At 62.5% G+C, this 113989-nt stretch carries 108 protein-coding genes and 2 tRNA genes (2 of these 110 running past the window's edge); 45 read left to right on the plus strand and 65 right to left on the minus strand.

The window, feature by feature from the left end; genetic code table 11:
- The 11 genes from BM408_RS02150 to BM408_RS02200 form a co-directional block, all read left to right on the plus strand.
- Positions 1-1105, plus strand: the 3' portion of a protein-coding gene (locus tag BM408_RS02150) for a PepSY-associated TM helix domain-containing protein (RefSeq protein ID WP_092127282.1). It extends 101 nt beyond the left edge of the window; the window shows 1105 of its 1206 coding nt (coding positions 102-1206); its start codon lies off the left edge, out of view; it ends in the stop codon at positions 1103-1105.
- Positions 1102-1320, plus strand: coding sequence for a hypothetical protein (locus tag BM408_RS02155; protein ID WP_092126423.1), 219 nt, complete (start codon positions 1102-1104; stop codon positions 1318-1320). The genes BM408_RS02150 and BM408_RS02155 overlap by 4 nt, the downstream gene beginning before the upstream one ends.
- 377 nt (positions 1321-1697) lie before the next feature.
- Positions 1698-2471 (plus strand): ferredoxin--NADP reductase, encoded by a 774-nt coding sequence (locus BM408_RS02160; protein ID WP_092126425.1) that lies wholly within the window; start codon positions 1698-1700, stop codon positions 2469-2471.
- Between the two features lie 167 nt (positions 2472-2638).
- Entirely contained in the window at positions 2639-3115 is a 477-nt protein-coding gene (gene bfr, locus BM408_RS02165) for a bacterioferritin (RefSeq protein WP_092126427.1), read from the plus strand.
- Between the two features lie 395 nt (positions 3116-3510).
- The gene (locus BM408_RS02170) at positions 3511-5814 is read left to right on the plus strand and encodes a TonB-dependent receptor (protein ID WP_139237287.1); all 2304 of its coding nucleotides are present in this window, start codon (positions 3511-3513) and stop codon (positions 5812-5814) included.
- 80 nt (positions 5815-5894) lie between these two features.
- Positions 5895-6602, plus strand: a complete 708-nt coding sequence (locus tag BM408_RS02175; protein ID WP_092126431.1) for a Fe2+-dependent dioxygenase — start codon at positions 5895-5897, stop codon at positions 6600-6602.
- A gap of 323 nt (positions 6603-6925) precedes the next feature.
- Positions 6926-7171 (plus strand): (2Fe-2S)-binding protein, encoded by a 246-nt coding sequence (locus tag BM408_RS02180; RefSeq protein ID WP_092126433.1) that lies wholly within the window; start codon positions 6926-6928, stop codon positions 7169-7171.
- 144 nt (positions 7172-7315) lie between these two features.
- On the plus strand, positions 7316-8002 hold the full coding sequence (locus tag BM408_RS02185; RefSeq protein ID WP_092126435.1) for an energy transducer TonB: 687 nt from the start codon (positions 7316-7318) through the stop codon (positions 8000-8002).
- Between the two features lie 44 nt (positions 8003-8046).
- A complete protein-coding gene (locus BM408_RS02190; protein WP_092126437.1) occupies positions 8047-8760 on the plus strand; it encodes a MotA/TolQ/ExbB proton channel family protein in 714 nt (237 codons plus the stop codon).
- A gap of 71 nt (positions 8761-8831) precedes the next feature.
- Positions 8832-9242: an ExbD/TolR family protein gene (locus tag BM408_RS02195; protein WP_092126439.1), complete on the plus strand. Its 411-nt coding sequence runs from the start codon at positions 8832-8834 to the stop codon at positions 9240-9242.
- A gap of 154 nt (positions 9243-9396) precedes the next feature.
- Entirely contained in the window at positions 9397-9609 is a 213-nt protein-coding gene (locus BM408_RS02200) for a hemin uptake protein HemP (RefSeq protein ID WP_092127285.1), read from the plus strand.
- 210 nt (positions 9610-9819) lie between these two features.
- Here BM408_RS02200 and BM408_RS02205 read toward each other — a convergent pair whose 3' ends face one another.
- On the minus strand, positions 9820-10227 hold the full coding sequence (locus BM408_RS02205; protein WP_092127287.1) for a GlcG/HbpS family heme-binding protein: 408 nt from the start codon (positions 10225-10227) through the stop codon (positions 9820-9822).
- A 193-nt stretch (positions 10228-10420) separates the two neighbouring features.
- Here BM408_RS02205 and BM408_RS02210 point away from each other — a divergent pair, with 193 nt between their 5' ends.
- Positions 10421-11110, plus strand: coding sequence for a Bax inhibitor-1/YccA family protein (locus BM408_RS02210; RefSeq protein ID WP_092126441.1), 690 nt, complete (start codon positions 10421-10423; stop codon positions 11108-11110).
- Between the two features lie 73 nt (positions 11111-11183).
- On the opposite strand, the gene rlmD is transcribed toward BM408_RS02210, so the two are convergent.
- On the minus strand, positions 11184-12644 hold the full coding sequence (gene rlmD / locus BM408_RS02215; protein WP_092126443.1) for a 23S rRNA (uracil(1939)-C(5))-methyltransferase RlmD: 1461 nt from the start codon (positions 12642-12644) through the stop codon (positions 11184-11186).
- Between the two features lie 74 nt (positions 12645-12718).
- Between rlmD and BM408_RS02220 the strand changes: the two genes are divergently transcribed.
- Positions 12719-13138 carry a VOC family protein gene (locus BM408_RS02220; protein WP_092126445.1) on the plus strand — a complete coding sequence of 140 codons (420 nt, stop codon included), beginning with the start codon at positions 12719-12721 and terminating at the stop codon, positions 13136-13138.
- Between the two features lie 80 nt (positions 13139-13218).
- Here the strand turns inward: BM408_RS02220 and BM408_RS02225 are convergent, their stop codons facing one another.
- The 3 genes from BM408_RS02225 to surE all read right to left on the minus strand — a co-directional run bounded on the left by BM408_RS02225 (position 13219) and on the right by surE (position 15894).
- Positions 13219-14082 carry a peptidoglycan DD-metalloendopeptidase family protein gene (locus BM408_RS02225; protein WP_092126447.1) on the minus strand — a complete coding sequence of 288 codons (864 nt, stop codon included), beginning with the start codon at positions 14080-14082 and terminating at the stop codon, positions 13219-13221.
- 157 nt (positions 14083-14239) lie between these two features.
- The gene (locus BM408_RS02230) at positions 14240-15097 is read right to left on the minus strand and encodes a protein-L-isoaspartate(D-aspartate) O-methyltransferase (protein ID WP_254774674.1); all 858 of its coding nucleotides are present in this window, start codon (positions 15095-15097) and stop codon (positions 14240-14242) included.
- Positions 15098-15108: 11 nt separating this feature from the next.
- The gene (gene surE / locus BM408_RS02235; RefSeq protein ID WP_092126449.1) at positions 15109-15894 is read right to left on the minus strand and encodes a 5'/3'-nucleotidase SurE; all 786 of its coding nucleotides are present in this window, start codon (positions 15892-15894) and stop codon (positions 15109-15111) included.
- A 151-nt stretch (positions 15895-16045) separates the two neighbouring features.
- Between surE and BM408_RS02240 the strand changes: the two genes are divergently transcribed.
- Positions 16046-17020 (plus strand): NADPH:quinone oxidoreductase family protein, encoded by a 975-nt coding sequence (locus BM408_RS02240; protein ID WP_092126451.1) that lies wholly within the window; start codon positions 16046-16048, stop codon positions 17018-17020.
- Between the two features lie 58 nt (positions 17021-17078).
- On the opposite strand, the gene BM408_RS02245 is transcribed toward BM408_RS02240, so the two are convergent.
- From BM408_RS02245 to BM408_RS02280, 8 genes are all read right to left on the minus strand, one after another.
- Positions 17079-17513, minus strand: coding sequence for a surface-adhesin E family protein (locus BM408_RS02245; protein ID WP_139237288.1), 435 nt, complete (start codon positions 17511-17513; stop codon positions 17079-17081).
- 214 nt (positions 17514-17727) lie between these two features.
- Positions 17728-17803, minus strand: a tRNA-His gene (locus BM408_RS02250).
- 36 nt (positions 17804-17839) lie between these two features.
- Positions 17840-19780: a SurA N-terminal domain-containing protein gene (locus BM408_RS02255; RefSeq protein WP_092126455.1), complete on the minus strand. Its 1941-nt coding sequence runs from the start codon at positions 19778-19780 to the stop codon at positions 17840-17842.
- 85 nt (positions 19781-19865) lie between these two features.
- Positions 19866-19941: transfer RNA gene (locus BM408_RS02260), tRNA-Val, on the minus strand.
- A 17-nt stretch (positions 19942-19958) separates the two neighbouring features.
- Positions 19959-20231 carry an HU family DNA-binding protein gene (locus BM408_RS02265; RefSeq protein WP_007874140.1) on the minus strand — a complete coding sequence of 91 codons (273 nt, stop codon included), beginning with the start codon at positions 20229-20231 and terminating at the stop codon, positions 19959-19961.
- Between the two features lie 269 nt (positions 20232-20500).
- Positions 20501-21607, minus strand: coding sequence for a tartrate dehydrogenase (locus BM408_RS02270; protein ID WP_092126457.1), 1107 nt, complete (start codon positions 21605-21607; stop codon positions 20501-20503).
- Between the two features lie 64 nt (positions 21608-21671).
- A complete protein-coding gene (locus BM408_RS02275) occupies positions 21672-22550 on the minus strand; it encodes an alpha/beta fold hydrolase (protein ID WP_092126459.1) in 879 nt (292 codons plus the stop codon).
- On the minus strand, positions 22550-23542 hold the full coding sequence (locus BM408_RS02280) for a tripartite tricarboxylate transporter substrate binding protein (RefSeq protein WP_092126460.1): 993 nt from the start codon (positions 23540-23542) through the stop codon (positions 22550-22552). Before BM408_RS02280 ends, BM408_RS02275 begins: the two co-directional genes overlap by 1 nt.
- Before the next feature lie 95 nt (positions 23543-23637).
- On the opposite strand from BM408_RS02280, the gene BM408_RS02285 reads away from it, so the two are divergent.
- On the plus strand, positions 23638-24615 hold the full coding sequence (locus BM408_RS02285) for a LysR family transcriptional regulator (RefSeq protein ID WP_092126462.1): 978 nt from the start codon (positions 23638-23640) through the stop codon (positions 24613-24615).
- Here the strand turns inward: BM408_RS02285 and BM408_RS02290 are convergent.
- The 4 genes from BM408_RS02290 to BM408_RS02305 all read right to left on the minus strand — a co-directional run bounded on the left by BM408_RS02290 (position 24560) and on the right by BM408_RS02305 (position 29774).
- On the minus strand, positions 24560-25432 hold the full coding sequence (locus BM408_RS02290) for a DMT family transporter (protein WP_175541680.1): 873 nt from the start codon (positions 25430-25432) through the stop codon (positions 24560-24562). The two genes, BM408_RS02285 and BM408_RS02290, sit on opposite strands and share 56 nt — an antisense overlap.
- A 79-nt stretch (positions 25433-25511) precedes the next feature.
- Positions 25512-26078 (minus strand): CDP-diacylglycerol--glycerol-3-phosphate 3-phosphatidyltransferase, encoded by a 567-nt coding sequence (gene pgsA / locus BM408_RS02295; protein ID WP_092126467.1) that lies wholly within the window; start codon positions 26076-26078, stop codon positions 25512-25514.
- A 94-nt stretch (positions 26079-26172) separates the two neighbouring features.
- Positions 26173-28194: an excinuclease ABC subunit UvrC gene (uvrC, locus tag BM408_RS02300; protein WP_092126472.1), complete on the minus strand. Its 2022-nt coding sequence runs from the start codon at positions 28192-28194 to the stop codon at positions 26173-26175.
- 71 nt (positions 28195-28265) lie between these two features.
- On the minus strand, positions 28266-29774 hold the full coding sequence (locus BM408_RS02305; protein ID WP_175541656.1) for an esterase-like activity of phytase family protein: 1509 nt from the start codon (positions 29772-29774) through the stop codon (positions 28266-28268).
- Positions 29775-29896: 122 nt separating this feature from the next.
- Here BM408_RS02305 and earP point away from each other — a divergent pair, with 122 nt between their 5' ends.
- The 3 genes from earP (at position 29897) to BM408_RS02320 (ending at position 32697) form a co-directional block, all read left to right on the plus strand.
- Positions 29897-31054, plus strand: coding sequence for an elongation factor P maturation arginine rhamnosyltransferase EarP (earP, locus tag BM408_RS02310; RefSeq protein WP_092126476.1), 1158 nt, complete (start codon positions 29897-29899; stop codon positions 31052-31054).
- Between the two features lie 117 nt (positions 31055-31171).
- Positions 31172-31726, plus strand: coding sequence for an elongation factor P (gene efp / locus BM408_RS02315; RefSeq protein WP_092126478.1), 555 nt, complete (start codon positions 31172-31174; stop codon positions 31724-31726).
- Between the two features lie 107 nt (positions 31727-31833).
- Entirely contained in the window at positions 31834-32697 is an 864-nt protein-coding gene (locus BM408_RS02320; protein ID WP_092126480.1) for an LOG family protein, read from the plus strand.
- A 31-nt stretch (positions 32698-32728) separates the two neighbouring features.
- Here BM408_RS02320 and BM408_RS02325 read toward each other — a convergent pair whose 3' ends face one another.
- The 13 genes from BM408_RS02325 to BM408_RS02385 all read right to left on the minus strand — a co-directional run bounded on the left by BM408_RS02325 (position 32729) and on the right by BM408_RS02385 (position 46013).
- The gene (locus BM408_RS02325) at positions 32729-33925 is read right to left on the minus strand and encodes an MFS transporter (RefSeq protein ID WP_092126482.1); all 1197 of its coding nucleotides are present in this window, start codon (positions 33923-33925) and stop codon (positions 32729-32731) included.
- Positions 33926-34012: 87 nt separating this feature from the next.
- Positions 34013-35371: a DNA recombination protein RmuC gene (rmuC, locus tag BM408_RS02330; protein ID WP_092126484.1), complete on the minus strand. Its 1359-nt coding sequence runs from the start codon at positions 35369-35371 to the stop codon at positions 34013-34015.
- 75 nt (positions 35372-35446) lie between these two features.
- Positions 35447-36433, minus strand: coding sequence for a 2-hydroxyacid dehydrogenase (locus BM408_RS02335; RefSeq protein WP_092126486.1), 987 nt, complete (start codon positions 36431-36433; stop codon positions 35447-35449).
- Between the two features lie 7 nt (positions 36434-36440).
- Positions 36441-37736 (minus strand): citrate transporter, encoded by a 1296-nt coding sequence (locus BM408_RS02340; RefSeq protein WP_254774675.1) that lies wholly within the window; start codon positions 37734-37736, stop codon positions 36441-36443.
- A 64-nt stretch (positions 37737-37800) separates the two neighbouring features.
- Positions 37801-38997: a nicotinate phosphoribosyltransferase gene (pncB, locus tag BM408_RS02345; protein ID WP_092126488.1), complete on the minus strand. Its 1197-nt coding sequence runs from the start codon at positions 38995-38997 to the stop codon at positions 37801-37803.
- A 97-nt stretch (positions 38998-39094) separates the two neighbouring features.
- Entirely contained in the window at positions 39095-39442 is a 348-nt protein-coding gene (locus BM408_RS02350) for an FKBP-type peptidyl-prolyl cis-trans isomerase (protein ID WP_092127293.1), read from the minus strand.
- Between the two features lie 81 nt (positions 39443-39523).
- On the minus strand, positions 39524-40186 hold the full coding sequence (locus tag BM408_RS02355; RefSeq protein WP_092126490.1) for an ABC transporter ATP-binding protein: 663 nt from the start codon (positions 40184-40186) through the stop codon (positions 39524-39526).
- Complete coding sequence (locus BM408_RS02360; protein ID WP_092126492.1) at positions 40179-40949, minus strand: ABC transporter ATP-binding protein; 771 nt, start codon at positions 40947-40949, stop codon at positions 40179-40181. Before BM408_RS02360 ends, BM408_RS02355 begins: the two co-directional genes overlap by 8 nt.
- Complete coding sequence (locus BM408_RS02365) at positions 40949-42829, minus strand: ABC transporter permease (RefSeq protein ID WP_092126494.1); 1881 nt, start codon at positions 42827-42829, stop codon at positions 40949-40951. Before BM408_RS02365 ends, BM408_RS02360 begins: the two co-directional genes overlap by 1 nt.
- 4 nt (positions 42830-42833) lie before the next feature.
- On the minus strand, positions 42834-43580 hold the full coding sequence (locus tag BM408_RS02370) for a nitroreductase (protein WP_092126496.1): 747 nt from the start codon (positions 43578-43580) through the stop codon (positions 42834-42836).
- Positions 43577-44020 carry an acyl-CoA thioesterase gene (locus BM408_RS02375; protein ID WP_092126498.1) on the minus strand — a complete coding sequence of 148 codons (444 nt, stop codon included), beginning with the start codon at positions 44018-44020 and terminating at the stop codon, positions 43577-43579. The genes BM408_RS02370 and BM408_RS02375 overlap by 4 nt, the downstream gene beginning before the upstream one ends.
- A complete protein-coding gene (locus tag BM408_RS02380; protein ID WP_092126500.1) occupies positions 43992-44996 on the minus strand; it encodes an NAD(P)H-binding protein in 1005 nt (334 codons plus the stop codon). The genes BM408_RS02375 and BM408_RS02380 overlap by 29 nt, the downstream gene beginning before the upstream one ends.
- A 69-nt stretch (positions 44997-45065) precedes the next feature.
- A complete protein-coding gene (locus tag BM408_RS02385) occupies positions 45066-46013 on the minus strand; it encodes a histone deacetylase family protein (RefSeq protein ID WP_092126502.1) in 948 nt (315 codons plus the stop codon).
- Positions 46014-46269: 256 nt separating this feature from the next.
- Between BM408_RS02385 and BM408_RS02390 the strand changes: the two genes are divergently transcribed.
- Positions 46270-46818: a phasin family protein gene (locus BM408_RS02390; protein ID WP_092127296.1), complete on the plus strand. Its 549-nt coding sequence runs from the start codon at positions 46270-46272 to the stop codon at positions 46816-46818.
- Positions 46819-47040: 222 nt separating this feature from the next.
- On the opposite strand, the gene BM408_RS02395 is transcribed toward BM408_RS02390, so the two are convergent.
- On the minus strand, positions 47041-48024 hold the full coding sequence (locus BM408_RS02395; RefSeq protein WP_254774676.1) for a patatin-like phospholipase family protein: 984 nt from the start codon (positions 48022-48024) through the stop codon (positions 47041-47043).
- A 39-nt stretch (positions 48025-48063) separates the two neighbouring features.
- Here BM408_RS02395 and BM408_RS02400 point away from each other — a divergent pair, with 39 nt between their 5' ends.
- Positions 48064-49107 (plus strand): extracellular solute-binding protein, encoded by a 1044-nt coding sequence (locus BM408_RS02400; protein WP_092126504.1) that lies wholly within the window; start codon positions 48064-48066, stop codon positions 49105-49107.
- A gap of 172 nt (positions 49108-49279) precedes the next feature.
- Positions 49280-50047, plus strand: a complete 768-nt coding sequence (locus BM408_RS02405) for a 3-hydroxyacyl-CoA dehydrogenase (RefSeq protein WP_092126506.1) — start codon at positions 49280-49282, stop codon at positions 50045-50047.
- A gap of 6 nt (positions 50048-50053) precedes the next feature.
- Here BM408_RS02405 and BM408_RS02410 read toward each other — a convergent pair whose 3' ends face one another.
- Entirely contained in the window at positions 50054-50986 is a 933-nt protein-coding gene (locus tag BM408_RS02410) for a LysR family transcriptional regulator (protein WP_092126508.1), read from the minus strand.
- A gap of 110 nt (positions 50987-51096) precedes the next feature.
- Between BM408_RS02410 and ggt the strand changes: the two genes are divergently transcribed.
- Entirely contained in the window at positions 51097-52968 is a 1872-nt protein-coding gene (ggt, locus tag BM408_RS02415; RefSeq protein ID WP_092126510.1) for a gamma-glutamyltransferase, read from the plus strand.
- A 40-nt stretch (positions 52969-53008) separates the two neighbouring features.
- Here the strand turns inward: ggt and BM408_RS02420 are convergent, their stop codons facing one another.
- The gene (locus BM408_RS02420) at positions 53009-54688 is read right to left on the minus strand and encodes a tripartite tricarboxylate transporter substrate-binding protein (RefSeq protein WP_092126512.1); all 1680 of its coding nucleotides are present in this window, start codon (positions 54686-54688) and stop codon (positions 53009-53011) included.
- Positions 54689-54779: 91 nt separating this feature from the next.
- Complete coding sequence (locus tag BM408_RS02425; RefSeq protein ID WP_092127301.1) at positions 54780-55676, minus strand: YihY/virulence factor BrkB family protein; 897 nt, start codon at positions 55674-55676, stop codon at positions 54780-54782.
- 183 nt (positions 55677-55859) lie between these two features.
- Here BM408_RS02425 and dnaG point away from each other — a divergent pair, with 183 nt between their 5' ends.
- Positions 55860-57851: a DNA primase gene (gene dnaG / locus BM408_RS02430; RefSeq protein ID WP_092126514.1), complete on the plus strand. Its 1992-nt coding sequence runs from the start codon at positions 55860-55862 to the stop codon at positions 57849-57851.
- A 145-nt stretch (positions 57852-57996) separates the two neighbouring features.
- Here the strand turns inward: dnaG and BM408_RS23125 are convergent, their stop codons facing one another.
- Positions 57997-58674, minus strand: coding sequence for a hypothetical protein (locus BM408_RS23125; RefSeq protein ID WP_254774677.1), 678 nt, complete (start codon positions 58672-58674; stop codon positions 57997-57999).
- Here BM408_RS23125 and rpoD point away from each other — a divergent pair.
- Positions 58646-60814: an RNA polymerase sigma factor RpoD gene (rpoD, locus tag BM408_RS02435; RefSeq protein WP_254774678.1), complete on the plus strand. Its 2169-nt coding sequence runs from the start codon at positions 58646-58648 to the stop codon at positions 60812-60814. The genes BM408_RS23125 and rpoD overlap by 29 nt on opposite strands.
- Positions 60815-60883: 69 nt before the next feature.
- On the opposite strand, the gene BM408_RS02440 is transcribed toward rpoD, so the two are convergent.
- The 13 genes from BM408_RS02440 to BM408_RS02500 form a co-directional block, all read right to left on the minus strand.
- Positions 60884-61780: a dienelactone hydrolase family protein gene (locus BM408_RS02440; RefSeq protein ID WP_092126516.1), complete on the minus strand. Its 897-nt coding sequence runs from the start codon at positions 61778-61780 to the stop codon at positions 60884-60886.
- A 66-nt stretch (positions 61781-61846) separates the two neighbouring features.
- Positions 61847-62908, minus strand: a complete 1062-nt coding sequence (locus tag BM408_RS02445; protein ID WP_254774679.1) for an aldose epimerase family protein — start codon at positions 62906-62908, stop codon at positions 61847-61849.
- A 17-nt stretch (positions 62909-62925) separates the two neighbouring features.
- Entirely contained in the window at positions 62926-63894 is a 969-nt protein-coding gene (locus BM408_RS02450) for a TRAP transporter substrate-binding protein (protein WP_175541657.1), read from the minus strand.
- 157 nt (positions 63895-64051) lie between these two features.
- Positions 64052-65029 carry a Bug family tripartite tricarboxylate transporter substrate binding protein gene (locus BM408_RS02455; RefSeq protein ID WP_092126522.1) on the minus strand — a complete coding sequence of 326 codons (978 nt, stop codon included), beginning with the start codon at positions 65027-65029 and terminating at the stop codon, positions 64052-64054.
- Between the two features lie 105 nt (positions 65030-65134).
- The gene (gene glxR / locus BM408_RS02460) at positions 65135-66028 is read right to left on the minus strand and encodes a 2-hydroxy-3-oxopropionate reductase (protein WP_092126524.1); all 894 of its coding nucleotides are present in this window, start codon (positions 66026-66028) and stop codon (positions 65135-65137) included.
- Between the two features lie 91 nt (positions 66029-66119).
- The gene (gene garL, locus BM408_RS02465; protein WP_092126526.1) at positions 66120-66902 is read right to left on the minus strand and encodes a 2-dehydro-3-deoxyglucarate aldolase; all 783 of its coding nucleotides are present in this window, start codon (positions 66900-66902) and stop codon (positions 66120-66122) included.
- Between the two features lie 36 nt (positions 66903-66938).
- Complete coding sequence (garD, locus tag BM408_RS02470) at positions 66939-68525, minus strand: galactarate dehydratase (protein ID WP_092126528.1); 1587 nt, start codon at positions 68523-68525, stop codon at positions 66939-66941.
- A gap of 21 nt (positions 68526-68546) precedes the next feature.
- Complete coding sequence (locus BM408_RS02475) at positions 68547-69635, minus strand: lactonase family protein (protein WP_092126530.1); 1089 nt, start codon at positions 69633-69635, stop codon at positions 68547-68549.
- 33 nt (positions 69636-69668) lie between these two features.
- Positions 69669-70967 carry a TRAP transporter large permease gene (locus tag BM408_RS02480; RefSeq protein WP_092126532.1) on the minus strand — a complete coding sequence of 433 codons (1299 nt, stop codon included), beginning with the start codon at positions 70965-70967 and terminating at the stop codon, positions 69669-69671.
- 7 nt (positions 70968-70974) lie between these two features.
- On the minus strand, positions 70975-71463 hold the full coding sequence (locus BM408_RS02485; protein ID WP_092126534.1) for a TRAP transporter small permease: 489 nt from the start codon (positions 71461-71463) through the stop codon (positions 70975-70977).
- A gap of 110 nt (positions 71464-71573) precedes the next feature.
- Positions 71574-72545 (minus strand): TRAP transporter substrate-binding protein, encoded by a 972-nt coding sequence (locus tag BM408_RS02490; RefSeq protein WP_092126536.1) that lies wholly within the window; start codon positions 72543-72545, stop codon positions 71574-71576.
- 95 nt (positions 72546-72640) lie between these two features.
- Positions 72641-73549 (minus strand): SMP-30/gluconolactonase/LRE family protein, encoded by a 909-nt coding sequence (locus BM408_RS02495; protein ID WP_092127306.1) that lies wholly within the window; start codon positions 73547-73549, stop codon positions 72641-72643.
- 15 nt (positions 73550-73564) lie between these two features.
- Positions 73565-74374 carry an NAD-dependent epimerase/dehydratase family protein gene (locus tag BM408_RS02500; RefSeq protein ID WP_092126538.1) on the minus strand — a complete coding sequence of 270 codons (810 nt, stop codon included), beginning with the start codon at positions 74372-74374 and terminating at the stop codon, positions 73565-73567.
- Between the two features lie 144 nt (positions 74375-74518).
- Here BM408_RS02500 and BM408_RS02505 point away from each other — a divergent pair, with 144 nt between their 5' ends.
- The 6 genes from BM408_RS02505 (at position 74519) to BM408_RS02530 (ending at position 80628) form a co-directional block, all read left to right on the plus strand.
- Complete coding sequence (locus BM408_RS02505; protein ID WP_254774680.1) at positions 74519-75364, plus strand: FadR/GntR family transcriptional regulator; 846 nt, start codon at positions 74519-74521, stop codon at positions 75362-75364.
- A gap of 65 nt (positions 75365-75429) precedes the next feature.
- A complete protein-coding gene (gudD, locus tag BM408_RS02510) occupies positions 75430-76806 on the plus strand; it encodes a glucarate dehydratase (protein ID WP_175541658.1) in 1377 nt (458 codons plus the stop codon).
- A gap of 236 nt (positions 76807-77042) precedes the next feature.
- Entirely contained in the window at positions 77043-78026 is a 984-nt protein-coding gene (locus tag BM408_RS02515; protein WP_092126540.1) for a Bug family tripartite tricarboxylate transporter substrate binding protein, read from the plus strand.
- Positions 78027-78078: 52 nt separating this feature from the next.
- Complete coding sequence (locus BM408_RS02520) at positions 78079-79059, plus strand: Bug family tripartite tricarboxylate transporter substrate binding protein (protein ID WP_092126542.1); 981 nt, start codon at positions 78079-78081, stop codon at positions 79057-79059.
- A gap of 3 nt (positions 79060-79062) precedes the next feature.
- Positions 79063-80118 carry a Gfo/Idh/MocA family protein gene (locus tag BM408_RS02525; RefSeq protein ID WP_092126544.1) on the plus strand — a complete coding sequence of 352 codons (1056 nt, stop codon included), beginning with the start codon at positions 79063-79065 and terminating at the stop codon, positions 80116-80118.
- A gap of 201 nt (positions 80119-80319) precedes the next feature.
- A complete protein-coding gene (locus tag BM408_RS02530) occupies positions 80320-80628 on the plus strand; it encodes a winged helix-turn-helix transcriptional regulator (protein ID WP_092126546.1) in 309 nt (102 codons plus the stop codon).
- A 99-nt stretch (positions 80629-80727) separates the two neighbouring features.
- Here the strand turns inward: BM408_RS02530 and BM408_RS02535 are convergent, their stop codons facing one another.
- Entirely contained in the window at positions 80728-81735 is a 1008-nt protein-coding gene (locus BM408_RS02535) for a Bug family tripartite tricarboxylate transporter substrate binding protein (RefSeq protein ID WP_092126548.1), read from the minus strand.
- Positions 81736-81921: 186 nt separating this feature from the next.
- On the opposite strand from BM408_RS02535, the gene BM408_RS02540 reads away from it, so the two are divergent.
- The 10 genes from BM408_RS02540 to BM408_RS02585 all read left to right on the plus strand — a co-directional run bounded on the left by BM408_RS02540 (position 81922) and on the right by BM408_RS02585 (position 93954).
- The gene (locus tag BM408_RS02540) at positions 81922-82620 is read left to right on the plus strand and encodes a GntR family transcriptional regulator (protein WP_092126550.1); all 699 of its coding nucleotides are present in this window, start codon (positions 81922-81924) and stop codon (positions 82618-82620) included.
- 278 nt (positions 82621-82898) lie between these two features.
- Positions 82899-83459: a nucleotide exchange factor GrpE gene (gene grpE / locus BM408_RS02545; protein WP_092126552.1), complete on the plus strand. Its 561-nt coding sequence runs from the start codon at positions 82899-82901 to the stop codon at positions 83457-83459.
- Positions 83460-83623: 164 nt separating this feature from the next.
- Positions 83624-85567, plus strand: coding sequence for a molecular chaperone DnaK (gene dnaK, locus BM408_RS02550; protein ID WP_092126554.1), 1944 nt, complete (start codon positions 83624-83626; stop codon positions 85565-85567).
- Between the two features lie 199 nt (positions 85568-85766).
- Positions 85767-86909, plus strand: coding sequence for a molecular chaperone DnaJ (dnaJ, locus tag BM408_RS02555; protein ID WP_092126556.1), 1143 nt, complete (start codon positions 85767-85769; stop codon positions 86907-86909).
- Positions 86910-87077: 168 nt separating this feature from the next.
- Positions 87078-88301: a glycerophosphodiester phosphodiesterase gene (locus BM408_RS02560; RefSeq protein WP_092126557.1), complete on the plus strand. Its 1224-nt coding sequence runs from the start codon at positions 87078-87080 to the stop codon at positions 88299-88301.
- Positions 88302-88519: 218 nt separating this feature from the next.
- Entirely contained in the window at positions 88520-89626 is a 1107-nt protein-coding gene (locus BM408_RS02565) for an S-(hydroxymethyl)glutathione dehydrogenase/class III alcohol dehydrogenase (RefSeq protein ID WP_092126559.1), read from the plus strand.
- Between the two features lie 6 nt (positions 89627-89632).
- Positions 89633-90499: an S-formylglutathione hydrolase gene (gene fghA / locus BM408_RS02570; RefSeq protein WP_092127314.1), complete on the plus strand. Its 867-nt coding sequence runs from the start codon at positions 89633-89635 to the stop codon at positions 90497-90499.
- A gap of 159 nt (positions 90500-90658) precedes the next feature.
- On the plus strand, positions 90659-92275 hold the full coding sequence (locus tag BM408_RS02575; protein WP_254774681.1) for a phosphoethanolamine transferase: 1617 nt from the start codon (positions 90659-90661) through the stop codon (positions 92273-92275).
- A gap of 131 nt (positions 92276-92406) precedes the next feature.
- Positions 92407-93192, plus strand: a complete 786-nt coding sequence (locus BM408_RS02580; RefSeq protein ID WP_175541659.1) for a transporter substrate-binding domain-containing protein — start codon at positions 92407-92409, stop codon at positions 93190-93192.
- 93 nt (positions 93193-93285) lie between these two features.
- Positions 93286-93954, plus strand: coding sequence for an amino acid ABC transporter permease (locus tag BM408_RS02585; protein WP_092126563.1), 669 nt, complete (start codon positions 93286-93288; stop codon positions 93952-93954).
- 21 nt (positions 93955-93975) lie between these two features.
- Here the strand turns inward: BM408_RS02585 and BM408_RS02590 are convergent, their stop codons facing one another.
- Both BM408_RS02590 and BM408_RS02595 read right to left on the minus strand, forming a co-directional pair.
- Positions 93976-94407: a GNAT family N-acetyltransferase gene (locus tag BM408_RS02590; protein WP_092126565.1), complete on the minus strand. Its 432-nt coding sequence runs from the start codon at positions 94405-94407 to the stop codon at positions 93976-93978.
- A gap of 60 nt (positions 94408-94467) precedes the next feature.
- Entirely contained in the window at positions 94468-95568 is a 1101-nt protein-coding gene (locus tag BM408_RS02595) for a PA0069 family radical SAM protein (RefSeq protein WP_092126567.1), read from the minus strand.
- Positions 95569-95713: 145 nt separating this feature from the next.
- On the opposite strand from BM408_RS02595, the gene BM408_RS02600 reads away from it, so the two are divergent.
- Positions 95714-96061: a DOPA 4,5-dioxygenase family protein gene (locus BM408_RS02600; protein ID WP_092126569.1), complete on the plus strand. Its 348-nt coding sequence runs from the start codon at positions 95714-95716 to the stop codon at positions 96059-96061.
- 16 nt (positions 96062-96077) lie between these two features.
- Here BM408_RS02600 and BM408_RS02605 read toward each other — a convergent pair whose 3' ends face one another.
- The 9 genes from BM408_RS02605 to BM408_RS02645 form a co-directional block, all read right to left on the minus strand.
- Complete coding sequence (locus BM408_RS02605) at positions 96078-97172, minus strand: acyltransferase family protein (RefSeq protein ID WP_092126571.1); 1095 nt, start codon at positions 97170-97172, stop codon at positions 96078-96080.
- 12 nt (positions 97173-97184) lie between these two features.
- Complete coding sequence (locus BM408_RS02610; protein WP_092126573.1) at positions 97185-98147, minus strand: NAD(P)H-dependent flavin oxidoreductase; 963 nt, start codon at positions 98145-98147, stop codon at positions 97185-97187.
- Between the two features lie 84 nt (positions 98148-98231).
- Positions 98232-100022, minus strand: coding sequence for an acyl-CoA dehydrogenase (locus BM408_RS02615; protein ID WP_092126575.1), 1791 nt, complete (start codon positions 100020-100022; stop codon positions 98232-98234).
- An 8-nt stretch (positions 100023-100030) separates the two neighbouring features.
- Positions 100031-100693, minus strand: coding sequence for a hypothetical protein (locus BM408_RS02620; protein ID WP_092126578.1), 663 nt, complete (start codon positions 100691-100693; stop codon positions 100031-100033).
- 43 nt (positions 100694-100736) lie between these two features.
- Entirely contained in the window at positions 100737-101669 is a 933-nt protein-coding gene (locus tag BM408_RS02625; protein WP_092126580.1) for an electron transfer flavoprotein subunit alpha/FixB family protein, read from the minus strand.
- A gap of 11 nt (positions 101670-101680) precedes the next feature.
- On the minus strand, positions 101681-102430 hold the full coding sequence (locus tag BM408_RS02630; protein WP_092126582.1) for an electron transfer flavoprotein subunit beta/FixA family protein: 750 nt from the start codon (positions 102428-102430) through the stop codon (positions 101681-101683).
- Positions 102431-102724: 294 nt separating this feature from the next.
- Positions 102725-104098 carry a mechanosensitive ion channel family protein gene (locus tag BM408_RS02635; protein WP_254774682.1) on the minus strand — a complete coding sequence of 458 codons (1374 nt, stop codon included), beginning with the start codon at positions 104096-104098 and terminating at the stop codon, positions 102725-102727.
- The gene (locus BM408_RS02640; RefSeq protein WP_092126584.1) at positions 104080-104883 is read right to left on the minus strand and encodes an enoyl-CoA hydratase; all 804 of its coding nucleotides are present in this window, start codon (positions 104881-104883) and stop codon (positions 104080-104082) included. Before BM408_RS02640 ends, BM408_RS02635 begins: the two co-directional genes overlap by 19 nt.
- 16 nt (positions 104884-104899) lie before the next feature.
- Positions 104900-105853, minus strand: a complete 954-nt coding sequence (locus BM408_RS02645) for a histone deacetylase family protein (RefSeq protein ID WP_092126586.1) — start codon at positions 105851-105853, stop codon at positions 104900-104902.
- Between the two features lie 41 nt (positions 105854-105894).
- On the opposite strand from BM408_RS02645, the gene BM408_RS02650 reads away from it, so the two are divergent.
- The 4 genes from BM408_RS02650 to mltB are packed head-to-tail and all read left to right on the plus strand — an operon-like array spanning position 105895 to position 111026.
- Positions 105895-106815, plus strand: a complete 921-nt coding sequence (locus tag BM408_RS02650) for an AAA family ATPase (protein WP_092126588.1) — start codon at positions 105895-105897, stop codon at positions 106813-106815.
- 47 nt (positions 106816-106862) lie between these two features.
- Entirely contained in the window at positions 106863-107882 is a 1020-nt protein-coding gene (locus tag BM408_RS02655; protein ID WP_092126590.1) for a DUF58 domain-containing protein, read from the plus strand.
- On the plus strand, positions 107876-109891 hold the full coding sequence (locus BM408_RS02660; RefSeq protein ID WP_092126592.1) for a transglutaminase TgpA family protein: 2016 nt from the start codon (positions 107876-107878) through the stop codon (positions 109889-109891). The genes BM408_RS02655 and BM408_RS02660 overlap by 7 nt, the downstream gene beginning before the upstream one ends.
- A gap of 55 nt (positions 109892-109946) precedes the next feature.
- Positions 109947-111026, plus strand: coding sequence for a lytic murein transglycosylase B (gene mltB, locus BM408_RS02665; protein WP_092127319.1), 1080 nt, complete (start codon positions 109947-109949; stop codon positions 111024-111026).
- A 61-nt stretch (positions 111027-111087) separates the two neighbouring features.
- Here the strand turns inward: mltB and BM408_RS02670 are convergent, their stop codons facing one another.
- The 5 genes from BM408_RS02670 to BM408_RS02690 form a co-directional block, all read right to left on the minus strand.
- Entirely contained in the window at positions 111088-111363 is a 276-nt protein-coding gene (locus BM408_RS02670; RefSeq protein ID WP_092126594.1) for a hypothetical protein, read from the minus strand.
- Positions 111364-111366: 3 nt separating this feature from the next.
- A complete protein-coding gene (locus BM408_RS02675; protein ID WP_371326981.1) occupies positions 111367-111858 on the minus strand; it encodes a TIGR02594 family protein in 492 nt (163 codons plus the stop codon).
- A gap of 8 nt (positions 111859-111866) precedes the next feature.
- The gene (locus BM408_RS02680; RefSeq protein ID WP_092126595.1) at positions 111867-112685 is read right to left on the minus strand and encodes a transglutaminase family protein; all 819 of its coding nucleotides are present in this window, start codon (positions 112683-112685) and stop codon (positions 111867-111869) included.
- 244 nt (positions 112686-112929) lie between these two features.
- Positions 112930-113892, minus strand: coding sequence for an alpha-E domain-containing protein (locus BM408_RS02685; protein WP_092126597.1), 963 nt, complete (start codon positions 113890-113892; stop codon positions 112930-112932).
- A gap of 2 nt (positions 113893-113894) precedes the next feature.
- Positions 113895-113989, minus strand: the 3' end of a protein-coding gene (locus BM408_RS02690; protein ID WP_092126599.1) for a circularly permuted type 2 ATP-grasp protein. It continues 1402 nt past the right edge of the window; the window shows 95 of its 1497 coding nt (coding positions 1403-1497); the start codon falls outside the window, past its right edge — the gene reads right to left on this strand; the stop codon is at positions 113895-113897.

A 113989-nucleotide genomic window follows, 5' to 3' on the forward strand; every position in this document is an offset into this window, starting at 1 on the left:
GATCTTTCACCACGAGATCGGCCACCTGCTGGGCACGGAAGTCGAAGCACCCGATCTGCCGAAAGACACGCCGCACGCCAGCCTGGACCAGGTCATGCAGGTGGCGCAAGGCCTGCACCCGGGCAAGGTGCCGATGTTCCTCACCCAGGAGCTGGATGACAACCGCTTCTGGTACGTCACGCTGGGCGACACGCCGACGTCGGAAGAGAACAACAAGACCGTTGCCGTTGACGCGCGTACAGCCGCCGTGCTGGCCCAGCCCAAGTTCGACGAAGGTTTTATGTACGTGATGTTCAAGCTGCACGTCGACCTGTTCGCGGGGCTGGCGGGCAAGCTCTTTCTGGGCTTGATGGGCCTCTTGCTGCTGGTGGCGATTGTCTCGGGCGTGGTGCTGTATGCGCCGTTTATGCGCAAGCTCGACTTCGGCGAGGTGCGGCAAACCCGCCCGCGCGCCAAATGGCTGGATCTGCACAACCTGCTGGGCATCGTGACGCTGGTGTGGGCCTTTACCGTGGGCGCGACCGGCATGATCAACACCTGGGCCGACCTGCTGATCAAGTACTGGCAGTACGACCAGCTCAGCGCGTTGCTGGCGCCCTACCAGGGGCAAAAGCCGCCCGCGCAACTGGCTTCGGTGCAGCAGGCGACCTCACTGGCGACCGGGCTGGCGCCTGAGATGAAGCTGGCCTTCATCGCCTTCCCGGGCACCTCGTTTTCCAGCCCGCACCATTACACCGTCTTCCTGCGCGGCAATGAGCCCTTCAACTCGCGCCTGCTCAAGCCGGTGCTGGTGGACGCCGGCACCAATGTGCTGACCGCCAGCCCGCCGCTGCCCTGGTACCTGACGGCGCTGCTGGTGTCACAGCCGCTGCATTTCGGCGACTACGGCGGCATGCCGATGCAGATCATCTGGGCGCTGCTGGACATCGCGACCATCATCGTGCTGGGCAGCGGCCTTTATTTGTGGCTGGGGCGGCGCAACCCGGCCAAGGCGGCGAAAGCTGCCCAATCCGAAAAAACGGAAAAACCAGACAAACCGGAGCCAACGGAGATCGCCCCTGAGCCGCATGCCGCGCGCCACGAAACGACGGGCGGTGCCGCATGAGCGTCAAAACCGACTCCGCCAAAAGTTCGGCCTTCTGGCACCTGTGGCGCTGGCCCATCGTGCTGGGCGTGCTCAGCGCCACAGGCCTGCTCACCGCGCTGGTGTCTGACGGCTGGGGAGACTGGTGGGCCTGGGTGGCGCTGGGTCTGCCCGTGGCCGTGATGGCCTGGTTTGCCTGGGTGCCAGGCAGGCAGCGGTTTCGCAGCAAATCCTAGCTTGCGGCCCTGGTGCACTTGCGTGGCCGCAAGCGCATGTCGAAGGGATGCAACGTCATTCGGCATATATCAATCCAATCTAAGGCCACACAGGAATACTTTGAGTCCTGAGAAAACTAGCCTACAGACCTTATTAATACTCATCCTGTAGCTATCAATTTCATAGCAAAATTCTTGAGTAACCACAAGAAAGCGATACGGCGGCGACCTTGATGCCCGCATGGCGGCTATAGCCGTCACCCACAGCCGGCCCGCCGGCGCTATAAAATCGAGGCTTGCTCACGCACGATCTGAAGGGATGCGCGGCGAGCCAATTGCTCCGGCATACGCAGAACCATTTCTCGTCCGTCCTTCTTTCTTTTCATCCTCTTCTTCTCATGAGCGCCTTCAACACCGAACGCATTATTTCCGTCCACCACTGGACCGACACGCTCTTTAGCTTCACCGCCACACGCGACTCGGGCTTTCGTTTTGTCAACGGCCAGTTCACCATGATCGGCCTGCCCGTGGACGGCAAACCGCTGATGCGCGCCTACAGCGTAGCCAGCGCCAACCACGAGGACCAGCTCGAGTTCTTCAGCATCAAGGTCGCCGACGGCCCGCTGACCTCGCGCCTGCAACACCTGAAGCCCGGCGACGACATCCTGGTCGGCCGCAAACCCACCGGTACCTTGCTGCTGCAAAACCTGCTGCCCGGCAAAACCCTGTGGCTGCTGGCTACCGGCACCGGCCTGGCGCCCTTTCTCTCCTTGATCAAGGACCCCGACACCTATGAGCGCTTTGAGCGCGTCGTGCTGGTGCACGGCTGCCGCACCAGCGCGGAGCTGGCCTACCGCGGGCTGATCGAGCACGAGCTGCACGAGCACGAATTTCTGGGCGAGCTGGTGCGCGGCCGCCTGATGTACTACCCCACCGTGACGCGCGAGCGCTTTCGCAATGAAGGCCGCATCACCGAACTCATGCAGTCGGGCAAGATCTACACCGACCTGGGCCTGCCGAAGATGTCCACCGAGAACGACCGCATCATGCTGTGCGGCAGCCCCGACATGCTGCGCGACATCAAAGCCATGCTGGAAGCACAAGGCTTTGACGAAGGCAATATGCAGCACGCCGGCCACTTCGTGGTCGAGCGGGCGTTTGCCGAGCGCTGAGCCCGGCGTAAACCCCGCGCGTGGATGTGAGGCCGTTTGCAATGCGAACGGTTATCACAATCACACGCAGACAGACCGCCATAGCAGGGATATAGGCAAATTGGGTTGAATCGGGATGCCCGCACAGCGACAATGCTGCATCCGCATAACAACCACAAGGAGTCTCCATGAAAGGCGACGCACAAGTCATCGTGCACCTGCAGGCGCAGCTCAAAAACGAACTGACGGCCATCAACCAGTACTTCCTGCACTACCGCATGTACAAGCACTGGGGCCTGGACAAGCTGGCCAAGAAGGAATACGAAGAGTCCATCGGCGAGATGAAGCACGCGGACAAGCTCATGGATCGCATCTTCATGCTCGACGGCCTGCCCAATCTGCAGGACCTGGGCAAGCTGATGATCGGCGAAGACGTGCTGGAAGCACTGAACTGCGACCTGAAATCCGAAACCGGCGCGCAGGCAACCATCAAGGACGGTATCGCCCACTGCGAAAGCGTGCGTGACTATGTCTCTCGTGACCTGCTGCAGGAAATCCTGGACGACACCGAAGAGCACATCGACTTCCTGGAAACCCAGATCGACCTGGTCGGCAAGGTCGGCATCCAGAACTACCTGCAAAGCCAGGTCGGAGAGTTCAGCTGAGGCGCCAGGCCAAGAGCTGATCGAAACTACCGCGCGCAGCCGTCGTCATCGACACACTGCACACACAACACGGGGCCTGCGGGCCCCGTTGTCGTTTCAGCGGGTCTTAAGGCTTTGAGCCTTTGACTTCTCCTGGGGCCCTCCTGACCACTCGGCCCAGCCAGAGACCCAACACTTCCGTTTTGCTTTTTTGCCACAAACGCCTTGTTTTTAAAGCCGTTTCCGCATCATTTCGAAACAAGATATTACGAATCATTATCATTTGAGCTAAACTTCTTTTCGAAAAACTACATGCCAGCCAACTCGTTTCCCCGCAGGGATTTCGAGCCAGCCAAGCAAAATTTGTAAACCCCGGCCCGCCTGCACTCAGGTCAGGGCCTTGCTTGGAGGCCACCTTGGCACACCCTTCCGCTCGCGCCGCACGCACGGCGCGCAATAAAAAATCACGCCTGTCCGGCGCTGCTTCTTTCTCTCCTCTTGCCAACCCCGCAGCCACGCCTGCGGCCTCATCCGACAAGGCATTGCTGCCTTTGGGCGCGCTGATGCTGGCGGTCTCGGTGTCCGGCTGGGCGCAAAGCGTCACGCCAGCGCCCACGGCAGGCACTCCTGCCGCCACCGCGCAAACCGAGGGCAAGACCCTGTCGACAGTCACGGTGACAGGCGCCCGCGACCGCGAAAACCAAACCTACCAAAGCGGTATCACCAGCGTGGGCAAAATGCCCGTGCCGGCCAAAGACATCCCGCAATCGCTGACGGTTGTGAATGAAAAACTGATACACGATCAGGGCAAAGACAGCTTCAAGAGCGCACTCGAAAACGTCGTCGGCATCACGTTTGAAGCCGGCGAAGGCGGCCGGGTCGGCGACAACATCCGCCTGCGCGGTTTCAGCGCCGCAGGTGACATGTATTCGGACGGCATGCGCGACATCGCCCAGTACAACCGCGACCTATTCAACGTCGAGCGCGTGGAAGTGCTGCGCGGCGCCGCCTCCATGCTGTTTGGCCGGGGTTCCACCGGCGGCATCATCAACCAGGTCAGCAAACAGCCCCGCCTGATCACCGAGCACGAAGTGAACGCCACCGTCGGCACCAAGGGCTACCAGCGCTACCAGGGCGACTTCAACTTCAAGCTGGGCGACGACGCGGCCTTCCGCATCAACGCCATGGCCACCGACGGCGACGGCCGCGGCGACAACGCCAGCGCCTCCACCCACCGCCGCGGCCTGGCGCTGGACTACCGCTTCGGTATCGGCACCGCGAACGAATTCGAGATCAGCTACTACCACCTACATTACAACGACAAGCCCGACTGGGGCTTTGCCTGGTTCAACAGCCGCCCTGCGCCTTTGACCAACAAGTACTGGTACGGCCTGCAAACCGACTTCCAGAACGACAAGGCCGATGCTGTCACCCTGAGCCACACGCACCGCTGGGCCGACGGCAGCAGCCTGAAGACCACGGTGCGCGACGGCTACTACTCGCGCACGCTGCGTGCCACGCAGGCCAGCTTCGCCGCAGGCACCACGCTGGCCAACCTGAACGCCAATACGGCGGTCAGCCGCGGCAATACCAGCGCGGGCAATGCCAAGGCAGGCAACGAGCACCATACCTTCCTGCAGACCGACTACCTCACCACCACGCAGTGGTTCGGCCACAAGAACAGCCTGCTGATCGGCGCCGAATACGCGGTCGAAAACTCCGACCGCCTCAGCTACCCGCTCCTGACCGGCGCGAAACCGGGCACCACGGTGGGCAACCCGATCAGCACCGGCATCGGCGGCAACTACACGCAGCGGCTGGAAACATCCTTCAAGGCCACCACACTGGGCCTGTACATGCAGGACACGATTGATCTCACGCCTTACTGGAAGCTCGTCGCCGGCCTGCGCGTGGACAACTTCAAGGCCGACTACGACCGTCCCACTGGCGTGCCGCCCAATAACGGAAGGCTTTCCAGGTCCGACAGCCTGCTGAGCAAGCGGCTGGGCGTGATGTACCAGCCGACCGATGAGGTCAGCTACTACGCCGCCTACGGCACGTCGTTCAACACCTCGGGAGACCTCTACCAGTTCGACCCGAACTCGGCCAACACGGCGCCTGAGAGCAGCCGCAACATGGAAATCGGCACCAAGTGGGAACTCTACGGCGGCGACCTGTCGCTGCGCGTGGCCCTGGCTCGCACCGAGAAGTACAACGAACGCAACACCGACATCGACACCAACACCAACTCCTTCCTGCTGTCGGGCAAGCGTCATACCGACGCGCTGGAGTTCGAGGTCGCCGGCCGTATCACACCGCAGTGGGATGTCTTTGCAGGCATCGGCTTCCTGAAAGCCAAGATTGACAAATCCGGCTCCAATGCCGCCGGCCTTGCAGAAGTTGGTGAAAACCCCGGCCTGAGCCCCAGCCGCCAGGCCACCTTGTTCACCACCTACCGCATCGGCGACAAATGGCGCATAGGCGGCGGCTTCACCGCCGTCAGCACCAACAAGCCGGCCAACAGCGTCGCCTCCACCAACCGCGCGCCTGGCTATGTGAAGGCCGATGCGCTGGTGGAATACCGCATCAACGCCGACAACGCGATCAAGCTGAACATCGACAACCTGTTCGACAAGGTGTACTACAACACGCTGTACCGCGGCTTTGTGGCGCCTGGCGACGCACGCAGCGTACGCGTGACGCTCACGAGCAAGTTCTGATTTCAGACTAAGAGAGTTTTCAAGGTTTCAGGCACCTGGGGGATACTCCGGGTGCCTTTTTTCATCCCGGAGATTCCTCCATGCTGCTTCGCATTCATCAAGCCCTTCAGCCAGACGAACTCGCTCAGGTCCGCAAGCTCGTCCTGGGCGCCGACTGGGCCGACGGCCGCATCACCGCCGGCAGCCAGAGCGGCGCCGTCAAGAACAACCTGCAGTTGCCCGAAGAGCTGCCCGCCGCCCAGCAGGCACGCCACATCGTGTCGGTCGCGCTGGCGCGCAACCCGATGTTCGTGACCGGGGCGCTGCCCAAGTCGGTGTATCCGCCGCTCTTTAACCGCTACGGCGGAGACGCCAACAACTTCGGCAACCACATCGACAACGCAGTGCGCACCCACGCCGCCACCGCGCGCCATGTGCGCACCGACATCTCGTGCACCCTGTTCCTGAGTGAGCCCGCCAGTTATGACGGCGGCGAGCTGGTGGTGCAGGACACCTACGGCGAGCAACGCATCAAGTTCGAGGCGGGCGACCTCGTCATGTACCCCGGTACCTCGGTGCACCGCGTGGAACCCGTCACCCGGGGTGAGCGCCTGGCCTGTTTTTTCTGGATCGAAAGCATGGTGCGCTCCGACGCGCAGCGCCGGCTTCTGTATGAAATGGACATGGCGATCACCTCGCTGCGCCAAAAAGAACTCGAACGCGGCCCCCAAGGCACGGGCGAAAGCCCGGAAGTGGTGCGGCTGACGGGCTGCTATCACAACCTGCTGCGAATGTGGGCTGAGGTTTAAGGCCCTGAGTACCGTCTCGCGTCTGGACGGAGCCCCGGCTGCGGCAAGCCGCGAGAAGGGTCTTTGACACACAAAACCAGACAAAGCCGGCATTTTCGGGCGGGTCGTCCACCAGGAAGGCGCTACGGAATTTATAGCTGCTTACGCACGTTCTGTATGGATCACAGCCAATTTCGCTACTCAGACTCTTCGATGGAGCGGGCAAAAGACGGCCGGGATTAGGCAGCAACAGGGAAATAAACCCTCATACGCATTGCAAATGCGACAGATTCGCATTTATAATGCAGGCACCGATTGAATCAATCACCCAGCCAAGCCAATCCATGATCGTTTGCGTCTGCCGCCGAATCTCTGACCGCGAAATTGCCCGCCATGCTCGCGCAGGTTTGGGCTTTGACGAGATCCAGTTCGAACTCGGCGTGGCTACCCAGTGCGGCCAGTGCGAAGGCTGCGCCCGCGACGTGGTGGCGCAGTGCAGCGCCAGCTGCCCGACCGCCAACATCAAGCTCGCCACCCACACTCTGGAAGGCAGCCCATGGAACAACTCGCAACACTCTCCTCAACTCTGATTGCAGCGCTTCCCGCCAGCCTGCTTCTGGTAGTAGGCTGCACATGGTGGATCTTTCGCCGCTGATCCTGATCCAACAACTTGATTCCTGATTCGGCCTGCGGCCCGTGCGCGGCGATTCAACCACCCATTCCCACTTAGCCCGATGACCGCTACCGCCTTTTCCAGCGCCCCGCGCCCTCCCGCGCCGCGCCAGCCTTTGAGCCGCAACGCCGTGATCGCCCTGGCGGTGGTGGGTCTGCACGTCGGCTTTATCTGGGCGCTGCAAAGCGGCCTCTTGATGCGCGCGGCCGAAATCATCGTTCCCGCTGAAATCCTCACGCAGTTCGTCGACCCGCCCGCCCCCAAGGTGGAGCCCGTGCCCCCGACGCCGCCCACGCCGCCTGTACAGAAAAAGCCCGTTGCCAAGGCGCCTGTGCAACCGGCGCCTCAGCCCCTGGCCATTGCGGACCCAACCCCGTCACCCAACGCACCGACCGGCGTGGTCACGCCGCCACTGCCGCCGGCGCCCGTCGCCGTTGCGCCTGTGGCTCCGCCGGCTCCGCCGGCCGTCCAGTTGCCGTCCAGCGACGCCGACTACCTGCAAAACCCCAAGCCGCCCTACCCGCCCATCAGCAAACGCCTGGGCGAGCAGGGCAAAGTGATCGTGCGCGTGCTGATTGGCGTTGACGGTCAGCCGCAGAAATCCGAAGTCCGCCAGTCCAGCGGCTTTGACCGGCTCGACCAGGCGGCCGTCACGACCGTGATGCGCTGGCGCTATGTGCCCGGCAAACGCGGCGGCGTGCCTGAGGCCATGTGGTTCAACGTGCCCATCAATTTCGTTCTTGAATAAATTTTGAGTTTGTTTTTTTCTGACAACCGTGGAGTATTGAAGTCATGAATTCCCAATTCGGCCTTGCCAACGTCTGGACGCAGGGCGATATCGTCACCAAATCAGTGGCAATCCTGTTGCTGGTGATGTCCCTGGCCTCCTGGATGGTCATCATCATCAAGACGCTTGACCTCATCAAGTACAAGAAGATCGCCCGTGCATCCGAAGACTTCTGGCACAGCGAAGACTTTGCCGCGGGCCTGACCAAGCTGGGCGCAGACCCTACCAACCCGTTCCGCCAGCTGGCCCTGGAAGGCCGTGAAGCCACTCTGCACCACCGCAACACCAAGGCGCACCTGCATGACGCCCTGGACGTGAGCGACTGGGTCACGCGCACGCTGCGCAACACCATTGACGAATTCACCGGCAAGCTGCAGTCCGGCCTGGCCATCCTGGCTTCGGTCGGCTCCACCGCCCCCTTCGTCGGCCTCTTCGGCACCGTGTGGGGCATCTACCATGCGCTGCTGTCCATCGGTGCAGCCGGCCAGGCGACCATCGACAAGGTGGCCGGCCCGATCGGCGAGTCGCTGATCATGACGGCGCTGGGCCTGGCAGTGGCCATCCCGGCCGTGCTGGGCTACAACGCACTGGTGCGCGGCAACAAAGGCGTGCTGCAAAAGCTCAGCCGTTTCGCGCATGACCTGCACGCCTACTTCGTGACCGGCGCCCGCGTGAGCGCCGGCGGCCAGGCCAACGTCGTACCCATGAAGAAGGCCTGAACGCCAGTCCATCCACCCTGCTCCGCCAGCCTGCAAGCGGCCGGAGCCTCAATCAGTGACCGAGAAGCACCATGGCCTTTGGAACCCAAGACGACAGCGACGAGGTGATGAACGAGATCAACATGACGCCCATGGTGGACATCATGCTGGTGCTGCTCATCATCTTCATCATCACAGTCCCCGTGATGAAGCACTCCGTCAATATCGACCTGCCGCGCGCCTCCAACGAAGCGCAGAACATCAAACCGGAAACGATTCGCCTGAGCGTGGATGCTGAAGGCAGCTACTTCCTCAACGAAGCGAAGATTTCCGACGAGGCGCTGGTCACACAGCTCAAGGCGTCGGCGGCGCAAAACCCGCAGCCCGACCTGCACATCCGCGGCGACAAATCGGTGCGCTACGAACGCGTGGCACAGGCCATGGCGGCAGCCCAGCAGGCCGGCCTGCGCAAAATCGGCTTTATCACCGAGCCCAAGAACTAAAGCGCTGATCAGGGCCTACCCGCACAACGCCGGCAGGCTTTTTTATTTGACGTAAAAAAACAGATCGCAGCCCAAATTCGCTTGACTTTTAAATGAGAATGGTTATCATTAACCTAACGAAACCCAAACAGGTTTAATCATCATGTCCATCGCCATGCCTTCCGCCACCTCCCATACTTTGAGCCTTCCTGCCCGCGCCCCAGTGCACACAGAGACCGCTTCGGGCGGCCACGCGTCAGGCGGCTCTGCCGGCTGTGTCAACAGCACGGAGATCCTGCGCGGCCAGAAGGCTGTAGAGATCAATCACAACGGCTCAACCTACCGCCTGCAGGCCACACGCCTGGGCAAGCTGATCCTGACCAAATAAGGCCGCGCCAGGCCTTCTTTCGGCACAGTTTTCATTGAGAGTTTCATCGTGGGGCGATCCGGGGCTATCAAGCTCCCAAGGTCGTTTTTAGCCAGCCACAGACTCCCCGGAGTTGTTTAGCCAGGCTTTTTTTCTCGCACTGCATACGTCTCATCCTCAGCCACAAAAAAGCCGACCCTCAGGTCGGCTTTTTCATTTGCGGGGCGCGATTTACAGGCCGATGGCGGCAATCCCCGCGCGCGCAACTTGCGCGTCTTCACTGGACTTCACGCCGCTCACGCCCACGGCGCCTATGCATTGGCCGTCTTTGACGATGGGCACGCCGCCTTCGAGCATGCCGTGGATGTAAGGCGCCGACAGGAAGGACGTGCGGCCGCCGTTGATGACGTCTTCGTAGACCTTGCTTTCGCGGCGGCCCATGGCGGCTGTGTTGGCCTTTGACGGTGCAATGTGGGAGGAAATGGGCGGCGCGCCGTCCAGGCGCTGCAGGTGCAGCAAATGGCCGCCGTCGTCGACGATGGCGATGGTCACGGCCCAGTTGTTCTTGAGAGCTTCGGCCTCGGCGGCGGCGGCGATGAGTTTGACGTCGGCGAGTTCAAGCACTGCTTTTGATTTCATGGTCTTAGGGATTCCCAGAGGTTTATTGGCAAAGACGTTGAGCATACGCAAATTTGAAGGCCGTCTTCAGCCGCATTGCCGGCAAATTAGCTTATAGAACCCTTACAAAAAGTAGGGAGTGAGGGCTGGAAAAACGGCATTGCACCCTAAAATAATCTTGCCCGCATTTGCTGGCGCCCTGGAGATGACTCTCATGACTGACAATGTTCAAACCCTCGACTACGGCGTTGCCTCAACGGTCGAGCAACGCAACAAGGTCCTGCGCAATACCTATTGGCTGCTGGCCCTGAGCCTGCTGCCTACCGTGCTGGGCGCCTGGCTGGGTGTGGCCACGGGCATCACCCGTTCCCTGAGCGGCGGGCTGGGTCTGATCGTGTTCCTCGGCGGCGCCTTCGGCTTCATTTTCGCCATCGAAAAGACCAAAAACTCGGCTGCCGGCGTGCCCGTACTGCTGGGCTTCACCTTCTTCATGGGCCTGATGCTCTCGCGCATGATTGCCATGGTGCTGGGTTTCAGCAACGGCGCCTCGCTGGTCATGACCGCCTTTGCCGGCACGGCAGGCGTGATGTTCGTGATGGCCAGCCTGGCTACCGTCATCAAGCGCGACCTGAGCGGCATGAGCAAATGGCTGTTCGCCGGCGCCCTCGTGATCCTGGTGGCGGCTGTTATCAACGTGTTTGTCGGCTCGACCATGCTGATGGCTGTGATCAGCACGCTGGCCATCGCGGTTTTCAGCGCCTATCTGCTGTATGACCTGAAACAGGTGATCGACGGCGGCGAGACCAACTACATCAGCGCCACGCTGGCCATCTATCTGGATCTGTTCAACATCTTCCAGAGCCTGCTGGCCCTGCTGGGCATCTTCGGCGGCGATCGCGACTAAAGCGCAGCGTCATTTACAAAAAAAGGAGCCACTGGCTCCTTTTTTTATTCCCGCCTGATTCTCCTCAGTACCGTCAAATCCGCTCAAACACCGCAATGGACTCCACATGCGCCGTATGCGGGAACATATTGACCACGCCGGCGGCAGTGCAGCGCCAGGCGCCGCTTTCCACCAGCACCCCTGCATCGCGCGCCAGGGTGGCTGGGTTACAGCTCACGTAAACAATGCGCGTGGGCGGCGTCCAGCCTTCCAGCGCCAGGCTCTGCTGCTGATCGCCATCGTCACACGGCACGCCACTGGTGAGTTGCTGGTGCAAGGCCGCCAGGGATTTAAACAACTCGAACGCACCTTCGCGCGGTGGGTCCACCAGCCATTTGTCGGCAGCGCCGTCTTTCACCAGCATGGCGGGTGTCATCTCAAAGAGATTCCGCGCTACAAATTTGGTAGCAGCTAACGCACGACGGGCGGTCGATTCAGCCCTGTTTCTCTCAAAGTTCTCGCGTGAGCGGGCCACCAGCACTTCACTACCCTCAATACCCAGCACCTCGCGGGCACGCGTGGCCAGCGGCAGCGTGAAATTGCCCAAGCCGCAAAACCAGTCGATCACCCGCTCATCAGGCTGAACCGCCAGCAAACGCAGCGCACGCGACACCAGCACCTGGTTGATGTGCGGGTTGACCTGGGTGAAGTCGGTCGGCTTGAAGGGCATGGTGACGCCGAACTCGGGCAAGCCATAGCTCAACTCCTGCACGGCCGGATCGAGCAGTTTCACCGTATCAAGCCCGCCCGGCTGCAGCCACCACTGCAGGCCCGGATTCGCCTCGGCAAAGGCACGCAGGCGCGCCAGATCCTCCTGGCTCAAAGGCTCCATGTGGCGCAGCACCATGGCCGTCGCCTCATCACCGCAGGCCAGCTCAATCTGTGGAACAGTTTCCCTGGCGTCCATGCTGCCGATGAGGTCGCGCAGTGGAACCAGCATGTCGCTGACGTGCCGGGGCAGCACGTGGCATTCGCTCATGTCGGCCACATAACTGCTTTTGCGCTCATGAAAACCCACGAGCACGGTGCCCTTTTTGCGCACATAGCGCACTGACAGCCGTGCGCGGTAGCGGTAACCCCAGGCCGGGCCTTCGATAGGCCGCAGCAGGTTATCCGCTCTCACCTTGCCGATGTGCCGGAGGTTGTCTTCCAGCACGCGCTGCTTCACCGCCACCTGCGCGCCCACATGCAGGTGCTGCATCTTGCAGCCGCCGCAGGCGCCGGTGTGCATGCCGAAATGCGGGCAAGCCGGGCGTACGCGCTGGGACGACTCGCGGTGGATCGCCATCACCACGGCTTTTTCAAAACTGCTTTTCTTGCGGTACACATTGGCGGTCACCTGCTCAAAAGGCAGGGCACCTTCAATAAAGACCACCTTGCCGTCGGCCCTGTGGGCAATGCCCTGCGCTTCAATGTCGAGCGACTCGACCTCGAGCACATCCGGCGGGTAGTCTGCGGCCGTGGGGGGCGGCTTGTTCTGGCTTTCTTCTGTCATGGGTCAATTGTCTCAGGCTGCGGTACCATTTTCTGAATACCCCAAGAACCTGTTTTCAACCGAAAGGAATGAGCATGGAACTTCGCATCTGCATCGACGTTGACGATATGGACCGCGCCGTCGCCTTTTACACACTGGGGCTGGGCTTGCGTGTGGGCCGCCGCTTCAAAAGTGATTTTGTGGAAATCCTGGGCGCCGGCAGCCCGATTGACCTGCTCTTCAATGCGCCAGGCACGCGGCCGATCACCAGCGGCCCCAGGAGCGAAACCGTGCGCAGCTACCAGCGCCACTGGACGCCGGTGCACCTTGATTTTGTGGTGGACGATATCGACACCGCCGTCGCGCGCTTACAGCAGCACGGCGCGGTGCTGGAGATGCCGGTGGCCGAGCGCGTGTGGGGCCGCATAGCCGGCCTGGCAGACCCGTTCGGCCACGGGCTGGACCTGCTGGAGTTCAAGGGCCGGGGCTACGACGAGATCCTGCAACCCCATTGAAGGCGGACGCGGGGCAAAGAAAAAGGAGCCCGGCTGACGCGGGGCTCCTTTTTTGTTCGAGGCGAAATGTTTACTTCGGCTTACTTCGCAGGCAGGTATTTGGCCGGGTCGACAGGTTTGCCCTGGCGGCGAATCTCAAAGTGCAGCTTCACACGGTCGGCGTCGCTGTTGCCCATCTCGGCGATCTTCTGGCCCTTTTTGACACTCTGGTCTTCTTTCACCAGCAGGGTCTGGTTGTGGGCATAGGCCGTCAGGAAGGTGTTGTTGTGCTTGAGGATGATCAGGTTGCCGTAGCCGCGCAAGCCGGCGCCGGCATACACCACGCGGCCGTCCGCCGAGGCGATCACGGCATCGCCGGCCTTGCCTGCGATATCCAGGCCCTTGTTCTTGGCCTCATCAAAGCCCGCAACCATGCTGCCTTGGGCCGGCCAGATCCAGGCGATGTCTTCGTCACCCGATGCCGCAGGCGCCGGTGCAGGCGTGGGGCTGGCGGCAGCGCTGGCTGGCGCTGAAGCCGGCTTTGCCGCGCTGGAGGCCTGGGCAGGCGGGGTGGACGAAGCAGCAGCGGATCCAGCGGCCACAGGCCGGGTCACCACGGCCGCGCTCTCGACAGGCGGCACCACACGCAGAACCTGGCCCACTTCGATGATGTTGGGATTTTCCAGGTTGTTCCAGCGCACGATGTCACGCCAGTTCTGGCCGTTTTCCAGGCCGATGCGGATCATGGTGTCGCCGGGCTTGACGGTGTAGTAGCCCGGTTTTCCGGCATTCTCAAAGCCCGGCAATTGCTTGACGTTGCCCGGATCGACAGCGCTTGGCACGGTGCGCGACGCACCGGTGCCGCGGTCTTCCACCGGGGCGTTGGTGGGGGAACGCGATGCGCAACCCGCCGCGACCAGCAGCACTGCCGCCAATGCGCACGGCAAGGCCATCCTGCCGAGCATTGAGCGGGCGCCGCGAGGGGCGCCTGGGCCTGTGCTGGTGGCCGTCAGGGCTGTTTCCCTGCTTGACCGTACGGTTTGATTCATGGATTCTTTCGTCTTCAATTCTTGACTGACAGATGTAGGTGCTGCCGGGCGCTTGTGCTAGCCGGGCCCGATCTCAGCTTGTCCCTGATTTTAAAGGCACAAAGTGAACCGCTTCGAGCAAAGTCTGCTTCACACCCTGGGGGGTTTTATCGACCACCACCAGCGCCTGCGCACCGCTGGCGGTTTGCATAGGCGCCACCAGGCGCCCGCCCACAGCCAGCTGTTCGATCCAGGCAGCAGGAATGGCCTCGCCGCCGGCCGCCGCAATGATGGCCGCATAAGGAGCGCCCTTGGCGTAACCCATCATGCCATCACCGAACAGCAGATGCACATTGGGCAACCTTAAAGTCCGCAGGTTCTCTCTGGCTTTGTCGTGCAGGCCGCGCAAACGCTCGATGCTGTAGACCTCCTTGGCCAGGTGGCTCAGCACGGCGGCCTGGTAGCCGCAACCCGTGCCGATTTCCAGCACGCGGCCCAGCTTGCCTGTTACGCCATGGCGCAGCAGCTCCAGCATGCGGGCCACCACGTTGGGCTTGGAGATGGTCTGACCCAAGCCGATAGGCAGGCTGGTGTCTTCATACGCCTGGTTGACCAGCGCCGTGTCGACAAAGCGGTGGCGCTCCACAGCACCCATGGCGGCCAGCACCTGGGCGTCGCTCACGCCCTGCGCTGCCAGCTTGGCCACCATGCGGGCGCGCACCGCGTGTGAATCGAGGCCGATACCACCGGGTTGAATTGCGGGTGCAGGAATCTTCAAGCCATTTTGGCCTGTAGACCCTGTAGGACGGGCGTGAACTGCTACTGATTTTGTAGCAGAAGGTACGCCGGCATCGGGCTTCAAACGCACCGGAAATGCCGGCCGTGTAGCCGCATCCGCGGCTTTAGGCGTCTTCAGCGAAGGGTTGAACGGCGGCTTGAGGCTGGGTTTCATGCGTCAGGCCTTCAGTGCGACTGCGTCAGGCGCGCGGCGGTCTGGGCCCAGTAAGGCAGGCGCTCGTGGTCGGTCAAATCCACCTGCAGCGGCGTGATGGAAATGAACTTCTGACTGGTAGCGTAAAAGTCGGTGCCCTCGCCGGCCTCTTTCGCAGGGCCCGCACCGCCTATCCAGTACATGGTCTCACCCCGTGGGCTGGTCTGCATGATGACGCGTTCAGCCGCATGTCGGCGGCCCAGGCGGGCTACTTTCACGCCCTGAATCTGGTCATCCGGCAGGTTGGGAATATTCACGTTGAGCAACCATGGCGGCACGGTGGGCTCCGCCCCATCGGCAATAGTTTCTAGCGAGGGGATCAGTTGCTGCACCAGTTCGGCCGCGCGCCGGGCAGCGACATCGATATGCGCCCAGCCCTTTTCAGTCTGTGAAAACGCAATCGCCGGAATGCCGAACAAATAGCCCTCCATAGCCGCGCCCACGGTGCCGGAGTAAATCGTGTCGTCGCCCATATTGGCGCCGTTGTTGATGCCGGACACCACCAGATCAGGCCGGTAGCCCAGCAAGCCTGTCAGTGAAATATGGACGCAATCCGCAGGCGTGCCGTTGATGTAACGAAATCCGTTGGCCGCAGTCTGCACGTACATCGGCGAGTGCAGCGTCAGCGCGTTCGATTTGGCGCTGTTGTTTTGCTCGGGCGCCACCACCTCCACATCTGCAATGGTCTTGAGCGCTTCGTAAAGGGCGATGATGCCGGAGGCCTGGTAACCGTCGTCGTTGCAGATGAGAATTTTCATGGGGTGATTTTACGGTCACGGCCGTGACAGCCCGGGCGTATTTGCGTCTCCTGAAGGCCACCGCTTTGCCTATGATGCAGTCAAGGCGCCACTCTTCCCATGTGGCCTTCCCCCTTCCCCCCTTTCCCCTTGACCTCATCGGAGACATCTCATGCAAGCCTGGCTTTGTGAAAATCCCACCGGCGTAGACGCCCTGACATGGAAAGAACTGCCCACGCCACAACCCAAAGCAGGCGAAGTTCTGATCGAAATCAAGGCGGCCAGCCTGAACTTCCCGGATCTGCTGATCGTGCAGAACAAGTACCAGATGAAGCCGCCCCTGCCCTTTGTGCCGGGCTCGGAATATGCCGGCGTGGTGCAAGCCGTAGGTGAAGGCGTCAAGCACCTTCAGGTAGGGCAAAACGTAGCCTGTCTCTCAGGCACCGGCGGCTTCGGTACACACACCATCGCGCCGGCGGCCCTGTGCATGCCCTTGCCTGCCGGCTTTTCGCATGTGGACGCGGCCGCGTTCATCATGATTTACGCCACATCCTGGCACGCACTGATGGACCGTGCGCAACTCAAGGCCGGCGAAACCGTGCTGGTGCTGGGCGCTGCAGGCGGCGTGGGCACCGCCGCCATCCAGATTGCCAAGGCAGGAGGCGCCCGTGTGATCGCCGCCGCGTCGACCGACGAAAAATGCGCCTTGTGCACATCAATCGGGGCAGACGCCACCATCAACTACACCACGAAGAGCCTGCGTGATGAGATCAAGGCGCTGACAGAAGGCAAAGGCCCGGACGTGATCTATGACCCGGTGGGCGGGGATTTTTCCGAGCCGGCGTTTCGCTCCATCGCATGGCGGGGCCGCTACCTGGTGGTGGGTTTTGCGTCGGGGCCCATCCCTTCGCTGCCACTGAACCTCACGCTGCTCAAGGGTGCGTCTATCGTGGGCGTGTTCTGGGGCGACTTCGCCAGGCGCGAGCCCAAGGCCAACGCCGCCATGATGGCTGAGCTGGCGGGCTGGTATGCGCAGGGCAAGATCAAGCCCGTGATTGACCGCACCATGCCCATGGCAGAGCTGAAGGCTGCGTATGCCCATATGGGCTCACGCGGCGTCAAGGGCAAGCTGGTCATGGTGAACTGAGCCCGAAGGCTTCTCAGTTGCTTCCTGGAGTGTCTGGCCTCGGTTCCCTGGCGGCGTCTCAGTTGATGGTCACGCCCTTTGCCATGCATGCGGCTTTGATGATCCGCGCATTGGGATTGTCGGCAATATCCTTGAACGCCATCGGGCGTATGTCGTCCGGGGCATAGACAGACACCTTGAAGGGCTGCCCGCGAAAGTCCGGCTGCGCGTAAAAAGAAGCCTTCAGGTACCGTGCGGTTTGCTGGGTGCAGTCGATCTGCACTTCCGTGATCACCGAGCGGAACTCAATGCCTTCGTTGGTTCGCCAGAGAGTAGCCCGATTGATGCGCACCGGAATGACCCGCAGATCATCCTTGACCTCGATCTCCGCCGGATTGACCTGGATGTAGTGGTTGGCGGAGTTGCCGGGGTCGCCCGTGATGGTCAGCCATGTCCCCGCCGCATACGCACTCAGCCCCAACAGAACTGCCGCCAATAGACCCAATGGCTTCATGCAACTGCGCAGGGGTGGTGTGAAAGAGCTGACAGCTTGGTGCAATGTGTTCCTGAAGTGAAAGTTTTTGTTCGGCGGAGTGGTGACTTCTATGGATTCTGTCAGCGCCCAGGCGTTCCATCATCGCCGAAACGGCAAATTCAGGGCCATTTTGTACGATGCCCCGCCAAAGCAAAAATCCCGCGGGCCTGACGGCACGCGGGATTTCAAATACTGGGGTGGCTGATGGGGCTCGAACCCACGACAACAGGAATCACAATCCTGGACTCTACCAACTGAGCTACAGCCACCGGAGCCCTGCATTATAGCGGCAAAGCCGCTGCTGTTTACTGCGTAACGACTTCTTCTGCGTTTGCCTTGGCCGGCGCCGGCTTGGTCGCCAGGATTTCCGCCTTGAAACGCTCTTTCAAGCCGTTGTAATAGGCCAGACTCTCGGCCGTCGTCCACCACTGCGCATATTGATTGCGCTGCTGCTTGGCGGCTGCCTCAACCGGCACATCGCGGGGCACCACTTTCTCCACCTTGACGATGACATAACCCTGTGCACCCAGATCCACACCGGCAAAGGCGGGCAAAGCGCCTGGGTCGGCGCGCAAGGCCGCATCGATCACGGGATTGGGCAATTTCTGCGTTTGCTCCCGCGACACGACGACCGGCGCGGAAAGCCCGGCGGCTGAGGCCGGTGCAGCCTTCCAGGCAGCCAGCTTGGCGGCGCCTTCCTTGCGGGCCTCTTCCGCACCACGCTGGGCCAGCCAGCGCTGGCGCACCACCTCTTTCACTTCGGCAAAAGGCTGGGTGCGCGCAGGGGTGTACTGCACGATGCGGCCAGAAACGAGCTGGCTGGGCGCCACTTCAATCGCTTCGGTATTGCGCTTTTTCTCAACCGCATCGGGTGCAAACAGGGCGCTGAGGAATTTCGGATTTGCCAGCACGCCGGCGGCGCCGGCTTCGGGCTGGCGCGTGACCTTGCCCGCCGATTTGATTTCCAGCTTCAGGCGATCCGCAACCGGCTTGAGGCTGTCGGACTGCTCATAAACACCGTTGGTAAACGTTTCGGCAGTTTCCGCAAACTTCTTCTGGGCCTGCTGCTTCTTCAGCTCGGCTTCCAGCTCCGGCTTCATCTCGTCAAAGCTGCGTTGCTTGGGCGCCTTGATGTCGGTCAGCTTGATGACGTGATAGCCGAACTCGGACTCCACCACATCGCTGATGTCGCCTTTTTTCAAGGCGAAAGCGGCATCCTCAAAGGGCTTGACCATAGAGCCGCGGGCAAAGAAATCCAGGTCACCGCCATTGGGTGCGGAACCGGGGTCCTGCGAGTTTTTGCGTGCGACATCGGCAAAGGTGTCGGGCGCTTTTTTCACTTGCGCCAACAACTCCTGCGCCTTCGCCTTGGCTTTTTCACGATCAGCGGCCGGCGCGGTTTGGGGGGATGCAATCAGAATGTGGCTGGCCCGGCGTTCTTCTGTGCCGCTAAGCCGCTGCGCGTTCTGGTCGTAATAGGTCTTCAGGTCTGCTTCGTTGACGGTCATACCCTTCTTGACGGTATCCAGATCCAGCGTCACATATTCAATGCTGGCCTGCTCGGGCGCCTGAAAGAGTTTTTCGTTGGTTTTGTAGAACTGCTCGAGATCCGCGTCAGTAGGTGTCAGCTTGGCGGCAAAGTCTGGCGCATTAAAACGGGCCAACTGGATCTCGCGCTTTTCGAAGTAGGCGTTCAGGGCCACGTCCGCGGTTGAATTGGGCGAGAACCCGCTGGAGCCTACACCGGCCATCACCTGGCGGTTCGACAGGTCGGCGCGCACATTGGCTTCAAACATCTCGGGGCTCAGACCCTGGTTAGCCAGCAGCAGGCGATAGCGCTCCATATCGAGCGAGCCGTCAGGGCGCTTCAGGGCCGCGATTTCAGGGGTCTGCTGCAGCTCCCGGGCCAGATGCTGGTCGCTGGTGGTGAGCTTGAATTTCTCGGCCGCCGTTGCGATCACGCGGTCGCGCACCAGGCGCTCCAGCGTGGCATAACGGGCCTCGGGCGAGTCCAGCAGCTTGGGGTCCAGAGTAGGCATGGAGACGCGCAGCCGTTCAACTTCACGTTGATGCGCCCTGTCCCATTCCGACTGGATGATGTCCTTGCCGTCGACTTTGGCGACCACGGCACTCTGATCCCTGGACCTGTTGTAGCCGTCAAGGCCGAACAGGACAAAGGACGGGACAATCAGCAAAAATAGAAGCACCATGACGATCTTGGTGTGCTTGCGAACGAAATCAAACATCTCGAATTCCCTGTACGACTGCTAACGGACAAAAACCGGGCCCAATAACAAAAAAGGCGAACCTCGTTCGCCTTTTTTTCGTGGGTGGTGGGTGCTGACGGGCTCGAACCGCCGACCTACGCCGTGTAAGGGCGCTGCTCTACCAACTGAGCTAAGCACCCCACGTCAAACGTTTATCTCAGTTCAAAGCATCCTTGAGCGCCTTGCCCGGACGGAACTTTGGAACCTTGGCTGCCTTGATTTTAATCGCATCGCCGGTACGCGGGTTGCGACCGGTGCGTGCAGCGCGTTTGCCCACCGCGAAAGTACCAAAACCCACCAGAGACACGGAGCCTCCTTTTTTCAGGGTTGTTTTCACAGCACCAATGGTTGACTCCAGTGCGCGCGTGGCGGCAGCTTTGGAAATATCAGCATGCTTGGCAATGTGCTCGATCAGTTCGGTCTTGTTCACAAGGAGCCCCTCGTTGATAAAAAAAGTTAATCTGGTTGTCTCTAAAAAATATCTCCCGGGACACTGTGGTGAACGTGTCAGCGGGAGCGGCATGTGCAGGTTTTCTGCTGATGCCAATTAGAGCCATGGACTTCTAACCTGTCAATACAGCAGCAAGTTTTTACAACGTGCGGAGGCGGATTCTAGACGCTTTTTTCACGCTTTCCGGACTTAATCGTAAGCATGATGTGTAATTTTCATGCTTGACAAAAACCACCTTTGTCGCGGTTTCAGAGCGCTGACAAAGCCTCGGCGACGGCCTTGCCAAGATCGGTTGTGCCGGCGTTTCCGCCCAGGTCCGGGGTGCGTGGCGCGCCGCTTCCAGGGCTCAATACCTTCTCAATGGCGGCGAGGATGCCGTCGTGCGCCTCCTTGTGCCCCAGGAACTCCAGCATCATGGCGCCACACCACATCTGCCCGATGGGATTGGCAATGTTGCGGCCCGCAATGTCGGGGGCCGAGCCGTGCACCGGTTCAAACAACGAAGGAAACTTCCGCTCGGGGTTGAGGTTGGCGCTGGGCGCGATGCCGATGGTGCCCGTGCACGCCGGCCCTAGATCACTGAGGATGTCGCCGAAAAGATTGCTCGCCACCACCACGTCGAAGAAGTCGGGCCGCTGCACAAAATGGGCCGTCAGGATGTCGATGTGAAATTTATCCAGTTGAATGCCTGGATAGTTTTTTGCCATCTCAGCCACGCGCTCGTCCCAATAAGGCATGGAAATAGAGATGCCGTTGGATTTGGTTGCGCTGGTCAGGTGCTTCTTGGGCCGTGACTGCGCCAATTCGAACGCGAACTTCAGCACACGGTCCACGCCGACGCGGGTGAACACCGATTCCTGCAGGACAAACTCGCGCTCCGTGCCGGGAAAAGCCCTTCCGCCAATGCTGGAGTACTCGCCCTCGGTGTTTTCGCGAACGATGTAAAAATCTATTTCACCAGGTTGGCGTGCGCTGCCGTCCCGCCTGACCACCGGCGCAATGATGCCTGGCATCAGCCGCGCCGGCCGCAAGTTGATGTATTGGTCAAACTCGCGCCTGAAAAGCAACAGCGAGCCCCACAGGGACACGTGGTCAGCAATCTTCTCGGGCCATCCCACGGCGCCGAAATAGATCGCGTCATGACCACCAATCTGGTCTTTCCAGTTGTCCGGCATCATCTTTCCGTGCTTCTCGAAGTAGTCCCAGCTTGAAAAGTCGAAGTGGTCGAACTGCAGGTCAATGCCGTATTTGGAGGCAGCGGCCTCCAGCACACGCACACCTTCGGGCATAACCTCTTTGCCGATGCCGTCGCCCGCGATGACTGCAATACGTTTTTTTCCGGTGCTCTTGCTCATGATGTTCCTTTTGGATTGGGTTGAATTGGGTTGACTTCGATATGGCCGGTTAAAGGCCATTGATTCAGTGTTTGAAAAAATCCAGCGCCTCTGCCAGCAACAAGGCCGGCGCTTCTTCCGCGATGTAGTGTCCGCAAGGCAGACTCCGGCCCGAGACGTCCTTGGCCCGGTCGCGCCATAGATCCAGCACCTCAAAGCATTTCCCCACCGCGCCATGCTCGCCCCACAGCACCCGCAGCGGCTGAAGCAGATGCGTGCCGGCTGCGACGTCTGCCCTATCGTGCGCAAGATCGATGGTGGCAGAGGCCCGGTAGTCTTCGCAGATGCTCTCGGCCGTGCCGGGTATTTGCACGCCGCGTTCGTATTCAGCCAGGGCGGCAGGCGCGAAAGCGGCAAGCCCCGCATGGCGTTTGCCCATCACGCTGCGCACGTAACGCACCGGGTCAGACTCAATCAATGCTTCAGGCAAAGGCGGCGGCTGGATCAAAAAGAACCAGTGCCAGTAAGCACGCGCAAATGCATCCGACGTGTTGTCGTACATGGCCAATGTCGGGGCGATGTCCAGCAGCATGAGGCGCTCGACTGCGCCGGGGTGGTCAAGTGCCAGGCGGTGCGCCACCCGCGCGCCGCGGTCATGGGCCAGCACCTGAAAGCTATCGAACCCCTGAGCTTTCATGACGGCCATGGCGTCCTGCGCCATGGCGCGCTTGGAATAGGCTTGGTGCTCCGCGTCGCTCTGAACCCGGACCGAGTCGCCGTAGCCGCGCAAATCCATCATCACCACGGTAAACACCTTGGCAAGTTCGCCGGCCACTGCATGCCACATCACATGGGTTTGCGGGTGGCCATGCAGCAGCAGCAAAGGTGCGCCGCTGCCGGCTCGCAGCGTACGCAGCTTTCCCGCTGGGCCTTCTATGTCGCGTGACGAAAATCCTTCAAACATCAGTCAGCCTTGATTCCCTTTTGTGCCACCAGTTTCTTCCAGCGCTCATATTCTGACCGTATCAGCGCATCGGACTGCCCGGGTGTTTGCGGCCAGGCATCAAAACCTTCACGCGTTAGCCGCGTACGGACCTCAGGCGCATTCAGCGTCTCGTTCAGGGTGCGATTGAGTTTGACCAGCGTGTCCGGCACAACACCCGCAGGCACGCTCACCACAAACCAGGTTTCAAACGCATAGTTCGGCAGCCCGGCTTCGGCCATGGTTGGCACCTCGGGAAGGATGGGCGAACGTTTGGGTCCCGTGACTGCCAGAGCCCTCAACTTGCCGCCCGCCACATGTTGCTGCGCTGCGGAAAGCACAGGGAAACTCATATCGACCTGGCCGGAGATGGTGTCGATCAGGGCCGGCCCGCCGCCCCGGTAAGGAACGTGAAGAATGAAGGTATTCGATTCGGCCTTGAACAATTCGGCCGCCATATGAAAAGTGCTGCCCGTGCCGGCCGAGCCGAATGAGAGCTTTCCGGGTCCGGCCTTGGCAAGTGCCACCAGTTCACGAACCGTCTTGGCCGGCACCTGATTGCTGACCACCAGCACATGCTGCGATGTAGCGACGGTACCTACCGCTTTCAGGTCTTTCAGCGTGTCAAAGGGCAAGCGCCCGAAGAGCGACGGATTGATCGCCTGCGAGACCGTGTTGAGTGACAGCGTGTAGCCATCGGCCCGCGACTTGGCGACGGCATCCATGCCCAGGTTGCCGGAAGCTCCCGCCTTGTTGTCCACCACCACCGGCTGCCCGAGCCGCTTGCCCCAGTCGTCGGCGATCAGCCGCGCCGCAATGTCCGCGCTGCCGCCAGGCGCATAAGGCACCACCAGGCGAATCGGTTTGTCCGGAAAGCCCTGGCTCCAGGCCGGGGCGATACACGTCAAGGCAAGCCAGGCGGCACGGTAAACCAACGAGCGGCGCGCCTTGTGGTGAAGAGCGGTGAATGGCATGCGAGTCTCCTGTTCGTTATGAGACTGATTCTGTCTATCGCGCCGACTTGATTCAAGCAATAATCCGGCAATCGATTATTTCCTTTAAGGCATCAATGGAACGCAGTGACCTTGAGCTGGTTCTGGCAGTTCGCGACGGCGGAAGCCTGAGCGCGGCCGCGCTCGCCCTCGATGTGGCGCCGCCGGTGGTGACCAAACGGCTTGCGGCCCTGGAAGCCAAACTGGGCCAGCGCCTCTTTCAGCGCACCACGCGCCGTGTGAGCCCCACGGCCGAGGGAGAGACTGTGTGCGAGCGCGCGCAAGTCCTGTTGCAGGGCTTCACGGCGCTTGAGTCAGAACTGCAGGAACGCAAGGCGGAGCCGACGGGATTGATCCGACTGGTCGCTACCTTCGGGTTTGGACGCTTGTGGCTGGGGCCGGCGCTTGCCAGCTTTCAGGAGCGTTATCCGCGCATTGAAGTCCAGCTGCAGCTCACCGAACAATTGCCCGACCTGGCGCTTGAAGGGTTTGACGGCGCCATCTGGCTCTGGTCGGTCGAAGGCAGGCAGGCGGCGCAGTGGGTTTCACGGCGGCTCGCACGCAACCAGCGCGTGCTGGTGGCCTCGCCCCGCTACATCAAGCAGCATGGCGCACCTGCGAACCTGGAAGCGCTGCAAGACCACAACTGCCTGATCGTGCGTGAAAACGGCAACACCTCTGGCCGGCGCTTTGACGTCTGGCCGCTGCACAGGGAGCGCGACAAGGCGCCATCTCGCGTACGGGTTCACGGCCCCCTATCGAGCAACTCGGGTGAACTGGTGCGTGACTGGTGCATGGAAGGCCGCGGCATCATGCTGCGCAGCCTGTGGGATATCGCGCCCCAGCTCGCGTCAGGGGAGCTGGTGCGCGTGCTGCCGGCCTATTCGATGCCCGATGCCGACATCCACTGGCTGGCGCCCTACCGCACCGACCAGCCCAAGCGTATCCGGCTGCTGATTGACTACCTGCTGGCCCAGTTCCAGAGCACGCCCTGGAAAACTACGCGGCCTGCGGCTTCGCGGGCCTCACCACGAGGCTCACGCCCAACGCCGTGAGGGCTGTACCAATCACAGTGGTCACAGTGATGGGCTCATCAAACAGCAGCCACGCCATCAGGGCCGTCGTAGGCGGCACAAGGTAGAGCAGGCTGGTCACCGAAGTGGCCGCACCGCGCTGTATCAGCAGGTAAAGCAGCGAGCTTCCGCCCAGCGTGAGCGCCAGCACCGACCACGCCATTGCACCCAGGAAGTGGGCATTCCAGGTGATCGCCTCGGTTTCGAAAAATGCCAGCGGCAGCGTCACCACAAAAGCTGCCGCCAGCTGGATGACGTTGGCCGTACGCACGTCGGTGGGTTTCATGAAGCGCTTTTGGTAAAGCGTGCCGGCGGTGATGCTGATGAGCGCAAACACCGTGCAGGCCAGTGTCACCGCCGTCACCTCCGTGCCCGTGCCGAACTTACGTGACACCACCAGCAGCAGGCCGCCCAGGCCCAGGCCCAAGCCGGCCCATTGACGCCCGCTGACTCTCGTGCCCTCGTCGCTGCCCTGCGCTACCCACGACACCCACAGCGCGGTGAGGACCGGCTGCAAACCGACGATGAGCGCCGTCAGGCCAGACCCCATGCCGGCCTTGACGGCCACCCAGACGCCGCCAAGGTAAGCCGCATGCATCAGCACGCCCGTCACGGCCAGGTGCAGCCATTGCTGCCGGCTTTGTGGCCACGCGGCACGGGCGAGGACGATCCAGACCAGAAAGCAGACGATAGACAGGAAGTAACGGATGGCCAGGAAGGTCAGCGGCGGTGCGTAAGGCAGGCCGTACTTGGCAACGATAAAGCCGGTGCTCCAGATCAGGACAAACACGGCGGGCATGGCCCGGATCAACGCACCGGGGGCAGAAGAGGAAGAACTCAAAGGACGGGAGCCTTAAAACGGCAAACTAACGGCAACGCTACTTGGCACGCGCGCGGATTTCCGGGATGGCTTTTTGCAGGTAATAAATCATGGACCAGACCGTGAGGATGGCGGAGATCCAGATCAGCCAGGTGCCCCATAGCTGCGTGTCGATAACGCCGAACAGCGTGCCGTGATACAGCAGGAAGGGGATGGCCACCATCTGCACCGTGGTCTTGACCTTGCCGATCATGTGCACGGCCACGCTCTTGGTGGCGCCAATCAGCGCCATCCACTCGCGCAGCGCGGAGATGGCGATTTCGCGGCCGATGATGATGAGCGCCACAAACACATCAGCCCGCTGCAGGTGGACCAGCACCAGCAAAGAAGCGCAAACAAGGAACTTGTCGGCCACCGGGTCGAGAAAGGCGCCGAAGGACGATGTCTGGTTGAGTTTGCGCGCCAGAAAGCCGTCCAGCCAGTCGGTCGCGGCGAATACAACAAACATCACGGTGGCAATCAGGTTGCGATCCGTCGGGGCGATGTTCAGGTAGAACACCCCCACGATCAGCGGAATCGCAACAATGCGCGTCCAGGTCATCAGCGTGGGGATGGTCAGAAACATGGCCCGATTTTGGCACGAGCCGCACCAAGCCTGCCGTACGCCGGTTTAAAGCGCACCAAAACGGTGGTTTCCGTTGCTCAAATACGTCTGGCGTTCAATGCAGCGCGCGGTAGATTTCCTCGGCCAGATCCTTCGAAATGCCGTCCACCGTGGCGATGTCTTCGGCGCTGGCAGACGCGATGCCGCGTATGCCGCCAAAGCGCTGCAGCAGGCTCGCACGCCGCTTGGGGCCTATGCCCGCGATGTCTTCAAGCTTGCTGCCGCCCACCCTCACCTTGGCGCGCTTGGCCCGCATGCCGGTGATGGCGAATCGGTGGGCCTCATCGCGAATCTGCGCAATCAGCATCAGTGCGGCTGAATCCCGCCCCAAATAGACCTTCTCGCGCCCATCGGCAAACACCAGCTCTTCCAGGCCGACCTTGCGGCCCTCGCCCTTTTCAACGCCGGCAATCAGGCCCAGGTCCAGGCCGAGCTCTTCAAACACTTCGCGCGCCATCGACACCTGCCCCTTGCCGCCGTCCACCAGTACCAGGTCGGGCAGCTTGGCCTCGCCGTTGCGCGCGGCTTCGGCCAGGCGGGTGTAGCGGCGCGTCAGCACCTGGCGCATGGCGGCATAGTCGTCGCCGGGCGTGATGCCTTCGATGTTGTAGCGGCGATATTCGCTGTTGACCATCTTGTGCTCCTGGAACACCACACAGGAGGCCTGCGTCGACTCGCCCGCCGTGTGCGAGATGTCAAAACATTCGATGCGCAGGGTGTCCAGGTTGTCCAGCGGCAAATCCAGCGCCTCGGCCAGCGCGCGCGTGCGCGCCTGTTGCGAGCCCTGCTCGGCCAGCAGCCGGGCCAGCTGCAGGCCGGCATTTTTCTGGGCCATTTCCAGCCAGATGCGGCGCTGCTCGCGCGGCTGGTGGATGGCGGTGACCTTGGTGCCGGTCTGCGCGGTCAGCGCCTCCATCAGCTCTTTGTCCACCGGTTCGCTGCACACCAGGGTGGGCGGGACCGGCACGTCGATGTAATGCTGCGCAATAAAGGCTTCCAGCACCAGGGCTTCCAGCGACTTGCCGGCCGGTGCGGGCGGCGGCACTGCGACCACACCTTCACCGCCTGCCTCGGCTTGCGCAGCCTCAGCCTGCTTGGCATCCGCATCGATCTCCGCATCCAGCGCCGCAACATCGGTCGCGTTCTCCACATGGCTCGGAAAGTACGCCCTGTCGCCCAAATGACGGCCGCCGCGCACCATGGCCAGGTTGACGCAGGCCTTGCCGCCCTGCACCTTCACCGCCAGGATGTCGACATCCTTGTCGCCGCCGATCTCCATGGACTGCTGGTGCAATACCTTGGACAACGCCGACATCTGGTTGCGCAGCTCCGCAGCCTGCTCGAACTCCAGCTTGTCGGCATGCGCCAGCATTTTTTTCTCGAGCTCGGTCAGGATGTCCTGGGCCTGGCCTTGCAAAAACCGCTCGGCATTGGCTGTGTCCAGCGCGTACTGCTCGGGCGACACATGGCCCACGCAAGGAGCTGAGCAACGCTTGATCTGGTATAGCAGGCAGGGCCGGGTGCGGTTGTTGAACACCGTGTCTTCACAGGTGCGCAGGCGGAATACCTTTTGCAGCAGCAGGATGGTGTCCTTCACCGCCCAGGCGCTGGGGTAGGGCCCGAAGTAGCGGTGCTTTTTCTCAACCGCACCGCGGTAGTAGGCAATGCGCGGAAAGACCGCCCCCGTGGGCGCGGCCCCCTCTTCAGGGGCGCGTGCGCCCGTCAGCTTGAGGTAGGGGTAGCTCTTGTCGTCCCGAAACAGGATGTTGTATTTCGGGTTGAGTGTCTTGATCAGGTTGTTTTCCAGCAGCAGCGCTTCGGCCTCCGAACGCACCACCGTGGTTTCCATCCGGACGATCTTGGTCACCATGTGGCCGATGCGCGTGCCACCGTGATTCTTCTGGAAGTAGTTGGAGACCCGTTTCTTCAGGTTGCGCGCCTTGCCGACGTAAAGCACTCCGTCGTTGGCGTCGAAGTAGCGGTAGACGCCGGGCAACGCGGGCAGCGCGGCCACTTCCGCCAACAGCTCAGGCGCATGTCCGGCGGGTAACTTTTCAACGGGAGCTTGTTCAGGCATGCCCCTATTTTGCCGTGTACCGGCGAACCCGGCAGGGCCGATGCCCCGGAGGTCCCGCCCGGCAAAGGGATTCAGCCCGGCCGGTAGTCCATGAGTTTTTTCGGCAACCGGATCAACCACAGGCGGGTCGGCTTCTCGTCATCACTGCCATTGATGATTTCGTACCTGAGCGGCGCTGCGCCCTTGCATTTTTTACCCCCCAGGACGCCGGCTGCATCCACCTTGCAGTCATCCACCTTGATGGCTTTGCCAGCCGCATCGACGATTCGCGCCGACACGCCAAAGTCGTTGTCGTTGATCAGCGCCAGCGTGTCGTCATTCACCAGGGCCAGGCCCTCGGCTTTCTCGGGCAGCCAGCCGTACAGAAGCTTTCCGCCCGCATCTTTTTTTCGCAGGTCGAGGATTTCCAGCCGTTTCGCAGCAGCAACCCCGGCCGCCGACAACTCGCCCAGGTCGCCGGCATATTCCAGCTCAAGCCCGTCCGCCAGTTTTTTGCCGGTCAGGTCGGTGGCGCCGGCCACATCCACGGCGACCAGCAGGTTGTGCACTTCACCGTCGGCCTTGAATTTGCCTTGCTCGATCAGCACAAAGCGCGTGTCGCTCAGGGCGACGATGTCGCCGATCTTGGCATCCTTGCTTTTGCCGTACCGGGCCAGGTCGTGTGGATAGGCAAACATGCGGGTCGCGCCGTTGGCCGGGTTGAACTCCACCAGGCGGGTAAAGGGGGCTTTGCCGGTATGCCGGGCCGACGGACCGCTCCCTATGTCGGGCATCTCCAGGATGCTCTGGATGGCCATGACCAGCTTGCCTCCGGGCGTGATGGCCAGACCTTCGCAGCCGCGATTCGGCTGGCGGAACTGAATCACCTCCGGCAGGCCGCTGGCTGGGGCGAATTTGGCCACAATGCGGCCGCTGTCAACCGCCACCTTGATCAGGTAGGGGCCGTATTCATCGCAGATCCAGACGTGCTTGCCGTCCGGATCCCTGGCAATGGCCTCCGGGTCAATGCCATTGGGATCGAACCCCAGGGTGGCTTGCAGGGCTTCGGTCAAAGGGGTTTCGCCCGAGGACCCGATACCGGCCTGCACCGGGCGGCCGCTGACGTTCACGCCCTCTGCGGTTTTGATGTCAGTCACCGATACCAGCTCAGCCACCCCTTTGCGGACGCGGATCAGGCCAAATTTGGGCACGTAATCGGGCGCCGGAAACGCCTTGGTCTTGTCGGCCCCGTCCGGACCACGGCTGCCGCGGCCCAGGTCGGGCGAGTCGCCGTTGGGGCCACGATCAGTCAGCGCGTAAAACCACAAGCTACCGTCTGCATCCCTGTTGCGCAATGTCAGCCCAGAACCGGGTGCGATCGGAAAACCTTGAGGAAAGCGCTGCCGGATGCCTGCATCCGTGCCGTTGTACGGAACGTAAAAACGGGGCGCAATCTGCACCGTATGCCGGGTCAGCGTCACACCATCAACGACAGATTTTTTCGCCTCTTGAGCGCTTGCCGCCATGCCGGCACCCACTGCCAACAACAAAATACCGCTGATGGCCCGTGCGCGCAGCGCCGATAGAGGATGTCGAATCACGATGAGCTCCATGTCAGATTGATGGCGGTTTGTACCCACCCCGGGTGACATGGCCATGACATACGGGTCACCCCATGCCACCGCGCAGGGGAAGGCAGCAAGGCTGCATCACAATACCCGCCATGGCCGGCGCACATGTTTGGGACATTTTTTGCAAAGTCATCGACAACTTCGGGGACATCGGCGTGTGCTGGCGCCTGGCCGCCGACCTGGCCTCGCGCGGCCACACCGTGCGCTTGTGGGCAGATGACGTCACCGCATTGGGCTGGATGGCGCCCTCGGGCTGCGAAGGGGTGCGCGTGCTGCCCTGGCCGCAGGACGGCACGCCGCTGGATCTGGAGGCCGCAGGGTTTGCACAGCAACCGCCCGACGTGCTGATTGAAGCCTTCGGTTGCGAAATTGCTCCTGAATTCATAGCTGCCTGCGCAAGTAACACGAGGGCAGGAGGCCTAAAACCCGTATGGGTTAACCTGGAATACCTCTCCGCCGAGGCCTACGTCGAGCGCTACCACGCCATGCCCTCGCCCGTGCAAAGCGGCCCGGCGGCGGGCTGGACCAAGTGGTTTTTCTACCCCGGCTTCACAGCCGATACCGGCGGACTGCTTCGGGAACCGGACCTGCAAGCCAGACAGCAAAGCTTTGACCGCACCGGCTGGCTGAAAAGCCAGGGCATCGCCTGGGGCGGGGAAATGCTGGTGTCCCTGTTTTGCTATGAGCCCCCAGCCCTCGAAAGCCTGCTAGCGCAGTTCGCCGCGCACGGCCTGCAGGGCAAGCCCGTGCATTTGCTGGTGGCCGCCGGGCGCGCCACAAGCGCCGTCCGGGCTCTTTTGGGTGATGAGAATCGGCTGCAACCCAATAAAGACGGGCGCAAGCAGCTATCAATTTCATACTTGCCGCTTTTGGAGCAAACCGGGTTTGACCACCTGCTTTGGGCCTCTGACCTGAACTTCGTGCGCGGTGAGGATTCGCTGGTGCGGGCGCTCTGGGCCGGCAAGCCCTTTGTCTGGCATATCTACCCGCAGCACGACGACGCCCACCTGGCCAAGCTGCAGGCCTTCCTCGATATGCTGCAAGCGCCGCCCTCGCTGCGGGCGTTTCACGCGGCCTGGAACGGGAAAACGGCGCCGCAAACCACGGCCGATAACCCAGCAGCCAGTGCGGCCGCCCTGCTGGATGACCTGCCTGCCTGGCAAGCCGCCGCGCTGGCTGCGCGCACCCGCCTGATGGCGCAAGACGACTTGAGCACCCGCCTGCTCGGTTTTGTGGCAAAAAAACGCTAAAATAGAGGGCTTTGCGGACTAGCTCGAAGGTCAACCAGACTTTGGCGTCCTGCACAACCCGCCGCGGAACCCGCACACCGGTGCATGCGTTTAGCGGCTTACCTCAGTGAAACTGCTATGAAAATCGCTCAAGAAATCCGCGCCGGCAACGTCATCATGCACGGCAAAGACCCCATGGTGGTGCTCAAGACCGAATACAGCCGCGGCGGCCGCAATTCCGCCACCGTGCGCATGAAGCTCAAAAGCCTGGTCGCCAACTTCAACACCGAAGTCGTGTTCAAGGCCGACGACAAGATCGACCAGATCGTCCTGGACAAGAAGGACTGCACCTACTCCTACTTCGCCGACCCTCTGTACGTCTGCATGGACTCCGAGTTCAACCAGTATGAAGTCGAAGCCGAAAACATGGGCGACTCGCTCAACTACCTGCAAGACGGCATGGAACTGGAAGTCGTGTTTTACGACGGCAAGGCCATCTCGGTCGAACTGCCCACCAGCGTTCAGCGCGAAATCACCTGGACTGAACCCGCCGTCAAGGGCGACACCTCCGGCAAGGTCCTGAAACCCGCCAAGCTCGCCACCGGCTTTGAAATCGGCGTGCCAATCTTCGTGGCCCAAGGCGACGTGGTTGAAATCGACACCCGCACCGGCGAATACCGCAAGCGCGTCTAAACGCAGCCGCTTCGGCTCACAAAAAAGGCTCCTCACGGAGCCTTTTTGCTTTGTACAGGGCCATCCCCCAAAGCCTCCCTGTCATCTTGATCGTTGACAATAAGTGCATGGAACAAAAACAAGACCTCTCCGTCAGCCGCCTGGCCAATGCCTGGGCTGAACTTCAAGCCTATGCCAGAGAAGGCACTCCGCTGGAGGCCGACGCATCGCGGCTGGCATTTGCCGACCCGGAGTTTTTGCTGCGGCGCGAAACCCGCGGCATACGCTTTCAACTGGAATTGCTCAAGCCCGACCTGGAGCAGCAAGCCCATGGCATCGAAAACACGGTGGTGGTTTTCGGCAGCGCCCGGTTTCGCAGCGAAGAAGACTCCGTCACCATGGTGGCTGAAGCCGAGGCCAGCGGTGACGCTGAAGCCATAGACCGCGCACGCAAGCTGGCGCGCAACGCCCACTATTACGAAAAGGCCCGCGCCTTCGGCAAGCTGGTGGCGCAATACAGCGAAGACAAATCGTCCGACAAAAAGCTCTTTATCTGCACCGGCGGCGGCCCCGGCATCATGCAGGCGGCCAACCGCGGCGCGCACGAGGCCGGCGGCTTGAGTGTGGGCCTGGCCATCGCCCTGCCCATGGAAGAAGCCGCCAACCCCTATGTGCCGCCCGAGCTGTCGTTCAAGTTCCACTACTTCGCCCTGCGCAAGATGCATTTCATGATGCGCGCCAAGGCGCTTGTGGTGTTTCCCGGCGGCTTTGGCACGCTGGACGAACTCTTTGAAGTCGTCACGCTGGTGCAGACCCGCAAGGCCAAGCCGGTGCCCATCATTCTCTTCGGCAGCAGCTACTGGAAGCGCCTGCTCAACACCGACATGCTGGTGGAAGAAGGCGTGATATCGCCCCACGACCTGAAGCTCTTTCAGTATGTGGACGACGCGCAGGTCGCATGGGACCTGATCAAGGACTTTTACCGGCTTTAGGGGTTTTAGCCTCTTCAGGGCTCAGCAGGCGTCAGTGCTTGACGTCGTGCCCGGCATGCGCAGGCATGCTGTCTTTGAGCAGCCAGGCCGCCCGGGAGCCAAAGCCGACCACGGCGCCGGTGGCCCAGAACACCCCGGCAATACCCACCAGCGCGCCGGCAGAGCCGAAGAGCATGGGCATCACCACGCTCGAGGCGTTGATCGCCATCAGCCGCAGCCCCAGCGCTTCGCCGTGCCGCGCCTCTGGCGTGATCTGGTGCAGCATGCTCATGACCATGGGCTGCACCATGCCCAGTGCAAAGCCCAGCAGGATGGAACATATGCCCATGCCGATCGCGGAATGCATGAGCGGATAGATGCCAAACAGCACCGCCGTGATGAGCATGGAGGCGGCCAGCACCTTCCACTCGCGCAAATGGGCCGCCACCAGCGGCATGAGCATGCGGATCAGGGCGGCGGCAACAGCAAAGGCGCCGAGTATGGTGCCGATCACCGAAGCGCTGATGCCCCTTTCAAAACCCAGCACCGGCACCACAAAGGTGTGCACATCCCAGCACGAGGACAAGAACCAGTTCACCATCATCAGCCGGCGGAAGGTGGCCTGGCGCAGCAGGTCCCAGGCCTTGGGCTGCGGGCCGCCGCTGGCCGCGATGACCGGCGGCAGCTCACGCGTCTTGCGCACAAGAAACCAACTGGCCATCGGCAAAATCGCCATCAGCAGGAACGCCGCGCGGTAACCCGATGTGCTGCCCGGCATGGCGCCCACGTGGTCAATCAGCAAACCGGCTGAAAAAGGCCCAACAAAGTTGGACACCGCCGGGCCAATGGACAACCAGCTGAATACCTGCCTGAGCTGCAACGCCCCCACAGCCGCCCGGCCCACATGGCGCTGCAGCGAAATCACCGCCGCGCCAGTAGCGCCGCCGGTCATCAGCGCCGCAAAACACAGCACCGGAAAAATCGGGAAAGCCACCGCCGCCCCGGCCCCCAGCACGGCGGCAAACACGCTGTAGCTGATGGGCCGGCGCAAGCCGTGCCTGTCGGCAAAACGGCCGGCCGGCAGCGCCAGGAAGACCTGCGTCAGGGCAAAAAGCGCCAGCAGCACACCGACAGCCGCAGGGCTGTAGCCTTCGCGCAGCGCCAGCAGCGGCGCGGCCATGCGTGTGCCCGCCATGCACGCGTGCAGGCAGATCTGCGCCACGATAAGGCGTGCGAGTTCAGGCGTCATGTTTTAAGTAAAAAGTAGCCCCAACCCAATCACGGCGTGCACTACCAGCTATTAATTTAATAGCATATAAACACCGCGTCATGACGCTCATTCACCCAGCAAGTCGGTATCAGCCACCGGCGGCAGCAAGGATTGCGACTCGATTTCAGGCAGCGCCTCTACCTTGCGCAGCGCCAGCCGCATCTGCTTGGCGCGGGTGTCGGCCTTGTCCAGCGTGTCGGAAGCTTTCGCGACCTGCTCCTTGATGCGCGCGACCCACTCGCCGTACCGCTCGAACTCGGTTTTGACGGCGCCCAGGACCTTCCAGACTTCAGAAGCCTGCTGCTCCAGCGCCAGGGTGCGAAAGCCCATGTGCAGGCTGTTGAGCATGGCCAGCAGCGTGGTCGGCCCGGCCAGCGTCACACGGTACTGGCGCTGGATCGCGTCCATCAGCCCCGGGCGGCGCAGCACCTCGGCATACAGGCTTTCAACCGGCAAAAAGAGGATGGCGAAATCGGTGGTGTGCGGCGCGGCCAGGTAGTTCTCGGCGATGGACTTGGCTTCAGTGCGGATGCGCGCTTCAAGCGCCTTGCCGGCTGCCTCAACGGCCACCGGGTCAACCCGCTCATGCGCATCGAGCAGGCGCTCATAGTCGTCGCGCGGAAACTTGGCATCGACCGGCAGCCAGACCGGCGAGCCGTCGTCGCCGCGGCCCGGAAAGCGGATCGCAAAATCAACCCGCTGGCCGCTGCGCGGCTTGGTCTCGACCTGCTTGGCGTACTGATCTACCGTCAGCACCTGCTCAAGCAGCGCTTCAAGCTGGACTTCACCGAACATACCGCGCGTCTTCACATTGGTCAGCACGCGCTGCAGGCTGCCGACACCGACCGCCAGCGTCTGCATTTCGCCCAGGCCTTTGTGCACCTGCTCAAGCCGGTCGGCCACCTGCTTGAAGCTTTCGCCCAGCCGGGTCTCCAGCGTGGTTTGCAGCTTTTCATCGACCGTCTTGCGCATCTCGTCGAGCTTGGCCGAGTTGGTTTGCTGCAGCTGGGCGAGCTGCTTTTCCAGCGTTTCGCGCACTTCCACCATACGCCTGGCATTTGACTCACTGACGGACTGAAGCTGCGTGGTCAAGGTATCCGACAGGGTTTTCTGAAGCAAGGTGAGCTGCTGCGCAAACGCGTCGATCTGGGTGTTTTGCGTGCGAATGGCTTCGGCGCTTTGCTGCACCAGGGTTTGCTGGAAGGTCGCAAAGGTAGTGGCCAGTTCCTGCCGGCTACTGCGCGAGTTGTCGCCGATCTCGCGCCGCAGCTCACGCTCGAGCTTGTCATGGCCGGCCGCCATGCCGGCCAGCAGTTCTTTGCGCCCTTCGTCGGAAGGTGCGGCCGGCTTGCGCAATGCCAGCCAGACCAGCAGCAACAGGTTGGCTACCAGCAAGGCCAGGGCAAATATCAACCAGGGTTCCATGGATGTGCGTGTCTCGGTGCTGGGTTGTTATTTTTCGATGAACTGCCTATTGTGCCGCGTCTGCCTGAGCGCTATTTATTTGATAGCTAGTACCGCAGCATTTAAGGGGGTCAAAGGCTTCTTCCCGCCAAAGAATGCAATCAGGTTATCGGCGGCCAGGCTGGCCATGGCCAGGCGGGTGGGTATGGTCGCGCTGGCGATGTGCGGTGTCAACACCACATTGGGCACGGTCAGCAGATCGGAGTGCACCTTGGGCTCGCCTTCGAACACGTCAAGCCCGGCGGCGGCAATGCGCTTGTCCCTGAGGGCTGCCGCCAGCGCCGCATCATCCACAATGCCGCCGCGCGCAATGTTGATCAGGTTGGCGGTCGGTTTCATCAGCGCCAGCTCGGCCGCGCCAATGGTGTGGTGCGAAGCCGGCGAATAAGGCAGCACCAGCACCAGATGGTCGGCCGTCTTGAGCAACTCTTCTTTGCCGACATAGCTGGCCTTGCATTCGGCCTCCAGCGCCGCGTCAAGCCGTGAGCGATTGTGGTAAATCACTTTCATGCCAAAGCCATGGGCGCCGCGTTTGGCAATACCCTGCCCGATCCGGCCCATGCCGAGAATGCCCAAGGTGGCGCCGTGGATGTCGGAGCCCGCGAACATGTCATAGCTCCATTTGGTCCACTTGCCGGCGCGCAGGTAGTGCTCGCTCTCGGTGACGCGGCGGGCTGTGGCCATCAGCAAGGCAAAGCCGAAGTCGGCCGTGGTTTCGGTCAGCACATCGGGCGCATTCGTGGCCAGCACGCCGGCAGCCGTCATCGCGTCGATGTCGAAGTTGTTGTAGCCCACTGCCATGTTGGCGCAGATTTTCAGGCCCGGGCAGGCCGCCAGCACCTCGGCGTCGATGCGGTCGCCGCCGGTGGTGAAGGCGCCGTCCTTGCCTTTGAGGCGTTCGGTCAGTTGGGCTTTGGACCAGGTTTCATCGCTCTGGTTGGACTCGACCTCGAAATGCTGCTCAAGGCGGGCAATCACTTCAGGAAATACGGCACGGGCAACAAGGATCTTGGGTTTCTTCATGATGGTCTCACTGTGAATTCGAAACCGGCGCAGCCGGTTGTTGAGGGAAATGAATGATGCCGGACGCAGCGGGCGTTACCGTGACCGCGGCTTGCAGGACGCGAGGCGCATCAGGACGCCAGCCCAGCAGCGCCAGCAAGACAAAAAAGCCGGCGACATAGGCCAGCGCCACATGCCAGCCGCCCTTGACCCAGGCGCTGACTGAACGGGCCTCGGGGTACATGTTTGAAAGGGCCACACCTGCGGACGACCCAAACCACAGCATGCTGCCGCCAAAGCCGACGGCATAGGCCAGGAAACCCCAGTCGTACCCGCCCTGGCGCAAGGCCAGCGCCGTGAGCGGAATGTTGTCAAACACGGCGCTCACAACACCCAGGCCGAAAGCGGTTTGCCAACTGGCGGCCGGCAAATGCTGCACCGGCATCATCGAAGCGCAGAGCACCAGCGATAGCAGGAACACGCTGCCGCGCGTGGCCTCAGGCAGCAAGGCCCATTGGGGGCGGCGCCAGGGTGTGGTCAGCAACACTGCGGCCCACACTGCGAGACCAATGACTGGAAGCTGCTCCAGCACCGCCGGATCACGCAGGTTGAAATACACATTGGCCGCCACAGCCGACAACAGGATGATGGCCACAATCGCCAGCCGCGCCCAGTGCAGGTGCGCGCCTGGGGCGGCATCTTTCATGATGGGCTGCAGCGCATGCTGCTGGCGCGCGGCAATCACGCCAAAGATGGCCAGCGCCACCACCGCGCCCACATAGGACTCAAAAACCTGGCCGGGCGAGACGCCGGCAATCCACATCATGGTGGTGGTTGTGTCACCCACCACGCTGCCCGAGCCGCCGGCGTTGCTGGCAGCCACGATGGCGGCGAGAAAGCCGATGTGCACCCGCTTGCGGTACAGCACGGCCGCCATGGAGCCGCCGATCATGGCGGCGGCAATATTGTCGAGAAAGCTGGAGATGACAAACACCAGCACCAGCATCACAAAACCGCCCTTCCAGTCGTCGGGCAGGTAGCGCGGAAGCAGCGCCGGAATACCGCTTTTCTCGAAATGATCAGACAGCAAGGCAAAGCCCAGCAAGAGGCCCAGCAGGTTGCCCAGCGTCACCCACTCATGCGCCAGCAGCTGCAGCAGGCCGCCCAGGCCCGGTACGCCCGAAAAATCCCCAAACACCAACTTGTAAAGCGTGATCGCCACAAGCCCCGTCAGCGCCACCTTCAGCGTGTGGTGATGAAACAGCGCAACGCCCAGCAGCGTCAGGCCAAACAACACAAAATCAAGGGGGACACCGATAGCCACGCGCTGTTTTTTTAAGTGAGTAAAGAGGCAGGTGGATGGGAGGAAAACAACCGAAAACGATCGATTATGCAGGCGACGTAATTTCAAACACCTGCCGCAAATACGCCAGGTATTTTTCGTCGTCGCACATGTTCTTGGAAGGCGTGTCGGACAGCTTGGCCACAGGCTGGCCATTGCAGCGGATCATCTTGATGACGATCTGCAGCGGCTCGTAGCCCAGGTCGTTGGTGAGGTTGGTGCCGATACCGAAAGCCAGCTGGCAACGCCCCCTGAACTGCTGGTAGAGCTCAATGGTGCGCGGCACCGTCAGGCCGTCGCTGAAGATCAGCGTCTTGGTCTGGGGGTCGACCCGGTTCTTGGCGTAATGCGCCAGCATGCGCTCACCCCAATCGAAAGGGTCACCGCTGTCGTGGCGGGCGCCATCAAACAGCTTGCAGAAATACATGTCGAAGTCGCGCAGGAAGGCGCTCATGCCGTAAACGTCCGACAAAGCGATCCCAAGGTCACCACGGTATTCCTTGGCCCACGACTCGAAGCCAAAGACCTGGCTGTCGCGCAGGCGCGGACCCAGCGCCTGGCAGGCCTGCAGGTATTCGTGCGCCATGGTGCCCAGTGGCGTCAGGCCCAGCTTCATCGCATACAGCACATTGCTGGTGCCGGCCAGTTGGCCGCCCGCGCCGGTGCCCAGGCGCGTCACCAGGGTGCGCAGCACTTCTTCGTGCCAGGCTTTGCCGAATCGGCGGCGTGTGCCGTAATCGGCAATTTTGAGCGTGCGCAGGCCCTGGGTCTGCAGCTCGCCGATCTTGGTCTCCAGGCGCTTGCGGCCTTCGGCCAGATCCGCCTTCTTTTGCGTGTTGCGAAAGTAGACCTCGTTGATGATGGCCAGCACCGGGATTTCAAACAGGATGGTGTGCAGCCAGGGCCCTTTGATGGACACATCGATCTCGCCCGAAGGCAAGGCCGTGACGCTGACGTATTTTTCGTTGAGCCGGAAGATGCCGAGGAAGTCGACAAAATCGCTCTTGATGAAACGCATGGCCTTGAGGTAGGCCAGCTCGGCATCCTGAAAGCGCAGGCTGCATAGGCCGCGTATCTCTTCGCGGATCTCGGTCACATAGGGTGCGAGATCGCCGACACCTGACGCGCCGGCATTGCGGCACTTGAACTTGTACTCCACCTCCGCGCCCGGAAACTGGTGCAAGACCACCTGCATCATGGTGAACTTGTACAGATCCGTATCGAGCAGGCTGGTGATGATCATGGCAAAGCTTCAGAGCCGCAGCGAAGACGCCTTGGCGGTTAATCCGGTGAACAAGCCCCGCGCGAATGCAGCGCCGGGGCTTTCAGCTCGCGCTGGCTCAGGTACCGAGAAAATCCACTTCAAACAGCAAAGTGGCATTCGGCGGAATCACACCGCCGGCGCCACGTGCGCCATAACCCAGTTCCGCCGGAATGATCAGGCGGCGCGTGCCGCCTACCGACATGCCTTGCACGCCTTCGTCCCAGCCGCGGATGACCTGGCCGGCGCCGAGCGAGAACTCGAAGGGCTGGCCGCGGTCTTTGCTGGAGTCAAACTTCGCGCCTTGCACGCCGTCGTTGTAAAGCCAGCCGGTGTAATGGACCTTGACATGCTGCCCTGCCTTGGCAATGGCGCCGGTACCTTGCACGGTGTCTTCGTACTGCAGGCCGGAAGGGGTGGTGGTGATGTTGCTCATGGGGATACCCTTCTGAAGGAAATGGGAGGATGAAAAGAAAAGAGGCGAAAAAGGGGCAGAAGCGGGTCTTCTTCACGAACCCCTGACTTTACCCGCAACCAGCAAAACCAGCCTGTCGGCACGGGATGCCAGTAACTGGTTCTGCTCGGCCACCAGAAGGCCCAGGCCTTCCTGCTTGAGCGTCAGGAGCGCATCGCGGATGGACTCCACCAGCACGGGCGCAATGCCTTCGCAGGGCTCATCGAGCAACAGGATGCGGGGCGCCGTCATCAGCGTGCGGGCAATTGCCAGCATCTGCTGCTCGCCGCCGCTCATCTGCGCCGCGCGGCGCTCCAGCATGGTCTTGAGCGCCGGGAAGAGATCCAGCGCGCGGGCTTCGAGCGCGGCGGCGTCGCGGCGCACCGCAATCCGCAGGTTTTCGCGCACGGTGAGATCGGTGAACAAGCGGCGGTCTTCAGCCACATAGCCGAGGCCGGCACGCGCCCGGCGGTGGGTGTCCCAGCGCTCGATCGCCACGGGGCCGGCCGTGGATGAACCCACCGGGTCCTGTACCTGATAACGAATGCTGCCTTCGGTCCGCACTTCCAGGCCCATGACCGACTTGAGCAGCGTGGACTTGCCCGCGCCATTCAGGCCCTGCAGCACGACCAGTTCTCCCGGTGCTACTTGCAAGGAGACATCGAACAAGGCCTGCGCCGGGCCATAGAAGGCATTGAGGTTTTGCACGTCAAGCATGGCTGACCCCCTCACCAGCGGCTTCACCGGCAGCTTCGCCCAGGTAGCGGCTGCGCACGACCGGGTCACGCGAGATTTCGTCAAACGATCCTTGCGCGGCGAGCTTGCCTTCGATGAGCACCAGCACGCGGTCGGCCACACCGGCCACGGCGTCCATGTTGTGTTCGGTGTAAAGCACGGTCATGCCCTGCCCTGCCAGGCCTTTGACCAGTTGCATCAGGCTGGCGCGCTCGGGCCCGGCCAGGCCTGCGGCGGGCTCATCCAGCAGCAGCAATTGCGGCCTGGCGGCCAGCGCCACAGCCAGCTCCAGCCGCTTCTTGGCGCCATAAGGCAAGCTCAGCGCATCCTGAGCAGCCAAAGCCTCCAGCCCGGTTTGAGCCAGCAGCGCCAAAGCCGGCTCGCGCATCTGGCCACTCAGCCCCTTGAACGCCGATATGGCCCACAGGCCACGTTGTGCCTGCGCCGCCAGCTGCACATTTTGTAGCACCGTCAACGCCTCAAAAACCTGCGCCACCTGAAAAGTGCGGGCCACGCCGTGTTGCAGCCGGGCTTGCGGGCTCAGGCCCTCCAGCGCCACGCCCTTCCACGCGATATGGCCGCCCGTGAGCGGGTACTGGCCTGCAATGCAGGCAAAGGTGGTGGATTTGCCGGCGCCATTCGGGCCTATCAGGGCGACGCACTGGCCCGGCAGCACCTCAAAGCTCACACCGTCGACCGCGCGGATGCCGTCAAAGTGCTTGACCAGTTGCTGGACTTGCAGCATCAGCGCTCTCCCCCGCCGCGCCTGGGCTGCTTGAGAAGGTCTGTCAGCCGCCCAACCAAGCCCATCAACCCCGACGGCGAGGCCACCATGATCAGCATGATGAACACACCCAGCAGGCCACGCCAGTACGTCACTTCCCGGCCCAGCTCGGCGCCGGCATAACTCAGCACGATGCTGCCGACCACGGCGCCCCACAGCTGGTGCACGCCGCCGAGCAGTACCACCAGCAAGGCATCGACTGACGTGGAAACCGCCGCCAGCGAAGGAAACACCGCACCCTTGTGCGCCGCAAAAAGGCCGCCCGCAAGGCCTGCCAGCACGGCGCTTTCCACAAAAATCCGGTACTTGAGCCAGCCCACGGCCAGACCCGAGGCGGAGGCGCGCATGGGCGCATCACGCAAGGCCTGGAGCGCGGCGCCCAGCACGGAACGCCCCAAAAAACGCAGCGCAAAGACCGCCACCAGCACAAGGCCTACCAGCAGGGCGTAAAACAGGGGGCGTACTTCGTCGCTCACAAGAGTGAGGCCGATCAGGCCGTTGTCGCCGCCCGTCAGGTCCACCCACTGCGTCGCACCCGCCCAAACCACCTGCGCCAGGGCCAGCGACAGCATCGCCAGATACACACCGCTGCTTCGGACCACCGCCGCACCAAACACCGCCGCCACAGCCAGCGCGGTGGCGCAACCCGTTGCCAGCGCAAGCGGAAGCGAAGCGCCCCAGAGGCTGTGCGACAGCGCCGCGCCATAAGCGCCCAGCGCAAAGAACGCGGCATGGCCAAAGCTGACCAGGCCACCCAGCGCCATCATGGATTGCAGGCTGACGCCGAAGATCATCAGAATCAACGCGTCGGCGGCCAGGGCCTGCCAGTAAGGGCCACCCGCCCACGCCACATAAGCCAGCACCACGAAGGCGGCAGCCACCAGCGAAGAGCCTGCCAGCCCCATCCCGAGGCCGCGAAACTTCTGGGCAGGCTCACGCACACCGCCCTCTTGCGAAGAGATGGCCTTGCCATTGAGGCCTTGAGGCCGGAACACCAACACCACCGCCATCGTCAGGAACACAATCACCAGCGTGGCCTGCGGAAACACACTGATGCCGAACGCATGGACCAGCCCGATCAGCAACGCCGCCACAAAAGCGCCGCCTATGCTGCCCAGCCCGCCCATCACAACGACGACAAAGGTCTCCACGATCACGTTCATGTCCATTTGCAGGTGGGCCGGCTCGCGCGGCAACTGCAAGGCACCGGCAAGGCCCGCCAGCGCGCAGCCCAGCACAACGGCGCCCAGCATCAGCGGGCGTGGATTGACGCCCAGCGCCTGGAGCATGGAGCGGTCTTGCGTGGCGGCGCGCAGGCGCTGGCCAAACAGCGAGCGCCGCAGCAGCAGGTGCAGCCCCAGCCAGACCAGCGGGCCCAGCGCGATCATCGCCAGCTGGTAGACCGGAAAGAATTCGTCGCCGATCTGCACCGAACCCTTGAGGCCGGGAAAGCGCGGCGCGAAGACTTCATCAGGCCCAAAACCCCACTGCATGGCGTCGTGCATCGCCAGCGTCAGGCCGAAGGTAGCCACCAGCTGGTAAAGCTCGGGGGCGCCCGTCATTCGCCTTAACAAGAGAAATTCGGCCACAGCGCCCGCCAGAGCAGCGCAAGCAGCTCCTAAAAGAATAGCAAGCAGATAGAGCGGCGCACTCTCGCCCCAGGCCGGAAACCAGTGGGTGACCCAGTGCGCGGTAAACAGCGCGCCCAGCATGAAGAAGCTGCCGTGCGCAAAATTGACGATGCGCGTCACGCCGAAGATCAGCGTGAGGCCCGCCGCCATCAGGAACAGCGTGGTGGCGTAAGACAGCCCGCCCAGCAGCTGGACCACGGAAAAGGTCATCCAGTCAATCCAGCCAGGTGGTGAACTTTTCAGCCGGCACGCGTGGCGTTCTGAAGGTGTTCACCAGCGCCGTTTCATCGGCATAGCCCAGCGCCATGCCGCACACCAGCATCTCGTTGTCACCCGCGCCAATGTGCGGCAGGATGATCTTTGCGAAGCCGTTCCAGGCTGCCTGCGGGCAGGTGTGCAGGCCCAGGCCGCGCGCGGCCACCATGAGGCTTTGCATGAACATGCCGTAGTCGACCAGCGAGCCGCGGCCCATCACCCGGTCCAGCGTGAACATCAAGCCCACGGGCGCATCGAATAGCTGGAAATTGCGGTGATGCTGCGCATGCATCTTGTCTTTGTCACCCTTGACGATGCCCAGCAGGCCGTAAAGGCCCCAGCCGTTTTCGCGGCGGCGGTCGATGTAGGGAGAGACCCACTTTTCAGGGTAGTAGTCGTATTCCTCTCGGTACTCGGCAGCCAGGGCCGGGTTGGCGTACAGCGCATCGTGGGCCTCGCAGACTTTGCTGACGAGCGCGTCGCGGCTGGCGCCTTGCAGCACATAGGCCTTCCAGGGCTGGGTGTTGGTGCCCGAAGGCGCGCGGCTGGCGACTTCCAGCAGGTGGGCGATGGTTTCGCGCGGCACCGGCTTGGGCAGAAACATGCGTATCGACTGGCGGCTGACGATGGCTTCGTCTACTGCATTGCGTGCGTCGCCCGGCTGACGCGGGCTGATATAGGAAAGCACGGGCGGTGCCTGCGTCATCTGAGGGTCTCCAGTACAGAAAGAAGTTCGGGGGGCAGCGGCGCCGGCCTGCGCGTCGCGCGGTCCACATAGACATGAATGAAATGGCCCCGGGCCGCGCACAGCGAATCTTTGTCGCCCGGGAACAAAGCCACCTCGTAACGCACGCTGGACGAGCCCACATGCGCCACGCGGATGCCTGCGACCACCGGCTCCGGAAAAGCCAGCGGCGCGAAGTAATTGCACTGGGTTTCGATGACCAGGCCGATCACGCCGCCGGTATGGATGTCGATGGCGCCGCGCTCAATCAGCAGGCCGTTGACGGCCGTGTCGAACCAGCTGTAGTAGACGACATTGTTGACGTGGCCGTAGACATCGTTGTCGGACCAGCGGGTGCCGATGTCGCGGAAAGCTTTGTAGGCGCTGCGGGCTTCAGCCTGCGGGCGTGTCGGGGAGGTCATGAGGACCTATTTTGCCAGCGTGCACCTGGTGGGGCTCAGGCTGTGTTTTTGGCTGAATCGCCGGCCTGATCGCAAGGGGCTCACGCCCCAGCAATTCCGGCAAACGGTTGGGCGAAGGCACGTTGTCCCGCTGCAGCAAAATCCAGTGCCCATACGAAAAAGGCGAAAAGTGCAGGACATCGCACACGTGGGCGCCCAGGCGTGCCGCCCAGTTGGGAGTGGGAATCTGCAATGCGCGGGTGCCTGTGTAATCGGCGCGAAGCTCGCGCAGGTACTCCGCGTAGCCGTAGCGGCGAATGCCGCCCAGCTCAACTTCACGGTGGCCTGCCAGTGAAGGAAGCGCGGCAAGCACTGCGAACGCCTTTCCCAGATCGGTGGCCGCCATGGCCGCAATGCCGCCGCGCGCGCCGCGTGGAATGAAGTGCACCGGCGAGCGCGACAAGCCGCGCAGCCAGCGGGCGCCGAAGCCGCCCTCGCCGTCGAGCAAAGAAGGCCGCACGATGGCGTAGTCGCTGCCCGAAGCCGCGATGGCGCGTTCACCCAGCAGTTTGCTGGAGAGAAAGCGACTTTTGGCGCCTTCGTGCAAGCCGAGAGCGGAAGTGTGAACAAAACGAATATTGGCGCCGGCGCATGCAAGGGCCAGCGCTGCGGGCGCGCGATGGTGCACGTGGTCATAGGACTCGTTGGGCCGCTGGCGCAGGATGCCCACGCAATTCACAACCACGTCCACGTCTTTCAGCAAAGACGCCCACGCATCGGGCTGCAGCAAGTGCTCAAAGCGCACGAGGTGCAGGGACGCAAAGGGATAGGCGCTTTTATGGCGCTCAGGGTGGCGGCTGCCTATTGCCACCTGCGCGCCCGAAGCGTGCAAGGCCGCTACAGCATGGCGGCCGATGAAACCGGTGCCGCCCAGCACCAGCACACGAAGCGCGCCAGCGGGAATGTTTTTTGGGGAGTCCTCGGTATCAGGCGGCATGTGGGTGGCTCGGCTTGTTCTTGTGGGCGCCGGGATGGCCAAGGCAATGTAGCAGCAATCCACGAAGGGCTAAGGGTTCCAGCGTTTCCAGTATTCGAGCGCGACCCGGTAGGTGTTCACTTGCACCTGCACGGTTTCATCGATGTTGACGCCGTAGCCGCCCGCCATCGAAAACGCCAGCGGAATGCGGCGCTGCCAGGCCCAGTCAAAGACACGCCGGTCGCGCGCCTCCAGGCCGTCAAAGCTCAAAGACAAGCGGCCCAGGCGGTCGCCTTCAAAGGGGTCCGCACCGGCCAGGAACAGCACCAGCCCCGGTTCAAAGCGCCGCTCCAGTTCATCCAGCGCATGTTCCAGCGCCTGCAGATAGGCAGCGTCGCCGCAGCCGTCGGGAAGGTCCACGTCAAGGTCACTGGCCTCCTTGCGGAAGGGAAAGTTCTTTTGTCCATGCAGCGAGAGCGTGAATACGCTGGCGTCGGCGGCAAAGATGCTGGCGGTGCCGTTGCCCTGGTGCACGTCCAGGTCGATGATGGTGACCTGCAGCGGTTTGCGCTCGTGGCGATGCAGCCGTGCCCACTCTGCCTGCATCAATCGCGCCGCCACTGCCGCGTCGTTGAAGACACAAAAGCCGCCGCCTTTGTGGGCATACGAGTGGTGCGTGCCGCCGGCCAGGTTGGCGGCAATACCCTCGCCCGGCTTGCCTGCCGGGCCCATTGCCACGCGGGCGGCTGCGACGGTGGCGCCCGCTGAGCGCCGCGCGCGCTCGGCCATGCCCGGGCTCCAGGGAAAGCCGATCTCGCGCTGTGCGGCCGCCGGCAAGGTGCCGTGGGTGATAGCGTCTATGTAGGCTGGCGTATGAACCAGCGCCAGCTCACCATCCGTGGCGGCCGGCGCCTGCGCCATGCGGACCTGCGGGAGTTCGTTCACCAGCCGGTCGCGCAGCAGGCGGTATTTCGCCATGGGAAAGCGGTGCCCCTGGGGCAGCGGCAGCACAAAGTTGTCGGCGTAAAAGGCTTGCAAGGTGGGGGATCCGGAAGAGGTTTAGCCATTGTGGCCCAAGGGTTTCAGCGCCGCGGAAAGGGCGAATCTGGATACTTTTGCACTCTGTTTTAGTGCGCCAACTAGGGCTCCGCCTCTAAATTGGTGCAGTGCAACAAAAAATGCTTGCAATGGGGCGGGTATTCCCTATACTTGGGCTTATGTTGCAGTGCAGCAATTCAGCGCAAAGCAACTGTTGACCCCTTAGTTGACCCTTAACCACCTATATTGGAGATTCATTATGCTGACCGCTGAACAAGTTCTCGCTTCCCACAAAGCCAACATCGAAACCCTGTTTGGTCTGACCCACAAAGCCTTCGAAGGCGTTGAAAAGCTGGTCGAACTGAACGTGCAAGCCACCAAGGCTGCCCTGGCTGAAACCGCCAACCACACGCAAGCTGTTCTGGGCGTGAAAGACGCACAAGAACTGCTGGCCCTGCAAGCCGGCCTGGTCCAGCCCCTGGCTGAAAAGACCGCTGCTTACAGCCGTCACCTGTATGACATCGCTTCGGCCGCCGGCGCCGACCTCGGCAAGACCTTTGAAGGCCAGGCCGCTGATGCACAAAAGAAATTCGTCGGCCTGGTCGACAACGCCGCCAAGAACGCACCCGCCGGTTCCGAAACCGCTGTGGCTGTTCTGAAGAGCGCCGTTGCTGCTGCCAACAACGCATTTGAGTCGGTCCAAAAAGCCGTGAAGCAAGCCAGCGACATCGCTGAAGCCAACTTCAACACGGTAGCCGCTTCCGCAGTGAACGCCACCAAGGCTCCTGCCGCTAAAAAGCGCTAAGCCCAGGCGCCTCGTGCGCCACCGTTCATGGAGCAGCTTTCGCAGGCCCTGTTCAGCTGAGCAGGGTTTCAGACCAGTTGTCTCCTCGGGTCCCTTCTGAATTCATTTCACGGACCCCTTAAAGCCTAATCGTGAGATTGGGCTTTTTTTTGGTCGAAATTGAAGCAGAATCAGCCTGAAATCCAATACGAAGGGCGCAAGCTGCTCCTGAAACAGTAGCAGCTACGGCAACAGCCTCTGGACCTGGCCGCCTGCGGCTTCGAGCCTGGCCTTCAATTGCGGCAAGGCGGCCAGCATGGCGGCCCGGCCTGAGTCGATGGCGCGCTGCCGCGCCGAGAAGTCGGCGCTTTTCAGGCCCGCGAGCGAGGGCCGCACCACCACATCAGCGTCCTTCAATTCGTACTGGTTGATGCTTTTGCCCATGATGGCAAAGGTCTGCAGCAGGATCTGCAGCGTGTCGCCGGCCGGGTTGGCTTCCGGCGGGCTGGAGATATCCACCGCCACGACGATATCCGCCCCCATCTGCCGCGCAAAGCGCACCGGCACCGGCGACACCAGGCCGCCATCCACATACTCGCGCCCGTTGATCTTGACCGGCACAAACACCGCCGGCACCGCACTGGAGGCACGCACCGCCGTGCCGGTATCGCCGCGCTGGAACAGCACGGCCTGCCCGCTGTTGAGGTCGGTGGCGACTATGCCCAGCGGGATGGCCATGTTTTCCATCAGCCGGTTGGCCACCAGGTCGTTGACATAGCGGGCCAGCGCATCGCCGCGAAACATGCCGCGGCCAAAGATCGGCAGCATCCAGTCGGTGATCGCGACTTCTTCCATGTTCAGCGCGGTCTGCTGCAGTTGCGCGCTGGTCTTGCCGCTGGCATACAGCGCCGCCACCAGGCTGCCGGCCGATGTGCCGACCACCAGCTGCGGCTTGAGCCCGGCCTCCTCCAGCACGGCGATCACGCCCACGTGCGCAAAACCACGCGCCGCGCCGCCACCCAGCGCAAGGCCGATGCGCACCGGCTTTCTGGCCGCTTCCGCAGGCGGCGGCACGACGGGCGCAGCCGGGCCTGAGGGCACCGCAGCGCAACCGGCCAGCAAGGAAAAAACCGTCGCCAGGCCAAGCCCGGACAGCCGGCCTTGCCACCACGAAGACTTGGTCAGCGTAGGGACTCTTTCAAGAATGATTCTTATTTGTTTTATCATCGTCGAGCTTCAAAAATGCCTGTAAGGAAAGAGAAAGTTATGTACAAAAAAGTGGTTCTCTCGTCACTCATGCTGCTGGCAGGCCTGGCCTCCGCCCAGGAGCAGGTGGTCAACTTGTATTCTGCCCGCCATTACCAGACGGACGAAAAGCTCTACAGCGATTTCACCAAGGCCACCGGCATCAAGGTCAACCGCGTGGACGCGGACGACGCCGGCATCCTGGCGCGCCTCAAGGCTGAAGGCGCAGCCTCTCCCGCCGACGTGATCCTGCTGGTTGACGCCGCCCGCCTGCACAAGGGCGACATTGACGGCCTCTTCAAGCCCATCAAATCGCCAGCCCTCGAAGCCGCCATCCCGGCCAAGCTGCGCGCCAAGGAAACGGCCGAAGGCACGACCTGGTTCGGCTTCTCGACCCGCGCACGCGTCGTGGTGTTCGACAAGCTCAAGGTCAAAAAGGCCGACGTGGACACCTACGAAAAGCTGGCCGACCCGAAGAACAAGGGCCTGCTGTGCACCCGCTCGGGCGCCCACCCCTACAACCTCTCGCTCTTCGGCGCAGTGACCGAGCATCTGGGCGAAGCCAAGGCTGAGGAATGGCTCAAAGGCCTGGTGGCCAACATGGCGCGCGACCCCAAGGGCGGCGACAGCGACCAGATCAAGGCTGTGGCCAGCGGCGAATGCGGCATTGCGCTGACCAACACCTACTACCTGGCGCGCATCATGCGCTCCAACGCGGCTGACGACAAAGTCGTGGCCGACCGCGTCGGCGTGGTCTTCCCGAACCAGGACAGCTGGGGCACGCACGTGAACATCGCCGGCGCCGCTGTCGCCAAGAACGCCAAGAACACGGCCAATGCCGTCAAGTTCATGGAATACCTGGCCAGCCCCAGCGCGCAGGAATACTTTGCCAACGGCAACAACGAGTGGGCCGCTGTGCCCGGCCTGGGCGTGAGCAACCCCGCCCTGAAGGCCATGTCGCCTTCGGGTAACGGCAGCTTCAAGTCGGAAACCATCCCGATCAGCGCCGTGGGCAACAACCAGCTCAAGGTGCAGCAGATGCTGGACCGCGTCGGCTACAAATAAGCCAGCGCCCCGCTTTTGCGACAAGCCCGGCCGCCGAAAGGCGCCGGGCTTTTTTCATGCGCTGCTCATGCGCCATAATTGACGTTTACGTTAACGTCATGTCGCTCATGTTGTACAAGAAGCGCACACGGCGTCCACAAAACCCCTCACTCTTCTCACTCAAGGAACCACCATGGAAATCGCAGGCAAAGTATTTATCGTCACCGGCGGCGCATCGGGCCTGGGTGAAGGCACGGCGCGCATGCTGGTCGCCAACGGCGCCAAAGTCGTCATCGCCGACATGCAGGCCGACAAAGGCGAAGCCATCGCCAAAGACCTGGGCGCCGATAAGGCCGCCTTCGTCAAATGCGACGTGAGCCAGGAAGCCGACGGCCAGGCCGTGGTGGCCAAGGCGCTCACCATGGGCAAGCTGATGGGCCTGGTGAACTGCGCAGGCATTGCGCCCGCCGAAAAAACCGTGGGCAAAAACGGCGCGCACAGCCTGGCCACTTTCAGCAAGACCATCACCGTCAACCTGGTGGGCAGCTTCAACATGATCCGCCTGGCGGCCGACGCCATGTGCAAGAACGAACCCGAAGCCACCGGCGAGCGCGGTGTGCTGATCTCCACCGCCTCCGTAGCGGCGTATGACGGCCAGATCGGCCAGGCCGCCTACAGCGCCTCCAAGGGCGGCATTGTCGGCATGACCTTGCCGATTGCCCGCGATCTGGCGCGCAACGGCATCCGCAACATGACGATTGCTCCCGGCATTTTCGGCACGCCCATGCTCTTTGGCATGCCGCAAGAGGTGCAGGATTCGCTGGCCGCCGGGGTTCCCTTCCCGTCACGCCTGGGCACGCCGCAAGACTATGCGCGCCTGGCCAAGCACATCATCGAGAACGACATGCTCAACGGCGAAGTGATTCGCCTGGACGGCGCGATCCGCCTCGCACCCCGCTAAGCCCGTTTAGAGCACAGGCGGATGCAGCGCTGCCAGCCGTTCGGTCAGCAGCGCTGAAAGCCTTTCTATCACCTCATTGACGCGCGCCGGCACATAGCGCCGGCTGGGCACCACGGCATAGAGCGGCGACGGCTCGCCCAGGTGGCCCGCAAACAGGCGCACCAGCTTGCCGCTGGCCAAAGAGGCCATGAGGTCGATCTCGGACTGGTACACAATGCCCCGCCCCTCCAGCGCCCACTGCAGCGCAATCGACGCATCATTGCAGGCCAGCGGCCCGGCCACGCGCACCTGGAAGGGCGCGCTGGCCTCTCCCTTCAATTCGAACGGCCACTGGTCTTGCCGGCGCTCGCGCACATGGCAGACCAGACAGTCGTGCTGCGCAAGTTCGCTGGGGTCCATCGGCGTGCCGCGGCGCGTCAGGTAGTCCGGGCTGGCGCAGGCCACGCGGCGGGCCGGCGCCAGCAAGCGCGCCGAGTGGGTTGAATCCATCAAGGGCCCATTGCGCAAGGCGATGTCTATGCCCTCGCGCACCAGGTCCACGCGCGCGTCGCTGATCTGCAGATCGATTTCAATGCCCGGGTGGGTATTGGCAAATTCGGCCAGCCAGTAGGCCAGCATTTCGCGGGCCAGCATGGCAGTGGCCGTGATGCGGATACTGCCCGTGAGGCCAAAGGTACCGGCACGCACTTTGGCCTGGCCCTCAGACACCAGCTCCAGCGCGCGGCGCGCATGGTCGACCATGACTGCGCCTTCGGCCGTCGGGCGCACGGCGCGCGTGGTGCGCTCAAAGAGGCGTACGCCCAGAGAGGTTTCCAGCCGCTTGATCGCCGCGCTGACAGCGGCCGTGGAAAGCCGGCATCGCTTGCCCGCCCCGGTAAGGCTGCCGGTCTCCGCCGTGGCCAGCAGCACGCGCAGGGCATCGAGATTGTCAAATTCCATGGAAGAGTGATTTCTCCGAAACGCCGTTGTGGGGCAAAGGGCCGCTGGCTATATTTGCCTTGGGGGCCCGCAGCCCCGCGACAAGCAACAACTACATTCAAGGATATCCCATGAGACACGCCTTACCGGCACTGGCAGCCACCGCGCTGCTGGCCGCCTGCGCCAGCAGCCCCTCTTCCTTCACCTACCAGGTTCCCGCCGATGAAGTCGCGCGCGGCGCCAAGTACATGCAGCCCGAAGGCTCATCGGGCTTCACGCCCAAGCCGGGCTGGGCGACGAAAAAGTTTGCCGTGGCCGCGGCCAACCCGCTGGCCACCGATGCGGGCTACCAGATCCTCAAGGCCGGCGGCTCGGCCGTCGACGCTGCGATCGCCGTGCAGATGGTGCTCACCCTGGTCGAGCCGCAGTCCAGCGGCATAGGCGGCGGCGCCTTCATGCTGCACTACAACGGCAAGGCGGTTGAAGCCTTTGACGGCCGCGAAACCGCACCCGCGGCGGCCGATGAAAAACTCTTCCTCGCTGCCGACGGCAAACCCATGGCTTTTTACGACGGCGTGGTCGGCGGCCGCTCCGTCGGCACGCCCGGCACGGTGCGCATGCTGGAGATGGCGCACAGGCAATACGGCAAGCTGCCATGGGCGCAGCTGTTCGCGCCTGCCATCCAGCTTGCCGAACAGGGCTTCAGGGTCAGCCCGCGGCTCAACACCCTGCTCAAAGACGAAAAATACCTGGCCAAGAATGACGCTACGGCCGCGGCCTATTTCTACAAACCCGACGGCACGCCGGTCGACACCGGCAGCACCTTGCGCAACCCCGCGCTGGCCGACGTGCTCCGCCAGATTGCCGCGGGCGGCTCCAAAGCATTGCTTGAAGGCAAGGTGGCCGAGGCCATCGTCAGCAAGGTACGCAGCCACGCCGGCAACCCGGGCAAACTGGCAATGAGCGACCTGGCCGGCTACCAACCCAAAAAGCGCGACCCCATCTGCTCCGACTACAACGCCGGCGGCAAGGCCTACCGCCTGTGCGGTATGCCGCCGCCCAGCTCAGGCGCGATTGCCGTTGGGCAAATCCTCGGCATCCTGAACAACACACCCGCCAGCACGCTGGGCCTGGTCAGCGGCACCGGCGGTGTTCCCGGCACGGTGTCGCCCACGCCTTCCGCAGACTGGCTGCACCTCTACACCGAAGCCTCGCGCCTGGCCTTTGCAGACCGCGGCCAATACCTCGGTGACCCGGACTTTGTGCAGCCCCCGGGCGGCACCTGGATGAGCCTGCTGGACCCGGCCTACCTGACCGAGCGCGCCAGGCTGATCCAGCTCACAGGCCCCAGCATGAAAACCGCCAAACCCGGCGTGCCGGGCGCCGTCAAGACAGCCTACGCGCCCATGCCCGACCAAATCGAGCACGGCACCTCGCACATCAGCATCATCGACGGCTACGGCGACGCCATCGCCATGACCACAACGATTGAAGACCAGTTCGGCTCACGCCTGATGACCGACGGCGGCACCGGCAAGGCCGGCGGCTTTTTGCTGAACAACGAACTCACCGACTTCAGCTTTGCGCCGACAGACGCCGAAGGCAAGCCCGTGGCCAACCGCGTGCAGGCCGGAAAACGCCCGCGCTCGTCCATGGCGCCCACGCTGGTGTTTGATAAAAATTCGGGCCAGCTTGTCATGAGCGGCGGCAGCCCCGGCGGCGCGCTCATCATCCACTTCACCGCCAAGACGCTTTACGCCACGCTGAACTGGGGCCTCAATGCCCAGCAAGCCATCGACCTGCCCAACTTCGCCTCGCTCAACGGCCCGAGCATCCTGGAGGAAAAGCGCTTCTCGCCGGCGACGGTTGAGGCACTGCGCAGCCGCGGCGCCGAGGTGCGCGAGCAGACCATGACCAGCGGCCTGCAAGCCATCCAAAGAACGCCTGACGGCTTCTTCGGCGGCGCCGACCCGCGGCGTGAAGGCCTGGTATTGGGCGACTAAAAAGTATTCGATGCCGCCGGCCCGGGGCCGGCGCATCGGCTTACTTCACGCGCAATCGCTCAAGAACGCGGTTGAGGGAAGACCCCAGCTTGAGCGACAGGTCGACCTCCAGAGGCGTCGCCTTGACGGGCTCGAGGATTTGCGTTCCCGGGTCCAGGGCGCTTCTTTCGGCAAACCATTGCGGGTCAGACTGCAGCGCCTGCAACGCAGCGCTGATGTCTTTCACGGTTTGGGCCGGAACGTCCTTGGGAACGAAAATTGACCACCACACAGGGATCACAACGGGGAATCCCTGGGCCTGGGCGCTGATGGGCGGATAGCTGACCAAAGCATTCTCTTGCAGGGATGCAATCATCTTCAATCGTCCGGACCGCGCATGGACTTCGAAAGAACTTTGCACGTCACACGCAAGATCGATATTGCCGCCCATGACCTCCGCCACCACGGGCGCCATACCTCTGAATTCAACCGGCTGCACCAGGCTGGAACCAAACGCGCGTTCGAGCTCGAACAGACATGCTTCAGACGTGGCACCCGCACCGCTGATTCCCATTTTCAACGGGCGATTAAGCGCCACGCGATAAGCCAGCAACGACGAGAAGTTGGTCGCCGGACTGTTGACCGGCACGGCCAGGACCGCCCGGGTCTCTGACACCATGCCTACCGCCTGCAAGCGCGCGTCGCCACGCCCAGCCCTGGCCATCGAGGCGGCATAGGGGCTCAACAACCAGGTCTTTCCGTCAGCCGGGCTACCTCCTACCAGGTCAGCCACCTTGGCGCCGGGAATATCGATCACGTTCTCCACCTCGACCGAGGCATTCAACAATTTGCTCAACCGAGCCGACAGCTTGCGGGCCAATCCATCCGTCGGGCTTCCGGGCGCAACCGGCACGACAAGCCGAATACCGGAGCCGCTGAGCCCTCCGGCCGTGGCCGGAGCCTCACCGCCGCGCCCGGCCTTGAGCTTGAACGGCGCCAAGGGCAAGGTGTCGTACACGCTGGGGATCTGAACATGGTTGACTGAAAGCGCTTTCTCCACCACCGCCACGCGCGTGCGGCGTGCGATCTGCCGGAAATCAAGCGAGTCGTCGCTCATGGAGGCCAGGAGCTCACGCGTGAACAGTCCGTGCGGAACCGGGTCACTGGCCGACAGGCGGTCCAGGGCGGTCTGCCCCGCGCCGGCGCCGTACATCATGAACATGCCGGCCGGAACCGCTTGCGCCACCTCGCCCAGGCCGGGCCGCGGCATCAGGCCTCTTAACGCGGGGTTCGCGCGGCACGCATCCAGAATCATGGCCACAGCGCGGGGAGACACCGCAGCGATGCGGCTGATCAGGCTTTGCAGGGGAATGGCTTTCTTGACCGCGGCATCGGCATTGCTTCCGTCAAAGTCCACCGGTAAAAGAAAATTCTGGCGCGAGATTTCCAGGCCATGCCCCGAAAAATAAAAAACACCTTCCCCGTTCTTCCCCAACTGCCCAAGAAACCGCGAGAAAGCGGCCTCGAAAGCGTCGCGCGTGGCGTCGTGCACTTCAACCACCTCCCAGCCGGCCTGGCGCAACACATTGGCCACCGCTTTGGCGTCACTGACCGCGTTGACAAGCTTCGTGCCGGACGCGTAGTCGTTGTTTCCGGCCACAAACGCTACGCGGCCGTCCGCGCTCCAGGATGTACACGCACAGGCAAGCAAAGCCGCCGCCAGAAAGTATCTGAAGTTCATCGCCCCTCCTCAGGAGTTGTTGGTTGTGGGCAGATCATATCGAGGGACCGGGGCAGCGGCCGCGATACGGCACAGCCTCGCGCGCAGGCGCTTAGCCCAGCCGCATGGGCCTGGCAGGCAGGTCCTGCCGGGCCGTGCCCAGGCGTTCATATTCTGAAATGACTTGAGCGCCCAACAACAGCAAGGTCGCGGCCACCTCCAGGCTCAGCAGCACCAAAATGGAGGTGGTGAGAGAGCCGTAGACCAGGCCAACCTGCGATAGCGTGGAGAAATACCACACCAGCAAATGGCGCGTCAGCTCCCACAGCAGCGCGGCCGTAACGCCGCCCAGCAGCGCGTGCCGCCATTGCAGCCGGCCCACCGGCATCACCATGTACAGCGAGGTCAACAGCAGCACCTCGCCCGTCAGGCCCAGCAAATACAGCAGCACCCCGGAGAACCCCCTGAGCGACCATTCCAGACCCAGAAAGTCCACGCTTTTTTCACCCAGCGCCTGCAAGGTGCCGGACACCAGCGTGACCAGCAGCAAACCCAGGCCCACAAACACGATGTAGCAATACGGCAGAACAGCGGACACCAGCAGATGGCGGCGGCGAATGGCCACGCGGTGCAAAAAGATGACCGACATCGCGTTTTCCAGCACCGTGAAAGCCAGCGAGCTGAAAAACAGCATGGTGACAAACAAGATCCAGCCGAGCACTTCCCGGTGCGCCAGGAAGTTGGCCAGCTCCGCGGTGATCAGGCCCCCCTGGCCGGGCGCGAGCCAGCCGATGTAGCGGCCTAGCGCCTGCAGGAGTGCTTCCTGGTCGATGACATGTGACAGCGCAATCGCGACAAGAATCAGAAGGGGCACGATGGACAGCAGCGCGTAATAGGCCACGGCACCGGCCAGCAGCAAGCCCTGGTTGGCGCGAAAGCCCTTGAGCACCCGCAGCGTGAAGGCGCCGGGATGGCTGAAAACATAGGCAAGATTGGGCGCAAGCGTCATGGGAAGGCCCCGTTCCCGGGGCTGCAGCGAAAAGCCCATGATGTGCCGCCAAAACGGCCCACCCTGCCGCCAGATGCCTTCAATGCATGTCAGCCCAGCGCCCATGTCCCTCAGGGCTATAGGCGCAGGCCCCTCCCCCCGCCGGGTCGCGTGTGCTTAAATTGACCCCCTTCTTTCCACGCCATGGCCATCCCCCAAACATTCATCCAGGAGTTGCTCACGCGCGCCGACATCGTGGACATCGTGGGCCGCCATGTGCAGCTCAAAAAGGGCGGCGCCAACTTCATGGGGCTGTGCCCCTTCCATGGCGAAAAATCGCCCTCCTTCAGCGTCAGCCCGACTAAGCAGTTCTATCACTGCTTCGGCTGCGGCGTGAGCGGCGACGCAATCAAGTTCATGACCGAATATGGCGGCATGACCTTCATCGAAGCCGTCAAAGACCTGGCCCAGCAATACGGCCTGCAGGTGCCGGAAGACGATGTCTCGCCGCAAGACCGCGCCCGGGCCGCCCAGATGCGCGAGCAGCAGGCCACCCTGACAAGCGTGCTGGAAAAGGCGGGCGCCGCCTACATCAAGGCGCTGCGCAACTCCGAACGCGCCATCGACTACTTCAAAGGCCGCGGCGTCTCGGGCGAAGTCGCCAAGACCTTTGGCCTGGGCTATGCGCCCGAAGGCTGGCGCAGCCTGGCCAGCGTCTTTCCGGATTACAACGACCCGCTGCTGGTGGAAAGCGGCCTGGTCATCACCGGCGAGCCGGGCGACGAGAACGCCGCCGGTGAAGCCAAGCGCTATGACCGCTTCCGCGACCGGGTCATGTTCCCGATCCGCAACGTCAAGGGTGAATGCATCGGCTTTGGCGGCCGTGTGCTCAGCGACGAGAAACCCAAATACCTGAACTCGCCCGAAACCCCGGTCTTCAGCAAGGGGCGCGAGCTTTATGGCTTGTTTGAAGCCCGCACCGCCCTGCGCGAACATGGCTACGCCCTCGTCACCGAAGGCTATATGGATGTGGTCGCCCTGGCCCAGCTGGGGTTTGCCAATGCGGTGGCCACCCTGGGCACCGCCTGCACGGCCGACCACGTGCAAAAGCTGTTTCGCTTCACTGATTCGGTGGTGTTCAGCTTTGACGGCGACGGCGCCGGCCGCCGCGCCGCCCGCAAGGCGCTGGACGCCGCCCTGCCTTTTGCCACCGACGTGCGCACCGTCAAGTTCCTGTTTTTGCCGGCCGAGCACGACCCCGACAGCTACATCCGCGAACACGGCCAGGAAGGCTTTGCCGCCGCCGTCGTCAAAGCCGTGCCGCTCAGCCGCTTCATGCTGGACGCTGCGGGAGAAGGCTGCGACCTCGACACGGCCGAGGGCCGCGCCCACATGGCCAGCAACGCCCGGCCTCTGTGGGGCCTGATGCCGGACGGCGCGCTCAAACGCCAGTTGCTGGCCGAGATCGCCGACAAGGTGCAGATCGACAGCCGTGAACTGCTGCAGTTGTGGCAACCGGCCGCCTCCGGCTACAACAAGCCAGGCTATAAAAACGATAGCAGCTCGCGCACACCCGGAAAGGGCTACAAGCCAAAAGCGCCCTCAAATCCGGTTCATCATGCGGACATGCCCGACCCGAGCGGCTACCCGCCGGACTTCGATGAGCGCGACTACAGCGCGTCCGAGCCCTCCAGCGGATATTTCCCTCCTGCGTCATCGCCACGCCCCTATGGTGAACGGGCCAGCCGCACGCCGCGCCGCGTGGCCGGGCGCATGCTGCCGGCCAGCCGCGAAGACCGGGTGCTCCGCCTGCTGCTAACCGAGGCCGAAACCTGGGACAAGCTCAGCACCGAAGAGCACCACCTGCTGGTAGAGCTGCCCGAGCCGCACGGCCCCCTCTTTGTCTGGCTGGAAAGCCAGCTGCACGAACACGGCCCCCAGCCCTGGGCCGCCCTGCGCGAAGGGCTGCGCGGCCATGCCTTTGAGAGGCACGCCACCACGCAGATCGCGCAGATTCCCGAAGGCATTGAAAGCGACTGGACTGAGGTGCGCAGCATCCTGGACCAGCTGCTGCGGCTGCACCGGCAGCGCGAGATGAGCGAGCTGGCCGCCCGGGCCGCCACCGACCCGGTTGCCCGGCAGCGCTACCTGGAACTGGCCGCCAGCCTCAAAACCGCCACCGACACGGCCCGCTGAGCCGCCAGCCCCGGAAAAACCCGGTTTTGGGGCGAAAAAACACCCCAAAAACCGCCTAAAAAACAGGCATCAGGGTATAATCCGATTTTCGACGGCAAGCGCGACAGCAGCACCTCCGGCCCGGCCACCCTGAAACCTCAGGGACTCAACAGATGAGACGGCCTATTCCTCCAAGGAATTTCCGCAAGGACTGCACACCAAATGTTCGCCCAAACAGCTTGCCCGAAAAACTGAACCGCTGGATGCCGTAGGAGGCCATTGGGGCTATCACCCCGTTACTCCATTGGCGCTGCCGGGCCTGTTTTTCGTCTTTCCCGTTTTTTTGTCCCTGAATCCTTGTCACCGTGCCTGTGCTTTGTGCAGGCGCCAAGGCGCATTTTTGTTTACTGGTAGCTGATCGATATTTAAAACAATTTCCGACAACTGGAGGTCCCATGCCTACTGCCAAGCCGATGAAGCCGAGCACGTCCAAGAAGCCGCAAAGCGCGCAGTCCAAAGCTGCCGCAAAGCCAAAAGCCAAAGCAGCCCCCAAAGCTGCCGCGCGGCCCGCAGGCAAGCCTCCAGTCAAAGCAGCCAAACCCGCGGCGAAACCCGTGGCCAAGGCCGGTGTAAAACCTTCCGCCAAACCGGCGGCCAAGAGCGCAACAAAGAGCGCCAAGGTTGAAAAACCCGGAAAACACGCCATATCTGTCTCATCCGCCAAAGCCAGCAAATCAAGCGCCCCGGTCAGCAAGGCCTCCGCAAAAACCGTGAAATCCGCTCCTCCTGATTTGCCCCTGAAGAAAGCCCCACCCGTGCCGACCAAGTCCAGTCCCGAATCCAAGCCAGTTGCAGCCGTGGCCGATGTGCCCGTGAAAAAGAAACCCGGCCGCCCGCCGAAGAACCCTGCCGCCGAAGGCAGCGCACCCGCCCCCACCGGCGCCAAGCGCGGCCGCAAGCCCAAGAGCGCAACCGCCGCCAGCAAGCCCGGTGAAGACCTCGACATGTCCGACATTGAGGACGACCTGGTCGGTGAACCCATTGCGGAGACGACCGAGAAGGTCAAGCCGCTGCGCATGAAGATCAGCAAGGCGAAAGAACGCGCCTTGATGAAGGAATTCGGCCTGGACGAAACCGTGCTGTCCGAAGAAGACATGCTCAAGCGGCGCCTGCGCCTGAAGACCCTGATCAAGCTCGGTAAAACCCGCGGCTACCTCACGCACGGCGAAATCTCCGATCACCTTCCCGACAAGCTGGTCGATGCTGAAACGCTGGAAGTCGTGGTCAACATGCTCAACGACATGGGCGTGGCCGTGTACGAGCAGGCGCCCGATGCCGAAACCCTGCTGCTGAACAACACCGGCCCCACGGTTGCGACCGAAGAGGAAGCCGAAGAAGAAGCCGAAGCCGCCCTGTCGACCGTCGACAGCGAATTCGGCCGCACCACCGACCCCGTTCGCATGTACATGCGTGAAATGGGCACGGTCGAGCTGCTGACGCGCGAAGGCGAAATCGAAATCGCCAAGCGCATCGAAGGCGGCCTCATGAAGATGATGGAAGCCATCTCGGAAAGCCCCGCCACCATCGCTGAAATCATGCGCCTGGGCGAAGAAATCCGCGAAGGCAAGATCGTCATCTCCACCGTGGTTGACGGCTTTTCCAACCCCAATGAGGCCGACGACTATGTGGCCGAAGAAGACTTCGACGAATTCGACGAAGAAGATGATGACGACGGCAAGGGCGGCTCCAAGGCCTTGACCAAGAAACTCGAAGAGCTCAAGAAAGAAGCGCTCAGCCGCTTCGACAAAATCGCCACCCTGTTCGAGAAGGTCCACAAGACCTACGACAAGGAAGGCTACGGCACGCCCACCTATGTGAAGGCCCAAAAAGCCCTGAGCGACGAGCTGATGACCGTGCGTTTTACCGCCAAGACCATCGAAAAGCTGTGCGACATGCTGCGCGGCCAGGTGCTGGACGTGCGCAAGAAAGAGCGCGAACTGCGCCGCATCATCGTCGAGAAATGCGGCATGCCGCAGGAAGTCTTCATCAAGGACTTCCCGCCCAACCTGCTCAACCTGAAATGGGTTGAAAAGCAGGTCGCGTCCGGCAAGCCATGGTCGGTGGTGATGGCCCGTAACGTGCCGCCCATCCAGGAACTGCAAACCAAGCTGGCTGAATTGCAGGCTCGCGTGGTGGTGCCTCTCGGCCAGCTCAAGGACATCAACAAGCGCATGAACGAAGGCGAGTCCAACTCGCGCGACGCCAAGAAGGAAATGATCGAGGCCAACTTGCGCCTGGTGATTTCGATCGCCAAGAAGTACACCAACCGCGGCCTGCAGTTCCTGGACTTGATCCAGGAAGGCAACATCGGCCTGATGAAGGCCGTCGACAAGTTCGAATACCGCCGCGGCTACAAGTTCTCTACCTACGCCACCTGGTGGATCCGCCAGGCGATCACGCGCTCCATCGCCGACCAGGCACGCACCATCCGTATCCCGGTGCACATGATCGAAACCATCAACAAGATGAACCGCCTGTCGCGCCAGCACTTGCAGGAATTCGGCTTTGAGCCGGACGCCAGCATCCTGGCCGCCAAGATGGAGATTCCTGAAGACAAGATCCGCAAGATCATGAAGATCGCCAAAGAGCCGATCTCCATGGAAACGCCGATCGGTGACGACGACGATTCGCACCTGGGCGACTTCATCGAAGACAGCGCCAACACCGCACCGCTGGAAGCCGCGATGCAGGCCGGCCTGCGCGATGTGGTGAAAGACATCCTCGACAGCCTGACGCCGCGCGAAGCCAAGGTGCTGCGCATGCGTTTCGGTATCGAAATGTCGACCGACCACACGCTGGAAGAAGTCGGCAAGCAGTTCGACGTGACGCGCGAGCGCATCCGCCAGATCGAAGCCAAGGCACTGCGCAAGCTCAAGCACCCTTCGCGTTCGGACAAGCTGCGCAGCTTTATCGATACGCTCTAAGCACGCTGACTCCCCTCAAAAGCCCGGCCCCCGAAAAAGGCGCCGGGCTTTTTTACGCCCGATGAAAACTCAAGGCGCCGTCAGCCCCACCTTTTGAACAAAGGCATCCAGCGGGACCGACCACATCTTGCCGCCGTAGGTCAGCAGCGAATGCCCGTCGTGCCCGGGCACCGGGCCTGTCTGGATGAACTGGGTGTCGCTGCCGCCGGCCTTGAAGGCCGCGTGCCATTCGCGGGGCGCCTCGGCTCCCCAGAACTGGTCGTTTTCGGCGTAAAGCCACAGGTTGGGCACCTTGACCAGCTTGCCGAGTTCGCCATAGGTTTTGCCCATGTTCTCGGGTTTGCAGCTCCTGGCCGGAGAGTCCTCAGGGTTGCCGCCCGAGCCGCCCGCGAAGTTGACTGCCGCGATGACGCCCGGCAGGTTGAGCGCCGCGACCGACACCGTCGTCATGCCGCCCACCGACTGCCCTTCCAGCAGCACCCTGTCTTTGCGCACCCAGGGCTGCTGCAGCGCCCACTGGTGCAGCGCCACCACCGTCTGGCCCGCGCGGCTGGCCACACGCGAGAAGTCGGCATCGCCTGTGCAGACCTTGCCGCTCCAGCGGATGCCGGAGTCCTCCCTGTCGGTGCCCCCGGTATCCCCGTAACCAGGCCGCACTGGTGCAATCACCGCCACGCCCTTACGAAGCCAGTAGTTGGCATGCCCGACCAGCACCGGATTCTCGAGTTTGGCCCTGTCGACACGCGACGGCGCCCGTCCATGGGAAAAGATCACCAGCGGAAACGGGCCGTCGCCCGCAGGTTTGTAGAGATGGGTGACGACCTCAAACTGTTTGCCGTCGATCAGCAAGGGGAGTTTGACGATTTGCGGCGGCACCCGGTCGGGCTGCTGCGCCCAGGCAGGCACACCGGCCATCTGCGCGGCCCAGATCACTCCTACTATCCAGACCCATTTCAACCCTTGCATGCTCAGCTCCGTGATGGTTGCCGGAGCATTCTGACACGCCCTGTACGCGGGACGCGGGGCCGGTGTTCAGGAAACGCTGAAGCGGTAAAGCGTGCGGCCCTGCCGGCCCTGCCCCGGCTCGTGGAGGGCTGAAGGAAAGGCCGGCAGATTGGGCGCGTTCGGGTAGCCCTGCGGCTCAAAGCACATGCTTTGCTGCTGCACATAGCGCCTGCCGCCTTTACCCAGCCCACCAGCCAGGGGTTCGCCGGCCAGCAGGCCGGTGTAGAACTGCATCGTGGGTTCCGTCGACCAGACTTCCATCACACGGCCGCTGCCCGGTGCGCTCACGCGTGCGCACAGCGCCAGTTCACCGGCTACCGTACGGTCAATCGCAAAACAGTCGTCGTAACCCGCCACGCCGTCAGCCGCAGGCGGCTTGCGCACGCGTGCGTCCAGCACCACCGGCTGGCGCAGATCAAACGGCGTTCCGTCCACCGGCAGCAGCTGGCCTGTGGCGATCAGCTCCGGCGTCATGCCGAAGTAACGGCTCGCACAAACCATGACTTCATGGCCCAGCGCGCTCTCGCTATCGGCGCCTTCAAGGTTGAAGAATGCATGGGTGGTGAAGTTGGCCATGGTGGGCGCATCCAGCGCCACGGCCTCGTAGTCCAGTGTCAGTTCGTTGGCCTCCGTCACGCGATACACCAGGCTCAAGGCCAGCGTGCCCGGAAAGCCTTCTTCCCCGTCGGCAAACACATAGCGCATCTCCACGCTGAAGGGGTCGTTCTGCACCGCATCGAACACCTGGAAGCGGGAGCCGCGCAGGCCCCCATGCAGGCAATGCGGGCCATTGTTGGCGGCCAGCTGGTGCTCGATGCCGCCCAGGCTGAAGCGCGCGTTTTCGATTCGACCGGCATAGCGCCCGACAAATGCGCCCACTGAGGGTGCGCCGCCCACCACACCTTCTATGCTCTCGTAGCCAAGCACCACATCGTCAAAGTGGCCTTCGCGATCGGGCACCAGCACCTGCTCGATCTTAGCGCCGTAATTGGTCACGCACACCGTCATGCCCTGGCTATTGCGCAGCGTGAACAGCCTGACGGGTTTGCCGTCGATCTCGCGCGCAAAGCGTGCGGGATCGAGCAGCATGGCGGGGTCCGGTGCGTTCACTTCGAAATAATCGTCAGAAGTTCTTCGCGCGTGGTCGGGTCGGCCATGTACTTGCCGTACAGCGGCCCCATGCGCCTGACCATGGGAGACGCGTCCCTGACCTTGACGAACTGCGAGCCCTGCTTGGTCGTGGTTTCCAGGGCCGCTGCCACACGCTTGTTCCACAACTCGCGCATCAAAATGGCGGACTTGGCGCCGGCCTCGGTGAACGCGGCCTTGTCTTCCTTGCTGAGCTTGTCCCAGAGTTTGGTCGACACGACCAGCGCTTCGGGCGAGATCACGTGGTTGGTCACATAGACGTTCTTGGCCACCTTGTAGTGCCCGGTGGATTCGTACGAAGGCAGGTTGTTCTCGGCGCAGTCAACCTTGCCTTGCTGCAAGGCGTCGAGCACGTCCTTGAAAGGAAGGGCCACCGGTTTGGCGTCCATGAGCTTGACCATCTCGATGTAGATCTCGGACTGCTGCACCCGGATATTGGTGCCCGCCAGGTCGCGCAGGTTGTTCACAGGCTTGACGCAATAAAACGAACGCCCGCCACCGTCATACCAGCCCAGCACGACAAAACCTGCAGCCTTCAGATTGGAGGCGAAGCGCTCGCCGAGCTTGCCGTCCAGGTGGCGGAACATGTGGGCGGAGTCGGTGAAAAGAAAAGGCAAGTTCAGCACCTTGATGCCGGGCACCGCGTCAGACAGCGGTCCCGAGCTGAACTCGGCCACGTCGACCTCGCCGCTCTTGAGCATCTGCACCGCCTTGGGCTGGTCGCCGAGCGCGCCGTTGTTGAAGATCTCGATGTTGTAGCGCCCGCCCGTGCTCTTGGCGACCTGCTCCGCGAAGCTCTTCATCGCTTCGGATACCGGGTAGCCGTCGGGGTGGATGTTCCAGGCGCGCAGTTTGGTTTGGGCCATGCCCGTTGCGGCGCACAGGGCGAAAGAAAGGGCTAATAGCCCTTTGAGGGATGCTTGCATGGTTTGTCTCCTGGTGGGGTTCTCCCCGGCCGCCTCTTTGGGCTGGCTCGGTGGCTTGCGGGATTTATCGGTGATTCTTTGTTATAGAACTCCCTTTAGCCCTTATTTGATGCCGGTAAAAGTCATCAAATCAGGAGCATCTTCAGTCGAGCCTGGTTCAGTCAAGCTTGATATTGGCCTCAGTCACCACCTTGGCCCAACGGCTGCGTTCCTGATTAAAGAACGCGTCCTGCTGGCCCGGCGTCATGGTCACCACCTCGGCGCCCTGCCCCGCCAGCTTGGCGCGGATATCGGGGCTGCGGATGATCTTGATGAGTTCGGTGTTCAGGCGATTGACGATGGCAGCCGGCGTCCCGTTGGCCACCAGCAAACCTTGCCAGGTGCCCGATTCGAAGTTGGGAATGCCCTGCTCGGCCAGGGTGGGCACATTGCCGATCAGCGGCATGCGCGTGCTCTTGGAAACACCCAGGATCTTCAGCTTGCCGCTTTGCACATGCGGCAAGGTCGCCAGCATGCCGTTCATCAGCACCTGCGTCTGGCCGGCAATGGTGTCGCTCACCGCTTGCGAGCCGCCCTTGTAAGGGATGTACTGCCACTTCGCTTTGGTAGCCCGCTCAACGGCGACACCAGCCAGGTGCGGCGCGCTGCCCATGGCCGTCACCGCAAAGTTCAGCTCGGACTTGTGCGAAAGCGCGATCAGTTCCTTGAGGTTGTTGGCGGGCACAGAGGGGTGCACCACCAGCAAGTGCGGCGAATACGCCAGCATGGTCACGCCGCGCAGGTCCTTGGTGGGATCAAAGCCCAGCTTGGGGTAGACCGAGGGGCTGATGGCCAGCGCACCGGTGTCGCACAGCAGCAGGGTGTAGCCGTCAGGGGCCGATTTGGCCACGATGTCGGCACCCAGGTTGCCGTTGGCCCCGGCCTTGTTGTCGACGATGACCGACTGCTTGAGCGCTTCGGACAGCGGCTGCGAAATCGCTCGGGCAATGATGTCTGAAGAGCCGCCCGGTGGATACGGCACCACCAGGCGTATCGGCTTGGACGGCCAGGAAGCCTGCGCGCTCGCCGCGCCAGTGCCGGCACCCGCGCCCAGCGCCAGTGAAGCCGCAAGAAGTTCTCGTCGATTGATAGCCATGTTTGTCTCCAGATGTTCAGAAAAAGTGGGGTCAATCCCTCGCTGCACCGGGAGCCTCTTGGGGGCTCCTCATGTACAGCTCTTTATCGCGTGCTTATGCCTGCATTACGCCGGCGACTTCGCCACTTCGTGATTGCCCAGCAACTCCAGCGCCCGCACCAGTGCGGAATGGTCCAGGTCCTGCATGCCGTTGGCGGCGCAAGCCTGCATCAGCTGGGCAGCGCCCGCCGTTTGCGGCAAGGCCAGGCCCAGGGTGCGCGCACCGCTCAGCGCCAGGTTCAAATCCTTCTGGTGCAGGCCGATGCGAAAGCCCGGTGCAAAAGTGCGCTTGATCATGCGTTCGCCGTGCACTTCCAGAATGCGCGACGAAGCGAAACCGCCCATCAGTGCCTGGCGCACCTTGGCCGGATCGGCGCCGGCCTTGCTGGCAAACAGCAGGGCTTCGCCCACGGCCGCAATGTTCAGCGCCACGATGATCTGGTTGGCCACCTTGCAGGTCTGGCCGTCGCCGTTGCCGCCCACCAGCGTGATGTTCTTGCCCATCAGCTCGAACAGCGGCTTGACGAGGTCAAACGCCGCCTGGGGGCCACCCACCATGATGGTCAGGCTCGCCGCCTTGGCGCCGACTTCGCCGCCCGACACCGGTGCGTCGAGGTAGTCGCAGCCCAGGGCATTGATCTTTTTGGCAAATTCCTTGGTGTCCATCGGCGAGATGGAGCTCATGTCGACCACCGTCTTGCCCTTGGTCAGCGACAGGGACACACCGCCCTCGCCGAACAACACCTTGGCCACGTCGGGCGTGTCGGGCAGCATCAGGAAGATGATGTCGGCCTGTTTGACCACATCGGTGATGGAGTCGCAGGCCTTGCCCTTGCCGGTCAACAACTCTGCGGGCACCTTGCCCAGCGTGGTCATGAAAACTTCGTGTCCTGCCGCAATCAGGTGCGCCGCCATGGGGTTGCCCATGATGCCCAGACCGATAAAACCAAGCTTGCTCATAAAAATGCTCCTTGTTCGTAAAAAATAACAACAGCCCCGGACGCGCGGTCCACAAGGCGCATCCCGGATCAGGTCCGGGATGACAGAAAAATCAGGCGAGGTATTTGTCGCGCAGGGCCTGCGTGGCGCCACGGAACACGCCGAGGTCGCTGCCGACGCCGACAAAAGTCGCGCCCATCTCCATATAGCGGCGTGCATCGGCTTCCACCGGCGCCAGGATGCCGACCGGCTTGCCGTGCGCCTTGGCGGCGGCAAAAATTTTCACCATGGCGGCCTGCACCTCCGGGTGCCCGGCATTGCCGAGGTGGCCCAGGCCGGCGGCCAGGTCGGACGGGCCGACAAACATGCAGTCGACACCGTCGGTGGCGGCAATCTTGTCCGCTGCCGCCGTGCCGGCGATGCTTTCGATCTGCACCATCACGCAGATGTGGTCGTTGATGGACTTGAGGTAGTCCGGCACCGTGCCGTACTTGTTGCTGCGCTGGGACACCGACACGCCGCGAATGCCTTGCGGCGGGTAACGCGTGGCGGCGACGGCGCTGGCGGCCTGCTCGGCGGTTTCGACAAAGGGAATCAGGAAGTTGTAGAAGCCGGCATCGAGCAGGCGCTTGAGCTCTACCGAGTTGTTGGAGGTCGGGCGCACAACCGGCGCGCTGCGGCTGTCTTTCAGGGCCATCAGTTGTGGGATGTAGGTGGCCATGTCGTTGGGCGAGTGTTCACCGTCAAGCAGGATCCAGTCGAAGCCGGCCACGCCCAGCACCTCGGTGGTGATGGCGTTGGACAGCGAAGACCAGCAGCCGATCAGTTTTTTGCCGGCCAGCAGGTCGCGCTTGAAGCTGTTGGGAAAACTTTGGTAAGGGGTTGCTTGTGTCATGAGTTAACTCTCTTTTTATCGATGGGTCTCTGTGAATCAGGTGATCGGTGCGGGGTTGAAGAGCACCAGCGCGTTATGCAGCTTCCAGTGCTCGGCCCAGGTTTTTTTGCGGCCGCTGGCAACGTCCAGCATGAACTGGAACAGCTCCCAGCCGACGTCTTCAATGGTGGCGTCGCCGTCGGCAATACGCCCGGCGTTGATGTCCATCAGGTCGTGCCAGCGCCGGGCCAGGTCGGTGCGCGTGGCCACCTTGATCACCGGCACCTCGGCCAGCCCATAAGGCGTGCCGCGGCCGGTGGTGAACACATGGATGTTGATGCCCGCGGCCAGTTGCAGCGTGCCGCAGATAAAGTCGCTGGCGGGCGTCGCGGCGTAGATCAGGCCTTTTTGCTTGACCTTCTCGCCCGGCGAAAGCACACCGCTGATGGGCGAAGAGCCTGACTTGACGATGGAGCCCATGGCCTTTTCAACGATGTTGGACAAGCCGCCCTTTTTATTGCCCGGCGTGGTGTTGGCACTGCGGTCCACCCTGCCCTTTTGCAGGTAGGCGTCGTACCAGGCCATCTCGCGGATCATCGCCGCGGCTACTTCAGGGCTGCTGGCCCGTGATGTCAGCTGGTCGATGCCGTCGCGCACCTCGGTCGTCTCGGAGAACATCACCGTGGCGCCGGCACGCACCAGCAGGTCGGTGGCAAAGCCCACCGCCGGGTTCGCCGTCACGCCCGAGAAAGCATCACTGCCGCCGCACTGCACGCCCACCACCAGCTCGCTGGCGGGCACAGTCTCGCGGCGGCGTGCGTTGAGCCGCTCAAGGTGTTGCAGCGCCATGTCCATGACCGAATCGATCATGGACATGAAGCCGATATGGTTCTCGGACTGCAGGCACACCACATCCAGCGCGGCTTCCGCGCTTGTGCCCACATCGGCCACGTTGCGCTCGTCCACGATCTGTATGGTGCCCGGCGGCAGCAGGCGCTCGGGCTGCAGTTTCTCGCAGCCCAGGCTCACCACCATGACTTCACCGCCGAAGTTGGGGTTCAGGCTGATGTTGCGCAGCGTGCGTATCGGGATGATGGCGTCCGGCGCGTCGATGGCCACGCCGCAGCCGTAGGTGTGCTCCAGCCCCACCACGTCGTCGACATTCGGAAAGCGCGGCAGCAGCTCCGCCTTGATGCGCTTGACGGCAAACTCCACCACACCGGCCACACACTGCACCGTGGTGGTAATGGCCAGGATGTTGCGGCTGCCGACAGAGCCATCCGGGTTGCGGTAGCCCTCGAAGGTGTAACCCTCCAGCGCCGGCTGCGGCGGCGGCCGCACGGTGGCGATGGGCAACGCGTCCAGCGTGCGCGCATCGGGCATTTCCAGCAGGCGCTCATGCACCCAGCTGCCGGCGGCAATGTCTTTCAGTGCGTAGCCGATCGGCACGTTGTAGCGCAGCACTGCCGCGCCCTTGGGCAGGTCAACCAGCGCCACCTTGTGGCCCTGGGGAACACGCTCGACCAGTGTCAACCCACCGGCAAACACGGCACCCGCCGCCAGGCCGCCGTCGTTGGCAACAATGGCGACGTTGTCCGCATCGTGCATGCGGATAAAAAGAGGGGCGACGTTGGTGCTTGCCATCAGAAGTTCATCAGCAGTTCATCAGAAGTCGACAATTTCCACCCAGTTCGGGTTCTTGCCGGCGGGCTGGCTTGCCCCGGCGGCCGGCACACCTGTGGCCGCATCGATCGGATGCAGCGACACGGCGTGGGAGTCCTGGCCTGTAGAAATAAGGAACTTGCCGCTCGAGTCCACCGCAAAGCCACGTGGCGTTTTCTCGGTAGGCGTTGTACCTGCCGTTTGCAGCAGGCCGGTGGCAGGATCGATCTTGAACGTGGTCAAGGTGCTGGAGGTACGCTCCGAGCCATACAGATACCGCCCGTCAGCAGACAGCTGAAGGTCGGCAGCCCATGGCTTGCCGGTAAAACCGGCCGGCATCACAGTGCTTCGTTGCAGATGGCGCATGGCGCCCTTGCCGGCGTCGTAGGCAAACACGTCTACACCGCCGTCCAGTTCGTTGATCAGGTAGACGTGCGTCTGCGCCTTGTTCCACAAAAAATGCCGTGGGCCGGTTTTGGCCGGCGACACATTCACCAGCGCCGGGTCGTTGGCGCTCAGCTGGCCCGTCTTCGGATCGAAGCGCCAGCTCGACAGGTTGTCGCCGCCCAGGCTGGTGGCAAATACATAGCGGCCCGAGGGATCCTGGTGAATCGCATGGGCGTTGGGCGATGTCTGGATGACCTGCTGAACAGCGCCGACAAGCCCGTCGGCGCCCACGCTGTTCACCGATATCTTGTTGCCGCCATAGGAAGCGGCGAAAAGCCAGCGGCCGGACGCGTCCAGGTCGATGTTGGCCATGCTGTCGGCCAACGAGGCTTCACCGAGTTTCTTCAACCCGCCATTGGCGCCGTCTATGGCAAAGGTGACAACCCGAAAGGGCTGCGAACGCAAGGCCACGTACAGGAATTTTTTGTCCTTGCTGACCACCATGGGCATCGCCGTGCCGGCCACCGGAACCGTTGCCACCGGCTTGAGGGCGCCGGCGCTGCGGTCCAGCTGGAACACAGAGATGTCCTGGCTGTCGGCATTGGAGATGTACACCCAGGTGGCGGCGCGGGCACTGCCGGCCGCCGTGAGCAGTCCCATGCTTACCGGCAGAAGGCACTGGCGGATGAATGTGAATGCAGGCATGGGACGCTCTCCTTTTCGGGTGATGTCAGGTACTTACTTGCCGACGGCCATGTACAGGCTGGGCAGCCACATGGAGAACGCCGGCACAAAGGTGACCAGTGCGAGCGCAAAAATCAGCGCGCCGTAGAAGGGCCAGATGGTGCGCATCACCGTGCCCACAGATACCCCGCCGATGGCGCAACCCACGAACTGGGTCGTCCCCACAGGCGGTGTGTTCAGGCCCAGTGCGCAGTTGATCAGCAGCACGATGCCGAACTGCACCGAGCTCATGCCGTAAGCCTGTGCGATGGGCAGGAAAATCGGCGTGCACAGCAAAATCGTCGCGGCCATATCCAGGAAGGTGCCCAGCACGAACAGGATGATGTTGATCAGCAGGAAGACAACCCACGGCGTGGTGGTGATCTCGGACAGCATCTTGCCTGTCAGCTCTGCCACACCGTAGAGGCTGATCAGGTAGCCGAAGGTGCTTGAGATACCGATCAGCAGCAGGATCACGCCGGTGGTCTTGACCGCCTTGGTCGCGGCCTTGACGAAGTGTTCCCACTTGAGCGTGCGGTACAGGAAGATCGTCAGCGCCAGCGCATACAGCACGGCCACGGCGGCCGACTCTGTCGCGGTGAAGACACCGGACAAAATGCCGCCCAGGATCAGCACCACGATAAAGAGGCCTGGCAGCGCAGCGGCAAACGAACGCGCCACGATGGACCAGCCCGGGAAGCTGCCTGCGGGGTAACCGCGTTTGACGGCCACCAGGTAGGCCGCAGCCAGGTTGCAGATGGTCAGGATGGCCGCAGGCACCAGCGCCGCGAGAATCAGCGCCGCAATCGACACCTTGCCGCCGGCAGCCAGCGAATAGATGATCAGGTTGTGGCTGGTCGGCATCAGCGCGCCCACCAGGGCGGCGTGCGTCGTCACGTTGACGGCGTAGTCGGCGTGATAACCCTCTTTCTTCATCATCGGGATCATCACGGCGCCCATGGCGGACACGTCGGCCACCGGGGAGCCCGAGACGCCGCCGAACAAGGTGCAGGCCACCACGTTCGACATGCCCAGGCCGCCGCGCACGTGGCCAACCAGGTTGCGGGCCAGGTTCACGATGCGGTCGGCTATGCCGCCATAAAGCATCAGCTCACCGGCGAAGATGAAAAACGGAATCGCGAGGAAGGAAAAAATCCCCATGCCCGAGGTCATCTGCTGGAAGCCGACCGCCAGTGGCAGGCCTTCGTACAGCAGCGTGGCCAGCGCGGACAGGCCGATGGAAAACGCCACCGGCACGCCGAGCAGCAGAAACAGCGTGAAAGAAATGCAGAGGATTAGGAGTGGAATAGTCATAATTTTTTCAACCCCAGGCCGGTTCTACTTCTTCGCCTTTGGCCAGGGCGATGATGTGTTCAATGCAGAACATCACAATGAGGACACCGGCGATGGTCGCGGGCACGTAACGCCAGCCCTCGGATATCCAGAGGGTAGGCAGGCGGTAGCTCCAGACCGAATTGGCCAGCAGCGCGCAGTTGTAGGCCATGGCGACGCCGAAGAGCATCACCAGGACATGAATGAGGTATTCCATCTTCAGGCGCAGCCAGTCAGGGGCCAGCACCAGCATGGATTCGAGACCGATATGGCCTGCATCGCGCACACCCACGGCAACGCCGAACATGGTGACGTACAGAACCAGCAGCAGGGCCAGGCTCTCAGCCCAGGTCGGGGTGTTGTTGAGCACATAGCGGCCGAACACCTGCCAGCTCACAGCGCAAATCACCGCGACCAGTCCGAAGATGCCCAGCCACATGCAGGCCCGGGCGAGCGTGCGGCAAATTTTTGTGTACATATGAGGATCCGGATGCGCGTGGGCCCGGCCTTGAAAAAACGAGGGGGTGGCAAGGTTTGCCGTGGGGAACGCCGGCCCGCTGCAGCAGCGGGCCGGCGCCGGGTTTCAACTTACTTGGTGTCCTGAACGGCTTTGACGAGGCGCTTCAGGTTGGCGTCGGTGATGAACTTGTCATAGACAGGCTTCATTGCATCCTGGAACGGCTTCTTGTCGACGTCGATGATCTCGGCGCCGCCGGCTTTCACAGTCGCCAGCGATTTGATTTCACGCTCGGCCCACTGCTTGCGCATGTAAGGCACGGACTCCTTGGCGGCCTGGCGGATCCAGCCCTGCTCTTGCGCGGAGAGGGTGTCCCAGACGCGCTTGGAGAACAGCAGCATTTCAGGCGCCATCGAGTGCTCGGTCTTGGTGTAGAACTTCGCGACTTCGAAGAGGCGTGCGCTTTCATACGTGGGGTAGTTGTTTTCGGCTGCGTCGATCACGCCGGTCTTCAGGCCCGTGTAGACCTCGCCCATGGGCATGGGGGTGGCATTGGCGCCCATGGCTTCGAGCATGGAAACCCACAGGTCGGACTGCTGCACGCGCACTTTCACGCCCTTCATGTCGGCAAAGCTGCGGATCGCCTTCTTGCCGGTGAACATGGAGCGTGCGCCGCTGTCGTAGTAAGCCAGGCCCACGAAGCCCTGCTTTTCGCAGGATTTCAGGATTTCCTCGCCGATCGGGCCGTCCAGCACCTTGTGCAGGTGGTCCACCGAATTGAACAGGAAAGGCATGGTCGGCACTTGCGTTTCAGCGCAGATGTTGTTCATGGGGGCGATGTTGACGCGCACCATGGCCAGAGCGCCGATCTTGGTCTGCTCGATGGTGTCTTTTTCCTGGCCCAGCGAGCTGTTGTTGAACACCTTGATGCTGTGCTTGCCGCCGGACAAGGCCTTGAGGCGCTCGCCCATGAACTTGACGGCCGTCACGGTGGGGTAGTCGTCAGGATGGATGTCGGCGGAACGGAACTCCGTGGCAAAACCGGCCATGGGCGCCATCGCCAATATGGCGGCGACGGCAAACAGTGTTTTTTTGATCTTCATGTCTCATCCTCTAAGGTTGGTGGTGGAAAACAGGTAACGGGTAACGGGTAACGGGTAACAGGTAACAGGTAACAGGTAACAAGAAACAGGAACTTTTAATACAGGCATGCAGGCTCAGGCAGCCCGCGCACGCCGGGGCGCAACGCGAACACACCGCCGGCCAGCGGCTGGTCAGATAAGTCGATGCCTTCGGGGCGTATCGACGTCACGAACAGGGTATCGAGCCCGGCGCCGCCGAAGGCGCACATGGCAGGTTTTTTCACCGGCACGGCCAGCGAACGGTCCAGCTTGCCGGCCGGTGTGAAACGGTGGATCAGGCCGGCATCGTTGCCGCAGATCCAGTAGCAGCCGTCGGCGTCGACCGCGGCGCCGTCCGGGCGACCGGGCAAGGGGTTCATATCGGCAAACACGCGCCGGTTGGACGGCGTGCCGGTTTCGGTGTCGTAGTCAAAGGCCCAGATCGTCTGCACCGAGGGATGCGAGTCCGACAGATACATGGTGCGGCCGTCAGGGCTGAAGGCCATGCCGTTGGGCGTGATGAATCCGTCCAGCAGTGTTTTCAGCTGCGCAAGGCCGCTACTATCTTTTTGGTAGCTGTATACGCTTCCCACACGGGCGCCGGCGGCCATATTCATCAGCATGGTGCCGGCCAGAAAGCGCCCCTGCCGGTCGCAGCGGCCGTCGTTAAAGCGCATGCCGGGCATGGCATGGGTCACGGCGGCGAGCTGCTTGAAACCCAGCTGGCCACCCGCTTGCGGCGTCAGGCGGAACACGCCGCTTTCCGTGCCGGCGATCCAGTCCTGCGTGTCGCCCACGGGGGCGACACAGGCCAGCATTTCGGGGGCGGCCCATTCAGTCAGCGCGGCTTCGGCCACGCTCCAGCGGCACAGCCTGCGTGCCGGAATATCGACCCAGTACAGCGCCTGCTCGGCGGCCCGCCAGACAGGGCTTTCCCCCGTGCCGTTGCGCGCATCCAGAATCAGCTCGACGTGGGACTCACTCATGCTCATCCTGGCTGCTCAGTCGCCGAAAGGGCCGGCTACGACAAAACCGCCGCCCTGGTACTGGGCGACCGGGTCCTTCAAATCAGGCGCGGGCGTGCGGGCGTAGACGGCCTCGCGGAAGATGTCGGAGCTGTCTTGCGGCACATAGCCGATATGGCGCGCGCGGCTGTTGTCCCACCAGGTCACGGCGTTATTGGACATGCCGAACACAATGCTGTGGCCCAGCACCGGCGTGGTGAGGCAGGCGGTAATCAGGCGGTGCAGGTCGTCAAAGCTCAGCCAGGTCGCCAGCATGCGGCGGTCTTTGGGCTCGGCAAACGAGGAGCCGATGCGCACGCAGGCCGTTTCAATACCGTAGCGGTCAAAGTACAAACGCGAGAGGTCTTCACCGAAGGCCTTGGACAGGCCGTACATCCCGTCGGGCCGCGGCGGGTGGTCGGCTGTGATGGTCTGGTCCTGGCGGTAAAAACCGGTGACGTGGTTGGAGCTGGCAAAAACGATGCGCTTGACGCCGCTCTTGCGCGCGGCCTCATATAAGTTATAGGCGCCCAGGATGTTGGCCTGCAGGATGGGGCCAAAAGGGCCTTCCACCGAGACGCCGCCCAGGTGAACAATCGCGTCCACGCCCTGAACCATGGTGTGCACGGCGGCGGAGTCAGCCAGATCGGCCAAAATCACCTCTTCGTTGGCCGCAGCCGCGCCGAAAGGCTGCACATCGGACAACCGGAGCACCGAGCAGTTGGCCTTCAGGCGTTCGCGCAAGGCCTTGCCCAAACCGCCGGCGGCGCCGGTCAGCAGCAGTTTTTCATGAACTTTGATCGTCATTTTTTTGAGAAGGGTCCTGTGTAAGCGCAAACACTGGACTTTTTTTTGAAGTTTGTTAAAGTCAACCTAAACATGCATCAGTTATAGGTTGTCTGATGACTAAGAATTCTCGGTTTCGCCCCCTAGCTTGTCAATGGTTTTTTAATGGAATCAAGGAAAACCCCTAGTCGCCCTGAAGCAGGCCTTACGCCTGCCTTTCACGAGGAGCCGATCCGCGCGCGCCGCCCCCGCGGACTGGTGGGCGAGATCGTCGAAAGCCTGGCCGGCAGCATCCGGGAAGGCCGCCTGCAGCCGGGCGAAAAGCTGCCGACCGAGGCCGAAATCATGGCCCGCTTCGACGTCAGCCGCACGGTGGTCCGGGAGTCTTTGTCCAAGCTCCAGGCATCGGGCCTGGTCGAAACCCGGCACGGCATCGGCACTTTTGTGCTGCAGCCGCAGGACGCCGGCAACTTCAGAATCACGGCCGAAGACTTCGCCACCGTGGCCGATGTGATCTCGGTGCTTGAGCTGCGCATCAGCCTGGAAACCGAGGCGGCCGGCCTCGCCGCCCAGAGGAGAACCCCCGAAAACCTCAAGGCCATGGAAAACGCCCTGCGCGCCTTCCACGACTCCATCAGCCTGGACTCCGACGCGGTGCCGCCCGACTTCCAGTTTCATATGGAAGTGGCGCGCTCCACAGGCAACCGGCACTTCGCCGACCTGATGACCTACCTGGGCACCATGATCATTCCGCGCACCCGGGTAAACACCGCGCACAGCGCGCCCGAGGGCCGTTTCAACTACCTGCAGCGCGTCAACAGCGAGCACGAGAGCATTTACAACGCCATTCGCAGCCAGGACGCCGAAGCCGCCCGCGCGGCCATGCGGACCCATCTCTCCAACAGCCGCGAGCGCCTGCGCCGGGGCAACAATGCGCATACCATGCAGCCGCCCGGCGATGGCCCGGACGCGCCGGCAGCCCGCCCCCTGGGGACAAATCTGGTTGCTTAAAACCTCGGTGAGTTGTACGATAACTGATAAATCACCTTATCAACCATCTACACACACTGACCGGTATGCCCGCTTCCAAAGCTTCCCCTGCCTCCAGCGTTTCCCCGACCGCCGCCTCCCAAACCCCGCGTATCACCCGTGTGCAGGTGATTCCCGTAGCCGGCCAGGACAGCATGCTGCTCAATCTGAGCGGCGCCCATGCCCCCTTCTTCACCCGCAACCTGCTGATACTGACCGACAGCTCCGGACGCACCGGCGTGGGCGAAGTGCCGGGCGGCGAAAAGATCCGCAACACCCTGGAAGACGCGCGTGAGCTGATCGAAGGCCAGTCGATAGGCGCCTGGAACAGCATCCTCAATACCCTGCGCACCAGTTTTGCCGACCGCGACAGCGGCGGCCGCGGCAACCAGACTTTTGACCTTCGCGTGGCGATCCATGCCGTCACCGCGGTGGAAAGCGCCCTGCTCGACCTGCTGGGCCAGTTCCTGGGTGTGCCGGTGGCGGCCCTGCTGGGCGACGGCCAGCAGCGCGACTCGGTGGCCATGCTGGGCTACCTCTTTTATATTGCGGACCGCAAGCAGACGGGCCTGGCCTATGACTCGGCGCCGGATGCCGAAGACGACTGGCTGCGCCTGCGCCATGAGGCTGCCATGGACGCGAAGGGCATCGTGGCGCTGGCCGAGGCCGCCTACAAGCGCTACGGCTTCAAGGACTTCAAGCTCAAGGGCGGCGTGCTGCGCGGCGACGAAGAAATGGAAGCCATCATCGCGCTGTCGGAGCGTTTTCCGGACGCGCGCATCACGCTGGACCCGAACGGCGGCTGGCTGCTCAAGGATGCCATCCGCATCTGCCAGGGCCGCGGCGATGTGCTGGCCTATGCCGAAGACCCCTGCGGCGCCGAAGGCGTGTTCTCGGGCCGCGAGGTGATGGCCGAGTTCCGCCGCGCCACGGGCCTGCCGACCGCCACTAACATGATCGCCACCGACTGGCGCGAACTCTCGCACACCATTCACCTGCAGTCGGTCGACATTCCGCTGGCAGACCCGCACTTCTGGACCATGCAAGGCTCAGTCCGCGTGGCGCAGATCTGCCAGACCTGGGGCCTGACCTGGGGCTCGCACTCCAACAACCATTTCGATGTTTCGCTGGCGATGTTCACGCATGTGGCGGCGGCCGCGCCGGGCAAGGTAACCGCCATCGACACGCACTGGATCTGGCAGGACGGCCAGCGCCTGACGAAGGCGCCGCTGCAAATCGTGGGCGGCGAAGTCGCCGTGCCCAAGCAGCCCGGGCTGGGCGTGGAACTGGACATGGCCGAGGTCGAAAAGGCGCATCAGCTCTACCTCAAGCACGGCCTGGGCGCGCGCGACGACGCAACCGCCATGCAATACCTGATCCCCGGCTGGAAATTCAACAACAAAATGCCTTGCATGGTTCGATAAGTTCAGCAGGGGCTTTTTCGGGAAGTTAGAGGCTCCCGAAGGCCTTCTCCAACGGGCTTTTCGACAGGACTTTTGGCCCAGCCAGGCGCACCGGGGGCGGTATACCCCGGCACGCTTTTTCCGGTGCGGTGTTCCGCACCCCCGATACCCACGCGCACTGTTGGCGGCTCGCGTTATCCCGGGATGGCGGGATAACCGGATCGCCGGCCCAAGACAAACACAGGAGACAAGACACCATGAAACGCCGCTCCCTCATCCAGTCCGCGCTTGCGGGCGCCACTTTGCCCGTGCTGGCACTGCCCGCCTGGGCGCAAGGCGCCTGGCCCGCCGGCAAGACCGTCACCATTGTTGTGCCCTTCCCCCCAGGCGGCTCCACCGACATGGTGGCGCGTGCGCTGGCGCTGCAACTGCAGACCAAACTGGGCGGCACGTTTGTGGTCGACAACCGGCCCGGCGCCACCGGCACCATAGGCACCGGCCAGGTCAAGCGCGCGGCGCCCGACGGCTACACGCTGCTGGTGTCTTCGCTGGGCGCTTTTGTCGTCACGCCGCATCTGCTCAAAAGCGTGCCCTACGACGCCACCAAAGACTTCGACTACATCAGCGTGCCGGTGCAAGCCCCGAATGTGCTGGTCGCCAATGTGGCGCGGCCCGAGCGCACGGTGGACGACGTGCTGGCGCTGCTGCGCAAGACACCGGGCAAGGTCTCGTTTGCCAGCTCGGGCAACGGTTCGTCCGACCACCTCTCGGCCGAGTTGTTCTGGCAGCAATCCAAAACCGAAGGCGTGCACGTGCCCTACAAGGGCGGCTCACCGGCCGTCAACGACCTGCTGGGCAACCAGGTGGACTTCTCTTTCCAGAACGTCAATGCCGTGCTGCCGCACATCCGCGGCGGCAAGCTGCGCGCCATCGCCGTCACCGGCGACAAACGCTCGCCCGTGTTGCCTGATGTGCCCACGCTGGCTGAAGCTGGTGTGAAAGGCGCGGAGGTTTATTCATGGCAAGGCATGGCCGCACCCAAAGGTCTGCCGGCCGCGACGAAAAAGATTCTGAGCGATGCAGTGATTGCCGCCATGCAGGACGCCGACATGAAAAAACGCATGCTCGACCAGGGGCTGGAGATCGTCGCCAGCACGCCGGAAGAGTTCACTGCCTTCCAGCTGCGCGAGTGGGCACGCTGGAAGACCTTGATAGAAACGCGCCGCATCACCGCCGACTGAAACGATGCTTCCCAAGACAAACCGTTCCACCAAGATCAGGAGACAAGACATCATGAAACGCCGTTCCCTCATTCATTCCGCAGTTGCCGTCGCCGCCTTGTCGGTACTTGGCCTTCCGGCCATGGCGCAAGACAAATGGCCCAGCAAGCCCATCACCTACATCGTGCCCTTCCCCGCCGGCGGCACCACCGACATCCTGGGCCGGCTCATCGGCCAGAAGCTTGGCCCGGTGCTGGGCACCACCATCGTGATCGACAACAAGGGCGGCGCGGGCGGCGGCATCGGCTCCGAAGTGGCCGCACGCGCGCCTGCCGACGGCTACACCCTGGTGGGCGGCACGGTCAGCTCGCACGCCATCAATGTGAGCCTTTACCCCAAGCTGGGTTATGACCCGGTCAAATCGTTTTCGCCGGTGGTGCTGATCGGCTCCAACCCGGTCGTTCTGGTGGTCGGCGCCAACAGCCCCTACAAAACATTGCAAGACGTGTTGGCCGCCGCCAAAGCCAAACCCAAAACCATTTCATCAGCGTCGGCGGGCAGTGGCACCTCACAACACCTCTCGCTGGAGCTGCTGGGCTTCAAGTCGGGCACGCAGTTCATCCATGTGCCCTACAAGGGCAGCGGCCCCGCGATCCAGGACGTGATCGGCGGTCAGGTCGACATGATGTTCGACACGACCGTGGTGGCGGGCCCGCACATCCAGAGCGGCAAGGTGCGAGCGCTGGCCGTCACATCGGCCAAGCGCCTGGAGTCCATGCCCAATGTGCCCACCGTGGCCGAGTCCGGCGTGCCGGGTTTCGAGGTCACGTCGTGGCAAGGTATTTTTGTGCCGGCCGGCACGCCCAAACCCATCATCGACAAACTGCATGACGAGATCCTGAAAATCATTGCGCAGCCCGAGATGCAGGAGCGGCTGAAGGGCCTGGGCATGCAGCCCACACCGTTGACGACCGCAGAGGTCACGGCCTTCCAGAAAGCCGAAGTCGAAAAATGGGCGCAGGTGATCAAGGCGGCCAACGTCAAACTCGACTAAAGAATGCAGAGCTCTCAACGGCTGCGCCTGGCCGTCATAGGCGCCGGACTGGGTTCGGCGCCTCATTTCCGCAGTTTGCAAGATCTCGCCGGCATCGCCGAGCTTGTGTATGTGTATGGACGAAATGCCGGGCGGCTGGCAGGCGTGCAGCTGCCCGACGGCGCGCGCCGGACCACGCGCCTTGAAGACGTCCTGGAAGATGCCAGCGTGAAAGCTGTGCTCGTGCTCACACCGCCCAACGCGCACCTGGAGATGGTGCAGCGCGTGGCCCGTGCGGGCAAACATGTGCTGGTTGAAAAGCCGCTGGAGATAGACCTGAACCGCGCCAATGCGCTGGTGCAGGCCTGCGACGACGCCGGCGTGACGCTCGCCGTCATGCTGCAGCACCGGCTGCGCGAAGCCGCCATGAACCTGCGCGCGCTGATCGCTTCAGGCGAACTGGGCGAGCTGGTCAGCGCCGCTGCTTTCGTGCGCTGGTGGCGGCCGCAAAGTTACTACGACGAGCCGGGCCGCGGCACCTTGGCCAGAGACGGCGGCGGTGTGCTGATCACACAGGCCATCCACACGCTGGATTTACTGCTCAACCTCATCGGCATGCCGGAGCGCGTGACAGGCATCGCAAGCACCAGCGCCGTGCACCGCATGGAGGGAGAAGACACGGCGGCCGCGCTGCTGCAATACGGCAACGGCGCCGTGGCCGTGGTGCAGGTCACCACGGCGGCCTACCCCGGATTTGCGGAGCGCATCGAACTCAACTTCAGCCGCGGAACCGCGACGCTTGAAGGCGGTGAAATGCAGGCGGCATTTCACAACGGCAAGACAGCCATCGTGGGCGCGCGCCAGGCCTCGGGCGGCGGCGCCGACCCGATGGCGTTCGATCATGCCGCCCATCGGGCCGTGCTGGAAGACTTTATCCATGCGGTGCAGAATGGTTCGGCGCCGGCTGTCACCGGCCGTTCGGCATTGGGGGTGCAGCAGGTGATTGAAGCCATCATGGCGTCGTCCAAAGCAGGCAGTGCCGTACAGATTTATCCGTCCACGCGCATCCCGGTGATGTAGCCCGGGTGAGCGCCTACCAACATCCAAGGTTTGGACTCAGGGTTTTCCAAGGCTTTTAGGCTGCGAGTCCACACGCAGCGGGCGTGAGCAGCTACAAAACTCGTAGCAGCCAGGAATTTACGTTATATTTGGGCGCAAGCGAATAGAAGCTTTTTGCTTAACAACCACCTGTGACCAATTTGTGACCGAGGAGATAACCTGATGAGCGCCAAAGAAAATGCAGCGGTAGGCCAATTGCTTGAACTGCTGGAAGCACGCTATGCCCTTCGCGTGCTGTGGGCCCTGAAAGACGGCCATCCCCAGACGTTCCGCCTCCTGCAAGACAGCATCGGCAGCATCACTCCCAACACCCTGAACACCCGCATCAAAGAACTGCGCGCAGCCGGCCTGCTGTCCCACGGCAGCGACGGCTACACCGTCACCTCGCTGGGCGCTGACCTGCTCAAGCGCCTGAATGAACTGCAGGCATTTGCCGGCAAGTGGGCGTTGAGCCAAACCAAGAAAAAGTAAATATTTCCTTTCGCTGGATTCGCCGGATTCACCGGCTTCCAACAAAAAAAGCGACCTCGAGAGGTCGCTTTTTTGTTGCCCGTGAAATTCGCTGCGGTGTCAGTCGACCGATGCGCCGGAACGTTTCACCGCATCACCCCACAACGTCATGTTGGCTGCGATGTGTTTGGCCAGCTCTTCGGGCGTGCCGGGCGCCACTTCTGCGCCGCGTGATTGCAGCTGCGCGCGCAGCTCCGGGTCGGCCAGCGCTTTGTGGATCGCATCGTTCAGCCGGTTGACGATGGGCCGCGGCGTTCCGGCCGGAACAAAAATCGCGTCCCATGCGCTGACATCAAAACCCGGCAGGCCGGACTCGGCGATGGTCGGCACATCGGGCCAGCCCGCCACGCGCGTGGCTGTCGTCACCGCCAGCGGTTTGACACGGCCGCTTTTGGCCTGTGGCGCGGCGTTGGGCATCACTTCAATCATCATGTCGACCTGCCCACCCATCAGGTCCGTCATGGCCTGCGCGCCGCCGCGATAGGGAATGTGCACCACCGCCAGGCCCGCGCGCGACTTGTAGATCTCGCCGGCCAGGTGGGACGTGGTGCCGTTGCCGGCAGAGCCAAAGGTGTACTTGCCCGGGTTGGCCTTGAGCAGCTTGGTGAGCTCGGCCATGGAATTGACCTGCAGCGTGGGCCGCACCACCACCATGGCCGCGATGCGGGTGAGCTGGCTCACCGGTTCGAAGTCACGCACGGCGTTAAAGCCTGGCGACTTGTAGATCGCATGGTTGATGGCGTGCGTGCCGTTGGTGCCGTAGAGCAAGGTGTAGCCGTCGGCCGGCGCCTTGGCGGCAGTGGCGCTGCCCAGGTTGCCGCCGGCGCCGCCCAGGTTTTCCACCACGATGGGCTGGCCCAGCTCTTTGGCCGCGCGCAGCATGACCAGCCGCGCCAGGATGTCGCCGCCACCGCCGGCCGGAAACGGAACAATCAGCTTGATGGGTTTATTGGGATAGGTGGCGGGGGCCTGCGCCTGGGCGGCCGGGGCCATCAGCGCCACCAATACCAGGGCGAAGGCGCTAGCGCTGGCCAGCAGGCGCCGGGAAGTCAAACGGGGCGGGTTCATCGTGTCTCCTGTGGAATGCAGTGGAAATGGGGGCGTATTTCGCTGATACGCTGCCAGCAAATACTTAGTCATCTTACATTATTGCGCGCAATAGCCCACGCAATCACCTTGTAAACCCTGATATTGACACATATTGCATGCAATAATCCAGCCAATTTCCTTAGCGCCCTATTCAAATTCTTCTTTATGTCCTCCCAGATCGACTACACCACGCAGGAGCTTCGGCGAAGAATCCTGAGCGGCCAGGTGGCGCCCGGCGAACGCATGGTGGAGCTCGAACTTTCCGCCCAGCTGGCGGTGTCGCGCACTCCGATACGTATTGCGCTGGGCGAGCTGGAAAAAGAAGGCCTGCTCGAGCGGCTGCCCACACGCGGCTTCCGGGTGCGCCAGTTTTCGGTCGACGAGATCACCAATGCGGTCGACGTGCGCGGCGTGCTCGAAGGCATGGCGGCGCGGCAGGCCGCCGAGCGCGGGATCACGCCTGAAACCCGGGCCGAGTTGCAGGCCTGTATTGATGAAGGCCGGCTGCTGCTGGACAAAGCCCAGGCTTCGGATCACGTGCTCGACGCGGCGCGCTGGGTGCCGATGAACGCCCGCTTTCACGATGCGCTGGTGCAGGCCGCCGGCAACAGCACGCTGGCCTCGGCGCTGGCCCACGTCAGCAAAACCCCGATGGCCGGCGCCGGCGCGCTCAGCCTCAACGGCGCCCTGCCCATGCTGGAGTTCGGCTTCATCCAGCGCGCGCAAAGCGACCACGAGGACGTGCTGGCCGCCCTGCTGGCCGGTGAAGGCGCGCGCGCCGAGGCGCTGATGCGCGAGCATGCCCACCGCAGCCGCGACAACAAACGCGAGCTGATCACACGCATGCAAAAACTGCCGGCCTGAAGGGGCCGCCGAAAGCACCCAAAGACAGCCCCGGACGCTTGCCGGCGCGCCAGGCCCCAAGCCCTACAATCGTGGGTTTGACTCCAGCGCGCTCCCGGCTGGCTGCACGCGCCCAAACGCTGTGTCCGCGGGCCAATGCTGCGGTCGCCGTGTCAACACCGCAGCCACTATTTCGTAACCATGTAGCCAGAATCGAAGCCCTTGTCTTGAAAAGGGCTTTGCCACCCCAAGCTGGGACGATTACCAGCATCAACCCTCTTCAAATCCCGTCTCCGAGCATGTCTGACAATACACAACCCGAACAAAATCAACCACTTAGCGGTGCACCCAGCCCTGAAGAGCTCGAAGCGGCGCAAGCGGCCAACGAGTTTGACGCGCTGACCGTCGCCCAGGCTGAAGTCGCAACGCTGCAGGCCAAGAACACCGAGCTGGCCGACAGCTACCTGCGCGCCAAGGCCGAGACCGAAAACGCCCGCCGCCGCGCCGACGAAGAAGTGGCCAAGGCCCGCAAATACGCCCTGGAAAGTTTTGCCGAGAGCCTGCTGCCCGTGGCAGACAGCCTGGAAGCTGGCCTGGCGATCAAGGACGTCACGCCCGAACAGATCCGCGAAGGCGCCGAGGCCACACTCAAGCAGCTCAAAAGCGCACTCGAACGCAACAAGGTGGTGGCCATCGACCCCGCCGCCGGCACCAAGTTCGACCCGACCCAGCACCAGGCCATCAGCATGGTGCCTGCCGACCAGGAAGCCAACACCGTGGTCAACGTGCTGCAAAAGGGCTACCTGATCGCCGAGCGTGTGCTGCGCCCCGCCCTGGTCACGGTGGCAGCCCCCAAATAAAACCCCCTTAAAAAATTTTGAAAACCTTGTTGAGGCCCTTGAAGCTGCACAACTTACCCACAAGTTATCAACATAGTTAATCCATACCGCGGCCGACGGTGTTGAACACCCCGGCCACCCCACTTTCAATCTTTAACGAATCAAAAAAGCAGGAGTAAATCATCATGGGAAGAATCATCGGCATTGACCTGGGCACCACCAACAGCTGCGTGTCCGTCATGGAGGGCAACACCCCCCGCGTGATCGAAAACTCGGAAGGCGTGCGCACCACCCCTTCCATCGTCGCTTATCAGGAAGACGGCGAAGTGCTGGTCGGCGCATCGGCCAAACGCCAGGCCGTGACCAACCCCAAGAACACCCTGTACGCCGTCAAGCGTTTGATCGGCCGCAAGTTCAGCGAAAAAGAAGTCCAGAAAGACATCGCCCTGATGCCTTACTCCATCGTGGCGGCCGACAACGGCGACGCCTGGGTGGAAGTGCGCGGCAAGAAACTGTCGGCCCAGCAAGTCAGCGCCGACATCCTGCGCAAGATGAAAAAGACCGCCGAAGACTACCTCGGCGAAGCCGTCACCGAAGCCGTGATCACCGTGCCTGCGTACTTCAATGACGCACAGCGCCAGGCCACCAAAGATGCCGGCCGCATCGCCGGCCTCGATGTCAAACGCATCATCAACGAACCTACCGCAGCAGCCCTGGCTTTCGGCCTGGACAAGCAGGAAAAGGGCGACCGCAAGATCGCCGTGTATGACCTGGGCGGCGGCACTTTCGACATCTCCATCATCGAGATCGCAGACGTCGACGGCGAAAAACAATTCGAAGTGCTCTCCACCAACGGCGACACCTTCCTGGGCGGCGAAGACTTTGACCAGCGCGTCATCGACTACATCGTCAGCGAATTCAAGAAGGACAGCGGCATCGACCTCTCCAAAGACGTGGTGGCCCTGCAGCGCCTGAAAGACTCGGCTGAAAAGGCCAAGATCGAGCTGTCCAACAGCGCCGCGACCGAAGTCAACATTCCCTACATCGCGCACGACCCCGCCACCGGCCCGAAACACTTGCTGGTCAAGCTCAGCCGCGCCAAGCTCGAAAGCCTGGTCGACGAACTGATCGAGCGCACGATTGCGCCTTGCCGCATCGCCATGAAAGACGCCGGCGTCAGCGCGGCCGACATCCACGACGTGATTTTGGTCGGCGGCCAGACCCGCATGCCCAAGGTGCAAGAGAAGGTCAAAGAGCTCTTCGGCAAAGAACCCCGCAAGGACGTGAATCCTGATGAAGCGGTTGCCGTCGGCGCAGCGATTCAAGGCCAGGTGCTCTCCGGCGACCGCACCGACGTGCTGCTGCTCGACGTCACCCCGCTGTCCCTGGGTATCGAAACCATGGGCGGCGTGATGACCAAGATGATCAAGAAGAACACGACCATCCCGACCAAGTTCGCACAGACCTTCTCGACCGCTGAAGACAACCAGCCGGCCGTGACGATCAAGGTGTTCCAGGGCGAGCGCGAAATCGCCTCGGGCAACAAGGCGCTGGGCGAGTTCAACCTCGAGGGCATTCCGCCCGCAGCACGCGGCACGCCGCAAATCGAAGTGTCCTTCGACATCGACGCCAACGGCATCCTGCACGTCGGCGCCAAAGACAAGGGCACCGGCAAGGAAAACAAGATCACCATCAAGGCCAACTCCGGTTTGTCCGAAGCTGAAATCCAGCAGATGGTGAAAGACGCCGAGCTGAACGCCGAAGAAGACAAGAAAAAGGTCGAGTTCGTCACCGCCAAGAACAACGCCGAAGCCATGGTGCACAGCGTGAAGAAGTCGCTCGGCGAATACGGCGACAAGCTCGAAGCCGGCGAAAAGGAAAAGATCGAAGCCGCCATCAAGGACATGGAAGAAGCCCTCACCGGCGACGACAAGGCCGCCATCGACGCCAAGAACACGGCGCTGATGGAAGCCAGCCAGAAGCTCGGCGAAAAAATGTACGCCGACATGCAGGCATCGCAAGCCGCAGCCGGCGGTGACGCAGGCGCGGCGGGCGCCGCCCAGGCTGAAGCCAAGCCGGCCGACGACAATGTGGTGGACGCCGAAGTCAAGGAAGTCAAAAAGGGCTAAGCGCTTTTTACAAAGCAACCCTGCATTGGCGCGATAACTGCATGCAAAAGCAGACGGCAAGGCAGCCCAGCAAAGGCGGAAAACCGGGAGCCATCCCGGATTTCCGCTTTTGCGTTTCCCGCGCTTTGTTCCCTGCGTACTGCCTGCCGGCACGCCGGCCTTCATAACAACGATTTCTGACTGACCTGACTGACCCGCCATGGCCACCAAAAAAGACTACTACGACACACTGGGCGTTCCCAAAAACGCCAGTGATGAAGACATCAAAAAGGCGTATCGCAAGCTCGCGATGAAGCACCACCCCGACCGCAACCAGGGGGATGCGTCCAAGGTTGCCGAGGAAAAATTCAAGGAGGCCAAAGAGGCCTACGAGATGCTTTCCGACGGCGACAAACGCGCGGCCTACGACCAGTACGGCCATGCCGGCGTGGACCCCAATATGCGCGGCGGCCCAGGCGCGGAAGGCTTTGGCGGCTTTGCCGAAGCCTTTGGCGACATCTTCGGCGACGTCTTCGGCGGCCAGCGCGGCGGTGGCCAGCGCGGCGGCCGGCAGGTGTACCGCGGCGGCGACCTGAGCTACGCCATGGAGATCACGCTCGAAGAAGCCGCCAACGGCAAGGAAGCGCAAATCCGCATCCCGAGCTGGGACGACTGCAACACCTGCCACGGCAGCGGCGCCAAGCCCGGCACCAAGGTAGTGACTTGCACCACCTGCCACGGCCACGGCGTGGTGCAGATGCGCCAGGGTTTCTTCAGCGTGCAGCAGACCTGCCCGCAGTGCAAAGGCACGGGCAAACTGATTCCCGAGCCCTGCATCACCTGCCACGGCGTGGGCAAGACCAAGAACAACAAGACGCTGGAAGTCAAAATCCCCGCGGGCATCGACGACGGCATGCGCATCCGCTCGACCGGCAACGGCGAGCCGGGCACCAACGGCGGCCCGCCGGGCGACCTCTACATCGAGATCCGCCTGAAGAAGCACGACATCTTCGAGCGTGACGGCGACGACCTGCATTGCGCCGTGCCCATCAGCTTCACCACCGCCGCGCTCGGCGGCGAGATTGAAGTGCCGACGCTCGCCGGCAAGGCCGCGATCGACATCCCCGAAGGCACCCAGGCTTCCAAGCAGTTCAGGTTGCGCGGCAAGGGCATCAAGGGCGTGCGCTCCAGCTACCCCGGTGACCTGTATTGCCACATCACGGTCGAAACGCCGGTCAAGCTCACCGAGCACCAGCGCAAGCTGCTCAAGGAGCTGGACGAGTCGCTGAAAAAAGGCGGCGCCAAACATTCGCCAAGCGAAGAAGGCTGGGCCGACAAGCTCAAGAGCTTCTTCAGCGCCTGATAGGCCTGCCTTACTCGTCGCTTTCTTCATTCAAAAAAAGCCGGGCCTGCTCCGGCATTTTTTTTGCCTGCAGCGCGGCTGTTGTATAGACATCATCGCCGCACACACTGTCACATGCCTGTCGTGATTCGCCGCATACGATCAGCCTTTTAACTAAGGGATGCACCCATGACCGTATCGACCCGCAAGGCCTTCAACTTGAAGCAAGGCAGCTTGCTCGCCCTTCTTTGCAGCAGCGTACTGCTGGCCGCCTGCTCGACTTCCGGCACGACATCACAAGCCGGCCTCTCCACCCTGGACGGCAAGGCGCCCCTGGTCATCGCCCACCGCGGCGCCTCGGGCTACCTGCCTGAAGAAACGCTGGAAGCCTATACGCGCGCCATCGAGCTGGGCGCCGATGTGATCGAGATGGACCTGATCTCCACCAAGGACGGCGTGCTGATGACGCGCCACGACCCCAACCTGGCCATCAGCACCGACGTGGCCAAGCACCCTGAATTCGCCTCGCGCAAAAAGACCATCCAGGTCGACGGCGAAACGCAGACCGGCTGGTTCAGCGACGACTTCACCCTCGCGGAAATCCGCACGCTGGGCGCCATCTCGACCGATGCAGAGCGCCCCCAGCAGTTCAACGGCCAGTTCAAGGTCCCGACCTTCCAGGAAGTGGTGGACCTGGCCAAGGCCCAGTCCATCAAGACCGGCCGCACGATTGCGATCTACCCCGAAACCAAGAACCCGACCTACTTCCGCGAACGCGGCCTGCCGCTGGAAGACAAGCTGATCGCCATCATCAACGCCGCCGGCTGGAACAGCAAGACCGCGCCCATCTACGTGCAGTCGTTTGAACCCGGCAGCCTCAAGTACATGAAGAGCAAGGGCCTCAACACGAAGCTGATCCAGCTGATCGACGGCGACGGCATCGACCCGAAAACCGGCCGCGTGACCTTCGCCGTGCCGAGCGACCGCCCCTATGACTGGACCAAGGCTGGCGACAAGCGTTTCTTTGACGCCCTGACCACGCCCGCAGGCCTGGCCGACATCAAGACCTACGCAGACGGCGTCGGCCCCTGGAAGCGCTACATCATCAGCACCACCGGCACCATTGGCGCCGACGGCAAGCAGGTCGACATCAACCGCGACGGCAAGCTCAACGACGCCGATTCCAACTCCACGCCCGTCACCAGCTTTGTGGCCGATGCGCACAAAGCCGGCCTCTTCGTGCACCCCTTCACCTTCCGCGATGAGCGCCGCCGCCTGGCCGCCGACTACCAGGGCGACCCCAAGGCCGAGTACCTGGCCTACTACCGCGCAGGTGTTGACGGCGTGTTCACCGACTTCACCGACACCGCCATCGCCGCACGCGCACAGTACCTGAAGGAAATCGGCCGCTAAGGCCGCCCCGGCAAGCCCTGGCTTGCCGGCTTCTCTCTCGTCAACCGACAGCCGCCTGTGCCCTTTTGGGGCCAGGCGGCTTTCTTTTTTAGGGCCGGCGACGCGTGGGGATTTCTCAAAATGAAACACCTTTGAGAGTACTGGCCCGGGCGGCTGGCTTATAGTGCCTTACGCGCTGCAAGCCCTCTTCACCCACCCCCAACACAAGCCCGACACCCATGAAAACCAAAGCCGCCATCGCCTGGAAATCAGGCCAGCCCCTGACCATTGAAACCGTGGACCTGCAAGGCCCGAAATTCGGCGAGGTGCTTGTCGAAATCAAGGCCACCGGCATCTGCCACACCGACTACTACACGCTCTCGGGCGCAGACCCGGAAGGCATCTTCCCCGCCATCCTTGGCCATGAAGGCGCTGGCATTGTGGTTGACGTCGGCCCCGGCGTGACCACACTCAAAAAAGGCGACCATGTCATCCCGCTCTACACGCCCGAATGCCGGCAGTGCAAGTTCTGCCTCTCGCGCAAAACCAATCTGTGCCAGCTGATCCGCGGCACGCAAGGCAAAGGCCTGATGCCCGATGCCACCAGCCGCTTCAGCCTGGACGGCAAGCCCATCTTTCACTACATGGGTACCAGCACCTTCAGCAACTACACCGTCGCCCCTGAAATTTCGCTGGCCAAGATTCGTGAAGACGCCCCCTTTGACAAGGTCTGCTACATCGGCTGCGGCGTCACCACCGGCATTGGCGCGGTGCTCTTCACCGCCAAGGTCGAAGCCGGCACCAACGTCGTAGTGTTCGGCCTGGGCGGCATCGGCCTCAATGTGATCCAGGGCGCGAAGATGGTGGGCGCCGACAAGATCATCGGCGTCGACATCAACCCCGCTCGTCAGGAGATGGCGCGCAAGTTCGGCATGACGCACTTCATCAACCCCAAAAACACAGAGAACGTTGTCGACGCCATCGTGCAACTCACCGACGGCGGCGCCGACTACAGCTTTGAATGCATAGGCAACACCAAGGTGATGCGCCAGGCGCTGGAGTGCACCCACAAGGGCTGGGGCCGCAGCATCATCATTGGCGTGGCCGAAGCCGGCGCCGAAATCAGCACCCGCCCCTTCCAGCTGGTGACCGGCCGCAAATGGGAAGGCTCCGCCTTCGGCGGCGCACGCGGCCGCACCGATGTGCCCAAGATCGTTGACTGGTACATGGAAGGCAAGATCAATATCGACGACCTGATCACGCACACCATGCCGCTGGAAGACATCAACAAGGGGTTTGATTTAATGAAAAGCGGCGAGTCGATTCGCGGCGTGGTCATTTACTAAGTGCCCATGGTGAACACTCCCGAACTCCTCTCTGAACACGGCTGCTTCAGCGGCATGCAGCGCTACTACCAGCACGACTCGCGCGAGGTCGGCCTGACTATGAAGTTCTCGGTCTTCCTGCCGCCGAATGCCGAAGCCGGCGACAAAGTGCCGGCGCTGATCTACCTCGCGGGCCTGACCTGCAACGAAGAAACCTTCATGATCAAGGCCGGTGCGCAGCGCCTGGCGGCCGAGCTGGGCATTGCCCTGATCGCGCCCGACACCAGCCCGCGCGGCGCGAAGATTCCGGGCGAGACCGACAGCTGGGATTTCGGCCGGGGCGCCGGTTTTTACCTGGATGCGACGCAGGCCCCGTGGTCACAGCACTACCGCATGGAAAGCTACATCACGGCGGAGCTGCTGCCTCTGCTGACGGGCACCTTGCCGGTAGACGCCACGCGCATAGGCATCTTCGGCCATTCGATGGGCGGCCATGGTGCGTTGACGCTTGCACTCCGGCATCCGGACATCTTCAAATCCGTCTCGGCCTTTGCGCCCATCTGCGCGCCCAGCCAGTGCCCCTGGGGGCGCAAGGCGTTCACCGGCTATCTCGGCAGCGATGAATCGGAATGGCTGGAGCATGACGCCACCGCCCTGATGAATCGCATGCCCGCAGCGCCCTACCCCGGTGGCATACGCATAGACCAGGGCCTGGACGACAAATTCCTGGCCGAACAGCTCTACCCCGAGCTGTTTGAAGCGGCCTGCGCCAAAGCGGGCCAACCGCTGGCACTGCACCGCCACGCGGGTTATGACCACGGCTACTACTTCATCGCAACCTTTATGGAAGAGCACCTGCGCCACCACGCGCGGCAGTTGGGCCTGGCAGATTGAAGCTTGAGCCGACCTCGGCCTTCTTAAGGCCTTTAAGCCTCATTTAAGGCGGCCCAAATACAATCCAGCGCTATGCCGCTGCGCCCTTCCTCTTCCGCATCTTCTAGATCCTCCGCATCGCGGCCCGTTATTCTGACCACCGTCCGGCAAGACACCGGCATGCGGCCCTTCTGGCTGGTGGTGATTGCCAGTCTGTGGATCGCCACCGTATGCAATGTGGCCTTGTGGCGCGAGCTGGCCCGCCTGCCCGGCCTCACCGGCGGCCAGGTTGCAGTGATCAGCATTGCGCTGGCGCTGGTGATTGCGCTGGCAACCACCGCGTTGCTCAGCCTGCTGGCCTGGCGCTGGACGCTCAAGCCGGCCATCACGCTCTTTCTGCTCTCGGCAGCCTTCGGCGCCTACTTCATGATGGCCTACGGCGTGGTCATCGACAAGACCATGATGGTCAACACGCTGCAGACTGATGTGCGCGAAACCCGCGATCTGCTGAACTGGCGCCTGCTGGCCACGGTGCTGGTGCTGGCAATCCTGCCGATGATTGTGCTGTGGCGGCAAAAAGTCAGGCGTGCAAGCGCCGCGCGGCAAGTACTCACCAACGCCGCCACGCTGACCGGCGCCTGCGTGCTGCTGGTGCTGGTGGTGTTTTTGTTCTTCCAGAGCATTGCCTCCGTGATGCGCAACTACACCCATGTGCGCTACCTGATCAACCCGCTCAACTCCTTCTACGCACTGGGCTCCATAGCGGCCAAACCTTTCCAGCGCGACGAATCCATCGTGTTGCCCCTGGGCGAAGACGCCAAGCTTGGCGCCAGCTACACCGCACAAAACAAACCGCCGCTGCTGCTGCTGGTGCTGGGCGAGACGGCGCGCAGCGGCAACTTTTCACTCAACGGCTACAGCCGGCCCACCAATCCGCTGCTGGCCCAGGAAAACGTGGTGAGCCAGCGCAACGCCTGGTCATGCGGCACCAGCACGGCAGCGTCGGTGCCCTGCATGTTCTCCAACTTCGGGCGCGAAGCCTATGACTCACGGCCCGCCAACTACGAAGGCATGCTGGACGTGCTGCAGCGCGCGGGCCTGGCCGTGCTGTGGATAGACAACCAATCCGGCTGCAAAGGCGTGTGCGACCGCGTACCCAACGTGAACACGGTGGCGCTCCAGGTGCCCGGCCTGTGCGACAGCGGCGAATGTTTTGATGAAGTCATGCTGCACGGCATTGACGAGCGCATTGCCGCGCTGCCCGCCGAGCGGCGCGCCAAAGGCGTGGTGGTGGTGATGCACCAGATGGGCGGCCACGGCCCGGCGTATTACAAGCGCTCGCCGCAAGCTGTCAAAAAATTCCTGCCCGAGTGCACCGACAACGCGCTGCAAAGCTGCAGCCGCGAAGGCCTGCTCAATGCCTATGACAACAGCATCGTCTACACCGACAAACTGCTGGCCTCGTCCATCCAGTGGCTCAAGGCGCAAGAAGCGCGCAGCGCACCCGCCCTGCTCTACCTGGCCGACCACGGCGAGTCGCTGGGCGAGAACAACCTCTACCTGCACGGCATGCCCTACGGCATTGCACCTGAGGTGCAAAAGCGCGTGCCATGGATCACCTGGCTCTCGCCCGGCTTTGAGCAGCGCAACAAGCTGAGCACCGCCTGCCTGAAGCAGCAGCTCGATGCGCCGGTCAGCCACGACAACTACTTTCATTCGGTGCTCGGCCTGATGAATGTGCAGACCAGCGTCTACAAGCCTGCGATGGATATCTACGCCCACTGCACCAAGCCCTGAGCCGGCACGCCGCGCGCGTGAAGCACCCGGATGCCCTGTAGGGCCTTTGGCCCCCGCCATGCACCAAAGTGGCGGCAGATTTAATATTCAGTTTTCATCTCAATAACAATTCTCTTATGCAAGGGTTGAATATGAATATCCGTAAAGCCGTCGCTTCCGCTCTCCTTTTGACGCTCGCTTTGGGCGCCAGTGCCGCCGACCTGCTCGACACCGTCAAGCAGCGCGGCACACTCAAGGTCGCACTCGAAGGCACCTACCCGCCCTTCAACTACAAAGAAGGCGGCCAGCTCGCCGGCTTTGAAGTGGAACTGGCCAATGCCCTGGCGCAAAAGCTGGGCGTCAAAGCCGAGTTCTCGACCAGCGAATGGAGCGCCATCCTGGCGGGCCTGCAGGCCGGCAAATACGACGTAGTGATCAATCAGGTCGGCATCACCGACAAGCGCAAAGAGACTTTTGACTTCTCCGAGCCCTACACCATCTCGGCCCCGCAGCTCATCATCCGCAAGGACGAAAAGCGCGAGTTCAAGACGCTGGACGACCTCAAAGGCAAAAAGCTGGGCCTGGGCCAAGGCACCAACTACGCCGACATCGCCAAGAAGGTGGGCGGCATTGATGTGAAGACCTACCCCGGCGCGCAAGAGTATCTGCAAGACCTGGCACTGGGCCGCATCGACGCCGCGCTGAACGACAGCCTTTTGATCCCCTACATCGTCAAGCAAACCAAGCTGCCACTCAAGCCCGGCGCGCCGGTGGGCGACCTGGAGAAATCCGGCATTCCGTTTGTGAAGAACAACCCGAAGTTCAAGGCCGCCATCGACAAAGCGCTGGCCGACCTGCAAGCCGACGGCAGCTTCGCGAAGATCTCCACCAAGTGGTTTGACCGCGACGTAAGCAAGCCGCCTGTCGCAACGAAATAAGCGAAGTAACATTCGATCAGCCGCGCGCCGCCTTCGGCAGGCGCTTAAAGCAACCCCGGCTCTGCGCCGGGGTTTTTATTTGTGGAGACCCTTATGGACCTGACCGGCTTGACCCAGTTGCTGCGCGATGCTTTGCCGCTGATGCTCAAAGGCGCGGCGTGGACGCTGCTGCTGGCGGTGGCGTCTGTTTTCTTCGGCGCCATCATCGGCACCATCGTGGCCGTCACACGGCTGGCCAAGGTGCCGGGGCTTTCGCAGTTTGCAACGCTGTATGTCAGCTGCATGCGCGGCACGCCGCTTCTGGTGCAGCTCTTTGTCATCTACTTCGGCCTGCCCAGCATAGGCATCCAGTTCGACCCGATCACCGCCGGCATCCTGGGCTTGAGCCTGAACGTGGGCGCTTACCTGTCGGAGACGATTCGCGGCGCGATCAACGGCGTGGAACACGGCCAGTGGAACGCGGCCCGTAGCCTGGGCCTGACGCAGGCGCAAACGCTGCGCTATGTGATTGGCCCCCAAGCCTTGCGCCTGGCCGTGCCCAGTTTGTCCAACAGCCTGATCAGCCTGATCAAGGACACCTCGCTGGTGTCGGTGATTGCGGTGGGCGAGTTGATGCTGGCGACCAAGGAAGTGATTGCCACGACCTTTCAGCCCTTTCCACTCTACCTGGCGGCTGCGGGAATTTACTGGGCGATGAGTGCTTCGTTTGAGACGCTGCAGAAGAAACTCGAAGTGCGGCTGAACCGCAGCTACCAGCGCTAAGAACCAGCCTCGGCTGCCCGATCAGTCGTCGCTGATCAACCCGCTCTGCATCGCCTGCCCGCTATTCGCAAAAATCGCCATCGCCGTCAGCATGCGCCTGAAGCCGAGCTTGCGATAAAACGGCTCCTTGCCGGCGACCGCATAGAGAATGATCTTCTTGTGCCCCTTGGACTGATTGACCAGCGAAGACACGATGTCCTTGCCCAGGCCCACGCCCTGATGCTCCGGGTGCACCGCAATGTCGCAGATGTAAGAGCAGTCCATGCCGTCGGCCAGCGCCCGGCCTGCGCCTATCAGCGTGGCGCCGTCATACACAAAACACTTGAACAGGCTGTTGGAAAACACGACCTTCAGGTCCGACGGTTTCTTCTCGCCCAAAGGGGCAATGCGGTACAGATGCGACAGCGCGTCCCAGTCCACTTCATCCGATGAATGTTTCCAGTCAAATGCCACGCTCAACTCCTTGAAAGAACGGCTGCACTATAGCCCTCACGCCCAAAAAACACCTGGCCTTCAAAAAAGACTCCCTTGCCCCTCAGCCCCCGGCGGACGGAACTGGCTCAAGTCCAGCTCAATGCGCTGGCGGTTAAAGCCGATGCGGTTGCAGGCTTTCTCAAAGCGCTGTTTGATCAGCTCAGCCCACAGGCCGTAACCCTTCATGCGCGAGGCAAAGTCGCTGTCGTAGTCTTTGCCGCCGCGCATTTCCTGGATGCGCGCCATGATGCGCGCGGCGCGCTGCGGGTAGTGCAGCTCCAGCCATTCCTTGAAGATGGGCGCCAACTCCCAGGGCAGGCGGATCACGGTGTAGAAGGCGCTGCGCGCGCCGGCCTCCCAGGCGGCCTCCAATACATGCTCCATATCCTCATTCACAAACGGGATTTGCGGCGCCACGCTCACGCCGACCGGGACGCCGTGCTCTGCCAGCGTGCGTATGGTGCGCAGGCGCCGGTGCGGCGCGGCCGCGCGCGGCTCGAGCTTGCGCGCGAGTTCCCCGTCAAGTGTCGTGATGGTCACGTAGGCGGCGGCCAGCTTGTCGGCCGCCAGCGGCGCCAGCAAATCGAGGTCACGCTCCACGCCACTGGATTTGGTGATCAGGGAAAACGGGTGCCGCACTTCCTGCAGCAACTCGATGATGCTGCGCGTGAGGCGCAGCTCGCGCTCAGCGGGCTGATAGCAGTCGGTGCCCGAGCCGATATTGAGCAGCCGCGGCACATAGCTGCGCTTGCGCAAATCGGCGCGCAGCACCTCGGCAATGTTGCGCTTGGCGATGATCTTGGTTTCAAAGTCCAGGCCGGGCGAGAGGTTGAGGTAGCTGTGCGTGGGCCGCGCATAGCAATACACGCAGCCATGCTCACAGCCGCGGTAGGGGTTGATGCTGTAGTCGAAAAAGATGTCGGGCGAGTCATTGCCGACGATGGCGCTGCGCGCGGTTTCCATCGTCACCGTGGTTTCCAGCCGCGGCGCCTCGCCGGCGGCGACCTGTGCGGCATCCTCTTCCAGCGTGCCCCAGCCGTCATCCCAGGCGCTGCGCACGTCTTTTTCAAACCGGTGCGCGATGCGCGTGGCGGTGCCGCGGCCTTTGATGGCGTGAATGGGGATGATGGCGTCGGACATGGACCTGGCTTGAAAACAGACGTGCGAAACAAGCGTGCAAAAGGTAAAAAACGGAAGAATCAAATTACTGTATATAAATACAGTATATGCAATCAGAACCCCTTCCGCAACACGGCCGGCGCTGGGCGGAAATAATGGCTAAACCATGATCAAACGCCCCGAAAACCTCTACGCCCATTACCACGCGCATGTCTATTTCGAACCCGGCACGGTTGAGCAGGCGCGCGCGCTATGCGAAAAAGCCGGTGAGCTGTTTGGCGTGGCTGTCGGCCGGGTGCATGAGCGTGAGGTCGGCCCGCACCCGCGCTGGAGTTGCCAGCTGGCGTTTGACAGTGAGGTGTTTGACCGCCTCATCCCCTGGCTGGAGAGCGAGCGGAACGGCTTGGATGTTTTTGTGCATGGCCTCACCGGCGACGACCTGGCCGACCACACCACACATGCCTCATGGCTGGGTAAGCCTTGGGAACTGAAGCTGGGGATGTTCAGGCGCTAGGCCGGGTGAGGCCGGGTCAAATCCGGCGCAAGCGGCCCAGCACGGGCAGCAAGGGCTGTGACTCCACCCAGCGATACAGCGCGCTGCCCGCCAGCAGCGACAGCACAAACGCCAGCAGCAGGCCCGCCACATTGGGCAAGAGCTGTGTCGGCCAGAAGTGGCCGGCAATGGCATTGACCAGCAGGCATACCGGAAAGTGGATGAGAAACACCGAGTACGAAACCTTGCCCAGTTGCAGCAACCAGCGCTGCTGCGAGCAGCGCAGCAGCCAGGCGTTGGGCTGAAGGCTGGAGAGCCACACCAGCCCGAAGGCGGTGACCAGCGCCACTACCAGGCGACCCCTGAAATCCAGCGCCAGGGCCAGAGCGCCCATAGCCGCCATGGCAGCCAGCCAGAAGCCGCGCCGCCCGCCCATATTGCTGGAGGCCCAGAAGGCCAGCATGCCCAGTGCGTAGGAGCCGCAGAAATACAGGGCGGTGATGTCAAACGCCGGCAGGCGGTTAAAGAACAGCAGCGAAGCCAAAGCGAGCAGCAGGACGAGGCTCACGCCCAGCGGTGCTGAAACCGCGCCGTCGGCATGCTCGCCTGACTGAGACTGAAAGCGCCGGGCAAACGTAAAAATCAGCACCGCCGCCGCATAGAGCTGAAAGTCGATAGCCACATACCAGACGCCGGCGGAAAGCGCTTCCTGGCCGAGGATGTCTTGCAACAGAAATACATGGGCCAGAAGCTGCGGCAGCGTGGGCGCTGCCGGCACCGATGGATGCGCAAACCAGGGCCTGACCAGCGCTGCCACCAGCACACTCACGGCCAGCGCCACCAGATAAGGTTTGGCGAGCCGCCAGTAGCGCCTGAACAGTAGCCGGCCAGGTGAATCGAACACCGCCACGCCCTTGGGCGCGAGCGAGGCCGCCCCCAGAAATCCGCCCACAACCAGGAACACCTGCACGGCCATACGGCCATAGTCATACAGCCAACCCATCAGCGCGGGCGCAAAGGGGTGGACCACATCCGACATGGGGCCGTAAAAGGCCAGGTGGTGCCAGACGATCATCACGCACGCCAGGCCCTTGAGGGCATCAATGCCGGGAAGGCGCGGCGCAGCACTCATCGAAGCGAGTGTTCAGGCACAGACCCGCTGGCGCGCGTCGTGGTATTCGCGTTTGAGCTGCTCGACAAAGTCCGCGGCAGGCTGCACCTTGCTGACGGCGCCAATGCCCTGACCGCAACCCCAGATGTCTTTCCAGGCCTTGGACTTGCTGCCTTCGCCGCCACCGAAGTTCATGGTCTTGACGTCACCGTCGGGCAGGTTCTCGGGGTCCATGCCGGCTGCACGGATGGACGGCGCGAGGTAGTTGCCGTGTACGCCGGTAAAGAGGCTGCTGTAGACGATGTCGTCGGAGTTGCCGTCGACGATGGCCTGCTTGTAGGCATCGGCGGCGCGCGCTTCGTCGGTCGCGATAAAGGCCGAGCCGATGTAGGCGAAGTCGGCGCCCATGGCCTGTGCGGCCAGCACCGCGCCGCCGGTGGATATCGCGCCCGACAACGCCAGCGGGCCGTCAAACCACTGGCGAATTTCCTGAATCAGCGCAAACGGGCTTTTGACACCCGCATGGCCACCCGCGCCGGCGGCCACGGCCACCAGGCCGTCGGCGCCTTTTTCAATCGCCTTGCGGGCAAACTTGTTGTTGATGATGTCGTGCAGCACCACGCCGCCGTAGCTGTGCGCCGCCGCGTTGATGTCTTCACGCGCGCCCAGGCTGGTGATGTAGATGGGCACCTTGTACTTCACGCACATTTCCATGTCGTGCTCCAGCCGGTCGTTGGACTTGTGCACGATCTGGTTGATGGCAAAGGGCGCGGCGGGCTTGTCGGGGTTGGCCTTGTTGTGGGCGGCCAGCGCCTCGGTGATTTCGGCCAGCCATTCGTCAAGCTGCGACGCCGGCCGCGCATTGAGTGCGGGCATGGCCCCGACCACACCGGCCTTGCACTGGGCAATCACCAGCTTGGGGTTGCTGATGATGAAGAGCGGCGAACCGATGATGGGCAAAGGCAGCTTGTTCAATGCGCCGGGCAGTCTGGACATGGTGACTCCGAAGTTCAGGGATTCAGAAAAACACGCTGCCCGCGCGGGGCAGCCATGGATGCTATGAAGGGAGGCCGTGCCGCCTCAGAACGCGTCGAGGGCCAGCGCGGTCACGCTGTCGGCGCCTTCCACAATGCTGTCGCGCACACCGGGCGCCTTGGTCAGCAGGTGGTCAGCGTAGAAACGCGCGGTCGTGACCTTGGCCTGCATGAAGGCGACATCGACGCCCTTGGCGATTTGCTCTTGCGCCACCAGCAGCGAGCGCGCCATCTGCCAGCCGGCCACCACATTGCCCGCGAGCATGAGGTAAGGCACGCTGCCGGCAAACACGGCATTGGGGCTGGCCTTGGTGTTACCCGCCACAAAGTCGACCACGTCGATGAAGGCCAGGCGCGCGGCCTTCAGGCGCTTGGCCACGGCCAGCGCATCAGCGCTGCCTTGCTTGATCAGCTCGCTCTCGGTTTTTTCGATCTGCGCGGCGATGGCCTTGGCTGTCTGGCCGCCGTCGCGCGAAGTTTTGCGGCCAATCAGGTCGTTGGCTTGGATGGCGGTCGTGCCTTCGTAGATGGTCAGGATCTTGGCGTCGCGGTAATACTGGGCCGCACCGGTTTCTTCAATAAAGCCCATGCCGCCGTGCACCTGCACGCCCAGCGATGTCACTTCGAGACTCATCTCGGTGCTGTAGCCCTTGACCAGCGGCACCATGAATTCGTAAAACGCCTGGTTCTGTTTGCGCACGTCGGCGTCGGGGTGGTGATGCGTCGCGTCATAAGCCGCGGCGGCCACGGAAGCCATGGCGCGGCAACCCTCGATGTAGGCGCGCATGGTCATCAGCATGCGCTTGACGTCGGGGTGGTGAATGATGGGTGCGCTGGCCTTGATGGAGCCGTCAACCGGGCGGCTTTGCACGCGGTCTTTCGAGAATGCGACGGCCTTCTGGTAGGCGCGTTCTGCAATCGCGATGCCCTGCATGCCAACGGCGTAGCGCGCCGAGTTCATCATGATGAACATGTATTCAAGGCCGCGGTTTTCTTCGCCGACGATGTAGCCGACGGCGCCGCCGTGATCGCCGTACTGCAACACGGCGGTAGGCGAGGCCTTGATGCCCATTTTGTGTTCGATGCTGACACAGTGCACATCGTTGCGCGCGCCGAGTGCGCCGTCTTTGCCGACCATGAACTTGGGCACGACGAAGAGGCTGATGCCTTTGACGCCTTCAGGCGCGCCGGTGACGCGAGCGAGAACGAGGTGCACGATGTTCTCGGCCATGTCGTGTTCACCATAGGTGATGAATATCTTGGTGCCGAAGATTTTGTAGCTGCCGTCGGGCTGCGGCTCGGCGCGGCTTCGCACCATGGCGAGATCTGAGCCGGCCTGCGGCTCGGTCAGGTTCATGGTGCCTGTCCATTGGCCGCTCACGAGCTTTTCGAGGTAAACCGCCTTGAGGTCGTCAGAGCCGGCCGTGAGCAGCGCTTCAATGGCGCCGTCGCTGAGCAGCGGGCACAGGGCAAAACTCATGTTGGCGGAGTTGAGCATTTCGCCGCAGGCCGCGCCTATGGTTTTGGGCAGACCCTGGCCGCCAAAATCCGCCGGGTGCTGCAGGCCCTGCCAGCCGCCTTCCACGTACTGGCGGAAGGCGTCCTTGAAGCCGGGCGTGGTGGTGACTTCGCCGTTCTTCCAGCTGGAGGGGTTGATATCACCATCGCGATTCAGCGGCGCCAGCACCCCTTCGTTGAACTTGGCACATTCTTCGAGCACCGCCTGTGCGGTGTCGAAGCCGGCTTCTTCAAAGCCGGGGATTTTTGCGATCTGTTCGATGTCGGCCAGATGCTGGATGTCGAACAGCATGTCCTTGAGGGGGGCTTTGTATGTCATGGATTGCCTTATTTGCTATCTTGGCCTTCAGGCGGATAGGTCTTGGAGGGAGGGCGTTTTGGATCTTCGGGCAGGGTGTCAACAAGCTTCTCTGCGGCCAGCGTGTTGTACCAGCGAGATGCGGCAACATCAAACAGCAACGTATCCGGACTGAACAACGACTTCACAAAATTGACGCCGAACTCGTCATACATCTCAATAAGCCGGCGGCTCTGGTTATCCAGCAGTGTGATCCGATACCGGACGGAGCCAATTGGCTGGGCACGAGCGCTCATGGTCGTCAAGACCGTACCAACAGGTTCAAAAAAGAGAACATGCGTGGACTTGCTTAACGATTGACTCAATACCGTTTTGAGCTCGGCTGTTTTGTCAAACGCCCCAACAAAAGTTGTCGGCACGCCATTGAGCGTAAATAGCTCAGCGTAGCGATCGGCAGCCCTCGCTATCTTGATGGGATCCTGCACACCCGAAAGTGCATAGCCTTGAGCACGGCTTGGATCGCCATCGGCCGTGATCACGGGATTGACAAAGATAAGGCCCAGTGAGCCGATCTTGTCACCCACGGCTGGATTGACTTTGTACTGGGAGAGCTTCCCTACCGTTGCAGCACTGACGCCGGCACTTAAAACCGCAAACAAAACCGACGCACCCATCAATCTCAATATCCGCATGCTGCCGTCTCCCTATCAAAAAATTTCTTCTTCGGCGAAATTCCTAAAGTGCAGCAACCAGCTCGGGCACAGCCGTGAACAAGTCGGCTTCCAAGCCGTAATCCGCCACGCTGAAAATCGGCGCCTCGGGGTCCTTGTTGATCGCTACGATGACCTTGCTGTCTTTCATGCCGGCCAGATGCTGGATCGCGCCGGAGATGCCGGCGGCGATGTAGAGCTGAGGCGCGACGATCTTGCCGGTCTGGCCCACTTGCCAGTCGTTGGGGGCGTAGCCCGCGTCAACTGCAGCGCGTGAAGCGCCCAGGGCAGCGCCCAGCTTGTCGGCCAGCGGCGTCAGCACTTCGTTGAACTTCTCGCTGGAGCCCATGGCGCGGCCGCCAGAGACGATGATCTTGGCTGCCGTCAGCTCAGGGCGGTCGCTCTTGGCGATTTCAGAACCGAGGAAGGTCGACTTGCCGCTGTCGGCCACGCCCGCGGGCGTTTCGATGGCAGCGGAGCCACCGGTGGCGGCCGCGGCGTCAAAGCCGGTAGTGCGCACGGTGATGACTTTGGTCGCGTCCAGGCTTTGCACGATGGCAATCGCGTTGCCGGCGTAGATGGGGCGTTCGAAGGTGTCGGCAGCGTCTACTTTGGTGATGTCGGAGATCTGGCCGACATCCAGCGTTGCGGCTACGCGGGGGGCGATGTTCTTGCCCGAAGCGGTAGCCGGAAACAGGATGTGCGAGTAGGCGGAAGCGATAGCCACGACTTGCGCGGCCATGTTCTCGGCCAGGCCGTGGGCGAAATGATCGCCTTCGACGTGGATGACTTTGGCCACGCCGGCGATGGCGGCGGCGGCCTTGGCGGCGGCTTCGGCGCCCTTGCCGGCCACCAGCACGTGCACGTCGCCGCCGCACTGGGCGGCTGCGGTTACGGTGTTGAGGGTCGCGGGCTTGATGCTGGCGTTGTCGTGTTCTGCAATAACAAGTGCGGTCATGTCATCAGTCCTTAGATTACTTTGGCTTCGTTCTTGAGTTTGTCGACCAGGGCGGCCACGTCGGCCACCTTGATGCCGGCGCTGCGCTTGGGCGGCTCGCTGACCTTCAGGGTCTTGATGCGCGGCTTGACGTCCACGCCGAGGTCTTCGGGCTTGACGTTGTCGAGCTGCTTTTTCTTGGCCTTCATGATGTTGGGCAAGGTGACGTAGCGCGGCTCGTTCAGGCGCAGGTCGGTCGTGATGATGGCCGGCAGCGTGAGTGAGAGGGTTTCCAGGCCGCCGTCGACTTCTCGCGTGACCTTGGCGGTGCCGCCTTCGACTTCAACCTTGGAGGCAAACGTTGCCTGGGGCCAGCCCAGCAGCGCGGCCAGCATCTGGCCAGTCTGGTTGCAGTCATCGTCAATGGCTTGCTTGCCGAGGATGACGATCTGGGGTTGTTCTTTTTCGACCAGCGCCTTGAGCAGCTTGGCCACAGCCAGGGGTTGCAGTTCTTCGGCGGTTTCGACCAGGATGGCGCGGTCGGCGCCTATGGCCATGGCGGTGCGCAGGGTTTCCTGGCACTGCAGCACACCGCAGCTGACGGCGATGACTTCGGTCACGACGCCCTTTTCTTTCAGGCGGGTCGCCTCTTCGACGGCGATCTCGTCAAACGGGTTCATGCTCATCTTGACGTTGGCGATATCGACACCAGTGCCATCGGATTTGACGCGGACTTTGACGTTGTAGTCCACAACGCGTTTGACAGGAACCAAGACCTTCATGAGAGGACTCCAGAGTTGATGGATTGAGTACTAATTGAAATCGAAACGAAATCGGGACTGAATTGACGTTGACGTAAACGTAAGCTTTGCATTCTATGCTGCGGCGCCCCTGATGCGGGCTGCGGGACTGGTTGCCGGAGGGTATCCAGAGGGACCAGGCAGAAAAAGAACGGTCGTTCTATTTTTCATTATAGAGGGCCGGACACAGGGAATTAGAGCATCCTGCCCAACCCCTGTCCTACAGGTGTCTTTCAGGCGTCAATTGGAATGAAAGAAAGGCGGAAAGAGGTGCGATCAGGACGGCTTGGCCGGGGCGGCCGGAGTGGCATCTCCGGCTTTGCCGCCATTGGCGCCTTCTTTTCCTTTTGCCTCGTCCACAACGCTCACCCGCGTGTGCACGACCCGCTGCGGGTAAGGAATGTCGATGCCGTGCGCCCGCAAGGACTCGAGAATGGCCAGGTTGACGCGGGAGCGCAGGTTTTGCTGGCCGTTTTCCGGGTCCGTCATCCAGTAATTGAGGGTGAACTCCAGCCCGTCGGCGCCGAAGTTGGTCAGGTTGACGCCGGGGCCCGGGTCGCGCATCACGCGGTCCTGCTTGAGCGCGGCTTCATTGAGCAGGCGCATCACCAGCTCGACGTCGCTGTCATAGCCCACCGATATCACGGTGGACTGCAGCACCTGCGTATCGCTCAACGAGAGGTTTTCAATGCGGGTGCTGATGAACATTTCGTTGGGCACGATGGACTCGCGCCCTGAGGGCGCGCGCACCACGGTGTAGCGCGCGTTGATGTCGGTGATGCGCCCCTCGAAGGTGTCGACGCGCACGTTGTCGCCGATGCGCACGCTGCGCTCGGCCAGCATGACAAAGCCGCTGACATAGTTGGCGGCCAGCTTCTGCAGGCCAAAACCCACGCCCACACCGACCGCGCCGCCCAGCACCGACAGGGCCGTGAGATCTATGCCCACGGACGACAGCGCCAGCAGCAGCCCGACAAACATCAGCACGGCGCGCACCGCGTTGGCGACCGCCTTGCGCAGGGAAAGCTCGTTGCCGGTGGCCGAACGCAGCAGGCGCGCCTCGATGGCCGAAGATATCCACAAGGTGATGAGCAATACCACCCCGGCCGTCACCGCGCCTTCGAGCATGGTGCGCACTGACAGGTTGGTGTTGCCGACCTTCCACTTGATGTCGTCCAGCTCATCAAGCACCACCGGCAGCAGGCCGCTGACCCACAGCACCATGGCGATCCAGGCCAGCCAGGAGATGGTGCGCTCAAGCGCGCGCACAACCGGCGCATCTTTAAAAGCGATCTGCAGCACCTTGACGCCGAGGCGGATCACGGCGAGCGACAGCAGCACCGGAATGGCGACCTTGAACACCGCCAGCGGAAAGACTCTGGCCAGAAGCGCCTGCGCCGCATAGGCAAAAAACAACAGCAGCAAGGGAAACAGCACGCCGTCAATCACCCGCCGCCCGAAGAGGATGGAGGTCCCGTCCACCGCCATGCGCGCGCGGCCCGCTACGCGCACCACCAGCCAGGCCAGCAGCGCGCAGCCAATCAGCGTGGCGAGTTCCGTCAGGGAGCTGGGCTGGGCCAATGCGGTAAACCAGCCGTCCAGGGTCTCGATACGGGCGGGGGGGCGGTTCGTCAGGGCGCCGGCGGCCATTGGGGTTTCCTTTTGTCGATGAAGGCTTGCACGCCTTCCTGTGCCACGGCATGGGCCATATTGAGGGCCATGGACTGGCCTGCCAGCTGGTAGGCAGCCTCGATGCCGGTTTCACGTTGTTGGTAGAAAAGCGCCTTGCCCATGGCAAGCGCTTCGCGCGGTTTGAGCAGCAGCGACTGCAAAAGATTTTCGACTTCGGCGTCCAGTGAATCCAGCGGCACGACGCGGTTGACCAGCCCGCGCACGCGCGCTTCGTCGGCCGTGATGAAGTCACCTGTCATCAGCATTTCCATGGCCTGCTTTGCGGGCATATTGCGCACCAGCGGCACGCTGGGCGTGGCGCAAAAAAGCCCCACGTCGATGCCGTTGACGCCAAAGCTGGCGTTGCCGGCCGCCACGGCCAGGTCACACTGCGCCACCAGCTGGCAGCCCGCGGCGGTGGCCAGGCCCTGCACCTGCGCAATCACGGGCACCGGCAGTTTCTGGATGCTGAGCATCATGCGGGTGCACTGGGCAAACAGCTTCTGGTAGTAGGCCAGCTCGGGCCGGGCGCGCATGTCTTTGAGGTTGTGACCGGCACAAAACGCCTTGCCTTGCGCCGAGATAACCACGGCACGCGCCGAAGCGTCCACGGCAATGGCATCAAGCGCGGCTTGCAGCGCCGCCAGCACGTCTTCGCTCAGGGCGTTAAAAGTGCCGGGCCGGTTCAGCACCAGGCGGTGCACGCCGCGCGCATCCTGGGTATGAAGCACGGGGGCCGAAAGATCGGCAGTTGCGGCACTCATCAAAGCCCCCGTACGCCTAGATATCGGCCAGGACGCGAATGTGCGCTTCCACGCTGCGCGCCAGCGCGTTGAGGTTGTAGCCGCCTTCCAGCGACGAGACGATGCGGCCCTGCGAATGGCGCCTGGCGACATCTTTCAGGCGCTGGGTGATCCAGGCGTAGTCCTGCTCGACCAGGCCCATCTGGCCCAGGTCGTCGTCGCGGTGCGCATCAAAACCGGCACTGATAAAAATCATCTCGGGCTTGAACTCTTCAAGCCGCGGAATCCAGCTGGCCTCGATCATCTCGCGCACAGCCATGCCCTTGGTGTAAGCCGGCACCGGCAGGTTGAGCATGTTGCCGGCGTGGCTGTTTGCGCCGGAATAAGGGTAAAACGGGTGCTGAAAAAAGCCCACCATCAGCGCCCGCTCGTCGCCGCTCAGGATGTCTTCAGTGCCGTTGCCGTGATGCACGTCGAAGTCGACGACGGCCACTCGCTTGAGGCCATGGCGCTCCAGCGCATATTTGGCGGCAATCGCCACGCTGTTGAAGATGCAAAAGCCCATGGACCGGTTGTGGCAAGCATGGTGGCCCGGCGGCCGCACGGCGCAAAACGCGTTCTCAAGTTCCCCGGCCATCACGGCGTCAGTGGCCGCCAGCACGGCGCCCACCGCGCGCACGGCGGCATTCCAGCTATGAATATTGAGGGCGGTGTCGGGGTCGATCTGCGCGTAAGCCGGGCCGCCCGCATTGATGTCGTCGCCCAGGCTGTCGCTCAGGCCGCGGATCGCCGCCACCATCATGCGGTCATGCCCCAGTTCGATGTCGCCGATTGACGCCAGCGGGGCTGCGCGGGTGTCCAGCGCGTCCTTGACGCCGGTGGCCAGCAGCCAGTCTTCAATGGCGTCAAGCCGCTCCGGGCACTCGGGGTGGCCGGGGCCCATTTCGTGTTTATGGCAATCGGGGTGGCTGAAATAACCAGTCGTGCTCATCGGGAAATAATTTGTAAAAAATTACGGTATGGTTGACGCCCATGAACGTCAAAGAAAAACTTCAAGCGCTCCTGAATCAGCTTAACACGGTCATCGTCGGCAAGCCGGCACAAGTGCAGGATTGTGTAGCCTGCCTGCTGGCCGGCGGCCACCTGCTGATTGAGGACGTCCCCGGCGTGGGAAAAACCACGCTGGCCCATGCCCTGTCACGGTCTTTCGGCCTCCAGTTTTCGCGGGTGCAGTTCACAGCCGACCTGATGCCCAGCGATTTGTCCGGAGTCTCGATTTACGAGCGCCAGAAGGAAAGTTTTGTGTTTCACCCCGGGCCGGTGTTTGCCCAGGTGCTGCTGGCCGACGAAATCAACCGCGCCAGCCCGAAGACCCAAAGCGCCCTGCTCGAAGCCATGGAGGAAAAACAGGTCACCGTGGAGGGCGAAACCCGCCCGCTGCCGCTGCCGTTTTTTGTGATCGCCACGCAAAACCCGCACGACCAGCTCGGCACCTACGCCTTGCCTGAATCGCAGCTGGACCGCTTTCACATGCGGATTTCGCTGGGCTACCCCGACCGCGCCGCCGAGCGTGAGCTTTTGCGCGGCGCCGACCGGCGCGACATGGTCGAGCAGTTGCCGGCCCTGCTGACGCCGCACGACCTGCTGGAGCTGCAACAAATGGTGGCGCAGATTCACGCGGCTGATCCCTTGCTCAATTACCTGCAGGACCTGGTGGCGGCAACCCGTTCAGGCCGCTGGTTTTTGCAGGGCCTGAGCCCCCGCGCCGGCATCGCCATCATGCGGGCCGCGAAGGCGCAGGCTTTTCTCAGCAAGCGCGATTACGTGGCGCCGGACGACATTGCCGCCGTGCTGCCGCAGACCGCTGCGCACCGGCTCATTCCGGTCAGCGACGCCGGCCGGGGCCCGGTTGAGCAGGTGCGGGCGATGCTTGATGCCGTGCCTTTGCCTTGAATACCTGACGGCTTGATGTCCTGAAATCCGCCCGAAAGCCGCTTCTTATGGCCGCCCTGGCATCCATCCCCAACCCTTTTGCCTTCGTCCGCGGGCGTTTCCAGAAATGGTGGCAAAGCAAGCTGCCGTTTACCGACAGCGTCACGCTGACCCAGCGCAATGTCTATATCCTGCCGACGCGGCCGGGCTGGATGCTGGGCGTGACCTTGCTGACGCTGCTGGTGGCTTCCATCAACTACCAGCTCAGCCTGGGTTACATGCTGACCTTTCTGCTAGCCGGCAGTGCGCTGGTGGGCATGCATGTCTGTCACGGAACACTGCGCGGCCTCGCCATGAACCTGGTAGCGCCTCAGGCCCATTACGCGGGTGCAGCGGCCATATTTGACGTCAAGCTCACGAACGCCGGGCGCAAAGTGCGCCACGGCATCGGCGTGAGCGTGCTCGACCCGCACGATGTGGACCCGAAAAAAGGTACCGAACGGCACTGGGCCTGGACCGATGTACCCGCCCAGGGCAGCAGCGTGGTGCAGGTGGCCTTTACGCCACCTCGGCGGGGTTTGCACAGGCTGCCCACGCTCACCGCCGAAACACGTTTTCCGCTAGGCACCTTTCGCGTCTGGACGGTCTGGCGGCCGGCATCGCAGATCCTGGTTTATCCGGCGCCCGAAGCCCACCCGCCGCCGCTGCCGCCCGGCGAACCCCGCTCCGGCGGCGCAGCGGCTGCCCTGCGGGCGCAAAGCAGCGGCGAATTCGACGGCGTGCGCGGCTACCGCCGCGGCGACCCGATGAAGCTGGTGGTCTGGAAAAAGGCCGCAAAAGATGATGGCCAGGGCAACGGCCTCGTGGTGCGCGACACCCAGCAGGCCCAACGGCACGAGCTCTGGCTGGACTTCTCGAGTGCAGGCTCCGCCGGTGTGGAGCAAAAGCTTTCGCGCCTGTGCGCCTGGGTATTGATGGCCGACAAACTTTCGCTGGACTACGGCCTGAGGCTGCCCTCGCTGGAGATCAAGCCCGCCAGCGGCGAGGCGCACAAAAGGCTTTGCCTGGAGGCGCTGGCGGTATGTTGAGTCGCCTGAACACCTTGCCGCGCGACGCCCGGGACACCCTGTTCCTGCTGGTGGTGATCGCCTGGGTGCTGCTGCCGCAAGTAAATGAACTGCCGCTGTGGTGCAGCGCGCTCGCAGGCGCCGTGCTCATCTGGCGCGGCCGTCTGGCGCTGCTGGCCCGCCCGCTGCCGGGCAAGTGGTGGCTGGTGGCCTTGCTGGCCCTCACTATCGCGGCGACCGTAGCAACCCATCGCACCTTGCTGGGCCGTGACGCCGGCGTCACCATGCTGGTGGTTTTGCTCACGCTCAAGACACTTGAATTGCGGGCCAGGCGCGATGCCTTTGTGGTTTTCTTCCTCGGCTTTTTTTGCATGCTGAGCAATTTCTTTTATTCGCAGTCGCTGCTCACAGCCGTCAGCATGCTGATCGGGCTGCTGGGCTTGCTGACGATGCTGGTGAACGCCCACCTGCCGGTAGGCAAACCGCCGCTGTTACAGGCCGCCAAAACAGCCAGCTGGATGGCGCTGCTGGGCGCGCCCGTCATGCTGGTGCTGTTTCTGTTTTTTCCGCGGCTTGCCCCACTGTGGGGTGTGCCAGGCGATGCCATGACGGGCCGCAGCGGCCTGAGCGGCATGATGCAGGTGGGCAGCATTGCCACACTGGCGCTGGACCAGAGCGTAGCCATGCGCATCAAGTTCGAAGGTCCGCCGCCACCGCAGCAAGACCTGTATTTCCGCGGCCCGGTGATGTCCGATTTCGACGGACAGCAATGGCGCCCGCCCCGTTTTAACAGCGCCGAACGCTATGGCGTGACGGCCAACCTCACACTCCTGGGCGAACCCATCCGTTATGAGGTCACGCTGGAGCCCACCACCCGCCCCTGGCTGTTTGTGATGGAGGCCGCCGCACAAAACCCGGCGCCGCCGGGGTACCAAAGCCTGATGCAGGCCGATTTGCAGTGGCTGGTGAACCGCCCGATTCTTGATCTTGTGCGCTATAAGGCGCAAAGCCACGTCAACTTCAGGCACGGGCCGCTGGAGCGCGTTCCCGGCCTGCAGGAATTCCTGAACCTCCCCTCAGGCTCCAATCCGCGCACGCGGGCATTGGCCGATGAGATTCGCGGCGACCCCCGCAATGCGGGCGCGGACACTGCCGGCCTCGTGCGCGCCGTGATGGACCGCCTGCGCACCGGCGGCTATAGCTATACGCTGAGCCCCGGCGTCTACGGCACCCACACGGCCGACGAATTCTGGTTCGACCGCAAGCAGGGTTTCTGCGAGCACATCGCTTCCTCCTTCGTGATTTTGATGCGGGCCATGGGCATTCCCGCGCGCATCGTCACCGGCTACCAGGGCGGCAAGATGAACACGGTGGACGGTTACTGGACGGTGCGGCAAAGCGATGCGCATGCCTGGGCCGAAGTCTGGCAGGCGGGCCAGGGCTGGGTGCGGGTGGATCCGACCTCAGCCGTCGCGCCGACCCGCATCGGGGACTTCGAGCGGCTGGCCGCGCCGGACGGTGTGGTGGCGCAGGCCTTGCGGTCCTTCAGCCCCACCCTGCTGGCCCAGATGAGCCTGTTCTGGGAAGCCGTCAACAACAGCTGGAACCAGTGGATCCTCAATTACACCCAGGGCAGGCAGCTTGACCTGCTCAAGGACATCGGCTTTGAATCGCCCAGCTGGGAAGACCTGAGTTATGTCCTGCTGGGCCTCATCATTGGGGCGGCGCTGCTGGGCGCCGGCTGGACACTCTGGGACCGCGCGCAGCATGACCCCTGGCTGCGCCTGCTGGCGCGGGCGCGCAAGCGGCTGGCGCCGGCCGGCATCGCCAGCACGCCAGCCACATCGCCGCGCCAGCTGGCCCTGCTGGTGGAGCAAAAGTACGGGACCGGACCCGGCGGGCAAGGCCAGGCCCTGCATGACTGGCTGGTACGGCTGGAGCTGCAACGCTATGCGAGCGCATCCGGTGACGGGCGGCTTGAATTGAATCAGCTCCGGCAGGAATTCGACCGGCTGGCATGGCCCGCTTAAAATCGGGCCAGCTCTCACCTCGACTTCCACACCCTGCACGCCAGTGCACCACCTGATGCCTTTTCAACGCGCCGGATTTGCCTTTTTATTGATTGCCGCTCTTGCAAGTGCCGCCTGGGCCGGCGAGGCAAAATCCGCCAAAAAAACCGCGGCCGCCAAGCCGGCGCAAACGCAGGGCCCGCTGTATTCGACACGCCCGGAGGCCATGCAGTTCGCCGATGACCTGGCCGCCCGCCGCGACCTCGACCCCGACTGGGTGCGCGACGCCATCGGCCAGTCGCGCTACAACGCCACTGTGGTACGTCTCATGCAGCCGCCCACCAAGACCTTCGTCAAAAACTGGCGCGTGTACCGCAGCCGCTTTATCGACCCCGTTCGCATCGAAGCCGGCAGGCGTTTCTGGCTGGAGAACCAGCAGACCCTGGAGCGCGCCGAAAAAGAATACGGCGTGCCCGCCGAAATCATTGTCGGCATCATCGGTGTTGAAACCATTTACGGGCGCGACACCGGCAGCTTCCGCGTGATGGACGCCCTCACCACGCTGGCCTTTGACTTCCCGGCCAATCACCCCCGCGCCAAAGAGCGCAGCGAATTCTTCAAGGGCGAGATCGAGCAGTTCCTGACCCTGCAAAACCGGCTCGAGGCCAACCCGTTTGATGCGCGCGGCAGCTTTGCGGGCGCCATGGGCATGCCGCAATTCATGCCCTCCAGCCGGGTCAAATACGCCGTGGATTTCGACGGCGACGGCAACATCGACCTGACGGGCAGCCCCGCCGACGTGATCGGCTCGGTCGCGAGTTATTTCAAGGCCTTCAACTGGCAGCCCGGCATGCCCACGCACTACCCGGTGAGTTTTGACAAAAGCCGCCTCGACATGGATGCGCTGATGGCGCCGGACATCCTGCCGACCTTCAGCGTGGCCAGCTTCACCGCCAAGGGCGCAGTGCTTGAAGGCCCGGCCTTGCAACACCAGGGCCCGCTCGCATTGATCGAACTGCTCAACGGCCAGGACGCACCGCAATACGTCGCAGGCACCGAAAACTTCTACACCATCACACGCTACAACTGGAGCAGCTATTACGCGATGGCGGTGATTGAGCTGGGGCGGGAAGTGGCGGCGCGGGTAAGGCCCTGAGCATCTGGTTTCGAAAGCATCGTTCCTGCCGCCGTTTCATGTAAACGATCAGCGAGCGAAGCTAACCAAGATGATCATTCTTCAACGCCGCGTCGGCTAACAATTCGAACTCTTCGTGTGCCGAACTTCCGCGAGCCAGGCGCCAGACGCATACGACCATCGCTGTTGTGGCAAGCCCGGCAGCCAGCCACACCTCTGGCGACGTGATATTAAAGATGCCGGCAAGGCTGTAGGGCCTGAGCGCGAACAACACACAAATGAAGGTAACCCCCCCAACCAATGCCACGACAATAAAAGCTGAAACAACAAATCGAAGTCTCGAACCCAAGGTGACCACTGTCTACTCCTGCTCAGACGGTTGGGGCTGCATCTGCGAAGGCCAGCGATAGCCCAGCACCGCTGTCAAAGGATAGAAATGCTCGCGCACTTCATCGAGCTGATTGCCGCTCCACAAATACACATACTCCGCATCTGCGCGAAGAAAAAACCCGACATGGCCCTTCCAGCCCTTGGGGTCTTCCCGGGATAGAACGGCGATGCAGCCTGGCACGGGCTCACTCAGCGGTTCGCCCCACTCCAGCCATGAACGCGCCAGCGCAGACCCGGTGCCGGGAATGCCGGCCTGCGCGAGGGTCCAGTTGACGAACGAAGAACACCATGAGGCCTTGTCGTCATAGCCAGCAATGTTGGTGAGTGAGTGGTACTCGGTTACGCGGGGGTTGCTCTGCCCAGGGGGAAATGTGCGCACGCCGGCTTCGGCGTAGGCGATGGGCATCCAGGGGGCCTGCTGCATGTCGATGAAGTGATGCGTGGACGTATTGCGATTGTGCAACCAGAAAATTACACCGGCTGAATCGTAATCTCCACCGTCATCGACTCTTCCCCGCCGCCCTGGCGCACGCCTTTGATGGGTGGGCAGGCGTTGTAGTCGGTGCCCATGGCCAGGCGCACGTGGCGCTCGTCGATCAAGCAGCTGTGGGTGACGTCGATGCTGACCCAGCGGCGCGTGGCCACGTCCAGGCAGACATCGCACCAGGCGTGGCTGGCCAGGTCGGGCTCATTGGCTGCATAAAAGTAACCGCTGACATAACGCGCCGGGTAACCCAGGCTGCGGCAGATGGCGACCATCACATGGGCCTGGTCCTGGCAGACGCCTGCGCCGGACTTGAAGGCTTCGAGTGCCGTGGTGGTCACGCTGGTGCTGTTTTTTCGGTAGCTCACCGCGTCGGCCACACCTTTGCTCAAAGCCAGCAAGGCGGGCAAACTGGCGGTGCCGTCCAGGCTTTGCGGGATAAAACGGCGGCCGAATTCGGCGAGCTCGAAGTGCGGTTCGGCCAGATGGGTGGCGCGCAAAAAGAAGTAGGGATGCGGCAGCGTTTCCGGGTCGTTGAACTCGGCCACGCCGAAAGTTTCAACATCGCCCGCCGCATTGACCAGGCTCCAGCGCACGTTGTCAGCCACCTTGCCGACAAAGGTGTAAGAGCTGATGGTGTTGCCGAAGGCGTCGCGCTGGGTGAAGAGTTTTTCAGGTGCGCCCAGGCTCCAGAAATTCACCGTTTGCGCCGGGCCGGACTGCGGCGTGAGCCACAGCGTTTGCAGCGCATAGCGCAGCGGCTCCGTATACCGGTAGTCGGTAATGTGCCTGACGTGCAGTTTCATGCTCGCGCAAATACTGAACCGGACGCACTACGGCCGCGCTGCAGCGTCACCGAGAGAGGGGTCTTGGCCAGCAGGGGCCGCGGAACCGGCTTTGCCGGGCCGCAGGCGCAGCGCCCACTAGGGGCTGGAGCCCGCGGCTCCAAGCCTGCCTGCGCAGGCTTGGAGGGGCGACAGAGGCGAAGCGTCTCGCGAGCCGCGGCCTGCAAGGCCTCGAGAGCTACGCGCAGCGAGCGAACGTGGGGGCTCAATGCGTAGCCGGCACAAGAAACTCGCGGCTGATGTGCGCGCCGATCTCGTTGACGCGGTCCAGGAACTGCGTCAAAAAGGCATGCAAGCCAGTCGCAAGGATTTCGTCGATACGGGCGTACTGCAGGTCGGCGCGCAGCTTGCCGGCGCGGCGCTGGGTTTCGCTGTTGGTATCGCTGGTCACCATGGCGAGGTTGCTCATGAGTTCATTGAGGCAGGCCAGCAATGAGCGCGGCATGTCGGGCCGCAGAATCAGCAGCTCGGCCACACGCTCGGGTTTGATCACGTCGCGGTAAACCTTGCGGTAGACCTCAAAGCCCGAGACGCTGCGCAGAATCGCGCTCCAGTGGTAGAAGTCGTACTCTTGGTCTTTCTCGCCGTCGGTGCCCAGAAAGTCGTTTTGCACCGCGTGGAATTTCACATCCACCAGGCGGGCGGTGTTGTCGGCCCGTTCCAGGAAAGTGCCCAGGCGCAAGAAGTGAAAAGCCTCGTCTTGCAGCATGGTGCCGGCCGTCACACCGCGCGACAGGTGCGAGCGGAACTTGACCCATTCAAAGAACTGGCCGGGGTCGCGCTCGAAGTCGCCGTTGCGCAGCATGCGGATGACTTCGAGGTAGGTCTGGTTTTGCGTTTCCCAGACTTCGGTGGTCAGCGTGCCGCGCACGGCGCGGGCGTTCTCGCGGGCGTTTTGCAGGCACGAGACGATGCTCGAAGAGTTCTGCTCGTCGCGCACCATGAAGTCCATCACCTCACGCGGGTTGATGGTGTCGCCGTATTTGGCGGCATAGGATGGCTTCAGCTCGCTGATGCTCAGCAGGCTTTGCCAGCCGCCTTGCACGACAGCGGCTGATTGAGGCAGCAGCGAAGTCTGGTAATTGACATCGAGCATGCGCGCGGTGTTCTCTGCCCGCTCGGTGTAGCGCGACATCCAGAAGAGGTGATCGGCAGTACGAGACAACATGATTATTTCCCTCCTTGGGTCTGCGACTGCGATTGAGACTGCGAGGCAATGGGCGACGAAGGCCCTTCCAGAATCCAGGTGTCCTTGGTGCCGCCGC

Source organism: Polaromonas sp. YR568, assembly GCF_900116715.1.
Taxonomy (GTDB): Bacteria; Pseudomonadota; Gammaproteobacteria; order Burkholderiales; family Burkholderiaceae_C; genus Polaromonas.

Excerpts from the sequence above, each read along its gene's own strand:
- ggt (WP_092126510.1), top strand. The coding sequence starts at position 51,097 with ATGAGACACGCCTTACCGGCACTGGCAGCCACCGCGCTGCTGGCCGCC.
- BM408_RS02400 (WP_092126504.1), top strand. The coding sequence starts at position 48,064 with ATGTACAAAAAAGTGGTTCTCTCGTCACTCATGCTGCTGGCAGGCCTG.
- efp (WP_092126478.1), top strand. The coding sequence starts at position 31,172 with ATGAAAATCGCTCAAGAAATCCGCGCCGGCAACGTCATCATGCACGGC.
- BM408_RS02255 (WP_092126455.1), bottom strand. The coding sequence starts at position 19,780 with ATGTTTGATTTCGTTCGCAAGCACACCAAGATCGTCATGGTGCTTCTA.
- BM408_RS02595 (WP_092126567.1), bottom strand. The coding sequence starts at position 95,568 with ATGTCCGACGCCATCATCCCCATTCACGCCATCAAAGGCCGCGGCACC.
- BM408_RS02500 (WP_092126538.1), bottom strand. The coding sequence starts at position 74,374 with ATGACGATCAAAGTTCATGAAAAACTGCTGCTGACCGGCGCCGCCGGC.
- BM408_RS02520 (WP_092126542.1), top strand. The coding sequence starts at position 78,079 with ATGAAACGCCGTTCCCTCATTCATTCCGCAGTTGCCGTCGCCGCCTTG.
- BM408_RS02505 (WP_254774680.1), top strand. The coding sequence starts at position 74,519 with ATGGAATCAAGGAAAACCCCTAGTCGCCCTGAAGCAGGCCTTACGCCT.
- dnaJ (WP_092126556.1), top strand. The coding sequence starts at position 85,767 with ATGGCCACCAAAAAAGACTACTACGACACACTGGGCGTTCCCAAAAAC.
- BM408_RS02380 (WP_092126500.1), bottom strand. The coding sequence starts at position 44,996 with ATGCCGCCTGATACCGAGGACTCCCCAAAAAACATTCCCGCTGGCGCG.
- BM408_RS02280 (WP_092126460.1), bottom strand. The coding sequence starts at position 23,542 with ATGCCATTCACCGCTCTTCACCACAAGGCGCGCCGCTCGTTGGTTTAC.
- BM408_RS02360 (WP_092126492.1), bottom strand. The coding sequence starts at position 40,949 with ATGCTGCAAGTCCAGCAACTGGTCAAGCACTTTGACGGCATCCGCGCG.
- BM408_RS02560 (WP_092126557.1), top strand. The coding sequence starts at position 87,078 with ATGACCGTATCGACCCGCAAGGCCTTCAACTTGAAGCAAGGCAGCTTG.
- BM408_RS02600 (WP_092126569.1), top strand. The coding sequence starts at position 95,714 with ATGATCAAACGCCCCGAAAACCTCTACGCCCATTACCACGCGCATGTC.
- BM408_RS02645 (WP_092126586.1), bottom strand. The coding sequence starts at position 105,853 with ATGAGCACGACTGGTTATTTCAGCCACCCCGATTGCCATAAACACGAA.
- BM408_RS02585 (WP_092126563.1), top strand. The coding sequence starts at position 93,286 with ATGGACCTGACCGGCTTGACCCAGTTGCTGCGCGATGCTTTGCCGCTG.
- BM408_RS02275 (WP_092126459.1), bottom strand. The coding sequence starts at position 22,550 with ATGTTTGAAGGATTTTCGTCACGCGACATAGAAGGCCCAGCGGGAAAG.
- glxR (WP_092126524.1), bottom strand. The coding sequence starts at position 66,028 with ATGAGCAAGCTTGGTTTTATCGGTCTGGGCATCATGGGCAACCCCATG.
- BM408_RS02625 (WP_092126580.1), bottom strand. The coding sequence starts at position 101,669 with ATGACCGCACTTGTTATTGCAGAACACGACAACGCCAGCATCAAGCCC.
- BM408_RS02325 (WP_092126482.1), bottom strand. The coding sequence starts at position 33,925 with ATGACGCCTGAACTCGCACGCCTTATCGTGGCGCAGATCTGCCTGCAC.
- BM408_RS02175 (WP_092126431.1), top strand. The coding sequence starts at position 5,895 with ATGCTGCTTCGCATTCATCAAGCCCTTCAGCCAGACGAACTCGCTCAG.
- BM408_RS02225 (WP_092126447.1), bottom strand. The coding sequence starts at position 14,082 with ATGCTCGGCAGGATGGCCTTGCCGTGCGCATTGGCGGCAGTGCTGCTG.
- grpE (WP_092126552.1), top strand. The coding sequence starts at position 82,899 with ATGTCTGACAATACACAACCCGAACAAAATCAACCACTTAGCGGTGCA.
- BM408_RS02450 (WP_175541657.1), bottom strand. The coding sequence starts at position 63,894 with ATGCAAGCATCCCTCAAAGGGCTATTAGCCCTTTCTTTCGCCCTGTGC.
- dnaG (WP_092126514.1), top strand. The coding sequence starts at position 55,860 with ATGGCCATCCCCCAAACATTCATCCAGGAGTTGCTCACGCGCGCCGAC.
- BM408_RS02515 (WP_092126540.1), top strand. The coding sequence starts at position 77,043 with ATGAAACGCCGCTCCCTCATCCAGTCCGCGCTTGCGGGCGCCACTTTG.
- BM408_RS02160 (WP_092126425.1), top strand. The coding sequence starts at position 1,698 with ATGAGCGCCTTCAACACCGAACGCATTATTTCCGTCCACCACTGGACC.
- bfr (WP_092126427.1), top strand. The coding sequence starts at position 2,639 with ATGAAAGGCGACGCACAAGTCATCGTGCACCTGCAGGCGCAGCTCAAA.
- BM408_RS02685 (WP_092126597.1), bottom strand. The coding sequence starts at position 113,892 with ATGTTGTCTCGTACTGCCGATCACCTCTTCTGGATGTCGCGCTACACC.
- BM408_RS02480 (WP_092126532.1), bottom strand. The coding sequence starts at position 70,967 with ATGACTATTCCACTCCTAATCCTCTGCATTTCTTTCACGCTGTTTCTG.
- BM408_RS02650 (WP_092126588.1), top strand. The coding sequence starts at position 105,895 with ATGAACGTCAAAGAAAAACTTCAAGCGCTCCTGAATCAGCTTAACACG.
- BM408_RS02495 (WP_092127306.1), bottom strand. The coding sequence starts at position 73,549 with ATGAGTGAGTCCCACGTCGAGCTGATTCTGGATGCGCGCAACGGCACG.
- BM408_RS02575 (WP_254774681.1), top strand. The coding sequence starts at position 90,659 with ATGCGGCCCTTCTGGCTGGTGGTGATTGCCAGTCTGTGGATCGCCACC.
- BM408_RS02540 (WP_092126550.1), top strand. The coding sequence starts at position 81,922 with ATGTCCTCCCAGATCGACTACACCACGCAGGAGCTTCGGCGAAGAATC.
- BM408_RS02240 (WP_092126451.1), top strand. The coding sequence starts at position 16,046 with ATGCAAGCCTGGCTTTGTGAAAATCCCACCGGCGTAGACGCCCTGACA.
- BM408_RS02290 (WP_175541680.1), bottom strand. The coding sequence starts at position 25,432 with ATGCCCGCCGTGTTTGTCCTGATCTGGAGCACCGGCTTTATCGTTGCC.
- uvrC (WP_092126472.1), bottom strand. The coding sequence starts at position 28,194 with ATGCCTGAACAAGCTCCCGTTGAAAAGTTACCCGCCGGACATGCGCCT.
- BM408_RS02185 (WP_092126435.1), top strand. The coding sequence starts at position 7,316 with ATGACCGCTACCGCCTTTTCCAGCGCCCCGCGCCCTCCCGCGCCGCGC.
- garD (WP_092126528.1), bottom strand. The coding sequence starts at position 68,525 with ATGGCAAGCACCAACGTCGCCCCTCTTTTTATCCGCATGCACGATGCG.
- earP (WP_092126476.1), top strand. The coding sequence starts at position 29,897 with ATGGCCGGCGCACATGTTTGGGACATTTTTTGCAAAGTCATCGACAAC.
- surE (WP_092126449.1), bottom strand. The coding sequence starts at position 15,894 with ATGAAAATTCTCATCTGCAACGACGACGGTTACCAGGCCTCCGGCATC.
- BM408_RS02630 (WP_092126582.1), bottom strand. The coding sequence starts at position 102,430 with ATGAAGGTCTTGGTTCCTGTCAAACGCGTTGTGGACTACAACGTCAAA.
- BM408_RS02410 (WP_092126508.1), bottom strand. The coding sequence starts at position 50,986 with ATGGAATTTGACAATCTCGATGCCCTGCGCGTGCTGCTGGCCACGGCG.
- garL (WP_092126526.1), bottom strand. The coding sequence starts at position 66,902 with ATGACACAAGCAACCCCTTACCAAAGTTTTCCCAACAGCTTCAAGCGC.
- BM408_RS02565 (WP_092126559.1), top strand. The coding sequence starts at position 88,520 with ATGAAAACCAAAGCCGCCATCGCCTGGAAATCAGGCCAGCCCCTGACC.
- BM408_RS02445 (WP_254774679.1), bottom strand. The coding sequence starts at position 62,908 with ATGCTGCTCGATCCCGCACGCTTTGCGCGCGAGATCGACGGCAAACCC.
- BM408_RS02420 (WP_092126512.1), bottom strand. The coding sequence starts at position 54,688 with ATGAACTTCAGATACTTTCTGGCGGCGGCTTTGCTTGCCTGTGCGTGT.
- BM408_RS02245 (WP_139237288.1), bottom strand. The coding sequence starts at position 17,513 with ATGAAGCCATTGGGTCTATTGGCGGCAGTTCTGTTGGGGCTGAGTGCG.
- BM408_RS02475 (WP_092126530.1), bottom strand. The coding sequence starts at position 69,635 with ATGCCTGCATTCACATTCATCCGCCAGTGCCTTCTGCCGGTAAGCATG.
- BM408_RS02335 (WP_092126486.1), bottom strand. The coding sequence starts at position 36,433 with ATGAAGAAACCCAAGATCCTTGTTGCCCGTGCCGTATTTCCTGAAGTG.
- BM408_RS02370 (WP_092126496.1), bottom strand. The coding sequence starts at position 43,580 with ATGACGCAGGCACCGCCCGTGCTTTCCTATATCAGCCCGCGTCAGCCG.
- BM408_RS02660 (WP_092126592.1), top strand. The coding sequence starts at position 107,876 with ATGTTGAGTCGCCTGAACACCTTGCCGCGCGACGCCCGGGACACCCTG.
- fghA (WP_092127314.1), top strand. The coding sequence starts at position 89,633 with ATGGTGAACACTCCCGAACTCCTCTCTGAACACGGCTGCTTCAGCGGC.
- BM408_RS02655 (WP_092126590.1), top strand. The coding sequence starts at position 106,863 with ATGGCCGCCCTGGCATCCATCCCCAACCCTTTTGCCTTCGTCCGCGGG.
- BM408_RS02605 (WP_092126571.1), bottom strand. The coding sequence starts at position 97,172 with ATGAGTGCTGCGCCGCGCCTTCCCGGCATTGATGCCCTCAAGGGCCTG.
- BM408_RS02405 (WP_092126506.1), top strand. The coding sequence starts at position 49,280 with ATGGAAATCGCAGGCAAAGTATTTATCGTCACCGGCGGCGCATCGGGC.
- gudD (WP_175541658.1), top strand. The coding sequence starts at position 75,430 with ATGCCCGCTTCCAAAGCTTCCCCTGCCTCCAGCGTTTCCCCGACCGCC.
- BM408_RS02525 (WP_092126544.1), top strand. The coding sequence starts at position 79,063 with ATGCAGAGCTCTCAACGGCTGCGCCTGGCCGTCATAGGCGCCGGACTG.
- BM408_RS02440 (WP_092126516.1), bottom strand. The coding sequence starts at position 61,780 with ATGCAAGGGTTGAAATGGGTCTGGATAGTAGGAGTGATCTGGGCCGCG.
- BM408_RS02270 (WP_092126457.1), bottom strand. The coding sequence starts at position 21,607 with ATGAGCAAGAGCACCGGAAAAAAACGTATTGCAGTCATCGCGGGCGAC.
- BM408_RS02580 (WP_175541659.1), top strand. The coding sequence starts at position 92,407 with ATGAATATCCGTAAAGCCGTCGCTTCCGCTCTCCTTTTGACGCTCGCT.
- BM408_RS02375 (WP_092126498.1), bottom strand. The coding sequence starts at position 44,020 with ATGACCTCCCCGACACGCCCGCAGGCTGAAGCCCGCAGCGCCTACAAA.
- pgsA (WP_092126467.1), bottom strand. The coding sequence starts at position 26,078 with ATGTTTCTGACCATCCCCACGCTGATGACCTGGACGCGCATTGTTGCG.
- BM408_RS02615 (WP_092126575.1), bottom strand. The coding sequence starts at position 100,022 with ATGACATACAAAGCCCCCCTCAAGGACATGCTGTTCGACATCCAGCAT.
- BM408_RS02320 (WP_092126480.1), top strand. The coding sequence starts at position 31,834 with ATGGAACAAAAACAAGACCTCTCCGTCAGCCGCCTGGCCAATGCCTGG.
- dnaK (WP_092126554.1), top strand. The coding sequence starts at position 83,624 with ATGGGAAGAATCATCGGCATTGACCTGGGCACCACCAACAGCTGCGTG.
- rmuC (WP_092126484.1), bottom strand. The coding sequence starts at position 35,371 with ATGGAACCCTGGTTGATATTTGCCCTGGCCTTGCTGGTAGCCAACCTG.
- BM408_RS02640 (WP_092126584.1), bottom strand. The coding sequence starts at position 104,883 with ATGAGTGCCGCAACTGCCGATCTTTCGGCCCCCGTGCTTCATACCCAG.
- BM408_RS02190 (WP_092126437.1), top strand. The coding sequence starts at position 8,047 with ATGAATTCCCAATTCGGCCTTGCCAACGTCTGGACGCAGGGCGATATC.
- BM408_RS02285 (WP_092126462.1), top strand. The coding sequence starts at position 23,638 with ATGGAACGCAGTGACCTTGAGCTGGTTCTGGCAGTTCGCGACGGCGGA.
- BM408_RS02220 (WP_092126445.1), top strand. The coding sequence starts at position 12,719 with ATGGAACTTCGCATCTGCATCGACGTTGACGATATGGACCGCGCCGTC.
- BM408_RS02635 (WP_254774682.1), bottom strand. The coding sequence starts at position 104,098 with ATGGCCGCCGGCGCCCTGACGAACCGCCCCCCCGCCCGTATCGAGACC.
- BM408_RS02230 (WP_254774674.1), bottom strand. The coding sequence starts at position 15,097 with ATGAAACCCAGCCTCAAGCCGCCGTTCAACCCTTCGCTGAAGACGCCT.
- BM408_RS02490 (WP_092126536.1), bottom strand. The coding sequence starts at position 72,545 with ATGAAGATCAAAAAAACACTGTTTGCCGTCGCCGCCATATTGGCGATG.
- BM408_RS02425 (WP_092127301.1), bottom strand. The coding sequence starts at position 55,676 with ATGACGCTTGCGCCCAATCTTGCCTATGTTTTCAGCCATCCCGGCGCC.
- BM408_RS02180 (WP_092126433.1), top strand. The coding sequence starts at position 6,926 with ATGATCGTTTGCGTCTGCCGCCGAATCTCTGACCGCGAAATTGCCCGC.
- BM408_RS02610 (WP_092126573.1), bottom strand. The coding sequence starts at position 98,147 with ATGTCCAGACTGCCCGGCGCATTGAACAAGCTGCCTTTGCCCATCATC.
- BM408_RS02620 (WP_092126578.1), bottom strand. The coding sequence starts at position 100,693 with ATGCGGATATTGAGATTGATGGGTGCGTCGGTTTTGTTTGCGGTTTTA.
- BM408_RS02365 (WP_092126494.1), bottom strand. The coding sequence starts at position 42,829 with ATGACCTTTTCCGTGGTCCAGCTGCTGGGCGGGCTGTCTTACGCCACC.
- BM408_RS02485 (WP_092126534.1), bottom strand. The coding sequence starts at position 71,463 with ATGTACACAAAAATTTGCCGCACGCTCGCCCGGGCCTGCATGTGGCTG.
- BM408_RS02355 (WP_092126490.1), bottom strand. The coding sequence starts at position 40,186 with ATGCTTGACGTGCAAAACCTCAATGCCTTCTATGGCCCGGCGCAGGCC.
- BM408_RS02535 (WP_092126548.1), bottom strand. The coding sequence starts at position 81,735 with ATGAACCCGCCCCGTTTGACTTCCCGGCGCCTGCTGGCCAGCGCTAGC.
- BM408_RS02455 (WP_092126522.1), bottom strand. The coding sequence starts at position 65,029 with ATGGCTATCAATCGACGAGAACTTCTTGCGGCTTCACTGGCGCTGGGC.
- BM408_RS02210 (WP_092126441.1), top strand. The coding sequence starts at position 10,421 with ATGACTGACAATGTTCAAACCCTCGACTACGGCGTTGCCTCAACGGTC.
- BM408_RS02530 (WP_092126546.1), top strand. The coding sequence starts at position 80,320 with ATGAGCGCCAAAGAAAATGCAGCGGTAGGCCAATTGCTTGAACTGCTG.
- BM408_RS02205 (WP_092127287.1), bottom strand. The coding sequence starts at position 10,227 with ATGAAATCAAAAGCAGTGCTTGAACTCGCCGACGTCAAACTCATCGCC.
- BM408_RS02200 (WP_092127285.1), top strand. The coding sequence starts at position 9,397 with ATGCCTTCCGCCACCTCCCATACTTTGAGCCTTCCTGCCCGCGCCCCA.
- rlmD (WP_092126443.1), bottom strand. The coding sequence starts at position 12,644 with ATGACAGAAGAAAGCCAGAACAAGCCGCCCCCCACGGCCGCAGACTAC.
- mltB (WP_092127319.1), top strand. The coding sequence starts at position 109,947 with ATGCCTTTTCAACGCGCCGGATTTGCCTTTTTATTGATTGCCGCTCTT.
- BM408_RS02395 (WP_254774676.1), bottom strand. The coding sequence starts at position 48,024 with ATGATAAAACAAATAAGAATCATTCTTGAAAGAGTCCCTACGCTGACC.
- BM408_RS02195 (WP_092126439.1), top strand. The coding sequence starts at position 8,832 with ATGGCCTTTGGAACCCAAGACGACAGCGACGAGGTGATGAACGAGATC.
- BM408_RS02155 (WP_092126423.1), top strand. The coding sequence starts at position 1,102 with ATGAGCGTCAAAACCGACTCCGCCAAAAGTTCGGCCTTCTGGCACCTG.
- BM408_RS02680 (WP_092126595.1), bottom strand. The coding sequence starts at position 112,685 with ATGAAACTGCACGTCAGGCACATTACCGACTACCGGTATACGGAGCCG.
- pncB (WP_092126488.1), bottom strand. The coding sequence starts at position 38,997 with ATGATCATCACCAGCCTGCTCGATACGGATCTGTACAAGTTCACCATG.